Below are 112,931 nucleotides of genomic sequence, written 5' to 3'. Positions count from 1 at the left end.
TGAACCAAGGTGGAATGCCCTGAAGCCCAGCCAGCATCTCAAGGAGCCGCTCTGCACAAAATCTATTACGTATGGAACGTGAAAGACATGTAAGAGCAGCTTAGCTTTTACCGATTCACCTGACCCTTGAGGAGCCAGAAACCGGAGCCGCCGCCCACATGTCCCTTCATCAAATCACTATGTCAAAGAGCCAGGAACCCTCCGCTAAGAGCATTCCCTCACACTAAAAGGCGCGCGGCGAATTGCAGAGCAATCCGCCTTGAACCGAAGAGTGTGATTTCCGCGTCGGTCGTGAACCACCGCGAAGGCCGGAGAAGCGAGCGCTTCGTGCCGGGAGCGCTCATCTATGAGGGGCGGCTCGAACCGTCAACCCACTGAATCGAAAAAAGTGAGAAAAATCGACGGGACCGCGGAACAAACGCATCGGGAACTCTGTCAGCCGCCTGCGCACGATGTGCCGACACCGTCTGAATGGCCCGGCGGAACGCCCTGCCGGGGTGCTCGTTTGGCGTGCTCCCCAACAAAGGCGCTTTATGTCGGCTTCCGGCGATTCCATCTCAAGAGCCCTTGCCCCCGCCAAGGCGCCTCCGGCGATGGCCGTCGGGGAAGTCGCGGCATTGCTTGCCGATCACCTCGAGACGGGCGACGTGCTGTTCGCCGCCGCCGACGAAGCGCGCGCCATCGCCACATGGCGCGCGTTGGCGGGGATGGCGCCGGCAGCGGAAGTCGTCTTCTGCCCCGGCAGCGACGCACTGCCCGGCGACGCCGCCCCCGCATCTCCCGCCAATGTCGGAGAGCGCGTGGCCGCGCTGCGGCACATCCGCCTCGCCCAGGCGCGGCGCGACCGCCCGAACATCGCCTGCGTCACCACGGGGGAAGCATTGGCCCGCGCCTATCCCGAGCCTGCGACCTTCGAAGCCTCGCCGCCCCGCGTCGCGCCCGGCGCGCGAATCGCGCTCGCCGCCCTGTACGACCAACTGGTCGAGATGGGCTATGTCCCCGACGAGCGCGTCGACGAGCCCGGCGAAGTGGCGCTGCGCGGACAGGTGCTCGACGTCTACCCGGCAGACGCCGAGCGGCCGATTCGCATCGAGACGGACGGCGACACGCTGACCTCGGTGCGAAGCTATGATCCGGCGAGCCAGCGCACCACCGGCGAACTCGAGGTACAGGAGCTCGGCCGCGTCGCCGAGCCCGGCTTCACCGGTACCGGCGTGACGCTGGCCGATCACTTGCCCGGCGCCGCGCTCGCCATCGAACCGGCGGCGGAGGAGCGGCGCAAGCGTTTCCTGGCGCTCGCCGCCGACGCCGAGCGCCGCCGTCCGACTCGGGCGGTGCGCATGATTGCGAGCGACAGGATGTGGTCCGCGGCGGTGAAAGGCCGCGCGACGCTGCAGCTTGCGAGCGTGGGCGAGGCGCCGCCGCGCTTCATCGAAGGGAAGGCGCCGCTTCGCACCTTCGCCAGGCGCGCCCGTGCGGCCATGGACGACGGCGCACGGGTCGTGCTGCTCGGCAGCCCGCGTGACGTACGGTTCCTGCGCAGCCGAATCGCACACGCAGTGAAGCACGACGTCGAGCAAATCGCGTGCTGGGCCGATCTTCGCCGCGCGGCATCGGGCAGCCTGCTCGCGCTCGAAGCGCCGGTGGATCGGGGCTTCGCTTATCCGGGCGTCCTTGCGGTCGCGGCGGCGGATCTGCTCGGCAGCCGCGCCGCGCGCGCCGACGCGCAGACCGATACGGCCGATGTCGGCCTGTTCGGCTTCGGCGAGGTTCGAGTCGGCGACGTCGTCGTGCACGAGGATCACGGGATAGGCGTCGTCGCCGGGTTGGAGCGCATGCCTGCGGAAGACGAGGTCGCGCCCGGCGACGCGATCGCGATCAGTTATGCCAATGGCGGCGTGCGCCTCATCCCCGTCACGGAAGCCGACCGGCTCTGGCGCTACGGCAGCGATGCCGATGCGGTGACGCTCGATTCGCTCGACGGGTCGACCTGGCAGAAACGACGCGGCGCGATCGACGCCGCGATCGCCGAAACCGCCCGCGGCATGATCGCGCTGGCCGAGGAGCGCGCGGGCAGACAGGCGCCCGTGCTCGCGCCGGACACGGCCGCCTATGAGCGCTTTGTTGCCGGCTTCCCGTTCGACGAGACCCGCGACCAGGCGCGCGCGATCGAGGCCGTGCGCGCCGACTTGGCATCGGGGCTGCCGATGGACCGGCTGGTGATCGGCGATGTCGGTTTCGGCAAGACCGAAGTGGCGCTCCGTGCGGCGGCGCTTGCCGCGCTCGCGGGCCATCAGGTCGCCGTCGCCGCGCCGACCACAGTGCTTGCCCGCCAGCATCTCGAGAATTTCACCGAACGGTTCGAAGGCACCGGAGTCACCGTTGCCGGCCTTTCGAGGCTGTCGAGCGCGGCGGAGAAGAAACGCGTCAAGGCAGGCCTGGCGGATGGTTCGATCCAGATCGTCGTCGGCACCGGCGCGGTCGCCGGAAAAGGCGTGGAATATGCCAGGCCGGGCCTGGTCGTCATCGACGAGGAGCAGCGCTTCGGGACAGCGGACAAGGCCCGGCTGCGCGCGATCGGCGCCGGCCATGTCCTGACGCTGAGCGCGACGCCGATCCCGCGGACGTTGCAGGGCGCGCTGGTCGGGATCCAGCAATTGTCGGTGATCGCCACTCCGCCGGCGCGGCGGCAGCCGATCCGGACTTCGGTGGGGCCCTTCGACAAGGAGATCGTGCGTAGCGCGCTGCTGCGCGAACGCAGCCGCGGCGGCCAGAGCTTCGTCGTCGTGCCGCGGATCGAGGACATGGCCGCGCTGGCCGACACGCTGGGGCGGCTGGTGCCCGAACTCGAGCTACTTCAAGCGCACGGCAAGATGCCCGCAGCCGAGATCGACGCCGCAATGGTGCGGTTCGGCCGCGGGGAAGGCGACGTCCTGCTCGCGACCAATATCATCGAGGCCGGGCTCGACGTGCCGCGCGCCAATACGATGGTGATCTGGCGGGCGGACCGATTCGGGCTCAGCCAGCTCCACCAGCTGCGCGGGCGGGTGGGGCGCGGAAGCCGGCGCGGCCAGGTGCTCCTGCTGACCGAGCCGGACAAGGATATCGCGCCGCGCACGCTCAAGCGGCTCCGCACGCTGGAAGCGTTCGACCGGTTGGGCGCGGGTTTCGCGATCAGCGCGCAGGACCTGGACATGCGCGGTGCCGGCGACCTGCTCGGCGAGGCACAGGCCGGGCACATGAAGCTGATCGGCGTCGACTTGTACCAGCATCTGCTCGAAGCGGCGCTGCTCACCGCGCGTGGCGAGACCGTGGAGCGCTGGACGCCCGAATTGCATCTCGGGATCGAAGGCCACCTGCCCGAGAGCTGGATCCCGGAGGTGGAATTGCGGGTCGCCTCCTATGTCAGGCTGGCGCGTGCCGACAGTATCGGCGCTCTCGACGCGCTCCACGCGGAGTTTGAGGACAGGTTCGGGGCCGTCCCGGAAGAGGCGTCGACCTTGTTCGCGATCGCCATGGTCAGGACCGGCGCGCGCGATGCGAAGGTCGCCCGCGTCGATGCCGGCCCCGCCGCCATCGCGCTCACGCCGCGCGCGGATTTCACTGGCGACGCAGAGCAATGCGGTCTCGTTCAAAAGGGCGGAAGATTGCTGCTGGCGGAGCGGATCGAGGATCCCGTCGAGCGTCTGCGACGCGTCGAAGCGTTGATGGCCGAGCTTACCGAAGGCTGACCGTTATACTCGCGCCGAAGCTGCCAGCGGCAACCAGTCGCAAGCGCATTCCCGAAGGGCGTGGCCTCAACGCACGGCAATTCGCGGTCGCCGCTCGATCGCAGGACACATGAGACGGGTTTCTACAGGGCGCCGCATCGACAAGCCCCGGGGCCAATCCGGCATTCTTGCAACACGGCTGACAGGCTGCGGCCACCAACGCGCGAACTTAGCCTTCATTGTCTGAGCGATCCCACATCGGAAGCGACGGCGGTGCCAGTTTGGTCGCCCAGTCCACAACCTGATACGCTCCGAATGGCTTGCGCAGCACCGAGATGTCCGAGCCCGCTTCTCTGTCGTCGTGCCGACAATCAATCAATAGCAGGTGGGCGATGCCCCGCGTGCGCAACATCTCGGTCAGGTCCCAGCACGAGGCGTCGGCGAGTTTGCCGATGATCACCGCCTTTGGCGTGCCCGTCTCAAGAAGGGCATGAATCTCGTCACGCGTTTGCAGCGGGCCTATCACCGTGGCGCCTGCCGAGGTCAGCGCCGCCGCTACATAGCCGCTTTCGAAGCTATCGGCGTCCGCGATCAGAATCGCACGATTCAGCTCTACGTCCGGCATATATACCTGCTGTAGATAGCATCATGCCGCCTGGAACTTGGCGCGCATGGCGTCCTGGGAAGCCGGTAGCATCTCTTCCGCCCAGCGTGCCGCCAGCCGGCGATAGGTCGCGAGGGCCTGTCCGACGACCTGATCCATATTGTAGTAGCGATAAGTCGCCAGGCGGCCGACGAAGCTTACGTCGGGTTGCGCAAGTGCAAGCGCTTCATAGCGCTTGAACAGGGCCTGGTTCTCAGGACGCGGGATCGGATAATAGGGGTCGCCCTCTGCACTCGGATATTCATAGGTGATACTGGTGCGGTCGCACTGCTGGCCTGTCAGGTGCTTATATTCGGTGATCCGGGTATGCGGCACGTCCTCGGACGGATAGTTCACCACTGCAACGGCCTGATACTGCGTAGTGTCGACGGTTTCGTGGCGGAACCGCAGGGACCGATACGGCAGTTTGCCGTAGCGATAGCCGAAATATTCGTCGATCGGCCCGGTGAAGACCAGATGCTGGTGCGGATACGCCTCCCGCGCCTCGCGATAATCGACGCCGAGCAGCAGGTCGATATTGGGATGATCGAGCATGCGTTCGAACATTTTGGTGAAGCCCTGGGCGGGCATCGCCTGGAACTTGTCGGTGAAGTAGCGATCGTCGGTGTTGGTGCGCGTCGGAACGCGCGAGGTGACCGATTTGTCCAGCTCCGATGGGTCCATTCCCCATTGCTTGCGCGTATAGCCCTGGAAGAACGTCTCGTAGAGCTCGCGGCCGATCGCCGAGATCACGACGTCTTCCGACGTGCGGACGACCTCGACCGGCTCGGCGCGTGACGCAAGGAACGCCGCCGCGTCGTCCTCGGTCTGCAGGTCGAGACCGTAAAGCAGATTGAGCGTAGTGCGATTGATCGGCATCGGCACCAGCTTGTCGCCGACCGCGGCGAGCACGCGATGCTCATATTGTCGCCAGTCGGTGAAACGCGAGAGATAGTCGAACACGTCCGCGGAATTGGTGTGGAAGATGTGCGGACCATATTGGTGGATCAGCACGCCGGCATCGTCGTAGCGGTCATAGGCATTGCCCGCGACGTGCGGCCGCCGGTCGACGACCAGCACGCGCTTGCCGGCATCGGTTGCAAGCCGCTCTGCCATCACTGCGCCCGCGAAGCCTGCCCCTACCACCATCACGTCATATGCCTGCGGCCGATCGGCGGGCCAGACCACGGGGGAGACGACCGGCTGGACATGGCCATTGCGCGCCACCGCCTCCGCGATCCGTTCACTCATGTCCGCATAGCTGCGATCCCAGCTGATCGTGCCGAGCAAGGCGTCCACGGGCGCGAGCCAGTCTTGCTGCCGCGAAAGCGCCATCGCGGCCTCGCATCCCGCGATGAAATTGGCCGGCGTGCCGGCGATCTTCACGGCCTCGACATCCCCGTAATGACGGATCACATCGGTGATCGGCGTCGATACGACCGGACAGCCCGCCGCGAGATATTCGGGCGTCTTGGTCGGGCTGATGAAGCGCGTCGCCTCGTTGATCGCAAACGGCATCAGCGCGACATCCCACCCGCGCAAATAATCGGGCAGTTCGGAATATTGCTTGCCGCCGAGATAGTGGAGATTGGGCCGGCGCGGCAGGTCTCCCTCGCCGATCTTGACCACCGGCCCGACGATTACCAGCGACCAATCGGGACGCGCATCGGCGATCTCGGCGAGCAGCGCGAGATCCATGCGTTCGTCGACCACGCCATAGAAGCCGAGCCGCGGACCGGCGATCGCTGCCTGATCCTGCGGCGTGGGCCCCGGCGTCCGCGCGGCTGCAAAGTGGGCGGCATCGACGCTCGAGGGGAACGGATGCACCTCCGGATGCCGATCGCGCTTGGCTTCGTACAGGCTGTACCCGCCGGTGAAGACGAGGTCGGCCTGCTCGATCAGCCGCTGTTCGAGCGGCAGCAGCGCAGGAGGCGCGCCCTTGAAGTTGGCGAGTTCGTCCATGCAGTCGTAGACGACGCAATCCGCAGCGACATGCTCCGAAAAGGGCAGCATCATGGGCGTATAGTACCAGCGCAGCACGGGCTTTGCCGGGCGCGCGCCGATGGCCTCGTCGAGCAGACCTCGCAGCATGGCCAATTCCTGCGTCGGATCGAGCCCGGCCGGAAGTTGCGGCGTCAAGACGATCACGCCGGTCTCTTCGCACATCGTCGCGTCGAGGTGCGGCGCAGCGGCGCCGTGCACCGGCTCTTCCCAGAACAGAACCCGCCACTCGCGCGCGAAGCGGGTCATCAGATGTTGGGGACGCTGAAAAACGAAATTCCAGCGAAGATGGCTGAAGCAAAGAAGCGTACCCTTGGCGCTCTCGGCGACGTCGTTGAAAAAGATCGAAGTGTCGCTGCGCTGCGTGGCCATTCTTGGACCTTTGCCCATGGAGGATAACCGAGAAACACGACCGCGACGGCAAAGTTCCAGAAGTATAATTATTTCAATATCTTAACTTGGGTTATTTGACGTCGGTTCTCGATATGCCGCTGGAAACATGTTAGCGACGGATAGTTTTGCATCGCGGTCCACGAGAGGAAGCAGCATGGTGCGCCACGACCTCGAACTCTGGGCCGGTCCCGAATGCACGATCAACCGCGTGGGTCCGCGGTTCATCGATCAGTTCGAGCGATGTGGTCACAACGACCGGATCGAGGATATCGATCTGTTCGCGGAGCTGGGCATCAGGGCGATCCGCTACCCCATTCTGTGGGAACGCATCGCGCCGGAGCGTCCGGACAGATGCGATTGGAGCTGGATCGATCCGCGGCTGCAGCGCCTGCGCGCACATGAAATCGACATAATCGCCGGCCTCGTGCACCATGGCAGCGGCCCGGCCTATACCGACCTGCTCGACGATGGGAATTTCGCACGCGGCCTCGCAGGGCATGCGCGCCGGGTTGCCGAACGCTATCCCTGGATCGAGCGCTACACCCCCGTCAACGAACCGCTGACCACCGCCCGCTTCTCCGCACTCTATGGCCATTGGTATCCGCACGAACGGGACGAGCACGCCTTCTGGCGCGCGCTCCTCAACCAGATCGACGCCGTGCGGCTGTCGATGGCGGCGATCCGCAAGGTCAATCCCCGCGCGCAACTCATCCAGACCGACGATCTCGGGCGCACTTACGCAACGGCCGAAGTGCGTGGCCAGGCCGCGTTCGACAATATGCGGCGCTGGGCAAGCTGGGACCTGCTATGTGGCCATCTGACGCGACAGCACCCCCTATGGGAGCATATCGCGTCGTTCGGACTCGCCGGCCGGCTCGACACTATCGCCGACGATCCCTGCCCTCCCGATGTGATCGGGGTGAACCACTATCTGACCAGCGATCGCCTGCTCGACCATCGGCTGCATCGCTACCCAAGGCACGCTTATGGCGGCAACGGTCGCCAGCTCTACGCGGATGTCGAGGCGATCCGCGTGCTGGAGCCGCCGCCTGCCGGCCTGAGGGGCGCGCTGGAGGAAGCGTGGACTCGCTATCGCATTCCGCTTGCCGTCACCGAAGTGCATAATGGCTGCACGCGCGAGGAACAGATGCGCTGGCTCGCCGAGGCCTGGGACACTGCCGGGCATCTGCGCGGGGACGGTGTCGATGTGCGCGCGATCACTGTCTGGTCGCTGCTCGGTAGTTGCGGCTGGAACACGTTGCTGACCAGGCCCGGCACCTACGAGCCCGGCGTGTTCGACGTGAGTTCCGGCATGCCGCGCGCCACCGCACTGGCAGAACTTGCGCGCGGGCTTCCGCGGGATGCCGCGCGGCATCCCGCGGCCGAATCGGAGGGGTGGTGGCAGCGGCCATCCCGCCTGCTCTATCCCACCGCGTACCGCCCCGCGCTCTTGCAGGACCATCGTCGTGTCGAACAGGCTCCCGGCCGATCCTCACCCATCCTGATTATCGGCGCCACCGGCACGTTGGGCCGCGCCTTCGCCCGTGCGTGCCTCCACCGCAACCTCGCCCATATTCTTGTTGGACGCGCCGAGCTGGACTTGCGCGACGACCTAAGCATCGGGCGCGCCCTCGACGAGCATGCTCCATGGGCGATCGTCAATGCAGCGGGCTGGGTCCGCGTCGATGATGCCGAGGCCGAACAGCTGGCCTGTCATCAGGCAAATGCCGAGGGAGCAATCCGGCTGGCAGAGGCGGCCGCGGCGCGCGATATCGCGACGCTCGGCTTCTCGAGCGACCTGGTATTCGACGGCCTTGCAGGACGCTCCTATATCGAGACGGACAGACCAGCGCCGATCGCGGTCTATGGCCAGAGTAAGGCGGTCATGGAGCAAGGGATCGCCCCTTTGCCGGGACGGCACCTCGTCATTCGGACTGCCGCATTCTTCTCGCCATTCGACTCGCATAATTTTGCCGTCGCCGCCGCGTCGGCACTCGAACGGGGTGAACCCTTTCGCGCCGCCGATGATCTCGTGATCAGCCCGACCTACGTGCCGCATCTGGTCGACCGCGCGCTCGACCTGCTGATCGACGGCGAATCGGGGATATGGCATCTGACCAACGGAACGCCGGTTTCCTGGGCGGAGTTCGCCCGCCGGGTCGCGAACCAGCTGGGGCTCCCGGCGGACTTGATCGAGTCGGTTCCGGCTGCGCAATTGGCCTTCCGAGCCCCCCGGCCGAGGGCAGTGCCCCTTGCTACCATCCGAGGCGCCGCGCTGCCGCCGCTCGAAGTCGCACTCGCCGAATTCGGCGCGCATTACGCGCCTCCGGTTCGCGACACGCTCGCCGCATAAACCCGCATACGGATACATCCGGAATTCAGTGTTAGCCCTTTATCCTGCGATTCCAGTGCAAAGAGCAGTTTGGTAGCGGGACGCGAAAAGTCATGACGGAACGGTGGTCGGCCGGGAAGGCCAATCGGTGGTGGGACGGGCAGCCCTGGTCGATGGGCTGCAACTTCACGCCGTCGAGCGCGATCAATCAGCTCGAGATGTGGCAGTCGGCGACGTTCGACCTGCCGCTCATCGAAGAGGAACTGGCGCTCGCGGCATCGGTCGGAATGAACGCGGTGCGTGTCTATCTGCACGACCTGCTGTGGATCGACGACGCCGAGGGCTTTCTAGGGCGCGTCGAAACCTTCCTCGCCGCCGCCGATCGCCACGGCATCCGCACGATGCTCGTGCTTTTCGACTCGTGCTGGCATCCTGAGCCGGCGCTCGGGCCGCAGCCGCAGCCGAAGCCGGGAGTCCATAATTCGGGATGGGTTCAGTCGCCTGGTATCCCCGCCCTCCGCGATCCGCTGCAGCGCGACCGTCTCGAGGCGTATGTCCGGGGGGTCGTAGGCCATTTCCGCGATGACCCGCGCGTGCTTGCCTGGGATATCTGGAATGAGCCTGACAATGGTCCGGAGGTATCGCTCTGCGATGCCGACGAGCTGGCCGGCAAGGCGGCGCTGGTCCTGCCCTTGCTTCGCGACGCTTTCGACTGGGCACGCGCGATGGAGCCGGTACAGCCGCTGACCAGCGGGATTTGGCTGGGCGACTGGTCGTCGCCCGAGCAATTGACGACGCTCCAGCGGACGCAGACCGAATTGTCCGACGTCATTTCGTTTCACAATTATGGCGATGCGGCAGATTTCGAGCGGCGGGTCGGCTGGCTGCGCGTCTTCGACCGCCCGCTTCTCTGCACCGAATTCATGGCGCGGCCTGCCGGAAGCACGTTCGAGGCCGTCCTGCCGATCGCTCGATCCAGCGGTGTCGGTGCCTTTTGCTGGGGTCTGGTGCGGGGCAAGACGCAGACGCATTTGCCGTGGGAATCGTGGGAGAACCCCAATTTGGCGGGTCTCAAGGACAAATGGTTTCACGACATCTTCGACGTAGGCGGTGTCGCCCACGATCCGCAGGAGGTCGAGTTTCTGCGACTGCTGCGCGCGATCGATGTGCGCGCGCCACATTGGCCGCTGGTGGAGATCCCCGCCGCCGTCGGGCCTCGGGCAGTCTCCGGCCGAAACCGCGACGACGCGCAAGCGGCCTAGCCGGCCGCTCCGCGGTGCGGGCGTGGCGCGCGTCACCTCGGATTGTTAAAGCGATCGCCGGCTCGCCGGCCCGATATCGACTGTCTCGCCAACTAGATATTGTAGCGAATTGCTGCTGGGCGCTCTGCTTTCGCAGTCGCGACGACCGCGATGCATCCTGAGCCGCTTTGAATACCAATCATCCGGCACTTTCTCGTCCGGCAGCGGCGGTCATCCTCGGCATGCGGCAGTATTTCGCGGGCGAAATAGGCGCCGACATCCCCTGGCAGCGGCACATTTTCGGTACCCCGCAGGCTGCTGTCGGCCTGGGGCTTGCCGTTGTTCTTGCGCGTTGACGCGTCGAGCTCGCTACCGGGCGCCTTTAGGAGCGCGGCGTCGATGGGTGCCAGTTCGTCAGCTCCCTGAAGCTGCTGAGCGACGCCCCTATGCAGGTCGGTGAATGCTCGACGGAGCATCGCCTTCAACGTCTCGCGGCTCGGGCTTTCCTCGGGGATCGGCAGGCATTCTCATGCGATGAAAGCGCCGTGCGGTAGAAGAGCGCAGTGAGGCGGACGATCTCGGGCTCGGCTAGGTCGCGGAGGCGGCTGTGTGCCATAGCGTCGCGCGCCTGTTGAACTCGAGCTTCGTACTCGGACGCGATCAGCGGAAGCATGGCCTGGGCCTTCTTCCGATCCGCTTCACCGTCGATTTTGTGAACTCGCCCCGCAGAATCGCGGCCACATCACGGCCAGCGCTTGCGCACCTGCCACAAGGTAGACCCTTGCGGCGACTCAATCGGAACATCTTCTCCAGCCGCTGCGTAGCACTGACCGCCTGGAAGAGATTGAAAATACGTGATTTCATCCACTTAGAAGTAGATGGTGCTAGAAGAGAACTCAATAACAAAAGACATCAATTTGAGAATATTTCTCTAACTAAAATTGATCTCGATTTTATCACCACAAATACACCTGAAGCTACCGTGGATCGTGTGGTTCGAGTCCTTCCTGCCTAGCCCTCTACTTATCTTGATCGACGGAATACCTATACTGACTCCAGGAGCTATTGTCCATACGGGTGCGCCCGGACGCGGCGGAGCACACTGTCTCGACACAATCGAGGCGAGTTGCATGCGACGTTGGCGTGCCATTCCGCGCGGGTACAAGCGCGACGTTAGGAATGCGCGACTTGCAAGTCGATCAAACTTTTCGACCCCGGAGTTCGGCAATCGGATGCGTCTTTTGCGTCGCCCCTAGGGCGCATGCCGCTTCCAACGACTGTTCCGAAAGCCGTTCACGATTATGCCAGACCCTTCTCCAGATCACTTCCTCCGAATGAAGGAGGTGCGTCAACGCACCGGCCTTTCGACATCGACGATCTACCGCAAGATTCAGGAAGGCACCTTCCCGCCAGGTCATAGTCTCGGCGCAAAGGCCAGGCGATGGTTGAGTAGCGAGGTTCAGGCGTGGATCGACGCGCAACTCGCTGCAGAGCCGGAAGTCGAGCCCTGGAAGCCGCCATTGCCGCCAGCGCGGCGCATAGTAGAGAAGAAACCGCCGCCGTTGGTGCCGAACGAAAAGGGCGCCGAGGCGGCGGCCAAGGTTGCCGGGGTCGTCGGCCTTGCCATCCCGGAAGGCGAGGTGCCGTGCGATCGTGACATTGCACTTCGTTTCCCCGACTGGCCGGAGATGATGCGGCAGCGAACAGCTGCTGCCTATCTCGATCTGTCCGAGTCAGCGTTCATCCGCGAAGTGTACCGCGGCATTCTGCCGAACCCGGTACTACTCGGCGGGCGACAAAGCTGGAGCCGACAAGAGGTCGACGCAGCTCTCGCGCGCCTTCTCAAGCGAGACGCGCGGGTCCGGTAATGCGGTAGATAAACGCCAAGCGGGACTGAGAAATACTTTGCCGCCGACCTCCAAAGCGCTTTCGAGGCCACTAAATCGCTCTATCTGCGGATCTTCGGGGAGGATTATTGCGCAGGTTGGCTCTCCGCGACAGCGTCGAGCTGCCACAAGCAGGGCGAGTCCAAGTGCCACAAATGCTCGAGCCCCGCGCCATCTTGCCACAAATGCCAATCGCAGCCGGGACCGGACACGGTCAAATGCACGCGCTGCAAGAGCGGCAAGAACTAGCGAACGCCTGAGATCGCCCTCGGCAACCGGCCGCTGCTGCCGTTTCCATGCTCAATACTGGGCGAGCGGAGGTTCGCGGTCCTCTTCGGAGGGGCCGAATATTCCCTGCGCCCTGTCGACCGACGCGCGATGGTCTTCGACAAGTCCGCGCCATTCGTTCCGAAAATCGACGACACCGCTGGGCGGTAGGCCTGAGGCGCCCACACGGGCAACCACAACGTCGTTCACCTTAATTCCGGAGACGTTTGGGTTGAACAACATGCGTAGCGCCTCCTCCCGACCGTCCGCCGCGCCCATCCCGGGAAGCGCAAAGGGGACCCGGTTGGAGAACAGGTTGTCAGCGGCGACCGCGAGCCTAGCGGCGAAATCGTCCGCGGGCGAGATCACGTCGACACTAGCAGGATTACCCCGCGCCGAGTCCGCGTCGCGCACAGTCGGCCCCAGCCCGGCGGGGTCGTCATGGGCGTGATAGAAGAGGAAGGAACCAATGCCGGAACTGACCAGCCGGTCGAGCTGGGTCGACTCGCCGGCTGCACGGCGAACATCGGTCCGCCGCGCGACCGCACGCTTAGCCTGTAGCAATGTCACCAAATGCCGAATTTCGGAGCGATGCTCGACTTCCAAGATCAATCCAAAATCCGCACCCGTCCTCGCTTCGTTGCCCAGCGTGGCGTGGTCGCCGATCACCACGGCAGCGTTCGCGCCGAATCTGGTGGGGAATGACTCAATCGATTTGGCGATCAGCGTCATGAAAATGCCGTTGAGTTCAGGCTCGTGCGTCGCCGTTCGCCCTTGGTCCGCCATGTCGAGCGACGCGTCGGTTAGGCTCCAGAATAGTGCCCAAGTGGCCTTGCGCCGGAACGAATTTCGCCGCGCGAGGACCGCGCAGGCTTCTGCGACACGGTCTTGGCCGAGATGGTGCATGAGTTCGGCTCGCGCTCCGGGAAACAGCGCCTCGCTGCCCCAGAGCAGTTTGAATAGGTCAGTGAACAACCCGGGTTGCTGCAACGCAACCTGGATGCCCCGCTGGCTCAGAGCAGAAGTCTCGAGCGTGCGCAGCGGAGCGTCGGACCTCATGCCATCTTCCGGTAGCGCTGGTGGTTCTCTGGATCGCGCCCGAGGCACGCGATTCCTTGGTCGCTCCGCATGTTTCTGAGGAAGACGGTCCCTGCCGAGCGCCGGACTCCGACCGAGGTCGCGGCCCAAATCGTCGGGTCGACGAGGTCGATCAGCTTGAATTCCGTTCCGGCCGGCAGCGCGGCGAGCGCCTGCTCTGCGATGGCTGCCAGTTCGCGTCCATTAGAAGCCATCATCAACTCCGTAGCTCGACGCTGGCAGCGCCGCAGGTCCAGCCCGCCTGATCACCACCCCGAAAATAGTGCAGCGCGTGGACATCGAAGACAGTGCGATGGCGCAGGCCGAAGCGGTCGGCCACCGCCGCGGCGAGATCCTTCAGTCGTTCGCCTCGGCGCCGGGCGATCTTCTCGTTCGGTCCCGACACATAAACGCCCAGCACGCCATAGCGGAGGTGATTGCCGTGCTTGCGCCCAAAGGTGGTGGTCAGGCGCGCAAGCTTTTCCAGGTCGCCAGTCCAGCCCCTTACGTCCTCAGCGCGCTTGATCTCGACCAGGCCGTAGATGTTCAGCGCCTTGCTCCAGATTGCAATATCCGCGCGCTGCTGGTCGCTCATCCCCTCATAGCGTCTGCCGCGACGGGTCGTGCCGGCCCAGCTGACGTTGGAAAGCGGTTCCTCCAACGTCACCCAACCCAGGCTAAGCGAGTTGAGTGCCGCATGAAGCTCTTCGGCGGCGCGCACCTGGATCAGATTCTCGCAGCCGCGGTCGCTTGGCCAGTCGCCGCCCCATCGCTCGCAGTCGCAGGCAGCGCGCACAATGCCGCGGCGCACCGCCGAAGAGGCTTCGCCGGCGCTGAGGATGCGCCTGATTGAGGATGCCCTCGCAGGTGGTGTCGCCGGTAAGATCGGATCGGGCTGCAACATCTGACAGACGTTCATCAATAGGAAACCAAGATCAAGCGCGATCCTGGCCTGCAAATATCGAACGCTCAGCGCTCCGCCATCGACTGCGGGTTGGGAACCTCGACACCGGGCAGAAGAAGCTTCGCTGCGGTCGCCCACTCACTGCGACCTCGCCGACGATTTCCATGAGCCCGGCGCTGAAGCGCGAAGATTTTTTCGCATGCCACCCCGTAGTCGCGTGATCGCTGCGTCAACCGCTCAACGCCGAAGCAATCGGCGATGGGAGGGAAGAATGACGATCTCGAAAAAGGCGCTGTGCGTCGCGCTGCTTGCCGCCACCGCGACGCCTGCCGGAATGGTGATCCTGCCGGCCAGTGCCCAAGAGGCAGCCGTCACGTTCGAGCTGCCTGCACAGGATCTTGCGACGACGTTGCGTGCGCTTGCGCGTCAGGGCGGCCGCGAAATCCTGTTCGCGGACGAAGATCTGCGCGCCCGGCGGTCTCCTGCGATCCGGGGCAGCTTCTCGGTCGAGCAGGCGGTGCGGCTCGCCATCGGCGACAGTGGCCTCGTCGTCGAAGAGCAGGCTGGAGCGCTCGTCGTACGGGTGCATCCCCAAGCAGCCGAGAACGGCGCGGCGGACGCCGCGATCACGGTGACGGGCACCCGCATTCGTGGTTCCAGCGGCCCGTCGCCGGTCATCGTGATGACGCGGCGCAACCTAGAAGAGCAAGGACTCCCCGACCTTGCGAGCGTTTCGCGGGTCATCCCGCAGAATTTTACCGGAGGGCAAAACCCCGGGGTCGTGGGGGGCGGTGAGCAGAGCGGATACAATAACGTCAATAACTCGACGACGCTCAACCTTCGCGGGTTGGGCTCGGACGCGACACTAACGCTCATCAATGGTCATCGCCTCCCTTACGACGCCGTCAACCAGGGCGTCGACATCTCGATCATCCCGCTGGCGGCGCTCGATCGGATCGAGGTGATCACGGACGGCGCATCGGCGCTCTACGGCTCGGACGCCGTGGGCGGCGTCGCCAACCTCATCCTGCGCCGCGACTATGATGGCCTTCAAACCAGCGCCCGCGTCGGCGCCTCGACCGAGGGCGGCAATTTCCAGCAGCAATATTCCGGCGTCGGCGGCAAGCGCTGGGCGGGCGGCGGTTTGATGGTCGCGATGGACTATAGCAAGGCGACGCCGATCTACGCCGACGACCGGCCCTATACGCGCCAGTTCAACGCCGCGCAGATGCTGACCACGGGCAGCCGGCAGGTCAGCGGCGTCGTCACGGTTCACCAGGACCTTGCCAGCTGGGTATCGTTCGAGCTGGACGCCCAGCTTGCCGACCGCCGTGCGCGCAAGACCAATGCCTTCTCGCTGACGGCGCCGGTCACATTCTATGGCCAGGATAGCCTGCCGGTCGTGCGCTCCTATGCCGTGGCGCCGTCGCTCCATCTACGGCCCGGTGCCGGTTGGGAAGCGACGCTCGAGATGACCGACGGGGAAAGCTCCACGGTCAGCAACGCGCGCCGCTACACCAATGGAAATCTCGTCGTCGGCCGGTCTGGCTATGACAACCACCTGATTAACTTCGAGGCGAGCGCCGAAGGCCCGCTCGTACGTCTGCCTGGCGGCGACGTGCGCCTCGCGCTCGGCGGGGGCTATCGCCGCTTCCAGCTCGATTTCGATGTCCGCACGACCAACCGGGGCGTCACGACCGTAACGCGCGATGCCGTCGAGCGTCGCCAAAGCCTGTTCGGCTATGGCGAGCTGTCAGTTCCTCTAGTGGGGGCCGCCAACCGGATGCCCCTTATCGATGCGCTGCGCCTCAGCGCCGCGGTCCGCTACGAGAGCTACAAGGGCATCGACGCGGTCGCCACGCCGAAGCTCGGGATCGTCTACGCACCGCATCCCGATATCACGCTCAAGTACAGCTGGGGGCGCTCGTTCAAGATCCCGACGTTGCAGCAGGTCAACCAGGTGCGCGAGATCGTGCTCTTCCCGGCATATCTGTTCTCACCGCAGCCGATCCCGCCGCTCCCTGCCGGAGCGACCGTGATGCTTATCGGCGGCGGCAACCCCGACCTTCGCGCCGAGCGGGCGACCAGCTCGACCCTGTCGGTCGAGTTCAAGCCTCGCTTTCTCGACGGGCTCCGGATCGAAGCGAGCTGGTACGACATCGACTATCGCGACCGCATCGCGTCGCCGATCAGCGACCTGCTGTCCGCCCTGACCAATCCCGCGGCAGCAAACTTCGTCCAATTCTCGCCAAGTGCCAGCCAATTGCAGGCGCTCATCGCGGAGGCGCCGCTGGGGCTCTCCAACCAGAGCGGCCAACCCTATGAACCTGCCCAGGTCGCGGCGGTGGTCGATTCGAGCCTGCACAATACGGCGCGCGAGCGCATCCGCGGCGTCGACCTTGCCATCGAGTACGGCGTTCGGACCGGCACGGACAGCCGGATCACCGTCACGGGGGCGGCGACCTATCTCGACGCCAAGCGCCAATCGGCCACCAACCTGCCTTACGAAAGCCGATCGGGCCTGATCTTCACGCCACCCAAATTCCGTGCGCGTGGCTCCGCCAGCTGGGAGACCTCGGCGGTGCAGGTGTCGGCCTCGCTCAACTATCTCGACGGAACGCTCGACAACCGACTTCCCGCGACCACGCGGATCGGCGCCTTCACCACGTTCGACCTGAGTGGCTCCTACCGAACCGGTGAAGGGCATGGCCTGCTCGGCAACCTCGAGCTGCGGCTCAATCTCCAGAACCTGCTGAACGAGACGCCCGACCTGATCCGCATGTCGGACCCGACCTATGTTCCCTTCGACTCGACAAACCAGTCGGCGATCGGTCGCTTCGTCAGCTTCTCGGTGACGAAGCAATGGTGAGGGCAAATATCGCAGCGGTGCTCACCGGGACGATACTGCTCGCAACACCGGGAACAGTCGCGGCTGCGCCCGCCTGCGCAGACGTAGTGCCGGCTACGGCACCGGCTCCCCAGACCAGACGCACGCTGGTCCCGGAGGATCTCGTCCGGCTGCGCGACATCGGGCCGGTCGATCCGATGCAGCAATATGCGGGGTTGTTCTCGGTGTCGCCCGACGGGTCGCATGCTGCCTTCCAGGTCCGACGGGGCGACCCTGTCGCCAATGCCTATTGCCTAGCGATGGTGGTGGTGGACCTTCGGCCGAACGGAAAGGCAATGGTGGTCGATCGCGGCGGCGACTTCATCCGCTACCGCTTCGACTTTCGCGGCAAGGCGAGCTTCCCGAGTGGTGTCGCCGATGCGATCACGCCGCGCTGGTCTCCCGACGGGCGACGGATCTTCTATCGACGGCGGGACAAGGGCGCCGTGCAACTCTGGCGGGCCAATGCGGATGGCACCGGCAGCGAAGCGATCACCGAAAGCGTCGACGACATCGACGATTTCCGTGTCACCGCCGATGGGAGCGGCATCGTCTATGCGACCAGGCCAGGCCTGCGGGAGGCGCTAGACGCCATCGACAGGGAGGGCCGCTCGGGATTCCATTACGACGATCGGTTCTCTCCCACCTCCAGCAATCGCCCGTTCGCGCCGGCACCGGTACAGCGCAAAGCGTGGATTATCGACTTGCACGGTGGGCATATCCGCGCCGCGACGCAGACGGAATCCGCGCTGCTCGACAAGGTGCCGGTGCAGGAAGGCAATTGGACCGAGGCCGCCGGCCCCGCCGCGGCCATGGCCCGGGTGAAGGCGCCGCCCAACAGCTTCTATCCGTCGCGCGGCCGGCTCGTGGTCGAGACCGGCAATCACATCGTCCCGTGCGATGCGCCCGAATGCGGCGATGCGAGCTTCCCCTGGTGGGTTGGCGACAAGGTTCGCTTCCTCCGTCACGAAGGCTGGGAAAATACCGATACCGCCATATACGAATGGAAGCCGGGCAGTGCTCGCCCCCGCCGGCTCTATCTAACCCAGGACGTGCTGCTGGGCTGTGTCCCGGCCGGGAACGCGCTCACCTGTCTGCGAGAGGGCGCGTTGCAGCCACGCCGTCTCGAGCAACTCTACCCGGCCACCGGCCGGCGCGAGATACTGTTCGACCCGAACCCCGAGTTCGCGAGCCTGACATTGGGCAGCGTCGAGCGCCTGCGCTCGCGCAATAGCTTCGGCCTGCAGTCCTTTGCCGATCTCGTCCTGCCGGTCGGATACGTTCCGGGACAGCGCTATCCGTTGGTCGTCGTGCAGTATATCTCGCGCGGGTTCCTGCGCGGCGGCACGGGCGACGACTATCCGATCCAGGCATTCGCCAACCGCGGCTTCGCGGTGCTGAGCGTCGACAAACCGGAAGCGGTCGGGACAAGGGCAGCGCCCGACTATGTCGAGGGCGACAGGATCAACCTGAAGGACTTCGCCGATCGCCGCAGCGTGCTCGAGGCGGTCGAGGATCCCGTTCGCGCGGCGATTTCGCGTGGTATCGCCGACCCCGCTCGTATCGGCATTACGGGCTTGAGCGACGGCTCATCCACGGTCCAGTTCGCACTGCTGCACAGCAAGCTTTTTTCTGCCTTCGCCTCGAGCAGCTGTTGCTGGGATACCAGCATGCCGATCCGCGTCGGGCCGGGCGCGGCGAAGCTCTTCTATTATATGGGCTATCCCAGGATGACCGATGACAGCGAGACTGCCCGGGCCTTCTGGCGCGAGATCGCCATCTCTCCCAATGCCCGGAGCATTCGGGCTCCGATCCTGGTGCAGGTTGCGGACGATGAATATTGGGGCGCTCTCCAGAGCTTCACGGCGCTTCGCGAACTCAACCGGCCGATCGACATGTTCGTCTTCCCGGACGAGCATCACGTCAAATGGCAGCCGGCGCACCGGCTGGCCACCTACACACGCGCGATCGACTGGTTCGACTATTGGCTGAACGGGGTGAAGGCGCCCGGTCGCGACGAGGAGATCGCGCGTTGGGAAGCGATGCGGCAGGCACGGGCGGTGCTACCGAATCCCGCCACCGCAGACCCCGGTGCGCCCTAAGCCCGCACCGGGGGAGCACCTCAATCTTCGTGCAGCCCAGGATACAGGCCGAGGCCGAGCTCGGACTCGGCAAAACCGATCGTCGATCCGCAGGTCGCAGTGCTGGCGGCTCCGAGCAGAACTATATTCCAATCTTGGCCGTGCATGGCTCTTCTCCTTGCATGTTCAGCCCGTTGCATCCGGACGCGGGAAACCTGCCCGAGGACGAGCGGGTGCCTAGGCACCCGCCCGCTTCACCTCAGTCGTCGTGGAGGCCGGGGTGCCACATCAGGCCCGTCTCGCCGTCGGAGAATCCCATCGTCGATCCACGAGTGTCGGTGCTGGCGATCCCGAGTTCGATCGCCTTCATGTCTTCGGTACGCATTGCTCTTCTCCATTTCGAAAGTTGGCTGGTGCCCGGCGGACGGCCGGGAATTGCGCCCCCGGCCTCAGTCGTCCTGCAGGCCGATGGGCAGAAACAGGCCCAGCTCGATGTCGGCGAAGCCGAACAGGCAACCGCGCGTCTCCGTGCTTGCCGTTCCGAGCTCGATGACCTTCACGTCCTCGATACGCATTGCTCTTCTCCTGTCTTGTCGGTGGTACCAGTCGTGCTCGAGCCGATGGCGGGATCACCGCAGGACGGATGCGATGACCTGGCGTTCAGCCAGGCCTCGACATTCACCAGCTCGAGCAGGCGCACATTCTCCTCTCCCGTCGTCGGTCGTTCCGGACGGAGAGTCTCCTCGATCGCGCCCGGATCGAGAATTCGGTGGGCGACGAGCCGGCCGTCCAGCAGGCGCGCGCGCAGTTCCTGGCGCTTGCGCTGGACGATCTCGCCACAGAACGGGTCGGGCGTGCCCTTCACCCGGCGATCGACGATCGTGTCCGGAAGGCGCCCGGCAAAGGCGGTCCGGGCCATGGCGCGATCGCGGCCGCCCTCGCGCCACTGCCAGCTCGGGATCGCCAGGCACGCCTCCAGGATGGGTTGCGACAGCAGCGGATTGATCAGCGGCGCGACGCGGCTGCGGTCCGCCTCGAGCGTGAGCTGGGCGCGGACCAGCGAGGCGATATGCGCCGCCTTGCCGGGAAGCGCCCAGCGCGGAGCTTCCAGCCAGGGATGGGGGAAGGCCATGTCCCGCAGCGAAGCGACAAGTTCCGGATGCAGGAAGAGCGGATTCGGCTTCCAGCGATAGCCAGGGGGATGGCGGGCAATGCGCACCGCCGCACGCGTCACCCGCAGCGGCCCCGCCCCGGTCTGGCGACAGATGTCGCGCAGCGTCGTGAAGGCACCGGCGCCCGGCCCTTCGTGCAGCGCCCGGTCGGCGAGCGCCGCAGCGGACTGCGAATAGCCGAAGACATTGTCGCCGCCATTGCCGGTGAAGAAGGCATCCGCGCCGATCTGCTCGGCAACCGCCCGGTGCGCGGTCTCGTACGGCTGGGCTTCCACGCGCCCGGCGGGTCGGGGAAGGTGCGCTCCCAGCGCATGGCCGAGGTCGACGGCATCGAGGGCATAGCGCCGTTCGGTGAGCGGAAGGCCGACCGCATCGCAGACGATCTGCGCGAAACCGCGCTCGTCGCCCGCCGGATCGTCAGTGAACAGGGTCAGGCAGGTAGCCTGGCTCCGGGCCTGCGCGAGGCAGGCCGCGACGATCGAGGAGTCGAGGCCACCCGAGAGGCTGACCAGCGGCCGCCGGCAGCGCGACGCCCATGCTGCGACGCAATGCTCGATGGTGTGCCGCAGCCGCTCGGCAACACCGTCGGCGGCCCCGCTGTCGCCAGGATCGACAAAGTCCCAGGGCGACCAGCCCGATATCGTTCGTTCGGAGCAGTCACGCAGCGCCACCGCCTCGCCGGCGCGCAGCTCGGTGATGCCCGCAAGCGCGGTCTCGGTCGTCGGAAGGCCCGCGGAATAGAGGATCCGGCCCAATTCATCCCATGCCACCTGTCCGATCCCAGCGCTCGCCGTCTCCAGCGATGCGATGTCCGACGCGAACAATCGCATGCCATCGATTTCGGCGCGGAAGCAGGGCAGCGCCGCCGACGGGTCGCGCAGGATCTCGATACCCTCGCCTCGGGAGCCCACGCTGACATAGCTGCCCCAATAGGATCGAAGCAGCGCCTTGTTGCCATCGCGTGCCAGCGTGGTGCGCTCTGCGTCGCTGAAGGCAGTGATCGCGCGCGGCGGCCCGTGCCGATAGAAGAGCGTACCGATCACCATCATTCCGGCATCGATGTCGAGGCAGCTGCACGCCGCATTCGTAAGCACCGCGATGGAAGGCGTGCACCGAACGAGCCGCAATCCCGCGCCGTCGGCGATGCGCTGTGCCTGCTCTGCGAGGTCGGGGCGCTGCTCGACCATGAGAAGATAGCGCGGCCTCACCAGACCACCAGGATCGGGGTGTAGAGCCGCACCTGCTCGAGATCGCCGACGACGACCGCGTCTCCCGACTGGATCCAGCTATGCGCCGCGAACGGATGGAGGCGCACGCCGAAGATCAACGCCGCCTCCTGCCCATGACGGCGGCACAGATGGCCTGCGGCGATGGCGCGCGGGAGACATTGGTCGGCAGCGCGCAAGAGCGTCCCGCTTGCCTCGAACGCGCCGGCGACCCTTCGCAGCACGGTCTCGTCGTGGGCGCCCCCCGGGCGGGCGGCACGCGACGCGATGTCGTCTGCCACGATGCTTGCAAGCGAGCGCCGCTTTAGCCGGCGTCGCGCAGCCAACTGGCCGGCGACAGCCACCAGCACATCCCGGATCGATCGCCCGCGCATGCCGACCGCAAGGTCGCGCATCGCGGCCGGATGGCGGGCAGCCAGGGGCAGGCTTCCGGAGCCGGGCTCGGCGACGCCGGTCGCGATCAGCGCGTCGCGCGCAACCGCATCGATCGCCTCTCCCGCGACCCAGCGCTGGAAGATCGCGTCCAGGGCTTCGGGCAGGCAGAAGTACCGATCGCGCGTCAGGTCGAGGAAGACCGCCTGGCGCGCGCAGAGGCACCACGAAAGGCCAGCACGCAGGATGAGCGACATGATGGGATCCGCCAACGAAATGGCGCGCGCCGGTTAGGGCGCGCCCCAGGTCCGGTCAGTCGTCGCTAAGGCCGACTTTGGGCTGGAGCCCGATTTCGACATCGGCGAAGCCGAGCGTGCTGCCCTTGGTGTCGGCGCTCACGACGCCGAGTTCGATGGTGTCTTCGTGCTTGCGGTTCATGGCATTTCTCCAGTTGAGAAACGTCATGGCCATGACCATTCCAATGTACGGGCTTTCGACAATATGAGTAGTTTATAATCGAGTTATAATCCGATTGTTTTCCGACAGGCTTGTCCATTTGGAGAAGCCGGGCGGGAAAAGCATGTCTCGGAACATGCGCCACCACCTTTAGCCGTTGGGCTTGGACATAGTGGTGGCCACCCGGCCGCGTTGGTCTATGTGGCAGATTTGTTGCCGGCTGATATATTGCATGGCCGAGCTCGGAAAAGCCAATTCCTCCGGAATCGACTTAATCTTCATTGCAATTTGCCGAGACGTCATACCGAGCTCTGCCGGTCTTTCAGCCGGCCGAACTCCGCCTATCTCTATGGAGCTGGTGCGTCGTCTCTCGCACGAGCCAGCACGATCTCCCGGGGGCGGCTGGTGTCCACCTCGCGGCCGAACAGCGCGCCGAGCCGCTTTGCCAGCAACTCGGTGTCGTCGACGCGGAATCGCCCGGACACGCGCCGAGCAGCGAGCGAGGCATCGGCCAGCCGGATCGGACGCGCCGAGTCGTGGTTCGCGAGCCCGACGAGCTCTGCCACGGGCGTTCCCTCGAATTCGCGCGCGGCCGTCGGCGACGGCGGCGTCGCTCCGATGGGGCTGGCGGGCGTCGCGCGCACGTCGGGCTGTACGACGAACGAGACACCTTCGCCGGCAACCAGCTTGCGGATCGGCGGCTGCGGGGACGCCGGCGCGCGAGGCAGCACGACATCGATCGCGCCCTGCAGGAGGCGAACATCGACCTTGCCCGCGCGAGTCAACGCGACCTCGAAGATCGTGCCGCGGGCGGTGACGCTGCCCCCGCCGGCGAAGACAACGAAGGGGCGCTGCTCGTGCGCAACCTCGAAGCGCGCCTCGCCTCGCACCAGGCGCAGGCTGCGCTGCGCGCTCCCGATATCGACATCGACGACAGTCCCATCGCCCAGGCGCAGGGTCGAGCCGTCGGCGAGCCGCACCACGCGATCTTCGCCAGCGACCGTGGACAGCTTTCGGTGATCGCTTGCGCGAGCCACCGCTGGAACTTCGCTCGGCGCCGATCCGGGTCGATGCAGGGCCGCCCATCCGCCGATACCGATCGCACCGGCAGCCACCGTCGCCAACGCCATCGCCAGCACGCCGCGCCGGCGGGGCGGCACCGCTGCCGGGACGGGCGCGTCCGGCTCCGCCAGCAGCTTGCCCATCGCGAAGATCTCGGCGGTGCGGTTGTACGCGACCCGACGCTCGGGTCCCTGCGCCAGCCATGCATCGAACTCGGCGCGGCTGTCCTCGGCATCGGGGCTGCGCATGCGGGCGAACCAGTGCGCGGCCTCGCGCGCGAGCGCATCGCCGCCATCCTCCGCCTTGCCGTCGGCCATGGTCATTGCCCCAGGTCCTTGCCGATCCGCACGAGCGCCTCGCCGACATGCCATTCCACAGTTCGGATGCTGATGCCGAGCTGAGTCGCGATGTCCTTGTAGCCCAGGCCGTCCGTCCGGTGCAGCAGGAACACCTGCCGCGTGCGCGGCGGCAGCGCGTCGACCGCGGTCCGATAGCGTTCGCGCATCTGTGCGAGCTCTATGGCGTCCTCCTGGGTTGCGCGGGTCGCAGGCTCGTTCGCCTCGTCGATCGGCACGTGCGACGTGCGGTTGGAGACGCGGCGCGACCGGTCGATGAGCAGGTTGCGCACGATCCGGTTGAGGAACGCCTCGGGTTGGCGCAGCCCGTCGCGGGCGCCCGATCCGAGCAGGCGCGCGAACGCATCCTGCACCAGGTCGTTCGCTTCCTCGCTCGAGCGCAGGCGCGCGTCGAGCCATCGCCGCAGGCGCGGTGCCTGCTCGCGGTAGAGCACATCGAAGCGTGCTTGCCCGTTGCCGCCGCCACCGGGCGACTGGTCGGGATCGTCGTCGGGCCGCCGCATCGCGTTACCGCAAGCGATTGCCGCCGCGCGGGGCGCGGGCATGGAAAGTCGATCGCACGAGAGCCTGTCTCGTGCCGGGCGGTGCCTCGGAGATTACCGCCGACCGTGATGGCCGGAAGCGCTTGATGCCTGGCGGTCAGTCCGCAGCGGGCTGCCGGCTCGAAACCGCGCTGCACGGACGATTCTGCGTCACTTCGCAGGCATTCGCAACAGCTGGCGGACGGCGCTGGATCGCGGCTCCTTCCGCGGGTGGGGCCGGCTTCCGCTTGTCGGGCGCGCCGCGGCGCCCCGCAACCCGGCGATGCCGGGTGCTCCGCTTTCGCTTCGCCCTGCGGTGCGGGCCACCGCCCGTGGCGCGCCCGGTTTGCGTCGCTGTCGGCCCCTCCTGGCCGGCGGAAAGGATCGCTTCCCATGTCCGATATCGATCCCAGGCTGGTTGCGCGCATAGGCGCCGCGGTCGCCGCGCTGCCCGAACCCGAGCAGACGGTGTTCCTGCTCCATGCCGTCGACGAACACGACTTCGCCGCCGTCGCCGCCCGGCTCGGCATCGGCGTGGACGAGGTCGAACGGCTGCTCGCGAGCGCGCTCGTGCGGCTCGGCCACGATCTCGGCGCCGGTGGACGCTGATGGACGACCGCTCGGAAATGGCGCTTGATCGCTCTTCCGGCGGTTGCATCGCCGCCCCGGCGCTCTAGGATTCCTCCGATGCGCACCGATCTCGATCATCTGCCAGCCGGCAAGCAGCGCGAACTCGAGCGCGTGGTGCAGATCCTGTTCGAGGAATTCCGCGACGCGACTGCGACCGCCACGGTCGACTGGAAGCGCCAGGCGCGCATCCTCAAGGTCATTCTCTACGGGAGCTATGCGCGCGGTGGCTGGGTCGACGAGCCGCATACCGCCAAGGGCTATCAGTCCGACTTCGACCTGTTGATCGTCGTCAATCACGAGAAGCTTACCGACCGCGCCGCCTTCTGGTCCACGGCCGAAGACCGGTTGAATCGCGAACTGGCGGTCACCAAGACGCTGCGCACGCCGGTCAACTTCATCGTCCATACCCTGCATGAGGTGAACGACGGGCTGGCCCACGGCCGCTACTTCTTCATGGACGTCGCCCGCGATGGGATCGCGCTGTACGAGAGTGACGGCACCGAGTTGCACGAGCCCAAGCCGAAGACGCCACAACAGGCGCTGTTGATGGCGCAGGAGTATTTTACCGAGTGGTTCCCGGCATCGATGCAGCGCTTCGAACTTGCCAAGCTGAGTATGGAACGAGGGTTTCTAAAGCCAGCGGCGTTCGACCTCCATCAGACTTCTGAATTTCTATACCACTGCGTCCTGCTGGTGTGCACCTTCTACACGCCACACGTTCACAACCTCGGCTTTCTGCGGACGCGGGCGGAACGGATTGATCCTCGCTTGATCGATGCTTGGCCGCGCGACACGCGCGCCGATCGCGGGCGCTTCGAAAAGCTGAAAGAAGCGTACGTGAAGGCGCGCTATTCGAAACATTATCGAATCAGCGCCGAGGAGTTGGCTTGGCTCGCCGACCGGATCGAAGAATTAGGTCGCGTTGTTCAGGTGATTTGCGAAGAGCATCTCGCTGACCTTGAGCGAACCGTGGCCGCGTAGGCAGCATCAATCGAGGCAGCTTTGCGCCCGACCTTTCGCCGTTCGACTGCGATCCTCTCGGCCGAAAGCCGAGTTCAACTTATGCCGGCTCCGGGAAGTTGCGGTCGGTCTGCCCGCGCGCCGCACGATATCGATTTTGGCCTGCTATATATAATGCCTGAAAGGAAGCGGCGGCAGTGCCCCCACCGGGCCTGCCGTAAGAATTTCCCCTACAGAATCCGCGAAGCGTAGTGTCACGGGAAGGCCGTCGCCATAAATGCAGGCGTTGAAATTCACCTTGGTGAGACCAAGCACATCCTTGCAGACTTGGATAATATCGCCTTCCCCGCGTGTGATCTCGATCGACAGCGGGTTGGGCACTTCACGCCCTGCATAAGTATTCAACGCAGCGACAAATCCGGATGACCATAAATAAGCGGTTCGCTCATCCACCTGCAACGTCGTGCCCCGCAGAACTGGGGTTCGTCCAGACCGAAAGAGCTTCACGTCGCTTGACCGCGCAATGCGGACGCCAACCAGCTTCACATCATCGGGCAGCGCGGATGTGAAGCCATCCCACTCATCGACATTGAACCGCGTTCGGGCATGCAGAAAAACCTCTTTTGGCGGCTTTCCATTCTCTGAAACATATTCCTCGATAACCGACGTCATCAGTTCCGCCGCGCCATCGCGACTGAGATGAAACTCCTTGCGTTCAGGGTGCCACTTTCCAATCGCGCCTTTGAATACAAGGCCGTCGCCGGAATTCAGGAACATTTGCGCGCCGCAGCAGGCGCTCGTACCCGTTGGGTCCTGGGCGTCCTTCTTATAGACTATGCCGATATAACAAACGCCCTCTCGCACCGCGTGCAGCTTCCAGGGTCGTCCGCCGGCCTTAAAATAGGATGTCGTGGTCAAATTCCACGCGAGGGTCGCTGGATCCTGCAAGCGGCGGCTGTTCCGCGCAAACAGGGCGGGCGCCTCGAGGGAGCTTTCGCGAACGATCTGAACGACCGCCTTTGTGTCGAGGAGGCGCGCCTTTAGTTGGTTATGGAAATCGAGATCATAGGCATAGACCTTGGCCTCATCCATATCTTCGGAAAACAGGGAAGGCTGAGAGCGAAGCCTCCGCGCGATCCGCGCGTCGATCCGCCTCTCTATGCGCTCTCTTTCCGCGAACGGGATGCGGGATTGGGGCCGCCCTAAAACATAGACTTCTTCTGGGATGACAACAAACCACAGGTCGACATCGACATCGTCTTGCCGCGTCTTTTTCCGGATAGCGCCCTCGAAGAGAGAAACAGCTTCATAAATACCCACGTGGCGATCCGAAATCCGAAGCGCCTTTGAGATATCGCTGGTCGAGATTGGAAGTTCGGCCATCGGCTGCAGCGGCCAGGGGGTTCGGAAAACCGCTTCGAAGCCCGGATAGCCAATCTGGTGCAGAGCATCCTCGCGGGCGGCCGGAATGAAGCCGTTTATGGATTTCACCCACTGCTTGTAGAGTTCGATGCCAGTCGGCGTACCAACTACGCCGACGCGCATCGACGCCGGGCGTCGCTCGTCGAGCGGACCGAAGAGAAACAGGCCCTGCTTCGGGTCATCCAATGTCTGACTATAGCCAAATTCGAGGAGGGGCTCCGCATGGTGACCGACGATGATGCCCGTCATTGCTCGCGGCCCTGCAAATCAAAGGCAAGCGTAAGGCCGACCTCCTCTTCATCGATGTCCGGATCTTCCTCGTCACCCGTCGAGGATTCCTCAATCAAGATCGAGGTCTCCGGATCCAGAGGCGAGACCGGGCATTCAAAATCGATCATGGTGGGTGACAGCCCTATTCCACCGCCGCCGGCGTCCAGGCCGATTTCGTCAGCACCTTCTGACAGGAAGAAAAGGAAGGCGGCGATCAGGTCGCGCCATCGATCGTTCCACCAACTCTTGCAGAAACCGCGTCGTAAGGCGTGCATGCGAGCCGCGCTGTCGAGCGGTGTGATCCCATCTTCCGAGAAGATGACATGCGGCTTGATTACCAGCGTTTCGGGATGGTTTGGGAGGGGCCTTAGCTCTGCTGCAAAATGCCAGAAAACGCTTCGCTTCTGACTAAAGCCTACAAGGGCCTTCGTTCGCTTTTTACCCTCGCGATCTATGAACGGCGCTTTGTTACCCTCCAGTTGGCCGTTTTTCAGAAACCAGCAGTTCGCACCCGACGCCAAAGCAAAGGCAGACAGATTCCTTTGCCGGGCGGTCCGGGCCCAGGCCTGGCGCACAAGATTAGAGACCATTCGTTGCGCAATATGGGATTTGAGGGTCGGAATTTGATTCCATCGACCTTTGAGAAACTCGCTCGTTGCAACGGCTCCGGACGAGTTGGCATTGATCCCCATCAATGCTGCCGACAGCGCTGCGGTGGGCGCGAAGGAGAGGAGCAGGTCTCCGAACTGCACATAGGGGAGTTGAAGCGTTTTCGTATAATCGCCGATCCGATTGGCCGGGACGGGAAGCGTCGAGGCGTAGACCGCCGACGGCCAGCGCCGCACTTGGAGCCAATTGACCGATACCGGATCCGCTCGATCGGTCACGCCTAATTTGCTTTGAAGTCGATCGTGGATAATCTTGCCCACATTCGAGGCAATATCTTTCACGTCCGACGGCACGCGGTCGCCTTCGAGCACTTTGAGCAACTGCGAGAGCCCCGCCGCCCAATTTCCATGAAAATCGAGGATATTGCGGCGCTGCAGGTTGGCGCGAAAGTCGAGAAAATTGGTCTCATCAATCCGAAGCGGAATGACAAAATTGGTGAGACCAAAATTGCGCTCGATCGAGAGGGCAAGGGCGATCTCGTCGAGCACGCCCGGCCGCGTCTGGGCGAGACCGCTGGCGGCGACGATTACCTTAGCCGCGCGGTTTCGTATAATGTCTTCTATCGTGTCCCAAAAGAGCTCGCCACCGCCTAGGCGCTCGAAATCGGTCCAGACCTCATATCCGCTGAGCGTGAGTTGCGTGGAAAGCCAGCTCGCAAAGGGATTGTCATTCGGCGTAGCGTGGCTGATGAAGACAATCGATCTGCTACCCGAGATCGGCGCGCTTCGCACGGCGGGAACGCGTATAGTCTGCCAGCCGGCTGGGTTAGCTTGATCCAGGATGGCGGCGAATGCATCCGTGAAAGCCGCGGCCGAGCCTTTGGTGTCAAGAAGGACCGCGACTGGTCCCTTTACAGCGGTGTCCGATTTGAAGACGCGTTCCAGCACCGCCCGCGCCAATGGCTCGGGTGCCCCCGCATTTTGCCGCATGTGCGCCGGTCCGATCAGGGCCCCCACATCGTGATATTTGGCGCCTGCCTTCTCAAAGATCGAAAAGACAAGTTTTCGGTTGAGCGTTCCGATGTCAAAGCGCGGGACGACGCGCAAATCTATGATGCGCGTCGGCTTTGATGAAATAATCAGCGATAAAAGCTCGGCCTCTTCGACGGCAGCGAAGTCGACGAACATCAGAATATTTGGATCACTCGTCGCAAATAGCGATCGGTCACCCGCCAGCGACTCAAAGGCTTCGGGCGCATGCTCAACCGGACGGGGAGCCGTCTCAACAATTCTGAGGTGTTTCGGGGGCGTTTTGGACAATTCAGCTCTCGGCCAGTTTGGCTTCAAGGTCAGAATAGCTCACCGCGCGCAAATGCCACGGCGTGCCCCAATCCGGTTCGCCCTGCTGTAACTGCCCGAACAGCGGATTCTTAAGGTCGCGATCCTTCATAAATGCCCGTCGATACATGCGGGGTGCCACGCCGACGAAGGGGCGGAACAGCACGCGCTTGCCAGCGCGGCTCGGCGGCGACCAGTTCTTGACGCTGACCTGGATGGAATCGGCGTGCAGATCGATCGCTCGGCTCTTGGGATAGGGTTCGATAAACTGGACTTCATCCACGCCGGCGCTGACGATGTGTCGCGCGCAATAATGACAAGGATAGGTTGTTACAAAGAGGCGGCAGCCTACCGTTGTTATGCCTTCACGGCCTGCGGAAAGCAGGGCGTCCATTTCCGCATGCACGGCCCGGCTGAATTCCAGAAGATCCCCTACACCGCTGGAGCGCAATTCTAGGAGCAGCTTCTGCTTTCGTATTCCATCCGTTGCCTTGAGTTCCGGTATTTCCTCGATGAATCGCTCAATCAGAGAGTTTTGCTCCCTAGTGCTACTGCAAAAAGGGCCAGATCCATTCAAATTCCGATAGGCGCATCGGTGATCGTCGACGTGGTCCGTATGGTCGGTGTCGAAAGTTTCGCCATAGACGCCGCCGCCGGCGCGGGGGACCTCATTCGTACCGGTTGAGACGACATTGCCCGTGCTGTCCACCAACGCCGCGCCGACCTGTCGGGACAGGCACGCGCTTCTGAGACCCGCCCCATAGGCATGATGCATCGCGGTTTCTTCGGTCGATGGTCGGACGATTTCCGAATGGCTGACGATTTTGACCAGTCTGGAGAGATGGTCGTTCACGTTCCAATCGGGATTTGCGGCGCCGCCATCCGTGGTTCGATCAGGTGTGTTGTCGATAAAGAAGTCCGAGAGATGAAATGCGTCCGTGACACGCTGGCCAAATCTTGAAGCGGCCTTAGCGTCGCGTTTCATCAAATCCTCGCCGTCCGTCCTTCCGGCATTCTTATATTTCTCCATGATGCGCTGGAGGCGGACCTTTTCATCGCACACAACGCCGATCAGGACGAACGCATCCTGATAAACATGCCGCAGCAAATCCACCTCGGCCGGGTTCCGTATCGCATCCAAGATGTAGGCTCTACGTTTGCCGTCGGGGGCAATCGCCACGCCCGCTTGCAATTCACTCCCAATCTTGTGTGCGCGCGTGGACCGTATTCTTTTGACAAGAGCCCGTGCCACGGCGGACGCATCATTTGATGCTACGCGCATCTTGTCGCCAAGGTCTTGGAGGCTCTTGGTCGTCTCAAGATCGTTTCTGTCAGACGTCGGCAGAGCCTCACCTGCGTCCGTCGCCCACTGCTCGATCTCATATCGGGCTTTCAAGACCTCGGCCTCGTAGGGACCACCGGGTAGATCAGCTTCTTCAAGCAGGTTGTGAAGGGCTTCCGCAATTTCGCTTGTGCCCGACCCGACATGCCCGACGACCGCCACGATCAACTCATTCGCCGCCGCTTCCAACACGATGTCGCGCGACGGCTTGGCGGATATAGTTGCGTGTTGGGCTGCCCCGACAGCGGATGGGGATGTTTTGGCCATCCAGATGTCATCGCGCACGCCTGCTAACCTATCAAGAGCGGAACTCTAGTTCCGTGGATTTCTGCGCACCGAGAGGGAACCCTGAATGATCGCAATGTCAGCGCTTACAAACTTCGCTGAATTTCATTGCAATGTCTACTTCGCAGGGAGTTGTGCTTTAACTGCGCAGGCAGCAGACGGCTCTAAAACAGATATCAGCCTGTGCCTTAGTCGCTATTCGGCGGCCATTAGCGCTGACTTCTCACGCGTGCGTGCGCGATAGCCTTGTCCCGTGCCTGGATGGGCATCGTGCTCTCCGCGGAGGTTGAGTAAGTGCCTTGGCACCGGCTCAACCTGCTCCGGCGGTGGCGGCGGCGGCGCGACTGGAAGGGCGAGTTGCAATGCCTCACTCGCTCCGGCGTCGAGCAGTTGCCGGGCTATCTCGCGGGCGAGCACCTCACCAAGCAAGGATGGCACGGCGTTGCCGAGCTGCCGCTGTGCATCAGCGACTGAACCTTTGACAACGAAGTCATCGGGGAAGGTCTGAAGCCGCGCCATCTCACGCATGCTCAGCCGGCGGCTCGTCCAATGGAATGGACCGGTTGCGGGGCCGGGTTGCGCCTGAAGCGTCCACGAAGGCTGGTTCTTCGCGAGCTTCAGGAGAAAGGACCAGTAGCGCCGACGCCAGCCGAACAGCGGTTCGCCACCGCCGCGGTCGGTGTGCCAAAGATAGTTCTGCCCCTCTGGTATCGTGGGGAGCAGCGAAGCCCATTTGCCTTTGGCGCAAAGCGATGGATCGGTGGGAGCGATATCGTGGATCGCATCCCATGCAGTGCGATAGGCGGGGCGGTTGTCACCGGACACCGCGAACGTGGGATCGACATGGCTCGCCCTTGGAAACTCGAAGCTGCCGCCGTCCCGCGCACCAATCACGAACAGCCGCTTCCTCAGCTGCGGCACCCCGTGATCCGCTGCGTTGAGCACCGCGATCGACGCCTTGTAGCGCGTGCCATGCTCGGCGTTGATCCGTTCAAGTTCGGATTCGATGAGCTTGAGACCCTCGTCCTTCCCACGGAAGCCAAGCCCCTCGACATTCTCGAGCAAGAACGCCCTCGGCCGCGCCTCCGCCAGCACCCGCATGTACGCGCCGAGCGTGCCGGCGCGGGGGTCGGATAGCCGCTTGGCCTCGCCACTTGCCCAAAAGCCGGACTTGGAGAAGGGCTGGCATGGCGGCCCGCCGATCAGGACGTCGGCTTCCTCGGGCTTCAGGCCGGCTGTCGCGAGGATCTCATCGCTCGAGACCTGGGTGATGTCGCGGTCGATCACCGGCCAGTCCCGGTTCGCGCGCAGGGTCTCGACGCAGCGCGAGTCCAGCTCGAGCGCGACCGAAGTCTCGAATCCGGCGGCCTCGAAGCCGAGGTCCAGCCCTCCGGCGCCGGTGAACAGGCTGATGGCGCGAAGCTTTTTCATGCTCGCTACCCTAGCCGCGCCATTGCCGCTTCGAAAGCCGGTCGCGGATCGTTCGACCACCGTTCGTCGATTATAACATTGCTCGCCAGCTTGCCGTCGCAGGAGCGGTGCGGGTCGAGCGACCACGGCACGACATAGCGAAACTCCCAATTGGTCGTGATCGCGTGAAGACAGCCTGCGACGATGTCGAAGTCGAACGGCGCATAGTAGCGCGAGCAGGGATCGCCCTTAGCGGCCCGCGTCCTCTGAAAGTCGATTCGCGGCAGGTTGAGCCGCTTGGCGGGCACTCGCAGGACATTCTTGCACTCGATCGTGAGCGGCGGACCGCCGCGATAGCGAAGCCGGATGTCCGCGCCGCCTTCGATATCGAGCCGCTCGCAGTCGGAGACGTCGTCGACCTTGGCGAGCGTCGCGCGCAGATGCTCCTCGGCGACCCAGCCGCGCACCGCCATCTTCAGCCGCCGGGCGTTGGCGATCAGTTCGAGGACCGCGTCGGCGTCCATGTCGAGTTCGCGCAGCAGCGGGTGCAGCTCAGTAAGATCGAGCACGCCGGCATCGGCCGGCGCGCGCATCACGCCGGGCAGCATGTCCATGCGGTCGGCGAGCAGCTGGCGCTCGCCAGGCGCCATGCCATAGGCCGCGCGCTCGAAGCGGACGAGATCGAGGAAATGCTCCTGGCGTCCACCGACCAGCACCTCGACCGGTGGCGCCATGGGTCCGCGCGCGAGCTTGGACCGCTCCCATGCGTGCCAGCCCTTGCTGCGCACGGCCTCGACATGCTCGTCCTTGAACTCCAGGCGAATGAACATCCGCGTAGGGTTGTGCGCCTCGGGATCGGCCGAGACGAAGAAGCTCTCCTCGGGATCGATGCCGACGAGGATGGTGGTGAAGAGGCCGAGCGGGTCTTGATAGATTTGGTGGATGTTGTCCGGGCCGAACAGGCGCTTGTCGCCGTATTTGATCTGGAAGCTGCGCTCGTCGGCGGGGCGGTTGCGCGTGGGCGTTCGGGTCGCGCGAAAGGCGTAGGCGATGATGCCCATCCGCGCGCCATCCGGCCCTTCGAAGCTGATCACGCTGGGCGCCTGATTGGCGGGCGAGACATGGAGCACGCGGCAGCCCGACTGCTCTAGGCCGCGCACCATGAAGTCGATGAGCGGCGCCTTGCTCGCAGCGCTCGCGCGGTAGAGGGGAAGGCCGGGAACCATCGTTGCCGTCGTGCCGCGCCGCGACGCGGGCGGCAAGTGCCTAGCGCTCGGCCAGTTCGGTCAGCAGCAGTTCGTTGAGCGAGCTGCGGATCCGGCCCGAGTAGCGCACGCCGTCCTCCTGCGCGATCACCTCCGCGATGGCGAGCCCCGTGGCGAGCCGCGCGACGCCCTCGTTGATCGTGCCGGCATCCTCGACGAACGCTTCGGAGAACGGGTGCCGCATGGAGAGTCGAACCTGCAGCTGACGCGCTCCGTCTCGCCGCGGCGCTGTGCTGACCGCGAGCCAATCCTCATCGCCGCCGTCATAGTCGAGCGCGAGATCGACATCCCAGCGCTCGCCGCCAAGCTCGATCTGCGTGCGCCGCCAGCCGCTTCCATGCTCGACGGCCACCGCTGCCGGCGTGACGCGCGACGGCTTGCGGATCGTGCGCGGCCGAGGCGCCTCCACCGGCGGGGCCGTGGCGAGGCTCGGCTCAGGTGCCGAGGCAGGCTCCGGCGGCGCCCTGCGCTCCTGATCGCCGGCGCGCCAGTTCTGCGCCTGATCCAGGAGCGGCATGCTAGCCCGCGCGAGATGCGCCTTGAGCTTGCTGATCAGTTCCTCCTCAGCCTCATCCCAGCGCACGCCATCCTTGGTGTGGCTGACGGTGAAGCCGATCAGGCTCAGTTCGCCGAACAGCCGCTGATAGGTGAACGAGTTAGAGGAGCCGAACAGCTCGCGTGGACGATAGGGCTCATCGCCGCTGCCCTCTATGACCCGGTCACGGCGAAGCAGCGCGAAGCCGGCGCGCGTGGTCGAGCCTTTGGCGCGAAGCGCCGCCCAGCCCTCCACCCGGCGGCCCCGATCCAGCTCCAGGCGGATCGGCACCCGCCATTCGCGAGGCGCCTCATTTGGGGTGCGCCAATAGGGCGCGACGAGCACCTCGGGCTGGTCGAAGGCGAGCGGCTCGCCGTCGAGCGTGATGACGACATCGCCCCGCGCCAGGAAACTGCGGTATAGGCTGCCAAGATGCTCCTTGATTTTGCCGAGCGTACGGCTGCGCGGCGCGCGCCGCAGGTCGCGCAGCACGATCTCGGTATAGTGTGCGTCGCGCGGCGCAGGGCTGCTCGTGACCTCGAGTTCCTCAGCGGTGCTCGCGACGATTGCCTCGATGTCGAACGAGACGGTGCGCTCGACCGGCTCGCCAAGCGCCGAGGTGCGCACGCTCCAGCGCGGCGAGAGCCAAGCCGCCGCGCTCTTCATGCCCATGCCGAACTCGGAAAGCCCCGTCGCGTCGAGCGGCGCCTCGGCGGGCCGGAACGCGCGCGCATACGCCGCGGCGGCGATGCCTGCCGCGTTATCGCGCACGACAATCTCACCCTGCTCGACGTCGATGTCGATGTCGATCGCGAGCGTGAAGGCCTTGCCCTCGACCTTGCGCAGGGCTGAGCGGCTCGCCTGATAGGACTGGATCGCGTTGTCGACGAACTCGGCCAGCGCGTACCATGGCTTGTAGTTGAGGTGCGGCAGCACGCTTAGCAGGCTCACGCCTGGCCGGATGCTGACGGTCTCGATATCCTGGATCATGCTAGCCATTGGCCACCAGCGACAAGCGTGGCGCCGTGCCCACCAGTTCGCGGGCTACGCGCTCGACGACGTGCGCATTCACGGCGTTGCCGAGCGCGCGGGTGGTTCCCGTGAAGGAGCGCGGCAACGTCTCCAGCTCGCCCATATCCTGCAGCCGCGCGCATTCGCGCGCGGTCATGTAGCGGCGCTCCCATCCGATGATCGGCACCTGCGAGGTGCTCGAGGCGATCAGCGCTGGCGCTGTCGTTGGCGACTTGGCGCGAATCCCCGAGCCGCGCATTTGGATTACGCTGTCCCACACGTCCGTGATTCCAGCATCGAAGTTCCATTCGAACTTCTGATAGCTCGGCTCGAGACCCTCCAGTTGCGGCAGCCAGCGGTCGATCCAGCTCCGATGCTCAGCATAGAGCTGACGGTTGAGATCGATGAAGCCCTTCTTCCAGCCGGGAAATGGCTTCACCCCTCGCGCATAGGGCGGGAGCGCAGCCTCGAGCGCGTCGTCCTCGAGGCCTTCGAGCGGCACGCCGAAGCTTCCGCGCCTATAGCGCGCCGCGCCGCGCGCGGCGAGCGGCGGCGTCGTGATGTAGGGATAGGTCGCGCCGAACTCGGCGGCCCAGACCGGAAAATGGGGCTTCCTGGCGTTCTTCGGATAGCGTCGAACAAAGTCGGCCCAGATCTCGATCGCCTGCTCGATCTTGGGCGAGATGCGCGCGCCGGGCTCGGGCGGCTCGAGCACCGAGCGGATGCTGGTCGGCGCGTCGTCCGGCTCCGGCCAGTTGAAGTTCGTCGCGGGATCGCGCGAGGCGACGATGAACAGCCGCTCGCGGATCTGCGGCACGCCAAAGCGGTGCGGCGAAAGCACCATCTTGCGCACGAAGGGGTAGCCCGCGTGGCGAAGCTCGCGGTCGAGCCAGCGCCAGGTGCGTCCACCATCGTGACGTTCGAAGTTCGCCACATTTTCCAAGATCACGTAGCGCGGCCGCCGCGCCTTGATCCAGGCGATGACCACGCTGGCGAGGTCGCCATTGCGCTCGCAGGCCAGGCCCGCCTGCGCGCCAGCCTTGGAGAATGGCTGGCACGGAAATCCACCGCAGAGCAGGTCGAAGTCCGGCACAGCCCGAGGATCGATCTCGCGGATGTCGCCGGCCGGCTCGATGCCGAAGTTCGATTTGTAGATCGCGCGCAGTTCGGGATCGATCTCCGAGGCGAGCACGCAATCATGGCCGAGCCGGGACAGCGCGAGATGGAAGCCGCCGAGACCGGCGAACAGGTCAACGAACCTGAGCTTCCCCACCTTCAGCGCACCCCCTTAACCGCAAACACGCGCGACGCACGTCGCGCTAGCATCTTCTCGACCAGTTGCTAGCCAATACGCAAGCGGGCATGAGCAAAATGGTGGAAATCAATGGTTGCGCTCGCAATTTCGAAGCGGCACCTCTGCGAGGCCTGCAGCGTGATCCACGCTTAAGGGAGGGGCATTTGGACGAGATCGAGTATGGCGATATCGCCACGCTGCTGAGCAGCCTATCACGGCGCCCGCAGTTGCCTGCAAACGTGTCGGCGCAGCCGCCGAGCGAGTTTAAATCCGAGGATGTCGGTTTTGAGGACAATAGCTGGCTCGCCCGCGTGGTCGATGTGCAAGGATGGCTGCGTCTCGAAGACGCGCTGAGGCCAGACGATCCCGAGCCAAAGATTGCCGAAACTCTCTTCGCGCAGCTGGCACAGGATTCCGATCAGTTGCGCTTTACCGTTACTGACGGCGTGGTTCGCATGACGGAGGCCGGCGTGCAGGCGCTAGAGACGCGCCTGACGCGCGCCGACGCGCGCAGCCGGCAATATTCGGATTCGATCGAGGAGGGCGCGACCCGAGCGACAGCGTCAGCAGAATGGGCGCACGAGTGGGATGAGCCTGAGGCGAGCGAGCCGCGCAACATCAACGCTAGCGTCGACACCTGGCCGATCGTCGAATTTGTCGGCCACGCGATGGACAATGAGCTTGATCTCGATCCGCCCTATCAGCGCGAGTATATTTGGTCGACGCCGGACTCGCAGAAGCTGATCGAGTCGGTGCTTTGCGGCATCCCGCTGCCATCGATCATCCTCGCGAGCGTCGCGGATGACGACAAGCTGCAGATCGTCGACGGCAAGCAGCGCCTGACCTCGCTGCTGCGCTTCGTCGGAGCCCACCCGAGCGCGATCGCCTACGCCAAGGAAAAGTCCGACCTCGAGCTGTTTCGGACCAACTTCCGAAGGTTCGCGAAGAAGCACCAACTCACGACCGACGACATGCGGACCTACTATATGCCGTTCAAGGCGCGCACCTACGACAGCGGGGACCCGCTTCGTCCCGTGTCGGGCAAGTTCTTCGACGAGATCAAGGACGTGCAGATCTCGATCGGCGGGAAGCCGACCACCGTCCGCAAGCTCTTCGAGTCGAACGCGTCCGTCTACCGCATTCCCATCCTCAAATATGAGGACACCGATGTGCGTGACATCCACAAGGTGTTCACGATCTACAACAAGCAGGGCGTCAAGCTGAACGCGGAGGAGATCCGCAACGCCGTCTACAACCACCTCAAGATCATGCAGTTGGTTCTGTACATCGGTGGCGATCGCCCTGACCCGGACATGGCGCGGTACGCGGTCGATGCGGGCATCGACCCTACGTTCGCATACTCGGTCATCAACGAGATGGGCTTCAGCACCACGCGATTCCGCCGGAGCAAGGTCCTGCTGTGGATGATCGCGACCCTGCTTCATCCGACCGGCACGCCTGGCCAGCTTCGCGCGCCATCGACCGCGACACATATCGACGGCTTCCTCGACGCAATCGAGCCGAAGGACGGCAAGCTGCAGCGGCTCAAGACCAACGCCACGCTCACTGTGCTGGCGCGCGCGCTGGTCGACGCGATCGAGCTTCATGCCGAGGCGGAGCAAGCCTGGCATCCACGCTTCCGCGGCAAGAAGGAGAATGGCAAGTGGGAGGAGCTGGGCGCGGTCGCGAGCCTCGGCTCGTGCCTGCTGCTCGTGCTGCTTGGAAAGCGTGACCTGCTGCTCGACAGAAGCGAGGATGTGCGCGCGCTGACCAGCACGAAGAAAGGTCCGGACAGCACGCAGAACAAGACCCAGTGGCAGCATATCTCAGACTCGCTGATCAGCATCATGGAGACGCTCGGCGTGACTCCCGAGGAGAGCAAGGCGGTCCTGGAGGAGCGCTTCGGCACTTCTGCCATCGATATCCTTGCCGAGCTGCGCACGCTGCAGGTTGATGGCTGAGAGCCCGGCTCTCGGCTCGGTCACGGTCGTGCCTGCGCGCGAGGGCGACGCCGACCTCGCGCAGCTGGCTGAAGGATGGTGGCCGCACTACCGCGCGGCTGCGGCGCGCCAGCTCTCGGCGTCCGCGATGGCGGTGCTCGAGGCTGACGCGCGCTTCATCGTCGACAAGGCGCTTCCAATGAGCGCCGAAAGCATCGACCCGAGCGCCTGGCCGGAGGATGGCGTCCGGACGGGGATGGTTATCGGATCAGTGCAGTCCGGCAAGACCGCGAGCATGCTCGGCGTCGCCAGCCTCGCGCTCGACCGGGGCGTCGATATCGTCGTGCTGCTGGCGGGCACGCGCGTCGGGCTGTGGCTGCAAACCTATCAGCGCATGCTCGAGCAGCTTGATGGATCAAGCTTCGAGACGGCGTATCAGCGCAACGCCGCGCGGCTGCTGCTGCCCCAGCCCGAGGACGTGCTGGGTGCCGAGCGCCTTGGACCGACCAGCTACCTCAAGCGCGCGCAGGCGACGCTCGCCGTGCGCGCGGGGCGGCCGATGCTCATCGTGGTGCCGAAGCTCGATGAGCATCTCAACCATCTCGCGCGGATGCTGAGCGCCGTGCTCGGCGACGCCGTGCTCGACGCGCGCGCGCGGCCCACTACGCTGCTCGTGCTCGACGACGAGGCCGATGACGCCTCGGTCCTCGATAGCGCCGCTTCGGAGAAGATCACGCCACGCTTCATCGCGGGACTGTGGAGCGGCAGCCACCGCAGTTCGACCAGCCGGCATCCCAAGCTGCGCGCGAGCTACGTCGCATATACCGCGACGCCGCAAGCCAACTATCTGCAGGAATCGCATAACCCGCTCGCGCCGCGGCAGTTCAGCGCCGCGCTTCGCGTGCCGGCACAAACTGGAGAGGTCGATCCGCGCCAGCTCACCTTCCGTGAGCCTAAAGGTCTGCTGGGCTATTATTGCGGCGGCGACCTCTATTATGAGCAGCTGGCGAGCCTCCCCGGTTCGCTCGCCAACGCCTATCCGTCCCCGGTGCAGGAGCCAGGCGAGACCGGCCAGGCATTCGCCGAGCGGCTCGCCCAGGTGCGGTGGGACATGATCGGCAGCGCGATGCGCCACTATCTTGTCGCTGGCGCCGCGCGCCTTCTGCTCGACCGCAAGCGGCTGAGCGCGGTCGAGGGCGCGGTGTTCAGCGCGCTCGAAGACCTCAGGGCGGCGCTGCCAAGCCCGCACACGATGATGTTTCATCCCTCCGCTCGCAAGGATGCGCACTTCCAGGCAGCCGAGGATCTGGCTCGCTGGTCGATGAGCGCCCCCGGCGGCGAGGCGGCGATCGAGCTGCCTGAGGACGCGGCTGGCGATCCAATCGTGCGGCTGGATCCAGAGGGCCTCAAGCGCCGCATCGGCCTCGAGGAGGACAAATGGCGAGACTGCCTAGCCAGCTTCGAGGAAAGCCGGCTGGCGCTCGCCGGCCTCCCCGGTGGCAGCTATCCGCCGACCGGCGCCGATCGATGGAACGAGGTTCGCTCGCTGCTCGAGGAGGAGGTGCTGCCCCGCGTGGCGATGCGTATCCTCAACAGCGATCCCAATGCGGACGACCGGCCCGCGTTCGAGCCGATGCTGGCGGCGGACGGATGGCGCGCGCCAGCAGACATCTTCACGATCTTCATCGCCGGAAACATCCTGTCGCGGGGCCTGACGGTCGAAGGGCTGGCGACGAGCCTCTTCCTGCGCAGCAGCAACGAGCCCGCCGCGGACACGCAGATGCAGATGCAGCGCTGGTTTGGCTATCGCGGCCCCTATCTGCCGTTCTGCCGGGTGCTGCTCCACGCCGATCAGCTCGCCCTGTTCCGCCAGTATAATCAGCGGGACAAGGCGCTGAAGTCCTTGGTCATCCAGCGCATGGCCATGCCCGACGAGACGCTGGAGGCGAGCACGCTGGTGCTCGAGGGCGAGAGCTTCGTCGCGACCAGCAAGGTAGACACGCGCAAGGCTCCATTGAGCCCGGGCGCGAGCCCGCAGATCAAGCTTGTCGAGCGTGCCGATGAGCGCCTTGCTGATGTCAATGTCGGAATCGCTCGCGATGCCTTGGCGAAGGGCCGCTGGAGCGAGATCGATTCGAACCGCGACCTCGGATTGATCCGGGACCAGCCGCTCAGCCTGCTCGAACTGGCCGACCTGCTCGACACCTTCCGCTACACCCGCCACGATCCCTGCCGCGACGAGGAGCTGAGCCGACGCTGGGTCAGCCTTCAGCACCTGCTAAGCGTCGACGAGCCGTTCTTTCGGCCGCCCGGAGACGCGCCCAAGCCCTATGCAGCCCAGCCGCGATCCTGCCCCTACTCGATCGCCGCCTATCTCCGGCTGTGGCACGCCATGACCCATGGTCATCACTCGCCCGGGTTTCACGCGACCGACAAGGCCGATCTCCCCTGGTCGCAGCTCGACGCTCGCAAGAGCCCGCGCTTCTACCTGGCGATCCGATCTGGCGAGCATCGCGCAACCGACGCGGTGCTACGCGATGCCGGGATCGGCTCCATGGAGCGGGCGCTTGGGCCGCTCGATCAGCTCAACACGCTCTGGGGCAGCCGGGGCTATGGCAGCGGCGGCTATCTTGGCGACCAGTTGATCGACTATCATCACCACAAGACACCTCCGATCCCACGGCTGCAAGGCGGACAGACATGGCGACCGCGCGGTCACCCGGGCCTTGCGCTTCTTCATCTGATCAAAGACCCAGATGGCGGTCCGGACATGGTCACGATCGGGCTTGGCTTGCCCGATGGGGGGCCTGATCATATTGCGGCACTGCGTCGCTGATGCCCGCCGCCCCTTCCTACGAGGTGCTGCGTGATCGGCTGGAGGCGCTCGGTGTACCCGAAGGCGAGGCGCGCGAACTGATCTGGATCGTGCCGGGCCGGCTGGGCGCCGCGGTGACGGCGGTCGGCGCGTTCGAGATCTTCCTGCTTGGACCGCAGCTTGAGGCGCGTTCCGCGACGGTAGCGGCAAGCCTCCAGCATGATCGCTGGAACCCAAGCGGCGGCGGGGCGGTCTTTGAGGCGAGCCGCGTCCTGCTCGGCTCCGACGCTCATTTTGCGGCTGTCGCAGCGCTGATAGCGACCGAGCTTGGCCGGCTCGATCTTTCGAGCGACGCGGCGCTCCAGCGCGCGTTCAACGAGGTCGAGCCCATCATCGAGCTGGCGATCCGTCGCGCCGCCTTGTCGAGCGAGACGATCCTTGGGCTGCTCGCTGAACTGCAGGTGCTGCGTACCCTGCTGCTGGCAAGCCCGCGAGACGAACGGTCGAGCAGGCTGCCAGCATGGCGTGGCTGGGCGCCCGGACGCGACTTCGCGATCGGTCCTCATGGCCTTGAGGTGAAAGCGACGCTGGGCGCCGCCTCGCGCCACAAGTTCAGCGGCGTTCATCAGCTTGAGCCCCAGCCCCTGCCGGATGGCGGGGTCGAGAAGCTTCACCTGCTGAGCGTCGGACTCGAGCTGGTCGAGCATGGCGGGCAGAGCTTGCCTGAGCTTGTCGATGACCTTTTGTCGATGCTCTCCGATGGAGGCGACGAGCGCACGCCCGTCCAGGCGCAGCTGCTCTCTATGATCGCGAGCTATGGTGGTCCTGGCGCGCCAAGCTACGAGCATGACGCGATGCGCGGCTGGAGCGTGTATCAGCAGCGCTACGCGCTGACCTTCACGCGCCTCTATGAGGTGGAGGATCCCGCGATGCGCCTGCTCGACCGCGGGCTGGTCGAACAGACCTTCGCGGCACCGGACAGCCTCACCTTCGAGCTCGCGCTTCCATCGATCGTGTCGGCGTTCAACCCGGCCCAGGATTGGCAAACTGAAATTGCGACGATGATCGCCGATTAGCGGGTGTTCACTCGAGACGCCGGTGATGGGAGCGTCCCATTAGACCGCATAGGCACCCGGTCCAAGACGCTCTCTCGAGACTGCTTCTATAGCTAAATAGCTCGCCTATTCGCGCCGCATTGGAGCGGATCCCTCTCGACAAAGGTGACGAGATCGCGAAACGCGATCAGCCGAGCAATGAGGGGCGTCTCATATGACAACGGCGGAACGACGTTTGATCGCTCAGCGCGATAGATACACCGCCGCGGTGACGGGAAACTGGCGCGGCTATGAGCAAGACCTACTGATCTCACTAGTTCGAGCTCTCGACTTCGCCGCTTATTTGCAGTGCGTCTCAAGGGCCGACCACGGTAGCCAGCCCGCGATGATACTTCGCGGCGCGGCAACGGCGCTCCGCCCGCTTCTCCAAGCGGTCCAAGGTATCTCCGGACCGCTTCCATGGGGACCCAGCCCGCTTGAGTACCAACCTGCGTTCGACAATCACTTGGCGACCTGCGGCCGCTTTGCGACGGCGATTCGCTTGGCGGCGATGGAGCGTTACGGCTTAACCAAAACCAAGGTCGTCGGCGACAGAATCCTCATCGAGGCCGTGCCCGACGTCGAGGAAAGGATAGAGGTCGAGGCAGGACACGCGGCAAATGCGCGGGCACGCGCCGCATTGCTCGAACGGCACCCCAATCTGGCGGTGAGGAACCCAGAGGTGCGTAGGCGCTTGGACCGCTACGGCCAGGTCGTCGAGGGCTGGTTCATTGGTTACGACAACGACCAGTTCTTAGTTGACCACTATCGGGGGCACGCCGGCATCGAGGCCGCCGGTACGATCGAAGCTCACGCGCTGCCGGCAACGGCCTCGATAGGCGGTCGTCCTTTCAGCGACTGGAGCGATGCTTCTACCGCCGCCTACGGGACGGTACTGCAGCACGTCGATGCCGCCGGCTGCCTGTGCGAGCGCTTCCCAGAATTGAATCCACGCAACGTGCTGACGGTATTCGCTCGGCGGGACGATATCGTCGACGTCCTGATGGAACGTGGAAACGATCGAACTCGCGCGGAGCAGTTGATGGCCGGGCTTTCCCTAGATGCCGAGAACGTGGCATGGGACGAAAATCGGCACGAGATACCGCTTCCCTACTATATCGACGCTGGCGCAGATTTCGTTCTACTGCCGCTCTTCGGCGGCCTAATGAATTCGCATTCGGGCCTTCTCGACCATCTTCGCCGAACCTATCGCACCGATTGGGATACGATCGTCGAAGGTCGCGAAAGCGTCTTCCGCGAAGACCTGCGGCGGCTCCTCCCGGAGCCGCGATACAAGGTCCTCGAAAAAGGTCTCACGCTTCGTCGAGCGGACAAATCCAAGCTAACCGACTCCGACGCAATCGTCCTGGACCGAGACACCGGCGTCGTCGTATTCGTGCAGCTGAAATGGTACGACGTCCACGGTTTCTGTTTGAAGGAGCGCGACAGCCGACGCGCGAACTTACTCGAAAAAGGCAACCAATGGGTCGATAAGGTTCACGGGTGGATCGGCGGCCGAACTTGCGCCGAGATCGCTAAATTTTACGGATGGGGCGATGCGGCCGATGTCCCGCCCGAGCTCCTTGTCATGGCACGTCACTCCACCCGCTTTACGGGAGAGACGAGATTTGATCCCCGCGCTTCGTGGACCAGTTGGCACGCCCTAACGGAAGCGATGCACGACCCGGCATGCGAAGGTTTTGTCTCGGCGATCACCGAGAGTCGCAATCGCGAGCGGAAGCGGAAGGATTCCGGTGGCACGTCCATCATCGAGCTGCCGGGCATGACGGTGGAAGTTCACACGCCAGCGAGCGGAGCCTAAAAGTCCGTTTGCCGGTGCCGCGGAGGCCCGAAAAATGGTCCTTGGCGAAGCAAACGATCTCCCTGGCAGCGCCCACTATGCCACTTAACATCTGTGAGACGCGGGTGCGGAGATCGTTGGTCAACTCAATCGAGTCGCGTTCCAAGGTAGCGCACCGTCACGCCGGATTGCCGCAAAATTCGAAGGGCGGCGCGCTGAGCCTCGATCCAGCGTTGCTCGCCCGCAAATCCTCTAGGCAAAACGATGCGCGCGATCCCCGACCAAGAAATGGCACGCGCGCAATCGCTGCAAGGGAACCGCGTGCAGTACATGGTCGCACCGACCGTACTCAGCCCGGCCTGCCATGCTTTGAACAACGCTGCTCGTTCGGCATGTTCTATCACGAAATAGCGATCCCCTCCCGCTATGCTTTCGTTCGCCTTCGCCATCGCGGCTGCAAGGCGCGGCGGTAGCACGTTAGCCGATCTCGACAATTCCAGACCATCTTTGACAATGATTGCAGCCACGCCAGATTGGGCTACGATTTGTGCCTTGGGATCGTCGGACTGGCTGCGCTCTTCGAGAGCGATCGCCATGAAATGATGATCAATCTCCGTCTGGCTAGAGAAATCGGCCGGCGGGTAATTCGAGATATCGGGGGGGATCATCGCGTGGTGCTTACTGAGGCTGAGATCGTCAGCAAGGGGATTGTAAGGAACGCGGCACCGAAAGGGCAGCGAGCCACGACATACGATGCCACCGTGGGAGCGATATATCGCGGAGGCGAGTTGGTCGGAGCATCGAGCTTTAAACTTCCGCCGCGAGGCATCGTATGGGTCGTTTCCGCCGAAACCTTCGTCCTGCCCGACACGGTCACCGGGTTGGCGACGCTGAGGACGACCTAGACGCACGATGGCGTGCTGGCGCTCAACGTCGGGATAATCGATCCGGGTTGGGATGGTCCGTTGGCTGCCGCGCTGGTGAATTTCGGCAGCAAAACCTTTGTAATCAAGAAGGGCGAACCCTTCTTCCGCATCCTTTTCCACGAGCATCACGCCACGGGGCACGCGGCAGTCGTGAAGGACGTCGCGACCTACGAAGCCGCCATAATGGACAAATCGAAGATGTTCTCGCGAACATTCTTGGACATGGATTCTCTCGTTACCGAAGTCTCGAATCGCGTCCTCAAACTTCCGCAATGGGCCATAGCGCTCACGATTCTCGGTCTTTTTCTCGCCCTCCTCGGCATCGCCGCGCCCATCGGATACAGTGTCTGGAGCGATGCGAGACTCAGTAGCGCCAAGATGGATTCATTGCAGAAGCAGATCGACGATATGAAGGCCGGGGCGACCTCGGAGATGCGATTGCGCGACGTGGAACGGGAGCTGGCCGATCTCAAGAAGCGCCAACAACGTCCTGCTCCGACGGCTCATAGGTGACCGCAACTGCGTACACGATCCGTGTGACCGACGTACGGTTTGAAGACGGGCAGGGTGGCTTAGAGCCGAGCGATTGCGCTGATCGTCGTATCAACTGCGCGCAGTCTGCGACGGTGGTACTCGCCTATCGTGCGAGCAAGGCCAACCGCGTTGGCAGCCTGGTAATGGCTAAGCAGCGCGCCGTATTCGGCGGCGACGTTGCTCAGTACTTGGATCTCCACCCTACGAATGAGCGCTAGGCGGTCATTCAGGTTCTCGACGGCGTGGGCGCATTCTGCGCTGCCAGTGAGACGAGCAATCCCAAGAAATAAAGCCGGTATCGCCGCTACGAGGTCCGGCGTTGGTGAAGACGGTAGCTCCGAGACGTTCGCCACTCGATGTCGAAGACCTCTGGCCGCCATCCTGATAGTTTGATCCGTCCAGACATACAGATCGCGGAGCGTCGCCTCCGTTATGAGCGGCACGCGGAAACCATTATGGTCTGGTGCTTCGACTAGGCGCTCGCCGGTGAGACGATGCAGCGCGTCGCGAATTGGCGTGATGCTCGAGGCGATCTGCTTGCCGATCAGGGCAGGCTCGATCGGGCTGCCGGGGGGTAGCTCGCCCTCGGCCAACATGCGCTTGAGCTCGTTGTAGACGCGCTCGAAGGTTGCGCCGGGACTCATGGCCTTATCCTCTGGTGCGCTGGCCGGCGACGTGCGCCTCGATCAGCGCCTGCTGGTCCGGGCGCAGCGCATCGACCGCTCCGATTGCGTGGTTGGGTGCGTCGTGGAGCAGGATCGACGGGCATTGGCCCTCGTAGTTGCCGAGATTGGGCCGGTGCTGGCGGTAGCCAATGAGGGCTGCGAGCTCGGGCGGGAAGTGACGAGCAGTCTCCGGCGGATAGGCTAGCCACTGGTTCTCATAGGGCTTTAGCCAGCCCAGGCAGTAGCTGACGATCGCGCCGCGGCGCGTGGCGAAGCTGCGGTTGCCGCCGGCGCCGTGCAGCGTCGAGCCGAGGAACACGAGCGCGTCGCCGGGATCGAGGTCGATGGCGACCGGATCGGTATCGGGGGTCGGATCGAGCGCCTTCGGGCCATGGCTGTCGGGCCAGAGCAGCGTGGTGCCGTTCAGCTCGCGATAGGGCGTGAACGGCCACATCACGTTGACGAGATATTCGGTCGTGCCGATGGCGCCGCGCCACATGTCCTGGTCCCGGTGCGGTAGCTGCGGCAACGCGCCCGGGTGCAATGCAATCGCCTGGGTAAGGTTTAGTTGAATGCAGTCGCACCAAGGCCCGAGGATATGCTCGGCGATGCCGAGGATCTCGGGGTGCGTGACCAGCTCGGCGGCAAGGGGGCTGCGAGCGAGCAGCCGCCCGAAGCGCTTGGTGCGCTCGCCATAGAAACCGCCCCGGCAGAACGGCGTGTCGGCGAAGGTCTGCGCAAGATCATCGTCGAGCGCCCTGATCGTCGCGCTCGGGAGCGCGTTGGGCAGGATGCAATAGCCCTGGTCCAGCAGCTGTCGCATCGGGGCGGGGGCCGGATGGGCGATGGGCTCGAGCCTGGTGGCCATCACGCTGCCTCCTGCTCGAGCTCTCCCGGGGCATGGATGCCGTTGGCGTCGAGCAGCGCGAGCGTGTCCGGGGTGATCTCGATCCGGAGCGCGCCCAGCGTCATCCGGTCGATCGTGCGTGGCTGGCCCAGCAATTCGGCGTGCCAGCCGAACTGGAGGATCTGGTCGAGCCATCCTTGCTCGGCGACGCCGGTATAGGTCGTGATGCCGTGGCCGAGCGCATAGTGGGCGAGCGCGGTGACCAGCGCGTCGCGCCATCGCCGGCGCTCAAGCGCGCGGAGGTTCCGGTCCAGGCAGAACCGGGTGATCTCCCAGGTGCCGGGGCCCGTTGGTGCGGGTGCGGCGCACAGCTCTGCGAACAGGTCGCTCAGGATGTGGGGTCGGGTCGTTGGCAGCAGCCGCGCCGATGCCAGGTGATTCTGGTCGCCATCGGCGAGAATCAGATAGCGGGCGTGCGCATCGTCATACTGGTCGATCTCGAACCGGTCGGCGAGGACCGGCAGGTCCCAGCCGAGCAGGTCGACGAACACCCGCTTCCTGGCTTCGAACATTGCGCGCATCACAGCGTCGCTGGCGGCACTGTCGTCGTCCTGGGTGAACAGCATCGTCGGGCTCCCCATTTCCTGGAGACCCGATGCTGTGCCTGGCGGCCGAAGCTGACCACTCCCCAGAAATGGGGAGTTTTAACGGATCATCGCATCGGTGAAGGTGAGCGCCCCGTCATAGAGGGCATGGATCGCCAGCTGGGTCTTGTTGAAGACTCCGTAACGGCGCCGCGCCTCCTTCATGTGCTGGATCGCCGTGCCATGCCCGATGCCGAGGATCTGCGCCGTCTCCCACTCCGACTTGCCGCGCCCAATAGATGCAATCGCGCTGCCGGTCGCTGAGCCTTGGCCGGTCGAGGTCGAGACGGCGCAGGCCCGAGAGGCGGCGCGCGGCTTCGAACGCCGCCGTGCCGACGAACTGCGCGAGCGGGATCCACTCGACGCGGTAGCTCCGGCCCTGGACGGTAGCGAACGAGCACGAGCCCTCCGACTCGCCGGGAATGTGCGCGGGCACAGTATAGCCGTCCCCGAGACCGGCACGCTTCGAGTGGGCGATGATCTCCTCGTCGCGCCGGCTCAGCTCGATGAGCTCGCGCAGCATCGTCCAGGGAAAGCCGAGATTCCGCAAATGGCTCGCCCGGTGCACCGGGTCCGAGCGGCCAAGCCCCTCGGCATCGAAGAACGCTTCCCATTCGGCGGGATAGTTATGGATACGAATCAACGGCTGTGGCGCCCGCCAGATGTCGACATGATGGGTCAGCGCGTAATAGCGGAACCCCATTTCGCGCGTGATCGCATCAACCAGGCGGTCGAGCTCGACGATGCTGGCAGCGGCCTCCGCCGCGCTTGCGAATTGTTGTGCTGTAGCGACTACCATGAGCATTGCCGTACCGATACGGCGCGCACCCCAAGCCGCGGCGCCCTTGCCCGAGCCATGCCCTTGCCGCGCGCACCGCTTTCCCGTCAGCGCGGCGGTCGGATCGATAAGGGGCCGTGTTTAGTCCGTTCCGGGCGAGAGGGCAAATTCGCGTGGCAGCAACCCGGGCTAAGTCGCTCGGCTGCAAGCCCAATGCCCCGCCGGATTGGCGATGGGGCTCGCGCCTGACCGCCGGCCGGACTGGCGCGACAGCGCGCCCTACCGCGCGCTGGCCGGAATCGATCGCGCCGGCCTAGCCTGGGAATGGCTACGCCGCGATCCAGCCTATGCGATGTTGAGCGCTCGGCTGCGGAGCGCCCGCGGCATGGCACCTCATCTCGAGATGGAGGCGGACGCCCGGGCTTTCGGGCTGTGCTTTCGCCGAGGATGCCGCCCGCCCCGCACCCGAGGCGCGCCTGCTCTGGCACGCGGATCTCGACCCGTTCGTGCTGCAGGTCCGCGCCTTTCCGGTCGAAGGGTCGGACCCCGAGGCGATCGACCTCGCGCGCCTGATGCGCTGGGCGACGATCGTACGTGGCGGCGGTCGAGAGCATGTTGCCCTGTCGGATGGCTGGCATCGCATCCGGATCGACGTCGTCGAGGGCACGCTGGTCGAGGAAGGCCCGGCGCGCCTCGACTATCTTTTGTCCGGGCTGAGCACGGTGGATGCCCATGTCCTGACCCTTCGGCGAATGCTGGGGCTCTGGCGCACTGGACGCTTCGCCGGAACGCTCTATCCGACTGAGCCAGGTCTGCCGCGGCGACTTGAGACACTGCGCATCGGGGATGCAATCGCGGCAGGCGCGTCGTACCGCGAGATGGCCGTCGCCCTCTATGGCGAGGAGAGCGTCCGTGCGGAGTGGAAGGGGCGATCCGACTTCCTGATGTCGCGAATTCGACGGCGCGCATCCGAGGCGCGGGCTATGGCGGCGGGGGGCTGGCGTAGGCTGGTTGGCGGTTGAGCCTTCCGTTCGCTGACCAACGCGGCCGGAAGGCCGTTGCTTGCTCGTTGCCGTGCAAGCCGCTTCGTGCAAACCTTGAGCGGGGCATGCTGAAGGCAATGCAACAGGTGGGGCTAGGTGGGATCTTCAGAAGTGATCGGCGGCATGGCGACTGCGGCTGAACTTGTGATGCACTCGTGGAACAACATCTTTGCCGCGCTCGCGCCGCTGATCGACACTTGTGGCGTCGATCTTGGTGTGCAGAGCAGCACCAAGCTGAACCCCGCCGACGATACAAAGAAGCGGAGTTTCGAATGCCAGGTCTGAAGTCTAGTGCGCGGCAGACGATCAATGCCATCCGCAATCAACTTCGCGACCAATATGGCCCGGCCTCCGTCATCAAGGAAATCATCCAGAACGGCGATGATGCCGGTGCAACGCGGATCGCCGTCATCGGCTTCGCCGGCCTTCCGGGAGCCAATAACCCCTTGCTGCGAGGGGCTGGCCTGCTCGTCGTAAACGACGGGACGCTAACCCGACAACAGTTCGACGCGATGGCTGAGGCGAGCGGAAGCGACAAGGCGCGCGATGTGGCGAAGATTGGGCGCTTCGGTCTCGGCCAGAAGTCCTTGTTCAATCTTTGTGATGCCTTCGTCGTTCAGGGATGGATCGAGGACGAGCACAACATGCTCTCTCATCAGATCATCAACCCCTTCGTCGAGCTCAATCCCAACGCCGACACGCCTGCGCGATCCTGGGAGAGCTTCGGCGATGCCGACAGCGCGGCGATAGCCAATGCTTGCGTGGAAGCTGGATTCGGCACGAAGGGCGTCGCGATTTATATTCCCTTTCGCAGCGCCACGCTGCGCCCTTCCCCTGGCGGCGGATTCACCACCCACGAGCCCAGCCTCGCCGCCATCCTCGCGACCTATGGCGAACGGACCGCGCTTGCCCGGATTGCGTCAGCACTTCGTCACGTCAGCACCATTTCCATCGGCATGAAGGGCGGCACCATGGTGCGGCTCTCGATCGACGAACGCAGCACCCGACTCTCCGGGCCTATAATGGAGGGGGCTTTCACGCGGGTCTTTGCCGGGACGATGGACCTAGGCGAGCCCGGCGCGTCGTCGCGGTTCAGCGGGCGCGAAACGCAACTCGGGCAAGAAATCGCAGGTGCCTTTACTGAGGACAGCCGCTGGCCAACGACCGTCGATCATGACTTCGACAACATCCCTGAGAAAGCGGCACCCCATGGAGCGGTAGTCGTCACCCGGGCGATCGGAGTGCCTGAGGCCGCCCTCCATATCCATATCGGCGCATTCCTGCCCGTCGGCACCCCGCTCGAGACCCGCATACCGCTCGGTGAGCCGACCATCGGCCGGATCGATCTTTTTCTGCATGGCTATTTCTTCGTCGATAGCGGCCGCCAAACGGTCGCCTTCGACCCCGTGCCGGGCGATTCTGACCAGACTTTGCGCAATGCGTGGAACGCGATGGTGCGAAAGGACGCGACCCTTCCCCTGACCCTGCCGCTTTTGCTCGCCGCCTTCGACGACCTATCGCTCACTGCCTCCCAACGACGTGTCGTCGCCAGGGCGATCCGATCGAGCCAATGGTGGGACAATTTCGCGACCTATGCCGCTGGTGAAAGCGCGCTCGTCGAGGGCTTCAACGATGCGGGCGCGCTGCATTGGACCTTGGCGCCTGCCGCCTCGATCAGGCCCCTTGCGCCGACCGATCGGCTTGCGCCGGACATGGTCGCGCGCCTGTTCCCCGGCTTCTTGCAATGGGCATCTAGCCACGAGCGCGTGCTGACCCCCGATCGTAGGGCGGTCCTAGCGAACCGCAGCCCGCGATGGCCGGACGAGGAGCTTGCAGGGCTGCTCGACACTCTCGATCCCCGCGCCCTGCACCGCAGTCCTGTCGACGCTGCCCAGCCATTCGGCGACCTGCTTGAGGCGGTGCTAGGCGAAGGCTATCCACAGAGCCGCCGCAAGCTGGTGGAACTCATCCGCCGGGCCTTCGTCGCCGAGGCGCCGCTGGCAAGCCCAACCGCACTTGCTCGGATTGTGGCCCACGCGCCTTCGAGCCAATTGTTCGCGTTGCCAAACAGCGTCGAGAACCGGCAGATTCTGCGAGCGCTCGCATCGGCGAGTCCCGAGATGCTGGCCATTCGTGCCGTGATTGCCCCTCCGGCCGGGGTGCCGCCAACTGCTGCTGCGCTTCCGGTGGGGGTGACAATCGCGTGGCTCGAGGCCCTCGAGCCCATGCTCACCGACAGTGGTGACCTTGGCGAGCAGGCCAACGCGGCGGCTGCGGCCATTCTTGGCGCCGGCCCGGCACTGACCGAGCTTCTCCTCAACGAGCGTGCTCGTCATTTGCGCGTGGTCAGGGTTCGTCGTGTTGGCAGCAACGATTTCGAGCCCTTTTCCCTTGCTGCACTAGCCGAGCTGGCTGACCGCGGCCGTCTTTTCACCAATCAACCGGGAGGCCTGCTCCCGGCGCTGGCCGCGGCGGTAGAGGATGTAGAACTCTATGCCGTGCGACTACCGGACGGTAGCGGTGCCGCTGCTAAGCTGGGCCTCCAGACGCCGGGTAGCGCGTCGGCAGCCGCGCGGATCCTATCGGACGCCCGCCGCTTCGGCGGAGTCGAAGCGCGCGGCGCGCTGCTTGCGCAGCTCCTGCGGACTGAAGGATTCGAATCCTCGCTGCTGCGCATCTTGTGCATTGGCGAGCCGGAGGCAGCCCAACTTGGCGCGGAGCTCGTGGCACTGCCCGACACCGTGCCCGCGCTCGCACGCCTGGCCACGGACGCGGCGCGCGCCCTTGGTACCAGCAAGCTTGTCCCGCCAGCAATCGCCGACAATCTGTCGGGCGCCGATCGCCGCAGGCTCGCTATCGCAAGCCTCGAGCCGAATGCGATGGCCGACCTGATCGCCCAGGCCCATCGCGAAGGCCTCATGGATAGACTCAGTGACGATGACGCGCAGGCGATACTGCGCAGCGACCTGTCGCCGGAGATACTCCAGCGCCTTCCCCTTTTTCGGACGCGCGATGGCCGCCTTGCGAGTGTCGACGCGCCCCTGTTTCGTATGGCGGATTTTCCCGTATCGCCTTTGCTCGCCAGCACCGTCGCGCTGCTCGACCCGTGGCCCGACAGGGTCTTGGCTAAGGTCCAGGAGTGCATTCCGCCTTGGAGTGCAGCCGCGCAGATCGAAGCAGCCCTCGCCCAGGCCGAGGTGGCGGATTTTGCAGAAGCCATCCTGGATGCCATTGTGGTGGCATCAGAACCAGACCTTCAGGGCGTGCGGGCGCGCTTGCTGTCAGCGCGCTGGATTCCGGACGGCGAAGGTGGCGCCAGGTCGGGTAGCGAGATCCTGTGCCTTGCCCCCGAGGTGGACGCTGAGCTTCGGGCGCTCATTCCCGATGCCTCTTTCGTCCCGTTCGACCGGCTGCCTGGCTTGGTGCGCGACCATCGCGCGGTAGCGCATCTGCGCGAGCTGATCCTGCCGGGGGACGCGGACTCCTTGACGGCGCTCGAACTACTGGTCGAGGATGCAGCCTTGATCGGAGTGGTAGTCGACCCGCGCGCCGAACTCCGAAATCTGTCAGAATTGGCGCTGACACGATCCGATCTTGATCTCCCGGCCTGGCCGTTCCTGTCGGCGCTTCTCCGGGCGGCGACCGACCCCAGCAGCACCCTTGCCGTGGCCGAGGCCTTGCGTGGCGTCCCACCCCAAGGGCAATTGGTCGACCATCTCAATGCCGTGGCAGCAGCCGCGACAGCTTCCACGGCCGGGTCGAAAGCTGCAGCGCAAATTCACGCGGCGACGTTTGCGGCCACCGTCGATGTCCTGGTCGGGCCGGCGAGCGCCACTCCGCCCGAGCTGCTGTTACCTGCGAGTTCCGGGCATTTCCGTCGCGCCGACCAGATAGCGCTGCGTGCCCACGGTGCTGATCCCGCCTTTGTGCTGGACGAACGCTACGCTGCACTCTTGCCGTCGGCTCCGGAGCACCCATTAGGAACCGACGACGGCAACGCCAATGCCGAAGCACCTTCGGCTGACCTCGACGCAGAGCGTGCGAGGTTTGCCGCAGCCATGCGCGCCTATTTCGAACCGTGGCGCGGGCTTGTACCGGCCGACGCGATTGTTTTCCTGTTGGGCCTGCTGGGGCGCGATCCAGAGATCGTGGCGTTGGTAGGGACATGGGAAGCCGAGACGCGACGCGGGTCCCATGCCTTGATATGGCAGTCGCTCGATGAAGCGCTCGCGCCCCACATGGAGTCGGATGACCTCCGCTCGGTCCTCGACGCTACCCTGCTGAGGGCATCGATCGTGACCCAGGAAGTCAGTGTCCGATCGGCCGCCGGCACTTTATGCTCGATCCCGCTGGGCGGTGAAGGCCAGAACCTCCTGGTTGGAGATCCGCTAGGCACGCGGCATCGCCTCAATGATGCTCAGGGTCGATCTGTCCATGTCGTCGACCTCGCGCTGGTACGATACTGCACCTCGGATCGTCGCACGGCGAGAAGGCTGTTCGAGCAATTTATCAATGGCCTGTGCCCCGCGCTCCTCCTGGCGATGCCGTCGCAGCGCGAAGCATTATTCAACGCGTTCGAGCTAAGTTTCGAGATCGAACAGGTCACGATAGACGAGGCGATCGCAAAGCTGCGCGATCAGGCGCCGAGCCACATCCGCACACTCGTGCTCCCCGACGCAGGCGCGGTGCGGTCCGCGCTTCACCGCTTCGACATGGTGCCTGCCAGGGAGACGACCTTGCTGGCGTTGGCCAAAGACGGGCTGTGGAACAGCTTGCAAGAACCGGCGGCCGCGGACGAGCTGTTGGCCGCTGTCCGGGCGAAAATCGCCCAGATGGGTTATTCGGAAGCGAGGGTACTCTTCGAACTGCTCCAGAACGCGGACGACGCTTACGTCCAGATGGATGCCCCTTCGGGCGAGCTATGCATTGAAGTGACCCGGGAGAACGGAGCACCCTCGAACCTTTCGCTGATTCATTGGGGCCGACCGATCAACCATCCCGGCCGAGGAATGAGCGAGACACGGCAGCGGGGATTTCGAAACGATCTCTATAATATGCTCGCGATCAATCATTCCGAAAAGCCGGCCGAATTGGGCACCACTGGGAAATTCGGGCTCGGCTTCAAGACCGTGCATATGATCAGTAGCTCGGCCCGCATCGCCAGCGGATTCATCGCCGCCGAGATCGTAGGCGGGTTCATCCCATGCGAATGGCCATCGGGCGTCGAGGCTGCACGCGACCATGCGCGGAGCAGCTTAGCAGCGACTCTCACCGCACTGCCGATCGACGAGGATAAATCCGAGGAGGCCGAGACCGCGCTAGCCGCATTCCTCGCCTGCATCGAATGGCTACCGGCGTGCGCGAGGCGCATCCGCGATATCACGATAGCCGATGTTTCCGGAGGGACCTTCGGAACCGATATCGATCCCCTGCCGGGAGACCGGTCGCCAGAAGGCCTGGCTGTGGTTCGAAATCGTGGCAGCGGGCGACGGCGGGCGTTGCGGTTCGATCTCGGCGACGGCTTCATGATGTTGATCGGCATCGGTCTGTCGGGGCCAGAACGCATTCATTCCAGCAGCGCTATCTGGAACCTCGTTCCGCTCGAGGAACAAAACCAATCTGGATGGATCCTCAACGGGCCTTTCGAAGTCGACCCTGGGCGCAGCCACATCAAGGGTTCCGTCGAACAGCAACAAGAATTCTTCCGTCGCCTTGGGTCCCGCCTTGGCGAGCAGCTGACCGCGCTGTTCGACGTCGTAGAGCAAGACCCTGCCGGTTTCGCTGCCACCTTCGGCATTGATCCGACATGCATGCCGCGGTTTTGGAGCGGGCTTGCGACGCTTTTCGAGCGCGATGCCCGGGGGATTCGCGAAGCGCAGCTCCATCTGGATGATCGCGGCCTTGGCGGGTTGTGGCGAGCCCGAGCCGCGCTGGCTACCGGACTGCCACCCCCTTATGACCTGCCTGTGCGCGCGACGGAGGTCCGGCTCCGAACGTCCGCTGTCCTCTCCAATCCCTCGGTCTATGGTAGTGTCGCAACCTGGCCCGCGCTCCTGGCGCTCAGCGGAACGATCGTGTCCTGGGAGGTTGGCGAGCGCCTCCTCGCCCTGCGCGCTGCGTCGCCTTCGCCCTTATCGCTGGCAAACTTGCTGGCGCGTGAGCTGGGTGAAGATCGACAGGTCGATCGCGCCAAGGCCGAGCGCATCGGTACGGTATTGACGCTCACGACCGTCGAACAGCAGGAGTTTGCAATCGAGCGCAATGACCTGCTGAATGTGGCCGCCAATTCCCTGTTCCTGTCGAGCGCCGGCACATGGTCGACTCCGCGGCTCCTCGTTATGCCGGAGAGTCCAGAGGAGACTGAACGCGCCCGTGCTGCCTTTGCGCCCGATGAGAACCGGCTGTCCCCTGTTTATGACGGCGACGCACTGGCATTCTTCCGGCTAGCGCGTGTTCGCTCCGGCTTTGTTCCGAGCGTGGCGCTCCTACGTGGCTGGGCGGATCGCGCCACCGACCTGCCAAGGCAGCAGGCGTTTTTGCGCTACCTGCTTCTCGACCAAAATCTCGCTCGCTCAGTGGGAGACGACCCGCTCGATTGGCTACCCTCGCCACTCGGGCTGTTGCGTGGTCATGTGCTTTGCGACGGCTGGGCCGAGGGCGACGTCACCCTTTTGCTGGCCCTGATGGCGCAGATGCCTCCCATTCAACCGCCCTCGTTCATTCCCCCGCCGCCGCCCCCCGCAGATCCGACTGAGTTTCTGGAGGCAATCCATGACTGGTGGCTGGGCGCGCGGGCGCAAGAAGTTCCGGCCTATGACGAGGCACTTTACCCCGAGGACTTCGATTGTACACTTTTGCGGGCGGGCGATCCGACCACGTGGTTCACGATGTTCGCCATCGCTGTGTTCCACACCCTCGGGCGAACCCAGGAGGAGCAGTTTAGGGGCTTCATTCAACGCGCGATGCAGGATGGCTGGTGGGCCGACCTAGCGGACTTGGCCGCGACCAATGATCAGCAGGCCTGGATTGACCGGCTGGTCGAATGGAGCGAACCGGACGCGGGCGACCAGATATTCGTCCCTTGGCACCGGTGTTTGGTCGACCTCTACGCTGTCGCGCGCTTCCTACCAGAATTTACGCGTATCATCCGTAGCCTTCCGGCGATCATTCGCGCTGAGGGCGACATCGCCTTGCGAGACCTAACGCGCCCGTTCCAGTCGCAGATCATCGGCGCGATGGGCATCAACGCGGCGACCATCGACCGATCGATTGGCATGGGCATCAACTGGTTGATCCGCGAGCTGGTACGCAACTCCGTCTATGATCCCGCCGACGCGCCACTGCTCCATCGCTATTGCTGGACCGCGTCAAGGCGAGTTCGGCGGCTCCTACGTTGCGCCAATATCCGGCTTGGCCCGCCGGGGGATATGGATTTGACCGGCCTCGAATATGATGAGATCGTCGCGGCAATCGGTCTGCCGCGCGCTTTGTTCAGCGGCGATTTCGATCTTCCCCTGCAGCTTATAGCCCGTAGGGACTATCGCGAGGAGCTGCTCGAAGCTCTGGACGCTGCCGGCATTGACAGTGCAGTGCTCGGCCCGCTCGACGAAGAAGAATAGGGTAGGTTGATGTTCGAGCCGGGAGCGAAGGTACAGCATTCCGTTCATGGCGTGGGCAGGGTCGTGGCCGATGTCGGGGATATCGTCCTGGTGCGGTTCGATGGCCGCGTCGAATCCCTTTTGCGCGAAGATCTGCGCCTTGAAGTCTCCCTTGGTAACACCGCCGGCCTTGAGGCGGTAGATAGTCGAGCGGCGCTGCTGAGGGCGCAGGCGCTAGCGATCCGCTCGATAAATGATCAATGGGGCGTATTCTCCCGCTCGCGGGTCCAGTTGCTCCCCCATCAGCTCTGGGTATGCCACCGGGTCAACAGCCAGTGGCCGTTTCGCTGGCTCATCGCCGACGACGTCGGCCTGGGTAAGACGATCGAATGTGGCCTGGTGCTCATGCCCCTCATTGCCAGCGGCAAGGTCAAGCGACTGCTGATCCTGGCCCCCGCGAAGCTCGTGCCACAGTGGCAGGCGCGCATGCGGCAGATGTTTGACATCCGGCTCCAGGCCTATTCCAAGGACAGCGACACCGACCGTCTCGACTTCTGGGGCACGGCAAATATGGTGGTCGCATCGATCCACACCCTGCGCGATGATCGTCGTGGTGCGCGGACACGGCTTCTCGAAGCGGAGCCGTGGGATGTGGTTGTGGTTGACGAGGCCCACCACTTGAACGCGGATGAGCGGCTCGGTGAAACGCTGAGCTATAGCCTCTTGGCAGATCTCGAGGCTCGACGCCGGGTCAACTCGCTGCTGTTCTTTACCGGCACTCCGCATCGCGGAAAGGATTTCGGCTTTCTCTCGCTCATGCGCCTTGTGCGGTCGGACCTATTCAGTCCGGATCATGACCCATGGCCTCAGATGGCTGACCTGTCGAAGGCGATGATCCGAAACAACAAGGCGATGACGACGGACCTGCAGGGGAAGAAGCTGTTCACCGAAATGACGGTGATGAGCCGTGAGTATCATTTCAGCGAGGCGGAGCAGACTTTCTACAACACGCTCAGCGCGTTCATCGTGGACGGCCGCGCGTACGCCGCCACTTTCGATGGTCGAGCGCAGTCGGCGCGGATGCTGCTGCTTATCACGCTTCAAAAGCTTGCGGCGAGCTCCATAGCCGCGATTCGGCACGCACTCACCAATCGGCGCAACAAGCTGTCGGAGTTGTCTGGCCAAGGGAAGACGCGCGCCGAATATCCGGTCGAGCCGGACGGCTGTGAAGACTTGGACAGCCACGCAGAGTTCGACGAGGCGCTCCCGACCGCGATGGTTTCGGGCCTGACCGATGATGAAATAGAGCGTCTGGACGAGTTGATTGGCCTGGCCGACCGTGTGGAACAGGAAACCAAAATAGCATCACTCGTGGAGTTGATCGGGTCCGAGCTGCCGTTCAACGAGCCCGTGCTATTGTTCACCGAGTATAAGGCGACCCAGGCGCTGGTCGTAAATGCGCTCCATCAACGTTTCGGACATGGCACTGCCGCCTTCATCAACGGCGATGAACGCCTTGAGGGATTGATCGATCGCCACGGCGTTCCGAAGGCGCGCAAATATGCGCGGGAAGCGGCGGCGGATGCGCTGAACGACGGTTCTGTGCGCTTCCTAGTGTCTACCGAGGCCGCCGGCGAAGGCATCGATCTCCAGCAGCGTTGTGCAACGTTGATCCACGTGGACATGCCATGGAACCCCATGCGCCTGCATCAGCGCGTCGGGCGACTTTCACGCTACGGCCAGACGCGCCCGGTCAGCGTTTTCATCCTGCGCAATCCCGACACGGTCGAGGCGCGGATCTGGGGACTCTTGAACTCGAAGCTCGAGCGCATCCAGCAGGCCCTCGGCACCGTCATGGAAGATCGCGAGGATATCAGCCAGCTTGTGGTTGGCATGGCTGGATCGGGCTATTTCGATACTCTGTTCGCCAGCGCCCCCCGAGAGGGCGGGGAACGTCTCGAAAATTGGTTTAATCGCGAGACGGCGACCTTGGGCGGCGAAGATATCGTCGAGCGCGTCAAGACGATGCTGGGGCACGTCGCCCGGTTCGATTTCCAACAGGTGGGCAAGGACCTCCCTAAGGTCGACCTGCCCGACCTGGAGCGCTTCTTCTCAGGCATCATCGCCCTCAATGGCCGCCGCGTTTTCAAGCGAGACGATGGGCTGGAGATCAAGACGCCCGAGGTCTGGATGCGGCAGGACTATGCGCTTGCAGACCGCTATGAGGGGTTGGCGTTCGACAGGGCGCTGTCGGGCCCAGCCGCATCGACAAGGGTGATTGGCGTTGGCCATCGTCTTTTCGATCGGTCGCTCCGTGAAGCGGAGAACCTGTCGGTCGCAGTCGGTCTCTGCGCGCGCCTCGAATGGCCTCTCCTGCTCGTCGCGATCGAAGACGAAGTCACCGGGACGCAAGCGCAGGTTAGCCGCATCGTAGTCGGTCTGTATCGGGATGCGGAAGGTGTGCACGTCGTCCGCGACTGGGAGTTGCTGCTGATTCTCAATGGCCTCGGAGCCGTCGACGTCGACGCATCGCCTGGCGTTGCCGCGGCGGTGGCCGAGGCGACCAAGCTCGTCGAGGATGCAAAAGCCGATCTCATCGCAGAGGCTCCGTTGATGACGCGCGCTCGGCCCTGGCTCGAAATTCTGCTGCTTCCTGATGCTCCCGCGAGCTGAAGATCAGTTTAGGGCGCCGACTGCTGTCTGACTGACACAGCCGCAACCGTTCAGCCGTCGATGGACGCGCAAGCGATGCTCCGATCAGAGACACCGGATGCGACCGCGGCGAGCCTCGGGTGATGCATTCGATCGGGGTGGTCGGGGCGGTGTCCGTGGTGCTTGCTGGGGTTTCCGGGTCAACAGAGCGCGTGGGCAGAAGCTCCACTGATGGCGCCTCGCGCCGCGATGCCATCGGGTTGCGCGCGGCTTCTGCGGTGCGCGCACTGCCGCTGCAGGCAGCGGACAGAGTTCGCGTCTCTTCGTTGGCCGCGCAGGCACACTTGCCTTGGACCGGGGGACGCGACGGCGGCTGGCGCACATGGCTGCGCGCGCACGCCGCCGCGCCTGCGGTGTCAGCAAGAGTGCGTTCTTGTCGTTTGCATCGCGTTGCTGCGACCGCGCTCTACGGCGCTTCGCGCCGCCGGGCCGCGGTGCGTCCCGGCCTGGCGGTGACGATCGCTGGCGCTTGTTGATGCGGTCGGCGCGCTCGCGCGCCGGCGCTGCCGGGCCGGTCCCGGTCAGCGGGATGGTCGTCGCGCCCTTCTAGGCCCGCTCGGGCGGGGCGCAACCCGGGCGCTGCCCGGGTCCTCCACTTGCGTTCCTGCCTGCGGTGCACCCCGCCCCTGGTCGCGGGCCTTTTCGGGCTTCCTCGCCGCCCACCCCGCTTTCCGGGGCCGGGTGCGGTTTTTTTTGAGGAGGACGGGCCGTGGGCAAGGATCGTCGGCGTCTGGCGCCGGGAGAGGTGGACGGGGGCGCGGCTCGCGCCTCGCTCTATGACGAGGTGACCGCGCGGGTCATCGCCGAGTTGGAGGCCGGGCGCTTCCCATGGGTGCAGCCTTGGGACAGCGCCGCCGCCGCGCCGGGCCTGCCGCGCAACGCCGCCTCGAACCGCGCCTATTCGGGGATCAACGTCCTAATCCTGTGGGGCGAGGTCATCGCGCGGGGCTATGCCTCGCAGGGCTGGCTGACCTTCAAGCAGGCGGTCGACGCGGGCGGGTGCGTCCGCAAGGGCGAGCATGGCGTCGGCGTCGTCTATGCCGACAAGTTCACGCCCGAGGCCGAGAAGGAGCGCGTGGCGGCCGAGGGCGGCGCGGCGCGCGCCGTGCCTTTCCTCAAGGGCTTCACCGTGTTCAACGTCGCGCAGTGCGCCGGCCTGCCCGAGCGGATGCTGGCGCGCGCCGCGCCGCTTCCCGAGCGCGAAGTCGTGCCCGTCGCCGAGGCGCTGATCGAAGCGACCTGCGCCGACTTCCGGATCGGCGGAGCCGAGGCCTATTATGCGCCGGGCGGAGACTATGTCCGGGTGCCGCCGCAGCCCGCCTTCCGGCACCAGATCGATTATTACCGCACCGCGCTCCACGAACTTGGCCACTGGACCGGGCATGCCTCGCGTCTGGCGCGCGACCTGTCCAACCCGTTCGGCAGCGCGGGCTATGCGCGCGAGGAACTGGTAGCCGAGCTTGCCTCGGCCTTCCTGTGCGCCGCGCTCGGGATCGTGCCGAGCGTTCGTCATGCAGACTATCTCGGCTCTTGGCTCGCCGTGCTTCGCGCCGACAATCGCGCGATCTTCCGCGCCGCCAGCCTCGCGACAAAGGCCGCCGACTATCTGCTCGCCTTTCAGACCGAGGCTCCTGCGATGGAGGCGGCGGCATGATGCTCCTGACCCCCGAACTGCGCGCGGCGCTCCGCGCGCAATATCGCAGCGACGCCGCCGACAAGCGCCCGCTGGTCAAGCTGTTCAACCCGCTCTCCGATGCGACATGGCTGGCAAGCGAGCTGGCCGAGGACGGCGACGCGCTGTTCGGGCTCGCGGACCTCGGTTTCGGCTGCCCGGAACTGGGCTGGTTCTCGATTTCCGAGATCGAGTCGGTGCGCCTTCCCTTTGGGCTCCGCATCGAGCGCGACCTCGCTTTCGCGACCAATGTGTCGCTGTCCGACTGGGCGGCATGGGCGCGCAAGGCTGGGTCGATACTCTGGGCCGAGACGCTGCTGCGCCGCGCGAGCGACACCGCATCCGGCTTGGCCGACCGGTTTCCGCCGCCCGGGTGACGGCGGGAAAGGCGCGCGGCGCGCCTTTCGCCGCAATCCCGAAAACCGGTCCCGCGCACTTCTCACGATACACGGGGCCGGCGCTCACAAGGAGCAGGCACATGAAACTCCAATTCATCGAAATCGACAAGCTCTATGTCGACAAGGCGAACATGCGCTTCGCCAAGCGCCCGCTAGATGTCGCCGACATCCTGCCGAGCGTGCGCAAGCGCGGCATCCTCCAGACCCTGATCGTCCGTCCCGGTGAGGAGGATCGGTTCGGCATCCTCGCCGGAGCCCGACGCTTCCGCGCCGGGCAGATCATCGCCGGGGAGCGCGCCGGCGAAGGCGAGGAGGCGCCCGAGCCGTTCGTCTTTCCGTGCGCGATCCTCGAAGACGGAGACGATGCCGCCGCCGTCGAGGCCTCGCTGATCGAGAACATGGCGCGGCTCGACCCCGACGAGGTGACGCGCTGGGAAACCTTCGTCCGGCTGGTCAAGGAAGGCCAGTCCCCGGAGGAAATCGCCGACACGTTCGCGCTGCCGGTGCTGGCGGTGCGGCGCACGCTGGCGCTCGGCAACCTCCTGCCGCGCATCCGCGACCTGTACCGCCACGACAAGATCGACGCCTCGACAGTGCGCCACCTCACGCTTGCCAGCAAGGCGCGGCAGAAGGACTGGCTGGTGCTGTGGGATGCGCCCGATACGCATTGCCCGACCGGCTGGCAGCTGCGCGGGTGGCTGTTCGGCGGGCAGGCGATCTGCGCGTCCTATGCGCTGTTCGACGTCGATACTTGCCGGCTGGCGCTGGTCGCCGACCTGTTCAACGAGCGGCGCTATATCGGCGATGCCGACGCCTTCTGGACGGCACAGAACGAAGCGATCGAGGCGCGTCGCGCCGCCTATCTGGAAGCGGGCTGGACCGGCGTCGAGATCATCGGCCCGGCAGAGCAGTTCCAGCAGTGGGAACATCAGAAGGCGCCCAAGCGCAAGGGCGGGCGCGTCTATATCGACGTGCGCGCGAGCGGCGAGGTCGTGTTCCACGAGGGCTACCTGACCGCCAAGGAAGCCAAGCGAATCGAGCGCGGCGAGGCGCCCGAGGCGACCCAGCCCAACCCGGTTCGGCCCGAGATCACCGGGCCGATGCAGACCTATATCGACCTGCATCGCCATGCCGCCGTGCGCGCCGCGCTGCTCACCCGGCCCAAGGTGGCGCTCCGGCTGATGGTCGCGCATGTCATCGCTGGCTCGCACCTCTGGCGGGTCGATCCCGAGCCGCAACAGGCTCGCAACGACGCCACCGCCGAGTCGGTCGAGACCTGTCGCGGCGAGACTCTGTTCGACGCCAAGCGGCGCAAGCTACTGGCCGCGCTCGGTTTCGATCCCGACACGGGGGCCATCTGCAAGGGGCGTGTCGAGGGCGCCGAGGGGGACCGCCTCACCGCGATCTTCCTAGCGCTGCTCGACCTGCCCGACCGGGTGGTGATGGACGTCATCGCGGTGCTGATCGGCGAGACGATGGCCGCCGGGAGTCCGGCGGTCGAGGCGGTCGGGCTCGAGCTGGGCGTCGATATGGCGCGCTGGTGGCAGGCGGATGCCGCCCTTTTCGAGCTGGTCCGCGACAAGGAGGTGCTGACCTGCATCGTCGCCGAAGTGGCGGGCAACATCGTCGCCAGCGCCAATACCGGCGAGAAGAGCGCGACGCTCAAGAAGATCGTCACCGATCATCTCGGCGGCGTCGGTGGCCGCGCCAAGGTCGAGCAGTGGGTGCCGCGCTGGATGGCCTTCCCGCCCTCGGCCTACACCACGCGCGGCGGCGTCGGCACGGTGGTCAGCGCAGCCAAGGTGGAGGCGGCGCGACCCGCGCCGGTCCCCGAGCCCCAGCCCGAACCGGTGCCCGAGCCGCAGCCGCTCGCGGCCTGAACCCTTGCGGGGCGGCACTGCCGCCCCGCACCCTTTTCGCCGCGCGCCCTGGCTCCGCCTGGGCGCGCGGAGCGTTTTGATCCCTCCCGCTGGTGCTGGTATGAACTCGCGTGACGACTCACCAAAGCATCGGAGGCGCATCGTGAACGGCTGGGATCGCGACTATTACGAGCGGCGGCGCGTCGCAGCCCTTGCCAAGGCGGACAGAGCCAGGACGCCGATGATCGCGAAACTCCATCTTCAATTCGCCGCCCACTATGCCAGCCTGCTGGCCGGCGAGTCTGCACTGCCGCGATAATCCACCCGCCTGCGACGATCCGCGCTCCGCGCGGGCGCGTCGAAGGGTCTGCCGTCATCCGTGCGCGGTGCGCCGGATCACCTTCTTGGTCGCACCGCATAGCGACCAGGCGTCGATCCTGCGCTCGAACCCGCCCTGGCCGGCGAGCTCGCGGGTCTTGATGTTCGCGTGCTGGCGGACGCTCAGGCCGAGCCGCTCGGCGATGCAATCGTCGCACACCGGCTCCGGCGACAGCCGCTCGATCAGTGCCCGGACCTGGTCCAATACCGTCATGTCATTCCCCCTGGACCCGACTTCATAGCCTGCACGGGGGCAGTGCGCAGCCGGGCTGCGGCGAGCCGAACGGTCGCGGAACGGCGCGCCAGGGTGGGCAGGCTGCATTCCCGTATCCACCCGGCAACCGCATGCGGCCTCTTTCACGATGGCGGTCTGGCACCGCGCGGCCTTGGCCAGCAACGGCGTCGCCGACTTTCTTCCCCGGCTTGGAGCTTCGCCCCGGCGCCTTCCTCGCGAGGCAAGAAAGCCGGCTTTGGCCGCCCTTCGCTTTCGCTGCGGCCCGGCCCTGCGGGGCCGGGTGCATGGCGGCCGCTGGCGGTGCCGCCTCGACGCCATCGAGGCCGCACTGGCGCGGCTTCGTGGGAACGAGGAGACTATTCATGGCCACCATCGGCAGCTTCACCCGCGACGACTCCGGCGTGTTCACCGGCACCATCCGGACCCTGACGCTCAACGTGAAGGCGAGCATCCGCCCCGCGAGCAAGGACAATGAGAAGGCGCCCGACTACCGGGTCATGAACTCGGGCAATGTCGAGTTCGGCGCCGGCTGGACCAAGACCTCGCGCGAGGACCGGCCCTATGTCTCGGTCAAGCTCGACGATCCGTCGCTGCCCGCTCCGATCTACGCGACCCTGGTCGAGGGCGAGCAGGGCACGCACAATCTGATCTGGTCGCGCTGAGCCCCTTGCGTCCCGCGCCGCCCCCGCGCGGGACGCCGTCCTTGGGGGTGTCGAAATCGCGGGGGTCGGTTTTCGACACTCCTCGCGGGATGCCCCGCTTGTCATCTCCGGTGCCATTCGAGGCCCGCGAGGACGCACGGCATGGACAGCGACGATATCCAGCGGGCAGCCGGCGCGCGGCGCGGCTCGCCCTTCCTCAATACCGAGCAGGCGGCGGCCTATCTCGCGCTCTCCAGCCGCCAGTTGAAGCGGATGCGCGTGCGCGGCGACGGCCCGGTGTTCCGCCGGCACAGCCGCTACGTCCAATATCATGTCGACGATCTCGACGCCTGGAGCCGCGGGCATAGCGCGCGCGGAATCCGGCCATGAACCGGCACCGCCAGCGCGGCGACGCGCCGCTGCTCGCTTGGGGCGAAGCGCGTCATGCCCGTCGCCAGCGCGAACTCCGCCAACTGCGCCTGGGCATTCTCGGCGGTGCCGCGCTGGTCCTGCTGGCGGTGCCGCCGATCTATGGACCTGCGCCGCGACTGGTTTGGAATGCCAGCGCCAGCGCGCCGATCGGGCTCTACTGGGTATGGCCGGGCGACGCGCCGGCGCGCGGCGAGATGGCGATCGCCTGGGCGCCGTCACGCTGGCGCGCGCTTGCCGCCGAGCGCCATTATCTCCCCGCCAATGTCCCGCTGGTGAAGCGCGTGGCCGCCGCACGCGACGACCTGGTCTGCGCGTCCCGGTCCGAGGTCTCGGTCAATGGCGTGCGCGTCGCGACCCGCCTGCCACGCGATCCGAGCGGCCGCGCTTTGCCCTGGTGGCAGGGCTGCCGCCGGCTGCTCGCCCGCGAATATCTGCTGCTGACGGATGCGCCGGGATCGTTCGACGGGCGCTATTTCGGGATCAGCGCGGGCCATGACCTGGTCGGCCGGGCGAGACTGATATGGCGGCGCTGAGCCTTGTGCTCGCCGGCGCACTGGCTCTGGCCGATCCGGCCAATGGGGTGTCGCGCTGGTCGGCCGATATCGACGCGGCCGTGGCACGATGCGGCGTCCCCCGCGACTGGATCGCGCGCGTGATGCACGCCGAGAGCGCAGGACGAACGACGCTCGACGGACAGCCGATCCGCAGTCCCAAGGGCGCGACCGGACTGATGCAGCTGATGCCCGCTACTTGGGACGAGTTGCGGCCCGACCTCGGCCTTGGCGACGATCCCGATCTGCCCGCCGACAATATCGTCGCGGGCGCCTGCTATCTGCGGCGCATGTACGACCGCTTCGGCTATCCCGGGCTGTTCGCGGCGTACAATGCCGGGCCGGCGCGCTACGCCGCGTGGCTTGCCGGTGAGGCGAATTTGCCGGCCGAGACCATGGCCTATCTGCGGCGCGTCACTGGTGCTGCGCCAGCGCCACTCGAGGTAGCGACCAGACTGCCGGAGACATTGTTCCTGGTTCGTCGGGAGGCGCCCGCACCGGGCACCACGGTCCCAACGGCAAGCGAGGCGCCGGCGATATTCGTGCTTCGCCGCGAGGTGCCGTGACGTGGCGAGGTGGGAGGGCTCGTCGTGAAGTCCCAGCATGACGGGCGGCAAAGCGGCCCTCAAGGCCCATGGGTGCCCCCCAATTTGCTGCGCAAATCGGTTCCCCCATGTCCGCTTCGCGGCGCCTGCGCGTTCGCTCCGGCGGCCCTGACCGCCGCTTCGCCGTCCGTCTTCGAGACGCTGTCCTCGATGGTGAGGACCGCAAGCGGAGACTGATCATGGCACAGCTTCTATCCATCTCGGACGCGGCCGATCGCGTGATGGCGGCACTGGTCTCGGGGCTCGAGATCGAGTTCGGACGGCAGGCGGGCGCGGCGCTCGCGCAGCGTTTCCTCGATGCCGAGGAGGCCGATTTCTTCTGGGATGCTCGGGCCGAGGAACGCTGGCTGGGCGGCTATCTAGGCGGCGAGGATGGCGAAATCGAGCTCGACCGGGTGCGGATTCTCGGGCGGATCGACGGGCGCTGGTTCGTCGCGGTGATGCTCGTCGACGGCGATGGCGAAGCGCACGGGATGCTCGGCAAGCGCAGCTTCGGACGCGCGGAGCAGGCGCGAACGGCGTTCGCGGATGCGTGAAATCCGCCTCGGATCGGGCCGGGATGCGCTGCGGCACGGGCAGCGTGTCCCGGCTCTCTTTTTGCGCCGGGTGGGAGGCAGGCAGGAGAGACAGGGAAAACAAGATAAAGGCAGTGTCTCGCGATCCTGCTCAAGTGACTGTCTGCACATCCTTTTTTCGGGAGACTTGCTCGCGGCGGCGCGAGACAGGCTTCGTGGGAATGACGGAAATCCGCGGTTTCCTGTGTATTTCTGCGAGACTCCGCGAGGCCGGCGGTGAGCGACGACGAGTTCACGCCGAAGCTGGGCAAGCCCGGCGCCAGGGACGGCAAGCGCCTCGTCAAATATGGCGGCCGCGTGCTCGCCGCCGCGCGCCTCGCGGGCAGCAAGACGGGCGTGCGGGCGCGGCGCTTCGATGGCAGCCGGATCGGCCGCGGCGCGAGCATCGGCCGGCTGCTGTCGAGCCGCGACCGGTTCGCCGGGGCCCGGGCGCGGCGCGCGATGGTCAAGGTGCGGCTGGTACGGATGGCCGGCACCGGCCTCGCGGCGGCGCGCGCGCATCTGCGCTACATCCAGCGCGACGGCGTGACGCGCGAGGGCGCTCCCGGCGAGCTCTACGGGCGCGACGTCGACACCGCCGACCGCAAGGCGTTCCTCGATCGCTGTGCCGGCGACCGCCACCAGTTCCGCTTCATCGTGTCGGCCGAGGATGGCGCCGAATATCCCGACCTCAAGCCCTATGTCCGCCGGCTGATGGCGCAGGCCGAGCACGACCTCGGCACCCGGCTAGACTGGGTCGCGGTCGACCATTTCAACACCGACAATCCGCACACCCACATCATGCTGCGCGGCGTCGACGACCAGGGCCAGAACCTCGTCATCGCCCGCGAATATATCGCGCACGGGCTGCGCGAGCGCGCTGCCGAGCTCGCCACGCTCGATCTGGGCCCGCGCACCGACCGCGAAATCCAGGACCGACTGCGCCGGGATGTCGAGCAGGAGCGCCTGACCGCGATCGACCGCCGGCTCATTCGCCGGATGGATGCCGGCCGCATCACCGGCCCCGCGCACAACGATCCGTTCCAACAGGCCGTCGCCACCGGCCGCCTGCGCAAGCTGGGGGCGATGGGACTGGCCGAAGATCTGGGCAACGGGCGCTGGCGGCTCGCCGACGGCCTGGAGGAGACGCTGCGCCGCATGGGTGAGCGCGGTGACATCATCCGGCTGATGCAGCGCGAACTGACCGCGCGCCGGCTTGAGCGGGCGCAGGCCGACCGGATCATCGAGGGCGAGCTGCGGGAGCCGGTCGTGGGACGCGTCCTCCGGCGCGGCTTCTCGGACGAGCATCGCGACCGCCACTATCTGCTCGTCGACGGGATCGACGGTCGGGCGCACTATCTCGATATCGGCCGCGCCGCAGCCTCGGAACCGACCCCGGAAGGCGCCATCGTCCGGGTGGCGCCACGGACGGCGGAGGTCCGTGAGGTCGACCGGGCCGTCGCCGCGATCGCCAAGGCGCATGGCGGACGCTATTCGGTCGCGCTCCATCTCGAGCACGACCCGCAGGCCAGCCGGGCCTTTGCCGAAGCGCATATCCGCCGCCTCGAGGCGATGCGCCGGGCGGGCGTGGCCGAGCGGCGGCCGGACGGGAACTGGGCCATCGCCGACGACCATGTCGAGCGGGCCGCCGCCTTTGAGGCGCGGCAGCTTCGCGACCGGCCCGTCGCAATCGAGACGCTGTCTGCGGTTCCGCTGGACGGGCTGCCGGCCGCCGAGGCCGCGACTTGGCTCGACCGCAGCCTGGCCGGCGAGGAGCCGGTCGTGGCGCGCGATGCCGGGTTCGGGCGCGAGGTGCGCACGGCGCTCGCGGCGCGGCGACAATGGCTCGTCGAGCAGGGGCTCGCCGACCCCGAGGGCGAAGGTGTCGCCAAGCTGCGGCGCGGGGTGCTTGCGGCGCTGCAACGGCGCGAGCTGCTCCAGGTCGCGGGCGCGTTGCGCGAGGATCTCGGCAAGGCGTTCGTCGAGCTCGGTCAGGGCCAGCGGATTGAGGGTCGGCTGACGCGACAGGTCGAGCTTGCCAGTGGGCGCTATGCGCTGGTGGAGCGCAGCCGCGAGTTCACGCTCGTGCCGTGGAGGCCTGCGCTTGCGCGCCAGCTGGGCAAGCCGGTCGCCGGCGTAATGCGGTCCGATGGAATCAGCTGGCAGTTCGGCCGGAGTCGTGCCGGACCCCAAATCCCTTGACTGTCGCGACCGCTTCGCGCCCCACTAGCGGCCGTTCAGCCGACCTTGGCAGTTTGCCGAAAGCTGTCGTTTGTTCATCTAACCCTACGTGACAGCTGGACGGCGGACTTATCTTCGTTGGCGGGGTTGCTGGAATCTAACCCGGGGGCATCGATTGCAAATCGCTTTTCCTGTGTGAGCATGTGGCAGGTCTCAACTGCTGAACATAGGATGGTCTGGCTTGTTCGAAATATACCTGCAGAGTCGGACTGTGGGGGTGAGGCCCCTTATGCCCTAAGGGAGGGCTGTCCGAAACTTGCTGCATCGTTCGGACGATCGTGTCCGATGCATGGTACGTGCTTTGGACAGGTCCGTCCGAAGTAAGTTACAAGTTTCGGACAAAAAAGATTGACTCTGTCCGAAGCTTGCTGCATTTTTCGGACATGGCACGGAGGTCTAGGGCGACCGATGACGATGTGGCAGGTAAGATCATGCGCCGGGTGAAGCGAAAGCCCGCCAATGCGTGGACGCCCGCAGACTTCGTCGACATCGGCAATCGCCAAGTCATCGACAAGACTCTCCAACGCCTCACCGCGGCCGGTGAGCTGCGCCGGATCGATCGCGGCCTTTACGACCTACCCGATTTCAATTCGCTGACCGGCAAGCCCAAAGTCCCTGATTATCGGGCGGTGATCGATGCGGTCATGCGCCGCGACCAAGCGCGCATGGTGGTCGATGGTATGACCGCCGCCAATGATCTGGGTCTGACCACTGCCGTGCCGGCCAAGGTGGAAGTGCTGATCGACGCCCGGCTCAGCCCGATCCGTCTCGGTAATCAGGAGATCACTTTCAAGCATGCCGCGCCGAGCAGGCTCTACTGGGCAGGCCGTCCCGCCATGCGGATTGTCCAGGCCTTGCACTGGCTGAAGGACGTGATCGAGCGCAATGACGACGAGGGCGCGCGCGTCCACGCCGCGCTAGCCCGTATTCTGAGCGATCCACGCCACGGCGCCAAGATGCGCAAGGACCTGAAAAACGGCCTCTCCGCGCTTCCGATCTGGATGCAGGATTTCGTCCGTGACCTGCTGGTAGCACCGGCGAAGGCGGCAGCATGAGCGCTGCCGGTTATCAGCAGGTGATCGCGGCAAAGGAAAGCGACCGCCGAGACCTTTTTCTCACGACTGCCAGCCGGCTCGGCACGCCGGTCGGCAATGTCGAGAAGGATTTCTGGGTCTGCTGGACGCTGGACCAGCTCTATCATACACGCACCGCCGACCAGCCGCGCCTGTTGTTCAAGGGCGGCACATCGCTTTCCAAGGCGTATGGCCTGATCCGCCGCTTTTCCGAGGATATCGACGTCACGGTCTATCGCGACGACCTTGGTGAGGCGGCCAGCGTCGAAGAGCTTGACCAGCTCTCGAACAAAAAGCGCCAGGCCCGGCTCGATGCGATCCGCGATGCTTGCAGCAGCTACATCACCGGCCCGCTCAAGGACGAACTTTCCGCCCGGCTTGCCGATGCGAGTGGCGGCACCGGCAGGATCGAGATCGATCCGGAGGATCGCGACCGCCAGACCCTGCTGGTCTGGTACCCCTCGGTCGAGCATGCGCCCGATGGCTATATCAAGCCCGCGGTGCGCATCGAATCCGGGGCGAAATCGGCGCTCGATCCAAACGCCCCGGCGACGATCGTACCCTATGTCGCCGAAGACGTGGCGGACCTCGATCTCGCGGTGGCCGGCGTCACCACGATCATTGCGGAGCGGACCTTCTGGGACAAGGTCGTGATCGCCCATGGCCTGCGCCGCTGGTTCGAACGGCGCAGCCAGCTCCGTAACGAAGGCCAGCGTATCTCGCGCCATTATTACGACCTGCATTGCCTAGCGGCGAGCGCACCGGGCACCGCCGCGATGGCCGATGCCGCGCTCGGTGCGGATTGTGTCCGGCACGCGCGCATGTTCTTCAACCGGCCCGACTTTGACCTCGCTTCGGCGTCGCAGGGAAGCTTCGCGCTTGTGCCGGTCGATGGCATGCGCGAGGCGCTGCGCCGCGATTATGACGCAACGCAGGCGATGATCTTCGGCGCCGCACCGCGGTTCGACGACATCATCGCCTCGGTTGAAGGCATCGAAAAAACGGTGAACGGCAAATGATCCATGCCGGCCACAAACCGGAAGCAAATGTACGCGACTATTGGCGCACAACCTTTGCTGGCGGGCCGGCCAAATGGCCCGCGCCAGGATTCAGTCAAAACAAATCTTCATTGCCTGAAGAAGTAACGTTTCGTAGCGATAGCGAATCGAAGCGCCCCGCCGTCCTGGCGGGGCGCTGTCGTTTCGCGAGGAGGGCCGATGAGCAATGGTATCAAGCAACTCGCGCAGAACAAATCGGGCCGGGTAGTGATCTCCGAACCCAAGGAGATCGCGCTCTATTCGATCCGGCCGTCGCAAAAGGCGATCGACCGGATCGAGAAGCTGGAACGGCTGACCGTCGAAGCGGAACAGCGCCTGGGCAATTTCGTCGTCGGCACGACGGAGCGCTGACGCGGCACCAGCACCACGATGCAGGCGGAAATTCACCTTGGCGGCCTCCAGACCGACGATGACTGGGTCGATCTTGTCGATCTGATCCGCGGTAAAGACCAGAAGCTTCTCGAAAATCTCCTGGCAGAATTTGAAAAGGCAGGCGCCGGCGGTTTCCTGCTCGAAGGCGCCTATATCGATCGCGACTTCTCTGCCGCCTATGCTTCTTTCTACTCGACGCTGTTCGAGCCCTATCTGAAATATTGCCGCCGGCTGCATTTCTTCCGCGCCGATCTCTCGCATATCGCGGCGATCACCGACGCCGAGGCGATCGCCTATGAGATCGAACGGCAGAAAGAGGATTATCTCGGCTTCATCGTCCTACGCCCGGTGCAACATGCCCCGGTCGGTTCAGCGGTGATCGCCGCCAAGGCGCTCGACGAAGACGACAATGTCCAGATCGATGTCCGCGCCGATCACCCTGTCCATGTCCTTGGTGCCGATCTGAAGGTCAACGGCTTTGCGCTGACCCAGCAGGACAGCCGGGTCGGTGCCTGCGCCCAGGCCGCGATCTGGATGGCGGGCCGCCATTTCTACCGCGATCATGGCGGGCCGTGGTTCTCGATGAGCGACATCAACGAAGCGGCGCTCAAATTTACCGATCAGTTCGTGTCCCGCTCGATCCCGGCGGGATCGGACTTCCTGCGCCCTGACAATATGCTGCGCGCTCTGCGCGCCATGGATCGGCATCCGGTTTTCACTCCCGCGGATCGGCGGGATCTGGGCAGCTTTGCCGATGTGATCGGGCGGTATCTCGATTCCGGCATCCCGGTGCTTATCGGGCTGGGAACGCCGGGCGATCTTACCGCGGTCGGCCATGCCGTCGTCGCAATCGGGCGGGTGATGCGCGAACGCGGCGACGCGGAGCTGCCCGATTATCCGACCGCCGCTGAACTGATCTCCCACCTTATCGTCGCCGATGACCAGCGCGGGCCCGCTTGTCTGTTGCCGGTCCATGAAGCGGATCGCAGCGATGCCTATCCCTGGACGCTGGAGAAGAATGGCGTCCATTCGATCACGCCGCTGCCCAACAAGGTGTTCATGACCGGCGAAGCTGCCGAGACGATCAGCCGCAGCCTGGTTGAGCAATGTTTCGAGCGGATCGAGGAGTATAGCGCGCTTGCCCGTGCGCGCGCGGACGATGGCGGCGAAGATCTCCAGGATGCCAAATCGGTCGATCCGTCCTTCTACGCCGTTGCGCCGCAACGGCTGGTGGCGCGGACCTATCTCACCCATGGCTGGCGCTACAAGGGGCGCGCGCTGCGCAACCGCTTGCCGGACGTGTTCAAATATGAGCTGCTGAGCAAGCAGCTTCCCCGCTATGTCTGGGTTACCGAATATTCGCTGCCCGACGATCTGCGCGGGTTCGACCACTGCCAGCGCAAGGTGCGCGCGCATGTCGTCGTCGATGCGACCGGCTACAAGCATGGCGACAGCAATCTTGTCGTGCAGGTGCCTGGCGTCGCGATGTTCACGACCTTCGATGCGAACAATCCGATCGCCACCCGCGGCCTGATCTTTCGCGCGACCAACGAAGCGGAGCCGTTCCTGCCCAAGGTCAGGGGCTGGGACGATTTCGATCAATGCGCGGTACCCGCACCACCGGACGAACCCGGCCCAGCCCAGCCCGGCGGGTCAGAGCAAGCCTAGCCAGTGCAGCACGCGGCGCCACCAGCTGGCCGGCGCAGCATCCCCTTCATTCGATTGCGGCTCTACCGCCGCCGCCTGGCAATTGCGGATGTCGAACAGCGGATCGCCCGTTTCGTTGCCGCGATAGTGGCGGCACGGCGTGTCGCCGATGGCGTGCAGCCGGTTGCTGGTCGCGACTTGCTGGCGGTTACCGTCATATTCGAGATAGGCGCTGCCAAGCGGGTGCTTCAGCCAGGGCGTCAGCAATTGCATCGTCAGGCCCACCGCCAGCGATGCCAGCACACCATTTGGCCAGACGACCTGCGGCTTGCCGCCGGCTGCGCCATAGGTCTGCGCCTCCGCTTCGAGACGGGCTTCGGTGAGGATGCCGAGGCACCACAGGCACGCGCAACCCGGCATCGACAGCACGACCTGGCCGCCAATCGAGAAATGCTCGCCGACCGCATGCACGTCCATGCCCATGTCGATATAGGGGATCAGCAACCGGCGGCAGAACGCTTCGAGCTCCGCGCGCTCCGCGAAGGAATCGACGCCGCCGATGATGATATCGCACTCGGCAAGCGCAGCCGTTGCATCCTGCCATTTGCAGCGCAGTGCACGAAGCCGCGGCCGATCGACCAGATTGCGCACCATGCGCGCGGCAATGTCCGCCTTGGCGCGGCAGGCCGTCACATCGTCGAGCGTACCACCGATCAGCCGGTTGAGATTGGTGTCCTCGATGATGTCGGGATCGACAGCGACAATGCCGGCGATGCCGATATGGGCGAGCTGCTGGATGACATGCGAACCGCCGCCGCCCAGGCCGACGATCCCGATAGTGACCCGGGCGAGGCGCGCATCGCTGTCCGCGCCGAGAAAGCTTTGCCGGTCATAGCGGCTCATCGTGCATCTCCTTCGAGCCAAAGCGGGGCGCCGACCGCGGTGAAGCGCGTGATCTGGTGCGGGCCGTCGGTGCGCGACAGCCAGAGGTCGCCGCGCATCTGATCATGGCTGAGCAGCAGCGCGCCGTGTGGCGCATGCGCGGCGACGTTGAAAAAGTCGGGTATGAACTTCGCGTTCTCGCGATTGTCGATACCGCTGAACGCCGGCGTTCCGACATGCTCATGGACATGCACGTGCAGCGCGACGGTGCGGGTCTTGTAGCTGCGTTCGAGCGCCGCGCGGATCGCCGCTGAATTCATCATCGCGCCGACGCTGCGGTCCTGCGCATAATGATCATCGGCGACGGGATGGTAGTCCTGGGCGAGCAGCATCAGGCTGCCCGTGCCGAGGCGCGACACCCCGGCGCTGACCCAGCCCACCCGCTCATAGGCGAAAGGATGGGGCCGGGCGAGGTCGCTGCGGATCATGTCGAGCAGCGTGCTGCGGATCTTGAAATGGATGCTCATCGGAATGCCGCCAGATGGTTGGCAAGGATGCTGGTCCAGGCTTGCTCGGCGAGGATATGGTTCCACGACCAGGTGAACCATTTGCGGGTGAACAGATTGTGCTCGGTCCAGTTTGCGAGCGGCCCGGCTATCGCTGCGCTCAGGAACAGCCGGGTCTTGTAGCCGCCATGCTCGTGGGGACAGAGCAGCGCGTCGCGCGTGACGGGGCCGCTGCGCGTCGCGATGACCAGCCCCGGCATATGCACGAAAGTCAGCCCGCCCTGAACCAGCGGCGCCGCATCCGGGTAGATGGCCCGGATGCGCTCGACTTCCTCCGCCGCGTTCACGACGAACCGCCCTGGCGGACATGGCTGACGAACTTCGCCTTGGCGACGACGTGAATCGTCTCGCCCGGGGCCAGGGTGTGGAAGCTGCCGGCCTTGTCTACCCAGTCGAGGTCGAGATCGGCGGCGACGCCGAGGGCTTCCTTGAGCGTCTCGGTGGTATAGTCGCCGGCGCGGATCTTGACCTTGACGCCGTTGAGCTCGACGGTGACCAGCCGCGGTTCCTGGGAGCGTTCCGTGGTGTAGAAGCGCTCGGTCTCGGCCCCCGTCAGGCTGATCGTCTCATCGGCCTCAACCAGATCGTCCTTGCCGCCCTTGGGGTCGTAGAAGACGTCACGGTCGTCGGCGATACGGGCGAGCGCCCGCAGATCCGCACCGGTGATGGTGTCGTTGCCATAGGGGTAGCGCCGCCCGTCGACGATGACGAAGAAGAGGCGATCGGCACGGGCGGTGGTGAACTCCTCGGCGCCATCGGCGCGCAGGCTGATATCTTCGGACAGGTTGATGTCCTCCAGCATGCCGTCGGGCTGGCGGAGGAACAGCAGATGCTCGTCGACCGGGTAGCGCCCGGCCGCTTCGAGCAGATCGCGGCCCTTGAGCAGCGGGTCGGCAAAGCTGTGATCGATGCCGTCGATGGTGACGGCGAAGCGCTTCACGCGCGAGACTCCGGTGGTCATTTCCCAGGTACTCCAGGTGAGGCGCTTGCCTCGTTGACGAAAACGCCATATCTAGGATGGCGATAACGCACAGATAGGAGTAATAGCGTTTATGTCAACTATTTCATCGCGAATTCGCCATGTCTGAGGACGCAAATGTTGCGGACGCCTTCCGCGCCCGACTGGCAAGTGCCCGGGACGCAAGGGAAATCAGCCAAGGCGAGCTGGCAAAAAAAGCGGGTTTACCGGCCAGCTCGATCTCGCATTTCGAAGGCGGCGGGCGAAAGCCGTCGTTCGACAATCTCAATCGGCTTGCTGACGCCCTCAATGTCACGACCGACTATCTGCTCGGCCGCAGCAGCGATGTCGGAACCTCGGCGGCGGTGCAGAAGCTGAGCCGTCACCTCGACAAGCTCAACGCCTATGACCTCGATATCGCTGAACGTTTCATCGAAGTGCTTGCGAGCAAAGGCGAGGATCCGTCCAAAGACTAATGATAGCGCGTTCCACTGGCTCGCCAAGCGGGGTGTGCCGAAGGTCCAGCCGCGCACCTTAGGGAAAGACCACGCCTGACCGGAGGTCGAGACCCCCCGCTCGAGAGCTATGGACGCGGGACCGCTTGGGCTGAGTTGTGGCTCGGCCCGTACCTGCCATAAACCGAGATGAACGAACGTTTGAATTCTAGACGCGGCACAGGTGTCGCTAATGGCGGACTATAAGTCTTAGCGGGCTCGTCGGGCCAGCTGAACGAGTGTCCGGTCCCGCGTCGGCCGGCTAAAAGCGGCCAGTCTGCAAGCGGCCCAATTGAAGACAGGGGTCCGAATGGCACCAGCGAGGCACCTTGAGTCACCAGCGAAGACCTGATGCCGGTTTGAAAATAGAGCGAGTCTTGAGGCCGAGCCCCGGACATTGAGTCGCGCGGGCGGAGGCCCGCATGACACCGACAAAGCTCCTCCTTGGCCAGATGCTGGTTGTCGCCGCGATCGTCGTGGCGGGCATCTGGTTCGCGACCCAGTGGGCGGCGGCGGCGCTGGCCTACCAGCCCGAACTCGGCACGCCATGGTTCAGGCTCGGCGCAACGCCGGTCTACGCGCCTTGGTCGATCTTCCCCTGGTGGTTTCATTTCGATGCCTATGCCCCGGTCGTCTTCGACGAGGCCGGCGCGATCGCGGCTGCGGGCGGTCTGCTCGGCTGCGGCGCGGCGGTGGCCGGATCGGTCTGGCGGGCGCGGCAGCAGCGCAACGTCACGACCTACGGGTCGGCACGCTGGGCGGGCCCGCGCGACATCCGCGCTGCCGGCTTGAGCGCGGACGCCGGCGTGTTCCTCGGCCGCGCCGCCGCGCACTATCTCCGCCATGACGGGCCAGAGCACGTCATGGCCTTTGCCCCGACGCGCTCGGGAAAGGGCGTCGGCCTCGTCGTGCCGACGCTGCTCGGCTGGACGGGCTCTACCGTCGTCCACGACATCAAGGGCGAGAACTGGCAACTGACTGCCGGCTGGCGGTCGCGCTTCTCGCATTGCCTGCTCTTCAATCCGACCGACGCGCGCTCGGCGCGGTACAACCCGCTGCTCGAGGTTCGCCGCGGCGCCGACGAGGTCCGCGACGTCCAGAACGTCGCCGACATCCTAGTCGATCCGGAAGGCGCGCTGGAACGTCGCAGCCATTGGGAGAAGACCAGCCATTCGCTGCTGGTCGGCGCGATCCTCCACATCCTCTACGCCGAGGAGGAGAAGACGCTAGCCCGCGTCGCGACCTTCCTCTCCGATCCGGAGCGCCCGTTCGTCGCGACGCTGCGCGCGATGATGACGACCAATCATCTCGGCACCGAGGAGATGCCGCTGGTGCATCCCGTCGTCGCCTCGGCGGCACGCGAGGTGCTCAACAAGTCCGACAACGAGCGCTCGGGCGTGCTGTCGACCGCGATGTCGTTCCTGGGCCTCTACCGCGATCCGACCGTCGCCGCGGTCACGGCGGCGTCCGACTGGCGGGTCGAGGACCTGGTCGCCGCACGGCATCCGGTGTCGCTCTACCTGGTCGTGCCGCCCTCGGACATCAGCCGCACCAAGCCGCTGATCCGCCTCGTGCTCAACCAGATCGGCCGGCGCCTGACCGAGCAGCTGCACGCGGCAGGCGCTCCGGGGCGCCACAGGCTGCTGATGATGCTGGACGAGTTCCCGGCACTCGGCCGCCTTGAATTCTTCGAGACCAGCCTGGCCTTCCTCGCCGGCTATGGCGTCCGCGCCTTCCTGATCGCGCAGAGCCTCAACCAGATCGAGAAGGCGTATGGCGAGCACAACGCCATCCTCGACAATTGCCATGTCCGCGTCGCCTTCGCGACGAACGACGAGCGGACGGCCAAGCGGATCTCCGACGCGCTGGGCACCGCGACCGAGCAGCGCGCCATGCGCAACTATGCCGGTCATCGCCTCGCGCCCTGGCTCGCGCACGTCATGGTCAGCCGCCAGGAGACTGCCCGCGCGCTGCTGACGCCCGGCGAGGTCATGCAGCTGCCGCCAACCGACGAAGTGGTGCTGGTCGCCGGCTATCCGCCGGTCCGCGCCCGGAAGCTGCGCTACTTCGAGGATGCGCAGTTCAAGACGCGCGTGCTGCCGCCCCCGACGCTCGGGCGCGGCAGGGCAGCCGACCTGCCGCCCCACCGCGCCCATGACTGGCAGGACCGGGTCCGCCCGGTCGATGCGCGGCTCGCCGAGGCTGCACCCGAAGACGAGGAGGAAGCCGGCGGTCTCGAGCAGGCGCGCCATCCCGCCCAGGAAATCGGCGCCGCCGCACCCGTCGACCTGGCGCCCGCTGACCCGCTCGGGCTGGGCGAGGACGAGAGTGACCCTGCCGCCGACAAGCGCGCGATGGATCAGGCCGCGACCGGTACCGCGCGGCGCGCCTATGCGCTGGACATGGCCGACAAGCGGCCCGGCAATCTCGAGCTGGACTTCTGAGATGGCCGAGCGCGTCCGCCATCAGCTCTTCCTTCCGAAGCCGGTTAGCGACCGTCTCGAGGCGCTCGCCGCAGCACCCGGCGCGACCAAGTCCGCGATCCTCGCCGACGCGGTGACCGCCTGGCTCAACCGCCGGGGCACGTCGGAGCTGGAGGATCGCTTCGCACTGCGCCTCGACCGAATGTCCAATGCGCTGGGCCGCATCGAGCGCGATGGCCATGTCGCGCTCGAGACGCTCGCGCTGTTCATCCGCTTCGAACTCTCGATCCAGGCACCGCTCGCCGAGAACGACGTGGCGGGCCGCGCACTCGCGCGCGAGCGCTTCGAGGCGTTCGTGACACAGGTCGGACGCGCCGTCGCGACCGGCAAGCGCACGCTCCTCCCCGGAGAGGAAGAGCGATGAGCGAGATCCTCTCCTCCGACCGCCGACGCGCGATGCTGCGCACCGCGATGGGGCCCGACATCGCCTCGGCGCTAGCCGATCCACTGGTGGTCGAGGTCATGGTCAATCCCGACGGGTCGCTGCGCCTCGACCGGCTCGGCGAAGGCCGGATCGACACGGGCGTCGTCCTGGAGGCATCGCAGGTCGAGCGGATCGTCCGGCTGGTCGCGAGCCATGCCCGTGCCGAAGTCCATGCGGCGCAGCCGATCATTTCTGCCGAGCTGCCGCCGTATCTCGATGGCCGAGCCGGCGAACGCTTCGAAGGCGTGCTGCCGCCGGTCTCGACCGGCCCCTGCTTCTCGATCCGCAAGCCTGCCCAGCGTCTCTACACGCTGGACGACTATGCGGCGGACGGGAACATGTCCGCCGCGGTGGCGGATACGCTCAGGGCGGCGGTCACCCAGCGGTTCAACATCCTCATCGCCGGCGGGACGAGCTCGGGCAAGACGACGCTCGCCAACGCGCTCCTTGCCGAGATGCGCTGGGTGGATGCCCGCGTCATCCTGATCGAGGATACGCGCGAGTTGCAGAGCCCGGCGCCGGACACGGTGGCGCTGCGCACCCGCCCGGGAATCGTGTCGATGACCGACCTGGTGCGCTCGACGCTGCGCCTCCGACCGGACCGGATCATCGTCGGCGAGGTTCGCGGGCCCGAGGCGCTCGACATGCTCAAGGCCTGGAACACCGGGCACCCCGGCGGGATCGCGACCGTCCACGCCAACTCGGCCGAGGCCGCGCTCTACCGCGTCGAGCAGCTCGTCCAGGAAGCGGTCGTCACCGTGCCCCGCCGCCTCGTTGCCGAGGCGATCGACCTCGTCGTCTTCATCGCCGGACGCGGTGCCCACCGCTCGGTCGACGCGATCGCGCGCGTCGCCGGCGTCGATCCCGATTCGGGCGCCTACGCGCTCGCCCCCTTCCATCTCGCCACCAGCCAAGGAGCCTGACCATGAAGACCATGAACCTGCCCGCCAAGCCGCGCCTGCTGCCCGGCGCTGCCCTTGCTATCCTCGCCGCCGGCCAGGCCTATGCGTCCGGAACCGGCATGCCGTGGGAGGAGCCGCTCCAGCAGGTGCTGGAGTCGGTCCAGGGCCCGGTCGCCAAGATCGTCGCGGTGATCATCATCATCGTGACCGGCCTGACGCTGGCGTTCGGCGAGACGGCCGGCGGCTTCCGCCGGCTCATCCAGATCATCTTCGGGCTGTCGATCGCTTTCGCGGCCTCGAGCTTCTTCCTGTCCTTCTTCTCGTTTGGCGGCGGGACGCTGCTGGCATGATCGGGGACGGCCAGCATCTCGACGGGTTCGAGGCGCCGCTGCACCGGTCGCTCGCCGAGCCGATCCTGCTCGGTGGCGCGCCGCGCGCCATCGCGATCGTCAACGGCACCGTCGCCGCCGCGCTGGGCCTGGGACTCCAGCAATGGATCGCGGGCGTGCTGGTCTGGGCGGTCGGGCACACCATCGCGGTCTTCGCCGCGAAGCGCGACCCGGACTTCGCTCCGGTGCTCGCGCGCCACCTGCGGCAGCGGGGATATCTCGCATGCTGAACCTGCGCGAATATCGGAGTCGCGCCGACCGCCTGGCCGATCATCTCCCCTGGGCCGCGCTGGTCGCGCCCGGCGTGATTCTCAACAAGGACGGCAGCTTCCAGCGCACGCTGCGCTTCCGCGGCCCCGACCTCGAATCGGCGACCGAGGCCGAGCTGGTCTCCGCCTGCGCGCGCGCCAACAATGTGCTCAAGCGCTTCGGCTCGGGCTGGGCGCTGCACATCGAGGCCGAGCGCCGCGAGGCGCCGGGCTATCCGGCGAGCGACTTCCCGGACGCGGCATCCTGGCTGGTCGACGAGGAACGGCGCGCGTCGTTCGAGGCGGCGGGTGCTCATTTCGAGAGCCGCTACCATCTCACCCTGACTTTCCTGCCGCCGCCCGATCAGGCGGACAGCGCGGGCCGAGCGCTGGTCGAGCGTGCCGATGCGCCGCAGGGCCGCGACTGGCGCCAGGCGCTGGCCGGGTTCGTCGCGGAGACCGATAGCGCGCTCGACCTGTTCTCGGGCTTCATGCCGGAGATCGCAGCGCTCGACGACGCGGAGACGCTGGCATTTCTACATGGCACCATCTCGACGCGACGCCACTGCGTGCGCGTGCCCGAGACGCCGATGTATCTCGACGGGCTGCTCGCCGACACGCCGTTGACCGGGGGGCTCGAGCCGATGCTCGGGTCGCTGCACCTGCGCACGCTGACCATTCTCGGCTTTCCCGGCCTCAGCCGGCCCGGGATCCTCGATGCCCTCAACCACCAGGACTTCGGCTTTCGCTGGGTCACGCGGTTCATTGCGCTCGACAAGACCGACGCGACCAGGGCGCTGACCCGGCTGCGCCGCCAATGGTTCAACAAGCGCAAGTCGGTCACCGCGATGCTGCGTGAGGTGATCTACAACCAGCCGGTCCAGCTGCTCGACAGCGACGCCGACAACAAGACCGCCGACGCCGATCTCGCGCTCCAGGCGCTGGGCGGCGACCAGGTCGCCTTCGGCTACCTCACTACGACGATCACCGTCGCCGACGAGGATCGGGCCCGCGTCGAGGACAAGGTCCGCGCGGTCGAGCGGATCGTCAACGGGCTCGGCTTCACCTGCATCCGCGAGGGGCTGAACGCGGTCGAGGCCTGGCTCTCGAGCCTGCCCGGGCAGGCCTATGCCAATGTCCGCCAGCCGCTCGTCCATACGCTCAATCTCGCGCACCTGATGCCGCTGTCGAGCGTCTGGGCGGGACCTGCGCGCAACCGGCACCTCGACGGGCCGCCGCTCCTCCATGCCGAGACCAGCGGGTCGACTCCGTTCCGGCTCTCGACCCATGTCGGCGATGTCGGGCACATGATGATCGTCGGGCCGACCGGTGCCGGCAAGTCGGTCCTGCTCGCGCTGATCGCGCTCCAGTTTCGCCGCTATCCGGGGAGCCAGCTCTACCTCTTCGACATGGGCCGCTCGGCGCGCGCGGCCACGCTGGCGATGGGCGGTGCGCATCACGGGCTCGGGCTCGGCGGCGACGCCGGCGATATGATCGCGTTCCAGCCGCTCGCCGGGATCGCCGACGCCGGCGAGCGTGCCTGGGCGGCAGAATGGATCGCCGCGCTGCTCGCGCACGAGAGGGTCGTGGTCACGCCGGAGGTGAAGGAAGCCGTCTGGTCGGCGCTGACCAGCCTGTCGAGTGCCCCCATTGAGGAGCGGACGCTCACTGGCCTCTCGCTGCTGCTCCAGTCGATGGCGCTCCGCTCGGCGCTCGCGCCCTATACGCTCGAAGGCCCGTTCGGCCGGCTGCTCGACGCGGCCGAGGACGATCTGCACATGGCGGACGTCCAGTGCTTCGAGACCGAGGCACTCATGGGCGCCGGCAGCGTGGTCGCGCCCGTCCTGACCTATCTCTTCCACCGGCTCGAGGCGCGGTTCACCGGACGCCCGACATTGCTGATCCTCGACGAAGCCTGGAAGTTCCTCGATCACCCGCTGTTCGCCGCGCGCATCCGCGAGTGGCTGAAGACGCTGCGCAAGAAGAATGTCGCGGTGATCTTCGCGAGCCAGAGCCTCGCCGACATCGCCGACAGCGGCATCGCGCCGGCCATCATCGAGAGCTGCCCGCAGCGCATCCTGCTGCCCAATGCCGCGGCGATCGAGCCGCAGGGACGCGCGACCTATCAGCGGTTCGGGCTCAACGACCGGCAGATCGAGCTCGTCAGCCGCGCGACGCCCAAGCGGCATTATTACCTCCAGTCCGCCGCCGGCAACCGCCTCTTCGAGCTGGGCCTCGGGCCGGTCGCGCTCGCGCTGTGCGGCGCCTCCGATCCAGCCACGCAGGCGTGCATCGACGCGCTGCTCGCTGAGCATGGTCCGGCCGGATTCGCCTCGCGCTTCCTCGATGAGACCGGTCTCGACTGGGCCGCGGCGCTGCTCGCCCAATTCCCCGATTCCCAAGCGAAGGAGTAGAAGTGATGCGTATCCTCACCCGCAAGAACCTGATCGCAACGGCGCTGGGCTTGGGCGCCTTGGGCTCGCTGACGATGGGCTTCGCGACCAGCGCGCACGCGCAGATCACGGTGTTCGACCCCAGCAACTACAGCCAGACCGTCCTGACCGCGGCGCGCACGCTTCAGCAGGTCAACAACCAGATCCAGTCGCTCCAGAACGAGGCGCAGATGCTGCTCCGGCTGGACAGGAACCTGAAGGGCATCGCCTTTCCGCAGCTCCAGGCGCTGCTCGACAAGCTCGACGGCATCGACCGGCTCATGAAGCAGGCCCAGAGCGTCGACTTCGAGGTGGACCAGCTCGAGGCCAGGCTGAAGTCGCTCTATCCGCGCAGCTTCGATCCCGGCTCTACACGCGACCAGCGGCTGCAGGCGGCCCGGGAGCGCTACGACGCGAGCACCGATGCGCTGCGCCGGACGATGACCGTCCAGAGCGGCATCGTGCAGCAGGCGCGTGAGGATGCCGAGGCGCTGGCCGAGATCGCGGCGCGCAGCCAGGGCGCGGAAGGCGCGCTCGCCGTCGGCCAGGCGACCAACCAGCTGCTCGCGCTCACCGCCAAGCAGGGCATGGCCCTCCAGCAGATGATGGCCGCGCAGTTCCGCGCCGACGCGCTCGAGAAGCAGCGTCAGCTGACCGAGTCCGAGGCATCGCGCGCCGCGACGCGCAAGTTCCTCGGCACCGGCACCGCCTACACGCCCCAGCGATAGCGAGACCGGCCGCGGCGGACCAAGCCCCCTGCCGCCGCGGTCGCAGCCCGCGGGGCCCTGGCCAACCGCTCCCCCTGGCCGGGCCCCGCGGCACCCAGATCCAAGGAAGAACCCGTGAACGACCTCAACGTGATCGACCGGTTCATGGCCGACTTCATCCGCTACATCGATAGCGGGTTCGGCCTGCTCGGGCCCGATGTCGGCTTCCTGACATCCGTGCTGATCGGCATCGACATCACGCTCGCCGGCCTGTTCTGGGCGATGGGCGGCGAGGACGACATGATCGGCCGCTTCCTCAAGAAGATCCTCTACATCGGCGTGTTCGCGCTGATCCTCAATCGCTTCTCCACGCTCGCCGACATCATCTTCCGCTCCTTCGCGCAGGCAGGGCTGACCGCCGGCGGGGGCACGCTCTCGGCCGACGACCTGCTCCGCCCGGGCCGTCTCGCGGGCACCGGATTCCAGGCCGCCTGGCCATTGCTCGACCAGGCCAGCGACCTGCTCGGCTTCACGACCTTCTTCGAGAACTTCATGACGATCATGGTGCTCCTGATCGCCTGGGTGATCGTGATCGTCGCCTTCTTCATCCTTGCCGTGCAGATGTTCGTCTGCATCCTCGAGTTCAAGCTGACGACGCTCGCCGGGTTCATCCTCGTGCCGTTCGCGCTGTGGAACCGCACCAGCTTTCTCGCCGAGCGCGTGCTTGGCAACGTCATCTCGTCGGGCATCAAGGTGATGGTGCTGGCGGTGATCGTCGGCATCGGCTCGGGCTTCTTCACCGAGTTCGCCTCGGCGCTTCAGGGCAAGGAGCCCGATATCGGCCAGGCGATGAGCTTGGTGCTCGCCAGCCTCGCATTGTTCGGTCTCGGCATCTTCGGGCCGGGCATCGCTTCCGGGCTCGTCTCCGGCGCGCCGCAACTCGGCGCCGGCTCGGCGGTCGCAACCACGGCGCTCGCGGCGGGCGGCTTCGCGGTCGCCGGCGGCGCAGGCATGGCTGCGGCGAAGGGGCTTGCCGGTGCCGGGCTCGGCGCGATCCGCGCCGGCACCTCGATGGGGTCGGCAGCCTCGACCGCGTACAAGCTCGGCCAGGAAACCTCCGGCTCGAAGTCGGTTGCAGCCGGCATGGGCGGTGTCGCGACCGCCGCCCGCGGCGCACTCGCGCAGCGCATGGGCGGAGGGCTCCGCGCGGCGGCTGCCGACGGCCAGCGTGCCGCCTGGAATGCCGGCACGACGGGCGCGCGGGCGAACCCCGGGGGAGCGCCGGCTCCTGCGGCTAACGCGATGCCGGGTTGGGCGCGCGACCTCCAGAACACGCAATCCCGCCGTCACCATCGCCAAGCGGCGATCCACGCCCTCCAGGGTTCGGATCGCGGCGGCGGCGGCGCGACCCCCGACATCAAGGAGAAGGACTGATGCGCTTCAAACGTGCCGTCCAGCGCTACGGGCGCACGGACGAACCCGAGACACCGTACCGTCGCGCGGGCCAGCTCTGGGACGAGCGGATCGGCTCTGCCCGGGCCCAGGCGAGCAACTGGCGGCTGATGGCATTCGGCGGGCTGGCGCTCACCACTGGCCTGTCGGGCGCGCTGGTCTGGCAGTCGATGCAGAGCCGCGTCGTCCCCTATGTCGTCGCGGTCGACAGCCTCGGCCAGGCACAGGCAGTGTCCCCCGCCGCCGCCGAATACCGGCCGACCGACCCCCAACTCGCCTGGTTCCTGGCGCGCTTCGTCACCGACATCCGGGGCCGGTCGCTGGATGCGGTGCTGATGCGGGAGAACTGGCTCCAAGCATATGACTTCGCCTCGAAGCGCGGCGCCATCTTCCTCGGCGAATATGCCCGCTCGGCGAACCCGTTCGCGGATGTCGGCGACAAGACCGTATCGGTCCAGGTGACCAGCGTGGTCCGCGCATCCGCGACGAGCTTCCAGGTGAAATGGGCCGAGCGCGCCTATGACCGCGGGAGCCTTGCGGGCACGTCGCGCTGGACCGCGATCGTCACGGTCCTGCTCAAGCCGCCGCGCGATGCTGAGACGCTGCGCAGGAACCCGCTCGGCCTTTATGTCGATGCGATCGACTGGAGCCGCGAGCTCGAGACGCCTGCCGACCATGCGTCGGGCACGGCGCCGACGCCCGTGCCGGATCCCGGCGTGCCCAGCGGATCGCCGCTCGATCCCCGCCTCGGCCAGCCCTCCCAAGCCCAACCGGAGAACCGCCCATGAACCGCATCCTACTTGCGGCGAGCGCGCTCGTCGCTGTGCCCGCTTTCGCGCAAATCTCGCCGCCCCAGCCGCCTCAGGCCGCCACGGCGAGTCCCAGCTCACCACCGGTCGCGACTACCATCGCTCCCCCGTCGGTAGTGCCTCCCGTGGTGCCCCGTCGCCACAAGCCGTCGCCGGCCGAGCTTCGGGTTCGCACGGCGAATGCGAAAGCGACCCAAGAGCCTGCGGCCCCGGCCTTCGTCAACGCCGTGCAGGTCTACCCCTATGGCGAGGGCGTCCTGTATCGACTGTTCGCCGCGCCCGAGCGGGTCAGCGACATCGCCCTGCAGCCCGGAGAGGCGATCGTCTCGGTGGCGGCGGGCGACACGGCGCGCTGGACCGTCGGCGACACGACCAGCGGTTCCGGCGAGAGCAGGCGCGTCCATATCCTCGTGAAGCCGTTCGCCGCCGGGCTCTCGACCAACCTCGTCATCACGACCGATCGGCGCGCCTATCATCTGCAGCTCGACAGCACGCCGGCCACCGCCATGGCCGCCTTGTCCTGGACCTATCCGCGGGACGAGATGATCGCGATCCGCAGCCAGCAGGCGTCGGCGGAAGCGGCAAGGCCGGTCGCTTCGGGCCTCGCTGTCGAGCAGCTGAACTTCGGCTATGCGGTGACCGGCGACAGGCCTGCCTGGCGGCCGCTGCGCGCGTTCGACGACGGGCGGCAGACGTTCGTCGAATTCCCGGCGAGCGTCGGCGTCGGCGAGGCGCCGCCGCTGTTCGTCATCGGCGACCAGGGTGACGCCCAGCTCGTCAACTACCGCATGGCTGGCCACTTCTATGTGGTCGACCGACTGTTCGATGCCGCCGAGCTTCGCCTTGGGACGAAGAAGCAGGCGGTGGTGCGCATCAGCCGGACCGGCGCCGACCGGGGCCGGCGGCAGCGGAGGACGTCATGAGCGAGACCGTCCCCGCTGCGGCGGCCTCGCCCAAGCTCGATCCCGCGACCCTCGTGCTGCGCGGTCGGCCGAGCCGGATCATCCGCTTCCGACGCGGCGCGATCATCGCGATCGCGGCGCTCGGGTCGACCGCGATCGTCGGGGTCACCTGGGTCGCGCTCAAGCCCGCGACCTTCCGGATCGTCGCCGGTGCCGAGGACCAGAAGGACATCACCAACCATGCGCCCGACGACGCACTGGCCGGCGCGCCGAAAAGCTATGGTGACGTGCCCAGGCTCGGGCCGCCGCTCCCCGGCGACCTCGGGCGCCCGATCCTGCGCCGGCGGGAGGCGCTTGGCGGATTGCCGCCTGCGGACTCCTCAGACCAGGCCGCGCAGGCCGCCGAAGCCGAGAGACAACGGCTTCTCGCCGAGCGCAAGGCGGCCCGCGAATCCGGAATCATGATGCAGCTCGGCGCCACCGAGCATGCGGTGAATGCGGCTGCGCCCGCCTCTGCGCCGGCCGCCGCTCCGGTGCGGGAGGTGCCGTCGGGGACGATCGCGGCCGATCCGGCGCGGGATCCAGGCAACCAGCAGCGCAAGGCGGATTTCCTCGCCGGGAAGGACGAGACCGGCGATATCAACCCGCACGCGCTGGTGGCGCCCGTATCGCCCTACACGCTGAGCGCCGGCAGCATCATCGCCGCCAGCCTGATCACCGGTCTGAATTCTGACCTGCCCGGACTCGTCACCGCGCAGGTCACCGAGAATGCCTATGACAGCGCCACCGGCCATATCCTGCTGGTTCCGCAGGGTGCAAGGCTGATCGGCAGCTACGACAGCGTCGTGGCCTATGGGCAGAGCCGGGCGCTGGTCGTCTGGCAGCGCATCGTCTTCCCAAACGGCAGCTCGATCCGGATCGAAAACGTGCCCGCGACCGATATGTCGGGCTATGCCGGCCTTGCTGACAAGGTCGATGCCCACACCTGGCAGTTGCTCAAGGGCGTGGCGCTCTCCACGCTGCTCGGTGTCGGCACCGAGCTGAGCCTCGGCGACAGCGAAAGCGATCTCGTCCGCGCGATCCGCGAATCCGCACAGCAGGGCACCTCGCGCGCCGGCGACCAGATCGTCACCAAGAACCTCAACGTCCCGCCGACCATCAAGGTGCGACCCGGCTGGCCCCTTCGCGTCGTGGTGCACAAGGACATCGTCCTCGCGCCATGGCCGGACCAGGAGCAATAAGATGCCTGACCTCAAGCTCGCGCAACTTCCCGACCGTACACCGGTCAAGCTCGGCATTTCGGTAATGCCGGACCTGCACCAGGCGCTCAGCGACTATGCCGCGCTCTACGCCCAGGCCTATGGCCGGGAGGAGCCGGTCGCGGACCTCATCCCGGCGATGCTCTCCGCGTTTCTCGAGAGCGATCGCGCCTTCAGCAAGGGGAGGTCGAAATGAGCCGGCATGCTCTGGAGCCCAATGAAGCAACGCTGGAGCCGATCAGCGTGCGGATTTCCACCGCCGTCAGGATCACCGGCATCTGTCGCTCCACGATCTACGAGCTCATCGGCGACGGGACGATAGAGACCGTGAAGATCGGGCGATCGACCTTCATCCTCTATCCCAGCCTGAAGCGGCTGTTCGAGCGGAGCTGACATTATTCGCGGTACCCAGGTTGAGCATGCCAGCACACTTGCGCGGACGTCTGAAACGGGCCCGAAGCGGATTGTCTGGCTTTGGCGCGAAAAGTGACAGAGCTGACGTTCGCCACGCGCTCATAGCTACTCTTCGTGGCGTTCGGGGGCTGCGGCGCGAAAGCGGACACAGCCCTCGAAAGCGTCTAACAAGTGGCGATGGATGACGATGCCACCATATTAACCTGGCGGGAGGATACGGGCTGGGATGCTCGGCGCGGCAATGCCATAAACATCGTTAAGGTCGATTCCGCGACTTGGACAGCGCTCCCGGACACCCTTACGCCGAGCGCCGAGAAGGCCTATCGCGCATTCGGGCAGCGGCCGGACTACCTGCAATGGTGGGCGAGCGCCTGCGGCGGGACGGCGCCGGGCATTCGGCGCTTCGCGATGTCGACCCCTGCGGATCATTGGGAACGCCCTTGGGAAGCCACGATCGCGGCACTCGAGCAACCGCGATGGAGCTCCGTCTCAATCGTCCGTATCGAGAAGGGTCCGCCGGTGCAGTCTCCCCAGGACATGGACGTCCCGCTGCGCGTCATGGTGCTCCAGGGAAGCGAAACGGGCGAAGGCCTCGACCGCCTCGACCTCGCCGCCGAACTCCAGGGGCTGCTCGACGCGCGCGATAGCCTGGACGAAGCGACGCGATCCCGCGTCCCGCCAATAGCTTCGCGCCAGGTCGGCAAGGCGGACCTCGTCGCTGAGCTGATTGCCACGAAGCCCTCCCTGCTCTGGCTGAGCGGACACGCCACCAACGCCCCGCCGGGTTTCCTCATGGCCGACGGCTCGTGGCTGACCCCCGCCGATCTCGCCGCGGCGATCAGGGAGTCGTCGGAGACGAACCATTCGGTGCCGCTTTACGTCGTCCTCTGGGCGTGTAGGACGGCCGCCGGCGAACGCTATGCAGCACCCGGCGCCGCACCTCCATTCATCGCGGCGCTCGCCGACGTTGGCGTCGCCGGCATGCTGGCGACGCTTGCCCCGCTCGCCGACGACGTGGCTATCGATCTCGCCGCAGCGATCCTGGCCGGCGTCGTCGCGGGGCGCCCGCTCGACCACGCGGTCGCGCGCGGCAGAGCCAAGCTCATGGACGAGCAGGTCGACACAGGCACGAGGAATGACTGGGCATGTCCGGTGGTCTGGTGCACCGCGCTCCCGGTAGGCCAGACCAATTGGTCAGCTGCCGCCGATGACGCGCAGCGGCAGCAGCTGGCCCGGCGTCTCCTCGCGCCAAGCGAGGCGCCCGGAGAACTCGACGACGCAGGGCGCGCCCAAGCCGGACTATGGTCGGAGCAACTTAGAACCTGGGTGATCGAACGGCAGCCGGGCTCGTTCCAAGTTCGCGCCGCATGGTTGGGCAGAGTCATGGAGCTGCAGCAGACCGGTGTGCGGACAGTCCTCGTGCTGGACTTCGCCAACGGGTCGGCGCGCAACGTGCTTCGCGACTGGGCTGAGCGGGCGATGCGGGTGACGGACGGCTTCGACGACCCGAGCCGCGCGTTCAGGGGGATGCTGGAGACGCTGCGGACCGATCCCGAGGCGGGCTGGCCGCTGCTGTGCGGACAGGACAATTTCACGCTGGCGCTGATCGAGCCGCCGGAGCAGGACGACTGGCTGTTGCCGCTGCTAAAGAATGCACCCGCGCGCGCAGTGGTGCTGGCCGGGTCGTTCCCGGCCGCTGCTGCCGAAGACGGCTGGAGGCCCGATACGTTGCAGGTCGCGAATGCAGTGGACGGCGTGGCGCCACACGACCTGCCGATGGCCGCGGCGCTGGCCGTGCTCGCCCTCCCGGCCGTCGCGCAGGACCTCATGGCGCTCGACGCCGGCCAGTTCGCCAAGCTGCGGGAGCTCGGTTACGTCATCGAGACGCGCGCGGGCTGCGTGATGCCGCTGTCGCGCGCCGCGGAGACGCTCGCGAAGGTCGGCAAGGACGAGCTCGCCGCCGCGCACCGGCTGGCCTTCAGCGCATTGGACGGTCCCGCCGCCAGGGCCAGGATCGCCAACTCGGCCAGCGAGCCGCTCCGCCGGGCGCGCTTCCGCCATGCGTTGGAGTCGGGAGACCTCGCCGTCCGCTCCGTCGCCGCGCAGGAACTCATGGGCCTGTATCGTGCCGAACGCCGACCCGGCGCGCTGCTCGACGTGTTCGACCGGACGGACTTCAGGACGATCGACGAGACCTGGAAGATCGCGGCGGGTTGGGCCCGCATATCCACCGGGGCGCCGGACGAGGCGCGCGACATCCTCGAGGACGCGCACGACGACGAACTCGATCCAGTCGACCGCGCAACCAAGATGAGCCTGATGGCGGAAGTCGAGAAGTCCTCTGGGCAAGCGGGGTCGATCGGCCGCGCGACAGCGCACCTCAAGGAAGCGGTCGCCTCCCTCGCCGACGGGGATGACGAGCGGGCGGAGCGGGAGCGCCTCCGGATCGAGCACGACCAAGCCCGACTCGTCCAGTTCTTCGGGGAAGGAGCCGCCGCGGCCGCCCCGCTCTACGAGGAAATCGCGCGGAGCTGGGAGACCATCGCCGACAGCGGCCTCGACCAGGCGATCACGCTCCGGAACCTCGCCGAGGCGGAGATGGCCATCGGCGAGCAATCTGACGCCGACAAGCACTTCGCCGCTGCGGCGGACGTCATCGCGAAGGCGCGCGACCGGCTGCCTCCGCACACCGGTCATCCCGTCGCGCCGGAGATCGAGTATCTAGCCGGGCGCCTAGCCATCCGCACCGGCGACGAGGCGGGGGCAACCCGCGCGTTCGAGCGCGCGAGGTCGGTCGGACTCGCGACGGGCAACCTCATGCAGGTCGCGATCGTCGAGGCGCGGCTCTTCTGGCGGACCGTCGCCGCCCAGCCGCCCAAAAGCTACAACGACGGTGACTGGGCCGCACGCGCGCAGGCGCTGGCTCCCTTCCGTCGGCACGCCTGGGCAGCTCGGGTTATGATCGACGGCTACCTACGGTCCGCGCGAAGACTGCTCGAGAACGGCGTGAAACGCGCCGCGCAGTTCGCGCTGGTGGAGGCGCGCGAGCTCCTCGACGAGAACCCCGGATTTCAGCACAAGTCGGATCGGGACCGCACTGCGGCGACCGCCGCGGGGCTGGAGATCACCGGGGCCGACGAGGAAGCATGGGCGAAGCTGGCGGCCGCACACGACTGGGTCGAGGAGTGGAAGGCGGAGAAACGCGTCGAGAGCGCGAACGAGGCATGGGAGGTCACGGCCAATGGGTAACTCGGGGTCCGGCGCCGGCGGTGGCGGTGGTGGAGGCGGCGGAGGAGGAGGGGGTGGCTTCGGCGGTGGCGGCGGCGGATCGGGGTCGGTCACTCTACGGGGCGGTGCTCTCACGTCGACCGATCCGGGTCGGGCGAACGCGTTCGCCGCGATCACGAAGATCTACTCGCGGCTGTCACCCGACTATCTCTCGTTCCTCTTCAGAGATCCCGGCGTCGCGAGCGCCTACGAGGCGCTGTTCAACCTCCACGTCGCGCTCGTCGCGGACAAGAGCTGGGATACCGTCCAAGCCAAGTATGGCGTCGATCCGGGACCGGGCTGCCTGCCCAGGCTCGCGACTGCCCTTACGGACGATGCGGCCGTGACTCCGTCGCTTCAGGCTCCCCTCAAGGCCGCAGTGCTCGACTTCCTGTTGCGCGCCGTGGGCGACGACTTCGCGGTCCGCAACCGCGGCGACGCGTCCCAGGTGATCGCCGCGGCGGACGAACAGGTCTTTGCCCGCACCGCCAATCACTTCCTGGGGTCGTTCCTCGCGGAGAACATCCGCCTCGAGGGGAAGAACCTCGGGAAGGAGGCCCGGGCGCTCCTCGACGACTATGCGAGTTCGCAGGCCGACACGATCGTCGACGCCTTCGCCGCGAAGTTCCGGCACACCGCCTGGCGCGACGTCAACCAGGTTAGCTATCCGCACCTCATCCGGGTCATGGGCGGCGAGGTAGACTGGACCGTCAAGCGGCTGCGCAAGAAGGTGAACCCATGAGCGCGCTCACCTGCACCGTTCGTGGCGTTCGGCAGCACCTCCCGCTCCGCTCCGCGAAGTTCGAGATGGAGGCGGAACGGCCCGTGTGGACGGTCAAGGGCGCAATGGGGCCGCATGCCCTGTCGCCCCGCGCCCGCGACCTCCTGGACATCGCCGGCGCGATCTACCGCGTGGAGTCGCAGATCCGGCGCCGAACGACCGACCCAGCCGTGGCGTGGGAGATCGAGGCGCCCGTCCGCGACGCGGAGTTCTGGAGGACGACGGGCGGGGCGCCCCTCGCCGCCACACTCGGCTTCCTCAACCGGGCGCGCTGGACATTCACGTTCGTCGACCGGCCCGATGCGGTGGACTTCAAGGCCCCGGCAATCGACGAGCGGGAGGTCGACCAGGTCACGCTGTTCTCAGGCGGCATGGACAGCCTCTGCGGGGCGGGGTCGGACGCCCATGCGCGGGATCGCATCGCGCTCGTGTCCTTCTACCACGGCCAGTCGGCACTGCAGGCCCGCCTCGCCGACGAACTCGGCCACGGCCCGCCAACGCAGTGGCGCCTGACGGGGCAGCGCGGACGTGAGGGAATGAACTTCATCCGCTCCTTTATGTTCCTCACGCTCGGCGCTATTACCGCGCACACCTACGGCGCACTGCGCATCCTCCAATACGAGAATGGCGTGCTCGCGACCGCGGTCCCGCAGTCCGGCAACTTCATTCCCACCCGCCACGCCCACCCCGAGACGCATCGGCGGATGACGGACCTGCTACGGGCGGTGTTCGGAATCGATTTCTCGATCGAGAACCCGTTCCTCGACATGACGAAGCGCCAGGTCGGAGAAAAGCTGACCGGAGCCGTCGGCCAGGCCAAGTCGGACGAGCTGCACCGTCAGACCGAGACCTGCTGGTATCTCTTCCAGCCCGCGGTGCGCGGGCACAAGAAGGAGAACGGGCAGCCCTGCGGCGTCTGCACGCCGTGCATCGTGCGACTGACCGCGCGCCCCGCCGAACTGGCACCTGATGCGGGGGCCGGCTGGAAAGGATATGCATTCGACCTCCGTAAGCCCCAATACGCCGATGATCCGCTCGTCGGCACGAGCTTCCGCGCCTATCTGGAACTGGTGGACATCGCCCTTTCCGAACCAGACGACGCGACGATGATCGAGCAGCTCGCCCCGGAGGCGCGCGCCCTGATCGACGAGGACAGGGGCCCGTCGACAGCCCTCGTCGCGAGCCTGCTGAGACGGTTCGCGGAGGAGTTCTGCGAAACGTTCGGGATCAAGACGACGGGCAACGGAGGCCGAGGCGGAAGATGAGCGGAACGGATCTCGCCCTCAGCATACGCCAGCCGTGGGCCGAGCTGATCCTCGCGGGGCGCAAGACGCTCGAACTGCGCACCTGGATCACCGACTATCGCGGGCCGCTGTGGCTACATACCGGCAAGGCCGAGGATCCGGAACTCGACCGACTGTTCGGCCTATCGGACCTGCCGAGGGGCGCGTTCGTGGGACGCTTCGACCTGACGGACGTGGCACCGCTCGATGCGGGTCGCTGGGAACGGTGGCGCAACCAGCACTGCGATCCCGGGCCCTACATCCCCGGGTCGTTCGCCTGGGTGATCGAGCGAGCCGAACGCCTGCCCGAGCCGGTCCCGGCCCGGGGCAAGCTCAAGATTTACGAGATCGACGACGACGTGGCACGCACGCTCCGAGTCGCACTATCGGCCTGAACCAGCTAGACGACGACGAGGACGTGCTCCTCGTCGACATCGTGGACGTCAACGTCCTGCGCACCGGGCGCGATGGCATTGCGATAGGCGATCTTCGAGCCGCCGAGGATCCGGCGCTGAAGAAACGCCAGCTTGAAGAGCGGCGTGATCGGCCCCTGCCCGACGATGTTGATGCCGACGCCCTGCGAACTCAGTTGCGACGCGCCGACGTTGAGGTCGGCCACGAGCTGGGCGTTGACCGGCGCGTCGGCATCGACCTCGAAGTCCATGCTCGCCCCCGACTGGCTCGACAGGATAACCGTCGCCCTGTCGGCAACACTGATCTGCACCACGACCGCGTAGGCCGGGTCCCAGTTTCCCTCGTCCATCCGCTCCCTGAGCGCGCGGCCGAGCACCTCGAGGCTGGCGATCTCCGTGATCCGGACCGACGGGGCCGCGAACACGACGCCCTCGGCGGAGTCGAACTTGAGCTGGAGGACGGCCTTGCCCTTCGCCACCTTCGCCACCTTCGCCCCGGCGGAAACGCCAGCGCCCATCGTGCGGCTCGACTTGATCATGATGTCGTAGTTCGAGCGCGAGGCGCTCTCCCGGCTACCGAGCGCCTCGATCTCCTCCGGATCGAGCGAACCCATGAACTGGAACATCGCGCCCTGCACCCGGCCGAAGTCACCAATCTTCCGCGGCGCGTCGGGTGGCCAGTTCGCGAACAGCGAGGTCTCACGGCGGATGCTCTCGCAATACTGCTGATCAGAAGTCATCGATACTCGCTCCCTGTTCGGTAGATTCGCCGAGCGCACCCTTACCATCCCAGCCGGCGTAAAGATCATCGAAGGTTCGGCGGGGCCATTTGCTGCGCTCCTTGCGGCCTCCGATTTTTGGACGAAGCTGCCTAACACGCTGCAGACGCTTTTCCTGTGTGACAATCAAAGGGCAGCTTTTGGGGATTCTGGGCGGATGGTCCAACGATAAGAATTGAGGCGCAAAGCCACCGCCGGCTCGCACCGACGGCGACGTCTCTTTGCTCATCGCGATGATCGCCTTGATCGACCGCCAAAATCGACCGTGACCACTTTGCTGTCATCGGCAAATGTACCGTTGTCGTCGCCACCCCGAAGCTGGTCGAGATAGTCTGACCAATGCTGCATCATGCGCACGCGCTCCTCCCAATACTGGCCGCGCGCATAGGCGCGTCGCACGCCGTTATTCTCCATGTGGGCGAGCTGCCGTTCGATCGCGTCGGGGTTCCACAGTCCCATCTCGTTGAGCAGCGTCGCCGCCATCGCCCGGAAGCCATGCGCAGTCATCTCGCTGCCGCTGTAACCCATCCGCCGGAGTGCGAAGGTGACGGTGTTCTCCGACATGGGGCGCTTCCAGGTATGAGAGGCCGGGAAGACATAGGGGCTGTGGCCGGTCAGCGGACGTATCTCGTCGAGCAGGTCGAGCACCTGCCGCGACAGCGGCACCTGATGCGGCCAGCGCATCTTCATCTTCTCCGCAGGGATCGACCACACCGCGCGCTCCAGGTCGAACTCGCTCCATTCGGCCCGGCGCAACTCCCCGGGGCGCACGAAGACGTGCGGCGTCATCCGCAGCGCGAGCTTGGTGATCGCGTACCCAGGGCAATCGTCGATGTCGCGAAGGAGCTTACCCACTTCCTTCGGCCGCGTGATCGCGGCGAAGTGCTTGGTCTTGGGAACGATGATCGCACCGCGTAGGTCGCGGGCGACATCAACCTTCGCTCGCCCCGTGGCGATGCCGTAGCGAAACACACGGCTGATGACGCTGCGCATCCGTCGCGCGCTCTCATAGCGGCCGGTAGCCTCGATCTTGCGCAGCACAGCCAGCACTTCCTGCACCTCGATCTCGTGGAGCGGGAGATGGCCGAGAAACGGATAGACCTTCTCCAGCAGCCAGCGCACCTTGCTGAGCGTCACCTCGGCCCGCTCCTCGCGGGTGATCTTGACGAACCACTCCTCGGCGACGCCCTTGAAGGTGATGTTCTCGTCGATCTGAGCGCGGAGCTTCCTACGCTGCTTTTCGACAAAGGGATCGACGCCGTCGGCCACCATCTTTCGCGCGGAATCGCGCTTGTCGCGCGCCTCGGCGAGACTGACTTCCGGCCAGACGCCGAGGGCGAGCGCCCGTTGCTTGCCAAGGAATCGGTAGCTCAGGCGCCAGTATTTGGCGCCGTTGGGCATCACCAAGAGGTAGAGGGATCGACCGTCGCCGAGCTTGTAGGCCTTGGCCCGGGGCTGGGCGTTCCTGATCGCGAGTGCGGTAAGAGCCATGTTGGTATCTCCGTCCGAAAACGGGTGGATCCCGGGCCGAAATAGACCAACAAAAGCGTTGGTATGTCGGCGGACCCGCCCAAATCTCGTCGGAAAGATATTTGGAAAAAGGCTTTTAACCCAGCCACTTACGCGACGCTGATGGACGTCAATGGACCGGGAAAATGGTGCCCAGAAGAGGACTCGAACCTCCACGCCCTTGCGAGCGCCAGCACCTGAAGCTGGTGCGTCTACCAATTCCGCCATCTGGGCACGGGGTAGGCGGCGCGCTCTATTGAAGGGTCGCTCGGCTGTCAACAGCGCGTCGACATCCGATCCATATCGCGTGCAAAGCCCACTCCATCGCCCGCGCCGCTTGCCGTTTGCGTGGTCACGCGGCATGGGGTGCGGCTCGCACTAGGCGCAAGAGGCAGGCATGAAAGACAGGCTGGTAACGCTGATTGGCGGCGGGGGATTTGTCGGGCGCTATGTAGCGCAGGAGCTGTATCGCGCCGGCGCCCGCGTGCGAATCGCGCAGAAACGGCCGCGCGACGCGTGGTTCCTCAAGACCCAGGGCGGCCTGGGCCAGACCCAGTTCGTCGCGGCCGACGTGACCCGTAGCGATTCGGTCGCCCGCGCGATCGAGGGATCGGACCTGGTGGTCAACCTAGCCGGCACCTTCGGCAGCGCGATGCAGAAGATCCATGTCGACGGGGCGCGCAACGTTGCCAAGGCGGCACGGCAAAGCGGCGCGGCGGCGCTCGTCCACCTCTCCGCCCTCGGCGCCGATGCCGATTCGCCGGCCGCTTATGGCCGCTCCAAGGCGCAGGGAGAGGCCGCGGTGCGCGACGCCTTCCCCGATGCGACGATCCTGCGCCCCGCCGTGCTGTTCGGCCGCGAGGACGCTTTCGTGAACCGCTTCGCCGCGATGATCGCCGCCGCGCCTTTGGTGCCGGTGCTGCGCGCCGAGGCCCGCTTCCAGCCTGCCTATGTCACCGACGTCGCCGCCGCCGCAGTCAAAGCGCTGGCGGATCCCGCGCGCCATGGCAGCCGCACCTATGAGCTCGGCGGCCCCGACGTGCTGACGATGCGCGCGCTCTATCGCTGGATCGCCGGCGCCGTCGGCCGCGACGCGCACTTCGCCGAACTGCCCGACGCGATCGGCAGCCTCGTCGCGATGTTCGGCATGCTCCCCGGCGCGCCGATCACCGGTGACCAATGGCGGATGCTCCAGCAGGACAATGTCGTCTCGGCCGGTGCCGAGGGCTTCGCGCAGTTCGGGATCGCCCCCACACCGCTCGCCACCGTGGCGCCCACCTGGTTGGTGCGCTTCCGGCGCCATGGCCGGTTCGGCGGCGCCACGGCCTGACGCGACCAGCATGACCCGGCGCGCCGGCCCCGCGCCGGCGACTGCCTGACCGAGAGGCCTTCCCGCTAATGACCGAATATCTCGTCGCGATCCTGCTCGGCATCGTCGAGGGCGTGACCGAATTCCTTCCCGTCTCGTCGACCGGGCATCTGATTCTGGCGAGCGAGCTTATGGGCTATGACGCCGCGCAATGGGCGGTGTTCAACATCGCGATCCAGCCCGGCGCGATCCTGGCGATCGTCGTGCTCTATTGGCGGACCTTTCTCGCGGTGTTCCAAGGGCTGCTCAAATGGGAACCCGGCGCCGTCGCGTTCGTGCGCAACCTGCTGATCGCCTTCTTCCCCGCGGTGATCCTGGGCCTCGCCTTTGGCGACCAGATCGACACGCTGCTCGAGAATGCGGTCGTCGTCGCCTGGGCACTGATCGCCGGCGGGGTCGCAATCCTGATCATCGAGCGGCTCGCCAAGACCGAGAATGTGCTCGGCATTTCGGGAGTGTCGACGGCGCAATCGGTCAAGATCGGCCTGGTCCAGTGCATCGCGATGATCCCGGGCGTCAGCCGCTCGGGCGCGACGATCATGGGGGCGATGGCGCTGGGGGTCGATCGCCGCACCGCCGCCGATTTCAGCTTCTTCCTCGCACTGCCGACCCTGACCGGCGCCACCGCGCTCCAGCTCTACAAGCATCGGGACGCGATCACCGCGGATGGACTGGGGCTGATTGCAGTGGGTTTTGTCGTGTCGTTCGTCGTCGCGCTGGCCGTGGTGAAGGCGTTCCTCGCCATCGTGACAAAGCACGGGTTTGCGCCTTTCGCCTGGTATCGAATCTTTGCCGGGGCTGCTGCCTTAGTCTGGCTAAATCTCCGATAAGTCCGTTTCGGCCTTATTTGGTTATAATTTTATTGCGCCAGGCCTATTTTCGGAGCCCGAATTGACAAGTAGGTAAGCAAAGCTGCCTTTTATTGCGCAAGCCCTTGGATTACGGGGCTGGCATGGCTGAAGAACCAATGCTCAAATTCGTCGCGCGCGGGCAGAAGTACCCGGCCAAGCGCGAGGCCGAACTCCGCGCGGAGGATTTTCGCGAGATTGCGGACCGTTATGCCGTGCCCGATGCCGAGGCGCAGGCCGGGCGCTGCTCGCAATGCGGCGTGCCCTATTGCTCGGTGCATTGCCCGCTGCACAACCATATCCCCGACTGGCTGCGGCTCACCGCCGAGGGCCGACTGCGCGAGGCGTACGAGCTCTCCAACGCAACCTCGACCATGCCCGAGATTTGCGGCCGGATCTGCCCGCAGGACCGGCTGTGCGAAGGCAATTGCGTGATCGAATTCTCGGGCCATGGCGCAGTGACGATCGGTTCGGTCGAGAAGTTCATCACTGACAAGGCGTGGGACGAAGGCTGGGTCGAGCCGGTGCGCGTCGGCCCGGACCGCGGCCAGTCGGTCGGCGTGATCGGCGCGGGGCCGGCGGGGCTCAGCGCGGCCGAATATCTGCGCGAGATGGGCTATGACGTCCATGTCTATGACCGGCACGACCGCGCCGGCGGGCTGCTGACCTATGGCATCCCCGGCTTCAAGCTCGAGAAGCAAGTGGTGATGCGGCGCGTCGCCCGGCTGGAGGAGGCCGGCATCGTCTTCCACACTAGCTTCGAGATCGGCCGCGACGCGCGCCTCGACGAACTGCGCGCGAAGCACGACACGATCCTGATCGCCACCGGCGTGTACAAGGCGCGCGGGATCAAGGCACCGGGCGTCGGCGCCGCGGGCGTGGTCGAGGCGCTCGATTATCTGACCGCGTCGAACCGCAAGAGCTTCGGCGACACCGTGCCCGCGTTCGACGACGGCAGCCTCAATGCCGACGGCAAGAACGTCGTGGTGATCGGCGGCGGCGACACTGCGATGGACTGCGTGCGCACCGCGATCCGCCAGGGCGCGGCGTCGGTGAAGTGCCTCTATCGCCGCGACCGCGCCAACATGCCGGGATCGCAGCGCGAAGTCGCCAATGCCGAGGAAGAGGGGGTCGACTTCGTCTGGCTCTCCGGCCCCGAGGCGTTCGACAGCGAAGGCGAAGGCGGCGGCACGGTGACCGGAGTGCGCGCATCGAAGATGCGGCTCGGCGCGCCCGACGCTACGGGCCGGCGCGCGCCCGAAGTCGATCCCGGCGGCGCGTTCCAGCTGCCGGCCGATCTGGTGATCAAGGCATTGGGCTTTGAGGCCGAGGACCTGCCCAAATTGTTCGGCGCCGAGGGCCTGGGGGTCACGCGCTGGGGCACGCTGCGCACCGACGGCAAGTCGATGATGACCAGCCTCGACGGCGTGTTCGCGGCGGGCGACATCGTCCGTGGCGCGAGCCTGGTGGTCTGGGCGATCCGCGACGGCCGCGACGTGGCGGCGCACATGCATGCGTGGATGAAGACGCGGGCCAAAGCCGGCGAGAAGGTCGCGGCGTGAAGCGCCTGATGCCTGCGCTTGCATTTGCGGCAGCGATGGTCGCCTGCGCAGCAGGCCGGGCGCAGGACGTGTCGGGCGCACAGGCGACGGAAGCACCGCCATCGGCCGTCGCCTTGACGCTCGCGCGCCAGATCGGGCCCGCGGGCCTCGCTTGGCTGCGCGGGCCCGCGGACGATGCCGATGCAGTGGCCACCGACATTGCGCAGCGACTGCTATCGACGCAGCTCGCCTGGCGCGGCGTCGGCTGCGAGCCTCGCAATCCCGAGTGCCGCGCGACGGCGGACCGAATGGCGCGCGAAGCGGCGCCTGCGGTCCTTACCGCCCGGCGCGAGGCCCGTGCGCGGCTAATGGCTTATATCATCGACGACCAGATGACGCCGGACGCGATCGCCGCAGCTTCGGCAGCGGCAAAGACTCCCGGAGGCCAGCGGATCGTCAAGCTCTTCGCCACGCTTGCCGACCCGAGCAAGATTTCTCCGGCGGTCGGACTGCGCTTCCAGCAGAGCATGGCGCCGAGCACGGTCGAGCGGACGCTAGGCGATCGCTTTTTCGACGCCACGAAGCATCTTCCGCGCGCGACTTCGCTGGCACCGCCGCCTCCGATCGCACCGACCCGTCCGAGGAACCCGCAATGAGCCCGTTCGCCCCCGCCCTGGCGCTGATGCTCGCCGCGCCGGCGCAAGCGGCGCCTGCGGCAGCATCATCGGTCGCGCAGGCGGCACCGGACCCTGCGCGGCTGGCCCTCGCCGACAAAGTCGTCGCCAAGCTGGTCCCGCAGGGCACTTATTTGCGGATGATGCGCGATTCGTTCCCGCAGATGATGGACGCGATGGTCGCGCGGATGAGCGGGATGACCGCCGCCGACATCGGCGAGAAGGACAAAAGCGGCAAGACGATCGCGCAGATCGCCGCCGAGAAGGATCCCGCCTTTCGCGAGCGCATGAAGATCATGACCCGCGTGATGAGCGAGGAGATGGGCAAGCTGATGGATCGACTCGAGCCGCGCGTCCGCGTCGCGCTCGGCAAGTCGTTCGCGCGCCGCTTCACGCTCCAGCAGCTCGGCGATCTGGACGCCTTCTTCGCGACGCCCTCGGGCGCGGCATTCGCGAAGGACTATCTGCTGACCTTCATGGATCCCGAGATGATGCAGGAAATGACTGCATCCGCACCCGAGATGATGCGCGCGATGCCGGCGATCATGGAGCGCGTCGAGAAGGAGACGGCACATTTGCCGCCGCCGCCCAAGCCGAACGAACCCGAGCCTGAGGCCGAGGAAAAGTGATGAACGAGACCGAACGCACCCGCCTCGCCCGCGAGGGCATGTACCGTCCCGAATTCGAAGGCGATGCCTGCGGCGTCGGCATGGTCGCGGCGACCGACGGGCAGCCGTCGCGCCGCGTCGTCCAGTCGGCGATCGATGCGCTCAAGGCGGTGTGGCATCGCGGCGCGGTCGATGCCGACGGCAAGACCGGCGACGGCGCCGGTATCCATGTCGACCTGCCGGTGCGCTTCTTCGACGACGCGATCGCCGCGGGCGGGCACCGCGTGCTGCCCAATCGCCTTGCCGTCGGCATGATCTTCCTGCCACGCACCGATCTGGGCGCGCAGGAAGCGTGCCGGACGATCGTCGAATCGGAGATCATCGAGGCGGGCTACACCATCTATGGCTGGCGCCAGGTGCCGGTCGACGTCTCGGTGATCGGGATGAAGGCGCAGGCGACGCGCCCCGAGATCGAGCAGATCATGATCGCGGGCCCCGAGCCCGACGCAGTCGACGCCGCCGAGTTCGAGAAGAACCTGTATCTGATTCGCCGGCGGATCGAGAAGCGAGTCATCGCCGCGCAGATCAACGGCTTCTACGTCTGTTCGCTGTCGACGCGCTCCATCATCTACAAGGGGCTGTTCCTCGCCGAATCGCTCAGCGAATTCTATCCCGACCTCAAGGACGAGCGCTTCACCAGCCGCGTGGCGATCTTCCACCAACGTTATTCGACCAACACCTTCCCGCAATGGTGGCTGGCGCAGCCGTTCCGCTGCCTGGCGCATAATGGCGAGATCAACACGATCCGCGGCAACAAGAACTGGATGCTCAGCCACGAGATCAAGATGGCGAGCCTCGCCTTCGGCGAGCAGAGCGAGGACATCAAGCCGGTGATCCCGGCGGGCGCGTCGGACACCGCCGCGCTCGACGCGGTGTTCGAGGCGATCTGCCGCTCGGGCCGCGACGCGCCGACCGCCAAGCTGATGCTCGTGCCCGAGGCGTGGGACGAGAACACGCCGGCCAGTCATCTGTCGATGTACAAATATCTCGCCTCGGTGATGGAGCCGTGGGACGGACCCGCTGCGCTGGCGATGACCGACGGCCGCTGGGCGGTGGCCGGCGTCGACCGCAACGCGCTCAGGCCGTTGCGCTATACCCAGACCAGCGACGGGCTGCTGATCGTCGGCTCCGAGACCGGCATGGTCCAGATCGCCGAGAGCTCGGTGGTCGCCAAGGGGCGGATGGGCCCGGGGCAGATGATCGCGGTCGATCTCGAGAACGGCGTGCTGTTCGACGATTTGGCGATCAAGGATCGCATCGCCGGCGAGGCAAATTATGCCGCGATGATCGGCGAGTTCGTCACGCTCGACGACCTGCCCGCGGCCGAGACCGGCGCCTATTACGACCGTGCCGAACTGACCCGGCGCCAGGTCGCGGCGGGGCAGACACTCGAGGACATGGAGCTGATCCTCAGCCCGATGGTCGAGACCGCGAAGGAAGCGATCGGGTCGATGGGCGACGATACGCCATTGGCCGTCATCTCGGACAAGCCGCGGCTGATCAGCCAGTTCTTCCGCCAGAATTTCAGCCAGGTGACCAACCCGCCGATCGACTCCCTGCGCGAGCGCCAGGTGATGACGCTCAAGACGCGGTTCGGCAACCTCGCCAACATCCTCGACGTCGAGGGGAGCAAGAGCCCGGTGCTCGTGCTCGAGAGCCCGGTGCTGACCAATGCCGACTGGCAGCGGCTGCGCGCGCATTTCGGCGGCCAGTGCGCCGAGATCGACTGCACGTTCGAAGCCAAGGGTGGACCCGAGGGGCTGCGCGCCGCGATCGCGCGGATCCGCTACGAGGCGGAGCAGGCGGTGCGCGCCGGCTGCACCGAATTGTTCCTCACCGACGAGCATATCGGACCCGACAAGGTCGCGATCGCCGGGGTGCTCGCCGCCGCGGCGGTGCACACGCACCTCGTCCGGCGCGGGCTGCGCTCTTATGCGAGCGTCAACGTCCGCACCGCCGAATGCCTCGACACGCATTATTATGCAGTGCTGATCGGCGTCGGCGCGACGACGGTGAACGCCTATCTCGCCGAAGCCTCGATCGCCGACCGTCAGGCGCGCGGGCTGTTCGGCGAGCTTAGCCTTAAGGATTGCCTCAAGCGGCACCGCAAGGCGATCGACGAGGGCCTGCTCAAGATCCTGTCGAAGATGGGGATCGCGGTGATCTCGTCGTATCGCGGCGGGTATAATTTCGAGGCGGTCGGGCTGAGCCGGGCGCTAGTCAACGACCTGTTCCCGGGGATGCCGGCCAAGATCTCGGGCGAAGGTTATGCCTCGCTCCACTTGAACGCGATGATGCGCCACGAAGCGGCGTTCGACCGCGCGGTGGCGGCGCTGCCGATCGGCGGCTTCTATCGCCAGCGGCACGGCGGCGAGACGCATGCCTATTCGGCGCAGTTGATGCACCTGCTGCAGACCGCGGTCTCGACCGACAGCTATTCCTCGTATCTGCAATTCTCGCGCGGCGTGCGCGACATGCCGCCGGTCTATCTGCGCGACCTGCTCGAGTTCAATTTCCCCAACGAGGGCATCGCGATCGATCAGGTCGAGGCGATCACCGAGATCCGCAAGCGCTTCGTCACCCCGGGCATGTCCTTGGGCGCGCTCAGCCCCGAGGCGCACGAGACGCTGGCGATCGCGATGAACCGGATCGGCGCCAAGGCGGTGTCGGGCGAGGGCGGCGAGGACAAGCAGCGCTACACGCCGTACGAGAATGGCGACAACGCCAATTCGGTGATCAAGCAGATCGCCTCGGGGCGCTTCGGCGTGACGGCGGAATATCTGAACGCCTGCGACGAGATCGAGATCAAGGTCGCGCAGGGCGCCAAGCCCGGCGAGGGCGGCCAGCTGCCCGGCTTCAAGGTCACCGAGTTCATCGCGAAGTTGCGCCATGCGACTCCGGGCGTGACCTTGATCAGCCCGCCGCCGCATCACGACATCTATTCGATCGAGGACCTGGCCCAGCTCATCTACGACCTCAAGATGATCAACCCGCGCGCCCGGGTCTGCGTCAAGCTCGTGAGCTCGGCGGGGATCGGCACAGTCGCGGCGGGCGTCGCCAAGGCGCATGCCGACGTGATCCTCGTCGCCGGCCATGTCGGCGGTACCGGCGCGAGCCCGCAGACTTCAGTGAAGTACGCCGGCACGCCGTGGGAGATGGGGCTGACCGAAGTCAACCAGACGCTGACGCTCAACGGGCTGCGCGGCCGGGTGACCCTGCGCACCGATGGGGGGCTCAAGACCGGGCGTGACATCGTCATCGCCGCGATCCTCGGCGCCGAGGAATTCGGCATCGGCACGCTCAGCCTCGTCGCGATGGGCTGCATCATGGTGCGCCAGTGCCATTCGAACACTTGCCCGGTCGGCGTTTGCACCCAGGACGAGCGGCTGCGCGCCAAGTTCGTCGGCACGCCCGAGAAGGTGATCAATCTGATGACCTTCATCGCCGAGGAGGTCCGCGAAATCCTCGCCAAGCTCGGTTTCTCGAGCCTCGACGAGATCATCGGCCGCACCGAATTGCTCCGCCAGGTCAGCCGCGGCGCCGAGCATCTCGACGATCTCGACTTGAATCCGATCCTCGCCAAGGTCGATGCCGACGACGCCAACCGGCGCTTCAGCCTCAACACCTTCCGCAACGAGGTTCCCGACAGCCTCGACGCGCAGATGATCCGCGACGCGGCGGCAGTGTTCTCGCGCGGCGAGAAGATGCAGCTGACCTACAGCGTGCGCAACACGCACCGCGCGGTGGGGACGCGGCTGTCGTCTGAAGTGACGCGCAAGTTCGGCATGTCGACGCTCGCCGACAACCACGTCCAGGTCCGTCTGCGCGGCTCGGCGGGGCAGTCGCTCGGGGCGTTCCTGTGCAAGGGCATCACGCTCGAAGTGTTCGGCGATGCCAACGACTATGTCGGCAAGGGGCTTTCAGGCGGCGTCATCGTCGTCCGCCCGATGGTCAGCTCGCCGCTCGCGAGCCAGGACAACACGATCATCGGCAACACCGTGCTCTACGGCGCGACCTCGGGCCGGTTGTTCGCGGCGGGCCAGGCGGGCGAGCGCTTCGCAGTGCGCAATTCGGGCGCCGAAGTGGTGGTCGAGGGCTGCGGCGCGAACGGCTGCGAGTATATGACCGGCGGCACCGCGGTGGTGCTCGGTACGGTGGGCATGAACTTCGGCGCCGGCATGACCGGCGGCATGGCGTTCATTTACGACGCCGACGCCAGCTTCGAGGCGCGCGCCAATCCCGAGAGCATCGTCTGGCAGCGGCTGTCCTCAGCGCATTGGGAAGCCAAGCTGCGCGGACTGGTCGAGGCGCATGCCGAGGCGACGGACAGCAAATGGTCGCAGGGTATCCTCGAGGACTGGGACCGCGCGGTCGGGCATTTCTGGCAGGTTGTGCCGAAGGAAATGCTCACTCGCCTGCCCCACCCGCTCGACGACACCGTGGAGGCTGTCGCGGCGGAGTGAGCCTGCTCGTTCATCCCCACCCCGGCGAAGGCCGGGGCCCAGTATCGAGCAATTGGGTAAAGCTGGACTGCTCTCTCGACTGACATCGCAACTGGGCCCCGGCCTTCGCCGGGGTGGGAGCATTCGTGCCGTTCAGCCTAGGCTAAGCTGTTGAGAATGATATATATGGCGTTCCTGACGACTCGGGAGAATGTCATGCGTCTGCTCCTCGCCACTACCGCGCTCTGCGCGATCGTCCTGCCCGCTGCCGCGCAAACGCGCGCGCAGGTCGAGAGCGTGCGCCGTCTGAACGACCCGATGGTGCAGGAAGGCGTGGCGCTCGCGATGAGCGCGCTCGCCGGAATCGTGCTCGACACCAAGGTCGGGCCGCTGGCACGGTACAGCGACGGCGATATTCGCCCCGATGACACGCTCCGCGACGTCGAGCGCCGCCGCGACCCGCAGTTCGAAGCCAAGCTCCACGACCAGACCCGCCGCGCGGTCGGCACCGTCGGCGCGGTCGCCAACGATACGCTGGCGATGTCGGGCGAATTGGCACGCACAGCCGACCGGCTCCGCGACGCGCTCGCGCCGCTGGCGAGCATGGCCAAGGCCTATAGCGACGATAATTGACGCATCGGCTGGACGCGCCGCGCGTCTCCAGTAGATACGGGCTGCATGTGGCAGCTCCTTCAATTCCCGCTTTGTCCCTTCTCGCGCAAGGTGCGCCTGCTGCTCGGCGAGAAGGCGATCGGCTATGAGCCGGTGCGCGAATCGCCGTGGCTGCGCCGCGACGAGTTCCTCGATCTGAATCCCACCGGCCAGGTGCCGGTGATGGTCGATACCGATCGCGGGGTGACCCTGATCGATTCGGCGGTGATCTGCGAGTTCTTCGAGGAGACCGTCAGCAAGAACGCGATGATCAACGGCACCGCCACCGACCGCGCCGAGATCCGCCGGCTGGTGATCTGGTTCGACCATCATTTCTACGGCGACATCACCGCGCCTTTGCTCCACGAGCGGATGATCAAGCGTGTCGTGCACAAGCTCGCGCCCGACGCCAAGGCGCTGCGCGAGGCGATGAAGGCCGCGGTCGCGCATCTCGATTACATCGATTACCTGCTCGACCATCGCACCTGGCTGGCCGGCCCGACGATGAGCCTCGCCGACCTGGCGGCGGCGGCGCAGATTTCGGTCGCCGACTATCTCGGCGGGATCGACTGGAAGAGCCACGACCAGGCCAAGCGCTGGTATATCGGCATGAAGAGCCGGCCCAGCTTCCGGCCCTTGCTGTCCGAGCGAATGGAGGGAATCGCGCCGCCGGCGGACTATGAGAAGTTGGACCTTTAAGGCGGTCGAAACGGCAGGATGGGAGACGTTCGAGGCATGAGACTGTTGCTGATCCCCGCGCTGACGCTGCTGCTCGGCGCCGCGCCTGCTCCTGAATGGCAGCGCCTCTTCGATGGCAAGACGCTTGACGGTTGGACGCCGAAGATCACTGGCCGTGCGCTCGGCGAGGACCCCCTGGGCACCTTCAGCGTGCGGAACGGTGCAATCCGCGTGTCCTATGCGAAATATGGCAACAAGTTCGCCGGCGCGTTCGGCCATCTCTTCTGGAAGGCGCCGTTCGGGGCCTATCGCATCCGCTTCGAATATCGGATGACCGGCGCGCCGCTGCCCGACGTGCAGAGCTGGCAGGTGGCCAATTCCGGCCTGATGTTCCATGCGCAGGCGCCTGCGACGATGGCGCGCGACCAGCAATTCCCAGTCAGCCTCGAGTTCCAGCTGCTCGCGGTGCCGCGCCCGACGCGCGAGCCGACCGCCAATCTCTGCACGCCGGGAACGACCGTGGTGTTCGAGGGCAAGCGCGATCTTCGGCATTGCATCCCTGGCTCGGGCCCCTTGATCCCGATGGATCGCTGGACCAAGGTCGAACTCGAAGTGCTGCCGAGCGGCGCGATCACTCATTTCGTCGACGGCAAGCCGGTGCACCATTATGCCGCGCCCGAACTCGATCCCGAAGACAAGGACGCGCAACCGCTGATCGCCGCCGCGGGCGGCAAGCTGGCTTTGCGCCGTGGCTATATCGCGCTGCAGAGCGAGGGGCACGCGGTCGAGTTTCGCGACATCGCGGTGAAGCCGCTCGACTGACCCCGCGCTACGCCGTGCGCACGTTAGCCCAGGCGCCGGCAATCTCTTCAAGGCTCGCCGCGGCGGCGCGGAACGGCGCCGGGTCGGTGTCGAGGCTCGCCTGCAGTACCTCTTGCCGCAAGCCGTGATAGAAGGTCGCCAGCGTGCGCGAAACCTCCCCGCCCTGCTCGAAATCGAGCCCGGCCTCGAGCGCGAACAGGATCGCAGTGGCGCGCGCGACACGGTCGCTCTTGATCGCGAACTGACGCGTTTCGGCGGCGCAGCCGGCAGCGCGCAGCGCGGCGACGCCCTCTTCGTATAGCAGGCCGACCAGGCGGTGCGGATCGGCGCCGGTGGTGCGCCCGGCGAGATCGACCTGGCGATAGGTCGCGGCGGGGTTGGCAAGCTGGGTGGCGTAGCGCGTCATGACGTCAATTTCCGCTGTTCCACGCCTTGATCTGCTGTTCGAGGAAGCTCTGCGTCGATTTGTACGCGGCCACCTTCGCATCCATCGCGGCGAATTGCTGCGTCATGCGATTGCGCATCTTCTCCGTCGCGGCGAGCACGTCTTCCTTCTCATCGGCAACCCGGTTCTGCGCCTTTTCGTAATTGGCCTGGCTCACGCCGAGGCCGGTATCCTTGTTGGTCGCCTTGGTGGCGATGTCCGACAGGGCCTTGGACAGGCCGGCGCCCTGCGCAAAGATCGCTTCGACATCGCCGGGGAAGTTGGTGAGCACACTCGCCAGTCGGGTGGCGTCGACACTCAGCGTACCGTCGCGCTGGGTCGCCACGCCGATATCGGCAAGCGAAGCGGGCGTATTGGCCGCCGCATCGGGCACGAGCTTGGCCAGCGTCATGCCCTTGAGCTGGCGGAGCAGGTCCTTGGCAGCGGGATCGCCGCGCAGCGGACCGTCGACCGCGTTGGTCGCCGCCTTCACCATCTTGTAGACCTCGTTATAGGTCTCGACGAAATTGGCGACCGATTGCTTTAGCTCGGTGGTGGGGGCCTTGGCGCCGATGTTGACCTTGGTGCCGATCGCGGTGCCGACCAGATCGAGGCGGACGCCGTCGATCAGCCCATAGACGCTGTTGGTGGCGAAGCTGGTCTGGACCCCGTCGAGCGCGACCACGGCGTTCTGCGCGGCGGTGTTGATCTGCGATCCGGTCTCGTTTCGGCCGATGTCGAGCTCGGTGAGCTGGCTGCTGCCCTTCAGCTGGAACGCCTGCGACGCGCCGGTCGCACCCTTGACCACCAGCCGCGCGCCGCTGGCGTCGGTCATGATCGAGGCCGTGACGCCGGCGTTCGCGGCGTTGATCGCGTCGACAACGCCAGCGAGCGTGTTGTGCGCCGAATCGATCGTAATCGCGATCGGCGCGGCGGCGCCGGCGGTGAAACTGGTCATTGCCGTGCCCGAGACGGTCGCGGTGCCGAAGGTGAGCGTGAGCGTGCCGGTGCCGACCACGGTCGCGCCGCCGCCGGTGAAGGGATTGGTGCTGGCGACCTGTGCCTGGGCGAGCTGGCGGACTTCGACCGAGGCATTGAGCCCGGTGAGATCGGCACCGGCGAGACGGGTCGCGGTGACCACGTCGCTCTTCGAGCTGGTCGGCTGGGTGCTGAGCGTGCCGCCGGCGGTGAGCGCGGCGAGTGCCGAGGCGAGATCGCTGATCGTGCTCTTGAGCTCGCCGACCTTGGAGATCTGCGCAGCGAGCGTGTCGCTCTTCGCGGCGAGCGCGGCGTTCTTGTTGGCAAAGCTCGCCTCGACCAGCCCGGTGACCAAGGCAGTGACGTCGACGCCCGAGCCGGTTCCCAAGGTCTTTGCGATCGATTCAATGGCCATTGCTTCCCCCTCTCCCCATCAACGGCAGCATGCCGGCGGGCTTTAGGCCGGCGTTGCGATTTGCTGGCCGTTCTCGTCGAACAGGGCGCCGGGCGGGACGGTGACCGGCGGTTGCGCGGCGCCGGCGCGCGCGTTGATCCCGAACACGAAGGCGAGGACGGTGGCGATGGCGAGATAGAGGTCGTCGCGGACCTCCTGCCCTTCGCGGCTCGTGTAATAGACCGCGCGGGCGAGCTGCGGATATTCGAGGACCGGCACTTCGAATTCGCCGGCGAGCTCGCGGATCGCCAGCGCGGTCTGTCCCCGGCCTTTCGCAACCACCACCGGCACCTGGTCCTTGCCCTGGTCGTAGCGCAGGGCAACGGCGAAATGCGTCGGGTTGGTGAGCACGACATGCGCGGTGGCGACGGTCTTGCGATAGCCGCCCTTGAGGATCTCGCGCTGGCGTTGACGCTGCTGCGCCTTGAGTTCGGGCGAGCCTTCGCTCTCCTTATGCTCCTCCTTGACCTCCTGCTTGGTCATGCGGAGCTGGCGGAAATGGCGGAGCATCTGGATCGGCAGGTCGACCCCGGCGATGACCAGCAGCCCCGCCGCCATCACGAACATCAGGGTAAGGAACTGGCCGCCGAGCGCACCGACCGCGCCGGGCAGGTCGGTGGCGACCTGGCCGAGCGACCGCGTGGTGATCGCGCGCAGCATCCAGGCGCCCATCACGCCGAGCAGCAGCACCTTGAGCAGCGCCTTGCCCAGCTCGATCAGCCCGGCCGGGCCGAGGATGCGCTTGAGCCCGGCGCCGGGGTTTATCCGCGACGCCTTGGGCGCAAACAACTTGCTGTTCCAGCCGAGCCCGCCGAGCCCCGCCTGGCTGAGGATCGCGGCGATGACGCTGAGCGCGAACAGCCCGCCCAGCGACGGCGCGAGCTTCCATCCGGCGGAGGCGAGCGGGCGCAGCGGCTCGAACTGCTCGACATCGCCGCGGCCGAACGAGAGGCAGGCGATCATCACCTGCTTGCACGCCTGGATCAGCGACGGGCCGAGGAACGCCATCCACACGCAGCCGGTGAGGATCACCAGCGCAGTGCCGAAATCGCGCGACTTGAGGAGTTGGCCCTGTTCTACCGCCTTGCGCTTGCGCTTGGCCGTTGGGGCTTCCGTCTTCTCGCCGAAGCTCTCCGACATCAGCCGAGCACCAGGCGCGGCGCGGCGTCGAGCGCCTCGCGGATGATGACGAGCAGGTAATCGCCCATCGCGGGCAGCGCGAGCAGGATCGCGACGACGCCCACCGCCAGGCTGGCGGGGAGGCCGACCGCGAACAGGTTGAGCGCGGGCGCGGCGCGGCTGAGCATGCCGACGACGACGTTGAGGCACAACAAAAGGAAGCCGACCGGGAGCGCCAGCAGCAGTCCGGCGAGGAAGACATAGCCGCCTAACAAGGCGATGCCGAGCAGCCGGTCTGGCGCGATCCAGGTGCCGGGCGGCAGCGCGGTATAGCTGCGCACGACGAGGTCGACGAGGACGAGATGGCCGTCGACCGCGAGGAACAGCAAGGCCATCAGCAGCGACAGGAACTGGCCGAGCGCAGGAGTCGAGTGGCCACTATTGGGGTCGACTGCATTGGCGAAGCCGAGCCCCATCGACATGCCGATCACTTCGCTCGCCACCATCGGCGCGGCAAAGGCGATCTGGAGCACGAAGCCGAGCGCGAGCCCGACCAAAGCCTCGGCGGCGATCGCGAGCATCGTGGTGAGCGCGAAGATTTCGGCCGGCGGGGTGATGTGGGTGGTGTTGATCACCAGCACCCCGATCGCCCCGGTGAGCGCGATCCGCGCGGGCAGCGGCACGGCGACCGCGCTGAACACCGGCGCCGCGATGAACGCCGCCCCGATGCGGACCATCGCGAACAAAAGCGCCCAGAGCTGCGGCTCGATCGAGAGCCCGAAGCCCATCATGCAGTTCCCCTCCCGCTTGCGGGAGGGGTTAGGGGAGGGGATGGGGTCT

The 112,931-nt window shown here is 65.9% G+C and carries 96 protein-coding genes, 1 tRNA gene and 1 pseudogene; 59 read left to right on the top strand and 39 right to left on the bottom strand.

The window, feature by feature from the left end; translation table 11 throughout:
• Positions 1-593 precede the first annotated feature (593 nt).
• A complete protein-coding gene (locus AC3WJI_RS04695; RefSeq protein ID WP_492756089.1) occupies positions 594-3,731 on the top strand; it encodes a helicase-related protein in 3,138 nt (1,045 codons plus the stop codon).
• A 208-nt stretch (positions 3,732-3,939) separates the two neighbouring features.
• Here AC3WJI_RS04695 and AC3WJI_RS04690 read toward each other — a convergent pair whose 3' ends face one another.
• Together AC3WJI_RS04690 and glf are read right to left on the bottom strand one after the other, a co-directional pair.
• A complete protein-coding gene (locus tag AC3WJI_RS04690) occupies positions 3,940-4,335 on the bottom strand; it encodes a hypothetical protein (RefSeq protein WP_492756088.1) in 396 nt (131 codons plus the stop codon).
• Positions 4,336-4,356: 21 nt separating this feature from the next.
• On the bottom strand, positions 4,357-6,726 hold the full coding sequence (glf, locus tag AC3WJI_RS04685) for a UDP-galactopyranose mutase (RefSeq protein WP_492756087.1): 2,370 nt from the start codon (positions 6,724-6,726) through the stop codon (positions 4,357-4,359).
• Between the two features lie 175 nt (positions 6,727-6,901).
• Here glf and AC3WJI_RS04680 point away from each other — a divergent pair, with 175 nt between their 5' ends.
• Together AC3WJI_RS04680 and AC3WJI_RS04675 are read left to right on the top strand one after the other, a co-directional pair.
• On the top strand, positions 6,902-9,100 hold the full coding sequence (locus AC3WJI_RS04680; RefSeq protein ID WP_492756086.1) for a family 1 glycosylhydrolase: 2,199 nt from the start codon (positions 6,902-6,904) through the stop codon (positions 9,098-9,100).
• A 92-nt stretch (positions 9,101-9,192) separates the two neighbouring features.
• Positions 9,193-10,341: a cellulase family glycosylhydrolase gene (locus AC3WJI_RS04675; RefSeq protein ID WP_492756085.1), complete on the top strand. Its 1,149-nt coding sequence runs from the start codon at positions 9,193-9,195 to the stop codon at positions 10,339-10,341.
• A 92-nt stretch (positions 10,342-10,433) separates the two neighbouring features.
• Here the strand turns inward: AC3WJI_RS04675 and AC3WJI_RS04670 are convergent, their stop codons facing one another.
• The gene (locus AC3WJI_RS04670) at positions 10,434-10,805 is read right to left on the bottom strand and encodes a hypothetical protein (RefSeq protein WP_492756084.1); all 372 of its coding nucleotides are present in this window, start codon (positions 10,803-10,805) and stop codon (positions 10,434-10,436) included.
• 849 nt (positions 10,806-11,654) lie between these two features.
• On the opposite strand from AC3WJI_RS04670, the gene AC3WJI_RS04665 reads away from it, so the two are divergent.
• Positions 11,655-12,188 (top strand): helix-turn-helix transcriptional regulator, encoded by a 534-nt coding sequence (locus tag AC3WJI_RS04665; RefSeq protein WP_492756083.1) that lies wholly within the window; start codon positions 11,655-11,657, stop codon positions 12,186-12,188.
• A 318-nt stretch (positions 12,189-12,506) separates the two neighbouring features.
• On the opposite strand, the gene AC3WJI_RS04660 is transcribed toward AC3WJI_RS04665, so the two are convergent.
• From AC3WJI_RS04660 to AC3WJI_RS04650, 3 genes are read right to left on the bottom strand one after another with little or no spacing between them, the layout of a single operon-like run.
• Positions 12,507-13,532, bottom strand: coding sequence for a hypothetical protein (locus AC3WJI_RS04660; protein WP_492756082.1), 1,026 nt, complete (start codon positions 13,530-13,532; stop codon positions 12,507-12,509).
• Positions 13,529-13,765 (bottom strand): DUF1413 domain-containing protein, encoded by a 237-nt coding sequence (locus AC3WJI_RS04655; RefSeq protein WP_492756081.1) that lies wholly within the window; start codon positions 13,763-13,765, stop codon positions 13,529-13,531. The genes AC3WJI_RS04660 and AC3WJI_RS04655 overlap by 4 nt, the downstream gene beginning before the upstream one ends.
• Before the next feature lie 2 nt (positions 13,766-13,767).
• Positions 13,768-14,454, bottom strand: a complete 687-nt coding sequence (locus AC3WJI_RS04650; RefSeq protein WP_492756080.1) for a hypothetical protein — start codon at positions 14,452-14,454, stop codon at positions 13,768-13,770.
• A gap of 271 nt (positions 14,455-14,725) precedes the next feature.
• Between AC3WJI_RS04650 and AC3WJI_RS04645 the strand changes: the two genes are divergently transcribed.
• Together AC3WJI_RS04645 and AC3WJI_RS04640 are read left to right on the top strand one after the other, a co-directional pair.
• Entirely contained in the window at positions 14,726-17,323 is a 2,598-nt protein-coding gene (locus AC3WJI_RS04645; protein WP_492756079.1) for a TonB-dependent receptor domain-containing protein, read from the top strand.
• Complete coding sequence (locus tag AC3WJI_RS04640; protein ID WP_492756078.1) at positions 17,317-19,443, top strand: Atxe2 family lasso peptide isopeptidase; 2,127 nt, start codon at positions 17,317-17,319, stop codon at positions 19,441-19,443. The genes AC3WJI_RS04645 and AC3WJI_RS04640 overlap by 7 nt, the downstream gene beginning before the upstream one ends.
• 20 nt (positions 19,444-19,463) lie before the next feature.
• Here AC3WJI_RS04640 and AC3WJI_RS04635 read toward each other — a convergent pair whose 3' ends face one another.
• From AC3WJI_RS04635 to AC3WJI_RS04600, 8 genes are all read right to left on the bottom strand, one after another.
• Complete coding sequence (locus tag AC3WJI_RS04635) at positions 19,464-19,589, bottom strand: hypothetical protein (protein ID WP_492756077.1); 126 nt, start codon at positions 19,587-19,589, stop codon at positions 19,464-19,466.
• Positions 19,590-19,681: 92 nt separating this feature from the next.
• Positions 19,682-19,807 carry a hypothetical protein gene (locus AC3WJI_RS04630; protein WP_492756076.1) on the bottom strand — a complete coding sequence of 42 codons (126 nt, stop codon included), beginning with the start codon at positions 19,805-19,807 and terminating at the stop codon, positions 19,682-19,684.
• 64 nt (positions 19,808-19,871) lie between these two features.
• Complete coding sequence (locus AC3WJI_RS04625) at positions 19,872-19,997, bottom strand: hypothetical protein (protein WP_492756075.1); 126 nt, start codon at positions 19,995-19,997, stop codon at positions 19,872-19,874.
• Positions 19,979-21,802 carry an asparagine synthase-related protein gene (locus AC3WJI_RS04620; protein ID WP_492756074.1) on the bottom strand — a complete coding sequence of 608 codons (1,824 nt, stop codon included), beginning with the start codon at positions 21,800-21,802 and terminating at the stop codon, positions 19,979-19,981. The genes AC3WJI_RS04625 and AC3WJI_RS04620 overlap by 19 nt, the downstream gene beginning before the upstream one ends.
• Positions 21,799-22,449, bottom strand: coding sequence for a lasso peptide biosynthesis B2 protein (locus AC3WJI_RS04615; RefSeq protein ID WP_492756073.1), 651 nt, complete (start codon positions 22,447-22,449; stop codon positions 21,799-21,801). Before AC3WJI_RS04615 ends, AC3WJI_RS04620 begins: the two co-directional genes overlap by 4 nt.
• A gap of 55 nt (positions 22,450-22,504) precedes the next feature.
• Entirely contained in the window at positions 22,505-22,630 is a 126-nt protein-coding gene (locus AC3WJI_RS04610) for a benenodin family lasso peptide (RefSeq protein ID WP_492756072.1), read from the bottom strand.
• A 365-nt stretch (positions 22,631-22,995) separates the two neighbouring features.
• Complete coding sequence (locus AC3WJI_RS04605) at positions 22,996-24,033, bottom strand: FecR family protein (RefSeq protein WP_492756071.1); 1,038 nt, start codon at positions 24,031-24,033, stop codon at positions 22,996-22,998.
• Complete coding sequence (locus AC3WJI_RS04600) at positions 24,030-24,569, bottom strand: RNA polymerase sigma factor (RefSeq protein WP_492756070.1); 540 nt, start codon at positions 24,567-24,569, stop codon at positions 24,030-24,032. Before AC3WJI_RS04600 ends, AC3WJI_RS04605 begins: the two co-directional genes overlap by 4 nt.
• Positions 24,570-24,980: 411 nt before the next feature.
• Between AC3WJI_RS04600 and AC3WJI_RS04595 the strand changes: the two genes are divergently transcribed.
• The gene (locus tag AC3WJI_RS04595) at positions 24,981-25,196 is read left to right on the top strand and encodes an RNA polymerase sigma factor (protein ID WP_492756069.1); all 216 of its coding nucleotides are present in this window, start codon (positions 24,981-24,983) and stop codon (positions 25,194-25,196) included.
• A 78-nt stretch (positions 25,197-25,274) separates the two neighbouring features.
• Positions 25,275-26,198 (top strand): HEPN domain-containing protein, encoded by a 924-nt coding sequence (locus AC3WJI_RS04590; RefSeq protein ID WP_492756068.1) that lies wholly within the window; start codon positions 25,275-25,277, stop codon positions 26,196-26,198.
• A 144-nt stretch (positions 26,199-26,342) separates the two neighbouring features.
• Here AC3WJI_RS04590 and AC3WJI_RS04585 read toward each other — a convergent pair whose 3' ends face one another.
• The 7 genes from AC3WJI_RS04585 to AC3WJI_RS04555 form a co-directional block, all read right to left on the bottom strand.
• Positions 26,343-27,848, bottom strand: coding sequence for an argonaute/piwi family protein (locus AC3WJI_RS04585; RefSeq protein WP_492756067.1), 1,506 nt, complete (start codon positions 27,846-27,848; stop codon positions 26,343-26,345).
• Positions 27,845-29,665 (bottom strand): toll/interleukin-1 receptor domain-containing protein, encoded by a 1,821-nt coding sequence (locus tag AC3WJI_RS04580; RefSeq protein WP_492756066.1) that lies wholly within the window; start codon positions 29,663-29,665, stop codon positions 27,845-27,847. The genes AC3WJI_RS04585 and AC3WJI_RS04580 overlap by 4 nt, the downstream gene beginning before the upstream one ends.
• Before the next feature lie 133 nt (positions 29,666-29,798).
• Entirely contained in the window at positions 29,799-31,442 is a 1,644-nt protein-coding gene (locus tag AC3WJI_RS04575; protein WP_492756065.1) for an anti-phage dCTP deaminase, read from the bottom strand.
• Positions 31,443-31,637: 195 nt separating this feature from the next.
• Complete coding sequence (locus AC3WJI_RS04570; protein ID WP_492756064.1) at positions 31,638-32,873, bottom strand: DNA cytosine methyltransferase; 1,236 nt, start codon at positions 32,871-32,873, stop codon at positions 31,638-31,640.
• 5 nt (positions 32,874-32,878) lie between these two features.
• Positions 32,879-34,078: a hypothetical protein gene (locus AC3WJI_RS04565; RefSeq protein ID WP_492756063.1), complete on the bottom strand. Its 1,200-nt coding sequence runs from the start codon at positions 34,076-34,078 to the stop codon at positions 32,879-32,881.
• 40 nt (positions 34,079-34,118) lie between these two features.
• Positions 34,119-35,651, bottom strand: coding sequence for an ATP-binding protein (locus AC3WJI_RS04560; protein WP_492756062.1), 1,533 nt, complete (start codon positions 35,649-35,651; stop codon positions 34,119-34,121).
• Positions 35,644-36,936, bottom strand: a complete 1,293-nt coding sequence (locus AC3WJI_RS04555; protein WP_492756061.1) for a DNA cytosine methyltransferase — start codon at positions 36,934-36,936, stop codon at positions 35,644-35,646. The genes AC3WJI_RS04560 and AC3WJI_RS04555 overlap by 8 nt, the downstream gene beginning before the upstream one ends.
• 185 nt (positions 36,937-37,121) lie before the next feature.
• Between AC3WJI_RS04555 and AC3WJI_RS04550 the strand changes: the two genes are divergently transcribed.
• The 4 genes from AC3WJI_RS04550 to AC3WJI_RS04535 all read left to right on the top strand — a co-directional run bounded on the left by AC3WJI_RS04550 (position 37,122) and on the right by AC3WJI_RS04535 (position 44,628).
• The gene (locus AC3WJI_RS04550; protein WP_492756060.1) at positions 37,122-38,918 is read left to right on the top strand and encodes a DUF262 domain-containing protein; all 1,797 of its coding nucleotides are present in this window, start codon (positions 37,122-37,124) and stop codon (positions 38,916-38,918) included.
• Positions 38,911-41,733 (top strand): Z1 domain-containing protein, encoded by a 2,823-nt coding sequence (locus tag AC3WJI_RS04545; RefSeq protein WP_492756059.1) that lies wholly within the window; start codon positions 38,911-38,913, stop codon positions 41,731-41,733. The genes AC3WJI_RS04550 and AC3WJI_RS04545 overlap by 8 nt, the downstream gene beginning before the upstream one ends.
• Complete coding sequence (locus AC3WJI_RS04540; protein WP_492756058.1) at positions 41,733-42,788, top strand: PD-(D/E)XK motif protein; 1,056 nt, start codon at positions 41,733-41,735, stop codon at positions 42,786-42,788. The genes AC3WJI_RS04545 and AC3WJI_RS04540 overlap by 1 nt, the downstream gene beginning before the upstream one ends.
• Positions 42,789-42,981: 193 nt before the next feature.
• Positions 42,982-44,628: a hypothetical protein gene (locus AC3WJI_RS04535; RefSeq protein ID WP_492756057.1), complete on the top strand. Its 1,647-nt coding sequence runs from the start codon at positions 42,982-42,984 to the stop codon at positions 44,626-44,628.
• 125 nt (positions 44,629-44,753) lie between these two features.
• On the opposite strand, the gene AC3WJI_RS04530 is transcribed toward AC3WJI_RS04535, so the two are convergent.
• Positions 44,754-45,275 (bottom strand): deaminase, encoded by a 522-nt coding sequence (locus AC3WJI_RS04530; RefSeq protein WP_492756056.1) that lies wholly within the window; start codon positions 45,273-45,275, stop codon positions 44,754-44,756.
• Positions 45,276-45,524: 249 nt separating this feature from the next.
• Here AC3WJI_RS04530 and AC3WJI_RS04525 point away from each other — a divergent pair, with 249 nt between their 5' ends.
• Entirely contained in the window at positions 45,525-46,046 is a 522-nt protein-coding gene (locus tag AC3WJI_RS04525; RefSeq protein WP_492756055.1) for a dCTP deaminase/dUTPase family protein, read from the top strand.
• A gap of 59 nt (positions 46,047-46,105) precedes the next feature.
• Here the strand turns inward: AC3WJI_RS04525 and AC3WJI_RS04520 are convergent, their stop codons facing one another.
• From AC3WJI_RS04520 to AC3WJI_RS04505, 4 genes are all read right to left on the bottom strand, one after another.
• A complete protein-coding gene (locus tag AC3WJI_RS04520) occupies positions 46,106-46,711 on the bottom strand; it encodes a GntR family transcriptional regulator (RefSeq protein ID WP_492756054.1) in 606 nt (201 codons plus the stop codon).
• A 4-nt stretch (positions 46,712-46,715) separates the two neighbouring features.
• Positions 46,716-47,600 carry a phytanoyl-CoA dioxygenase family protein gene (locus AC3WJI_RS04515; RefSeq protein ID WP_492756053.1) on the bottom strand — a complete coding sequence of 295 codons (885 nt, stop codon included), beginning with the start codon at positions 47,598-47,600 and terminating at the stop codon, positions 46,716-46,718.
• Positions 47,600-48,205 carry an acyl-homoserine-lactone synthase gene (locus AC3WJI_RS04510; protein ID WP_492756052.1) on the bottom strand — a complete coding sequence of 202 codons (606 nt, stop codon included), beginning with the start codon at positions 48,203-48,205 and terminating at the stop codon, positions 47,600-47,602. Before AC3WJI_RS04510 ends, AC3WJI_RS04515 begins: the two co-directional genes overlap by 1 nt.
• 115 nt (positions 48,206-48,320) lie before the next feature.
• Positions 48,321-49,022: an autoinducer binding domain-containing protein gene (locus AC3WJI_RS04505; protein ID WP_492756051.1), complete on the bottom strand. Its 702-nt coding sequence runs from the start codon at positions 49,020-49,022 to the stop codon at positions 48,321-48,323.
• A 211-nt stretch (positions 49,023-49,233) separates the two neighbouring features.
• Here AC3WJI_RS04505 and AC3WJI_RS04500 point away from each other — a divergent pair.
• From AC3WJI_RS04500 to AC3WJI_RS04460, 9 genes and pseudogenes are all read left to right on the top strand, one after another.
• A pseudogene (locus tag AC3WJI_RS04500) lies at positions 49,234-49,431 on the top strand (transcriptional regulator domain-containing protein); the annotation flags it as partial.
• Positions 49,432-49,507: 76 nt separating this feature from the next.
• Entirely contained in the window at positions 49,508-50,023 is a 516-nt protein-coding gene (locus AC3WJI_RS04495; protein WP_492756050.1) for a DNA -binding domain-containing protein, read from the top strand.
• 132 nt (positions 50,024-50,155) lie between these two features.
• The gene (locus AC3WJI_RS04490; RefSeq protein ID WP_492756049.1) at positions 50,156-50,329 is read left to right on the top strand and encodes a hypothetical protein; all 174 of its coding nucleotides are present in this window, start codon (positions 50,156-50,158) and stop codon (positions 50,327-50,329) included.
• Positions 50,317-57,663 carry a sacsin N-terminal ATP-binding-like domain-containing protein gene (locus tag AC3WJI_RS04485; protein ID WP_492756048.1) on the top strand — a complete coding sequence of 2,449 codons (7,347 nt, stop codon included), beginning with the start codon at positions 50,317-50,319 and terminating at the stop codon, positions 57,661-57,663. The genes AC3WJI_RS04490 and AC3WJI_RS04485 overlap by 13 nt, the downstream gene beginning before the upstream one ends.
• A 9-nt stretch (positions 57,664-57,672) precedes the next feature.
• Positions 57,673-60,315: a DEAD/DEAH box helicase gene (locus AC3WJI_RS04480; RefSeq protein WP_492756047.1), complete on the top strand. Its 2,643-nt coding sequence runs from the start codon at positions 57,673-57,675 to the stop codon at positions 60,313-60,315.
• A gap of 748 nt (positions 60,316-61,063) precedes the next feature.
• Entirely contained in the window at positions 61,064-62,008 is a 945-nt protein-coding gene (locus AC3WJI_RS04475; RefSeq protein ID WP_492756046.1) for an ArdC family protein, read from the top strand.
• The gene (locus AC3WJI_RS04470; RefSeq protein ID WP_492756045.1) at positions 62,005-62,403 is read left to right on the top strand and encodes a DUF2958 domain-containing protein; all 399 of its coding nucleotides are present in this window, start codon (positions 62,005-62,007) and stop codon (positions 62,401-62,403) included. The genes AC3WJI_RS04475 and AC3WJI_RS04470 overlap by 4 nt, the downstream gene beginning before the upstream one ends.
• Positions 62,404-62,504: 101 nt before the next feature.
• Positions 62,505-64,304: a ParB/RepB/Spo0J family partition protein gene (locus AC3WJI_RS04465; protein WP_492756044.1), complete on the top strand. Its 1,800-nt coding sequence runs from the start codon at positions 62,505-62,507 to the stop codon at positions 64,302-64,304.
• 142 nt (positions 64,305-64,446) lie between these two features.
• Positions 64,447-64,602, top strand: a complete 156-nt coding sequence (locus AC3WJI_RS04460) for a hypothetical protein (protein ID WP_492756043.1) — start codon at positions 64,447-64,449, stop codon at positions 64,600-64,602.
• Positions 64,603-64,656: 54 nt separating this feature from the next.
• On the opposite strand, the gene AC3WJI_RS04455 is transcribed toward AC3WJI_RS04460, so the two are convergent.
• The gene (locus AC3WJI_RS04455; RefSeq protein WP_492756042.1) at positions 64,657-64,875 is read right to left on the bottom strand and encodes a hypothetical protein; all 219 of its coding nucleotides are present in this window, start codon (positions 64,873-64,875) and stop codon (positions 64,657-64,659) included.
• 383 nt (positions 64,876-65,258) lie between these two features.
• On the opposite strand from AC3WJI_RS04455, the gene AC3WJI_RS04450 reads away from it, so the two are divergent.
• The 10 genes from AC3WJI_RS04450 to AC3WJI_RS04405 all read left to right on the top strand — a co-directional run bounded on the left by AC3WJI_RS04450 (position 65,259) and on the right by AC3WJI_RS04405 (position 74,091).
• Complete coding sequence (locus AC3WJI_RS04450; protein ID WP_492756041.1) at positions 65,259-65,558, top strand: DUF736 domain-containing protein; 300 nt, start codon at positions 65,259-65,261, stop codon at positions 65,556-65,558.
• 141 nt (positions 65,559-65,699) lie between these two features.
• A complete protein-coding gene (locus AC3WJI_RS04445; RefSeq protein ID WP_492756040.1) occupies positions 65,700-65,927 on the top strand; it encodes a helix-turn-helix domain-containing protein in 228 nt (75 codons plus the stop codon).
• Positions 65,924-66,502 carry a S26 family signal peptidase gene (locus AC3WJI_RS04440; protein ID WP_492756039.1) on the top strand — a complete coding sequence of 193 codons (579 nt, stop codon included), beginning with the start codon at positions 65,924-65,926 and terminating at the stop codon, positions 66,500-66,502. The genes AC3WJI_RS04445 and AC3WJI_RS04440 overlap by 4 nt, the downstream gene beginning before the upstream one ends.
• Positions 66,490-67,086 (top strand): lytic transglycosylase domain-containing protein, encoded by a 597-nt coding sequence (locus tag AC3WJI_RS04435; protein ID WP_492756038.1) that lies wholly within the window; start codon positions 66,490-66,492, stop codon positions 67,084-67,086. Before AC3WJI_RS04440 ends, AC3WJI_RS04435 begins: the two co-directional genes overlap by 13 nt.
• A gap of 218 nt (positions 67,087-67,304) precedes the next feature.
• A complete protein-coding gene (locus tag AC3WJI_RS04430) occupies positions 67,305-67,661 on the top strand; it encodes a hypothetical protein (protein ID WP_492756037.1) in 357 nt (118 codons plus the stop codon).
• Positions 67,662-67,916: 255 nt separating this feature from the next.
• Entirely contained in the window at positions 67,917-69,881 is a 1,965-nt protein-coding gene (gene rlxS / locus AC3WJI_RS04425; protein WP_492756036.1) for a relaxase/mobilization nuclease RlxS, read from the top strand.
• Positions 69,882-70,303: 422 nt separating this feature from the next.
• Entirely contained in the window at positions 70,304-70,975 is a 672-nt protein-coding gene (locus tag AC3WJI_RS04420; protein ID WP_492756035.1) for a DUF6088 family protein, read from the top strand.
• A complete protein-coding gene (locus AC3WJI_RS04415) occupies positions 70,972-72,012 on the top strand; it encodes a nucleotidyl transferase AbiEii/AbiGii toxin family protein (RefSeq protein ID WP_492756034.1) in 1,041 nt (346 codons plus the stop codon). The genes AC3WJI_RS04420 and AC3WJI_RS04415 overlap by 4 nt, the downstream gene beginning before the upstream one ends.
• Before the next feature lie 198 nt (positions 72,013-72,210).
• On the top strand, positions 72,211-72,402 hold the full coding sequence (locus AC3WJI_RS04410; RefSeq protein ID WP_492756033.1) for a hypothetical protein: 192 nt from the start codon (positions 72,211-72,213) through the stop codon (positions 72,400-72,402).
• Between the two features lie 18 nt (positions 72,403-72,420).
• Complete coding sequence (locus AC3WJI_RS04405) at positions 72,421-74,091, top strand: hypothetical protein (RefSeq protein WP_492756032.1); 1,671 nt, start codon at positions 72,421-72,423, stop codon at positions 74,089-74,091.
• Here AC3WJI_RS04405 and AC3WJI_RS04400 read toward each other — a convergent pair.
• From AC3WJI_RS04400 to AC3WJI_RS04385, 4 genes are read right to left on the bottom strand one after another with little or no spacing between them, the layout of a single operon-like run.
• Positions 74,077-74,973, bottom strand: a complete 897-nt coding sequence (locus AC3WJI_RS04400; protein WP_492756031.1) for a HesA/MoeB/ThiF family protein — start codon at positions 74,971-74,973, stop codon at positions 74,077-74,079. The two genes, AC3WJI_RS04405 and AC3WJI_RS04400, sit on opposite strands and share 15 nt — an antisense overlap.
• A complete protein-coding gene (locus AC3WJI_RS04395) occupies positions 74,970-75,479 on the bottom strand; it encodes a hypothetical protein (RefSeq protein WP_492756030.1) in 510 nt (169 codons plus the stop codon). Before AC3WJI_RS04395 ends, AC3WJI_RS04400 begins: the two co-directional genes overlap by 4 nt.
• Positions 75,476-75,805, bottom strand: coding sequence for a hypothetical protein (locus AC3WJI_RS04390; protein WP_492756029.1), 330 nt, complete (start codon positions 75,803-75,805; stop codon positions 75,476-75,478). Before AC3WJI_RS04390 ends, AC3WJI_RS04395 begins: the two co-directional genes overlap by 4 nt.
• On the bottom strand, positions 75,802-76,479 hold the full coding sequence (locus AC3WJI_RS04385; protein ID WP_492756028.1) for a multiubiquitin domain-containing protein: 678 nt from the start codon (positions 76,477-76,479) through the stop codon (positions 75,802-75,804). Before AC3WJI_RS04385 ends, AC3WJI_RS04390 begins: the two co-directional genes overlap by 4 nt.
• A 119-nt stretch (positions 76,480-76,598) precedes the next feature.
• On the opposite strand from AC3WJI_RS04385, the gene AC3WJI_RS04380 reads away from it, so the two are divergent.
• From AC3WJI_RS04380 to AC3WJI_RS04295, 18 genes are all read left to right on the top strand, one after another.
• On the top strand, positions 76,599-76,952 hold the full coding sequence (locus AC3WJI_RS04380; RefSeq protein WP_492756027.1) for a helix-turn-helix domain-containing protein: 354 nt from the start codon (positions 76,599-76,601) through the stop codon (positions 76,950-76,952).
• A gap of 440 nt (positions 76,953-77,392) precedes the next feature.
• A complete protein-coding gene (locus AC3WJI_RS04375; RefSeq protein ID WP_492756026.1) occupies positions 77,393-79,414 on the top strand; it encodes a conjugal transfer protein TraG in 2,022 nt (673 codons plus the stop codon).
• Between the two features lies 1 nt (position 79,415).
• The gene (locus AC3WJI_RS04370) at positions 79,416-79,817 is read left to right on the top strand and encodes a CopG family transcriptional regulator (protein WP_492756025.1); all 402 of its coding nucleotides are present in this window, start codon (positions 79,416-79,418) and stop codon (positions 79,815-79,817) included.
• Complete coding sequence (trbB, locus tag AC3WJI_RS04365; RefSeq protein WP_492756024.1) at positions 79,814-80,800, top strand: P-type conjugative transfer ATPase TrbB; 987 nt, start codon at positions 79,814-79,816, stop codon at positions 80,798-80,800. Before AC3WJI_RS04370 ends, trbB begins: the two co-directional genes overlap by 4 nt.
• Positions 80,801-80,802: 2 nt before the next feature.
• Positions 80,803-81,129, top strand: a complete 327-nt coding sequence (locus tag AC3WJI_RS04360; RefSeq protein ID WP_492756023.1) for a TrbC/VirB2 family type IV secretion system protein — start codon at positions 80,803-80,805, stop codon at positions 81,127-81,129.
• Complete coding sequence (locus AC3WJI_RS04355) at positions 81,126-81,398, top strand: VirB3 family type IV secretion system protein (protein WP_280279463.1); 273 nt, start codon at positions 81,126-81,128, stop codon at positions 81,396-81,398. The genes AC3WJI_RS04360 and AC3WJI_RS04355 overlap by 4 nt, the downstream gene beginning before the upstream one ends.
• Positions 81,392-83,830 carry a conjugal transfer protein TrbE gene (trbE, locus tag AC3WJI_RS04350; RefSeq protein ID WP_492756022.1) on the top strand — a complete coding sequence of 813 codons (2,439 nt, stop codon included), beginning with the start codon at positions 81,392-81,394 and terminating at the stop codon, positions 83,828-83,830. The genes AC3WJI_RS04355 and trbE overlap by 7 nt, the downstream gene beginning before the upstream one ends.
• 5 nt (positions 83,831-83,835) lie before the next feature.
• Entirely contained in the window at positions 83,836-84,576 is a 741-nt protein-coding gene (trbJ, locus tag AC3WJI_RS04345; protein WP_492756021.1) for a P-type conjugative transfer protein TrbJ, read from the top strand.
• 114 nt (positions 84,577-84,690) lie between these two features.
• Positions 84,691-85,989: a P-type conjugative transfer protein TrbL gene (gene trbL, locus AC3WJI_RS04340; RefSeq protein ID WP_492756020.1), complete on the top strand. Its 1,299-nt coding sequence runs from the start codon at positions 84,691-84,693 to the stop codon at positions 85,987-85,989.
• Positions 85,989-86,795 (top strand): conjugal transfer protein TrbF, encoded by an 807-nt coding sequence (trbF, locus tag AC3WJI_RS04335; RefSeq protein WP_492756019.1) that lies wholly within the window; start codon positions 85,989-85,991, stop codon positions 86,793-86,795. Before trbL ends, trbF begins: the two co-directional genes overlap by 1 nt.
• Positions 86,792-87,739: a P-type conjugative transfer protein TrbG gene (gene trbG / locus AC3WJI_RS04330; RefSeq protein ID WP_492756018.1), complete on the top strand. Its 948-nt coding sequence runs from the start codon at positions 86,792-86,794 to the stop codon at positions 87,737-87,739. Before trbF ends, trbG begins: the two co-directional genes overlap by 4 nt.
• Positions 87,736-88,959: a TraB/TrbI/VirB10 family type IV secretion system protein gene (locus AC3WJI_RS04325; protein ID WP_492756017.1), complete on the top strand. Its 1,224-nt coding sequence runs from the start codon at positions 87,736-87,738 to the stop codon at positions 88,957-88,959. Before trbG ends, AC3WJI_RS04325 begins: the two co-directional genes overlap by 4 nt.
• 1 nt (position 88,960) lies before the next feature.
• The gene (locus tag AC3WJI_RS04320) at positions 88,961-89,173 is read left to right on the top strand and encodes a DUF2274 domain-containing protein (protein WP_492756016.1); all 213 of its coding nucleotides are present in this window, start codon (positions 88,961-88,963) and stop codon (positions 89,171-89,173) included.
• On the top strand, positions 89,170-89,370 hold the full coding sequence (locus AC3WJI_RS04315) for a helix-turn-helix domain-containing protein (RefSeq protein ID WP_280279471.1): 201 nt from the start codon (positions 89,170-89,172) through the stop codon (positions 89,368-89,370). Before AC3WJI_RS04320 ends, AC3WJI_RS04315 begins: the two co-directional genes overlap by 4 nt.
• Before the next feature lie 198 nt (positions 89,371-89,568).
• The gene (locus AC3WJI_RS04310; protein WP_492756015.1) at positions 89,569-92,640 is read left to right on the top strand and encodes a CHAT domain-containing protein; all 3,072 of its coding nucleotides are present in this window, start codon (positions 89,569-89,571) and stop codon (positions 92,638-92,640) included.
• Positions 92,633-93,400 (top strand): hypothetical protein, encoded by a 768-nt coding sequence (locus tag AC3WJI_RS04305; RefSeq protein ID WP_492756014.1) that lies wholly within the window; start codon positions 92,633-92,635, stop codon positions 93,398-93,400. Before AC3WJI_RS04310 ends, AC3WJI_RS04305 begins: the two co-directional genes overlap by 8 nt.
• Positions 93,397-94,704, top strand: a complete 1,308-nt coding sequence (locus AC3WJI_RS04300) for a hypothetical protein (RefSeq protein ID WP_492756013.1) — start codon at positions 93,397-93,399, stop codon at positions 94,702-94,704. Before AC3WJI_RS04305 ends, AC3WJI_RS04300 begins: the two co-directional genes overlap by 4 nt.
• The gene (locus tag AC3WJI_RS04295) at positions 94,701-95,117 is read left to right on the top strand and encodes an ASCH domain-containing protein (RefSeq protein WP_492756012.1); all 417 of its coding nucleotides are present in this window, start codon (positions 94,701-94,703) and stop codon (positions 95,115-95,117) included. The genes AC3WJI_RS04300 and AC3WJI_RS04295 overlap by 4 nt, the downstream gene beginning before the upstream one ends.
• A gap of 5 nt (positions 95,118-95,122) precedes the next feature.
• Here AC3WJI_RS04295 and AC3WJI_RS04290 read toward each other — a convergent pair whose 3' ends face one another.
• The 4 genes from AC3WJI_RS04290 to AC3WJI_RS04275 form a co-directional block, all read right to left on the bottom strand.
• Positions 95,123-95,875, bottom strand: a complete 753-nt coding sequence (locus AC3WJI_RS04290; RefSeq protein ID WP_492756011.1) for a hypothetical protein — start codon at positions 95,873-95,875, stop codon at positions 95,123-95,125.
• On the bottom strand, positions 95,865-96,143 hold the full coding sequence (locus tag AC3WJI_RS04285) for a hypothetical protein (protein WP_492756010.1): 279 nt from the start codon (positions 96,141-96,143) through the stop codon (positions 95,865-95,867). The genes AC3WJI_RS04290 and AC3WJI_RS04285 overlap by 11 nt, the downstream gene beginning before the upstream one ends.
• Positions 96,140-97,600 (bottom strand): tyrosine-type recombinase/integrase, encoded by a 1,461-nt coding sequence (locus AC3WJI_RS04280; protein WP_492756009.1) that lies wholly within the window; start codon positions 97,598-97,600, stop codon positions 96,140-96,142. The genes AC3WJI_RS04285 and AC3WJI_RS04280 overlap by 4 nt, the downstream gene beginning before the upstream one ends.
• Positions 97,571-97,657, bottom strand: a tRNA-Leu gene (locus tag AC3WJI_RS04275). Before AC3WJI_RS04275 ends, AC3WJI_RS04280 begins: the two co-directional genes overlap by 30 nt.
• 163 nt (positions 97,658-97,820) lie before the next feature.
• On the opposite strand from AC3WJI_RS04275, the gene AC3WJI_RS04270 reads away from it, so the two are divergent.
• From AC3WJI_RS04270 to AC3WJI_RS04230, 9 genes are all read left to right on the top strand, one after another.
• Complete coding sequence (locus tag AC3WJI_RS04270) at positions 97,821-98,753, top strand: complex I NDUFA9 subunit family protein (protein WP_492756008.1); 933 nt, start codon at positions 97,821-97,823, stop codon at positions 98,751-98,753.
• Positions 98,754-98,821: 68 nt separating this feature from the next.
• Complete coding sequence (locus tag AC3WJI_RS04265; RefSeq protein WP_492756007.1) at positions 98,822-99,622, top strand: undecaprenyl-diphosphate phosphatase; 801 nt, start codon at positions 98,822-98,824, stop codon at positions 99,620-99,622.
• 122 nt (positions 99,623-99,744) lie between these two features.
• Positions 99,745-101,202, top strand: a complete 1,458-nt coding sequence (locus AC3WJI_RS04260; protein WP_492756006.1) for an NAD(P)-dependent oxidoreductase — start codon at positions 99,745-99,747, stop codon at positions 101,200-101,202.
• Positions 101,203-101,210: 8 nt separating this feature from the next.
• Positions 101,211-101,837, top strand: a complete 627-nt coding sequence (locus tag AC3WJI_RS04255) for a hypothetical protein (RefSeq protein WP_492756005.1) — start codon at positions 101,211-101,213, stop codon at positions 101,835-101,837.
• Positions 101,834-102,484, top strand: a complete 651-nt coding sequence (locus tag AC3WJI_RS04250) for a DUF2059 domain-containing protein (RefSeq protein ID WP_492756004.1) — start codon at positions 101,834-101,836, stop codon at positions 102,482-102,484. Before AC3WJI_RS04255 ends, AC3WJI_RS04250 begins: the two co-directional genes overlap by 4 nt.
• Positions 102,484-106,986 carry a glutamate synthase large subunit gene (gene gltB / locus AC3WJI_RS04245; RefSeq protein WP_492756003.1) on the top strand — a complete coding sequence of 1,501 codons (4,503 nt, stop codon included), beginning with the start codon at positions 102,484-102,486 and terminating at the stop codon, positions 106,984-106,986. The genes AC3WJI_RS04250 and gltB overlap by 1 nt, the downstream gene beginning before the upstream one ends.
• Positions 106,987-107,181: 195 nt before the next feature.
• Positions 107,182-107,598 carry a hypothetical protein gene (locus AC3WJI_RS04240; RefSeq protein WP_492756002.1) on the top strand — a complete coding sequence of 139 codons (417 nt, stop codon included), beginning with the start codon at positions 107,182-107,184 and terminating at the stop codon, positions 107,596-107,598.
• Between the two features lie 45 nt (positions 107,599-107,643).
• Positions 107,644-108,315, top strand: coding sequence for a glutathione S-transferase family protein (locus AC3WJI_RS04235; RefSeq protein ID WP_492756001.1), 672 nt, complete (start codon positions 107,644-107,646; stop codon positions 108,313-108,315).
• A gap of 36 nt (positions 108,316-108,351) precedes the next feature.
• The gene (locus AC3WJI_RS04230) at positions 108,352-109,116 is read left to right on the top strand and encodes a 3-keto-disaccharide hydrolase (RefSeq protein WP_492756000.1); all 765 of its coding nucleotides are present in this window, start codon (positions 108,352-108,354) and stop codon (positions 109,114-109,116) included.
• Between the two features lie 7 nt (positions 109,117-109,123).
• Here AC3WJI_RS04230 and AC3WJI_RS04225 read toward each other — a convergent pair whose 3' ends face one another.
• The 4 genes from AC3WJI_RS04225 to fliR are packed head-to-tail and all read right to left on the bottom strand — an operon-like array spanning position 109,124 to position 112,882.
• Positions 109,124-109,522, bottom strand: coding sequence for a flagellar export chaperone FliS (locus AC3WJI_RS04225; RefSeq protein ID WP_492755999.1), 399 nt, complete (start codon positions 109,520-109,522; stop codon positions 109,124-109,126).
• Between the two features lie 4 nt (positions 109,523-109,526).
• Positions 109,527-110,933: a flagellar filament capping protein FliD gene (fliD, locus tag AC3WJI_RS04220; protein ID WP_492755998.1), complete on the bottom strand. Its 1,407-nt coding sequence runs from the start codon at positions 110,931-110,933 to the stop codon at positions 109,527-109,529.
• 42 nt (positions 110,934-110,975) lie between these two features.
• Positions 110,976-112,112, bottom strand: a complete 1,137-nt coding sequence (gene flhB, locus AC3WJI_RS04215) for a flagellar type III secretion system protein FlhB (protein ID WP_492755997.1) — start codon at positions 112,110-112,112, stop codon at positions 110,976-110,978.
• Positions 112,112-112,882 (bottom strand): flagellar biosynthetic protein FliR, encoded by a 771-nt coding sequence (gene fliR, locus AC3WJI_RS04210; protein ID WP_492755996.1) that lies wholly within the window; start codon positions 112,880-112,882, stop codon positions 112,112-112,114. Before fliR ends, flhB begins: the two co-directional genes overlap by 1 nt.
• Between the last annotated feature and the right edge of the window lie 49 nt (positions 112,883-112,931).

It is taken from the genome of Sphingomonas sp. FW306-1B-B10E (assembly GCF_058782005.1).
This window is presented reverse-complemented; position numbering and strand designations above follow the sequence as displayed.

Coding starts and splice junctions, on each gene's coding strand:
- AC3WJI_RS04695 (WP_492756089.1), top strand. CDS start 594: ATGGCCGTCGGGGAAGTCGCGGCATTGCTTGCCGATCACCTCGAGACG.
- AC3WJI_RS04690 (WP_492756088.1), bottom strand. CDS start 4,335: ATGCCGGACGTAGAGCTGAATCGTGCGATTCTGATCGCGGACGCCGAT.
- glf (WP_492756087.1), bottom strand. CDS start 6,726: ATGGCCACGCAGCGCAGCGACACTTCGATCTTTTTCAACGACGTCGCC.
- AC3WJI_RS04680 (WP_492756086.1), top strand. CDS start 6,902: ATGGTGCGCCACGACCTCGAACTCTGGGCCGGTCCCGAATGCACGATC.
- AC3WJI_RS04675 (WP_492756085.1), top strand. CDS start 9,193: ATGACGGAACGGTGGTCGGCCGGGAAGGCCAATCGGTGGTGGGACGGG.
- AC3WJI_RS04665 (WP_492756083.1), top strand. CDS start 11,655: ATGAAGGAGGTGCGTCAACGCACCGGCCTTTCGACATCGACGATCTAC.
- AC3WJI_RS04660 (WP_492756082.1), bottom strand. CDS start 13,532: ATGAGGTCCGACGCTCCGCTGCGCACGCTCGAGACTTCTGCTCTGAGC.
- AC3WJI_RS04655 (WP_492756081.1), bottom strand. CDS start 13,765: ATGGCTTCTAATGGACGCGAACTGGCAGCCATCGCAGAGCAGGCGCTC.
- AC3WJI_RS04650 (WP_492756080.1), bottom strand. CDS start 14,454: ATGTTGCAGCCCGATCCGATCTTACCGGCGACACCACCTGCGAGGGCA.
- AC3WJI_RS04645 (WP_492756079.1), top strand. CDS start 14,726: ATGACGATCTCGAAAAAGGCGCTGTGCGTCGCGCTGCTTGCCGCCACC.
- AC3WJI_RS04640 (WP_492756078.1), top strand. CDS start 17,317: ATGGTGAGGGCAAATATCGCAGCGGTGCTCACCGGGACGATACTGCTC.
- AC3WJI_RS04635 (WP_492756077.1), bottom strand. CDS start 19,589: ATGCACGGCCAAGATTGGAATATAGTTCTGCTCGGAGCCGCCAGCACT.
- AC3WJI_RS04630 (WP_492756076.1), bottom strand. CDS start 19,807: ATGCGTACCGAAGACATGAAGGCGATCGAACTCGGGATCGCCAGCACC.
- AC3WJI_RS04625 (WP_492756075.1), bottom strand. CDS start 19,997: ATGCGTATCGAGGACGTGAAGGTCATCGAGCTCGGAACGGCAAGCACG.
- AC3WJI_RS04615 (WP_492756073.1), bottom strand. CDS start 22,449: ATGTCGCTCATCCTGCGTGCTGGCCTTTCGTGGTGCCTCTGCGCGCGC.
- AC3WJI_RS04610 (WP_492756072.1), bottom strand. CDS start 22,630: ATGAACCGCAAGCACGAAGACACCATCGAACTCGGCGTCGTGAGCGCC.
- AC3WJI_RS04605 (WP_492756071.1), bottom strand. CDS start 24,033: ATGACCATGGCCGACGGCAAGGCGGAGGATGGCGGCGATGCGCTCGCG.
- AC3WJI_RS04600 (WP_492756070.1), bottom strand. CDS start 24,569: ATGCGGCGGCCCGACGACGATCCCGACCAGTCGCCCGGTGGCGGCGGC.
- AC3WJI_RS04595 (WP_492756069.1), top strand. CDS start 24,981: ATGTCCGATATCGATCCCAGGCTGGTTGCGCGCATAGGCGCCGCGGTC.
- AC3WJI_RS04590 (WP_492756068.1), top strand. CDS start 25,275: ATGCGCACCGATCTCGATCATCTGCCAGCCGGCAAGCAGCGCGAACTC.
- AC3WJI_RS04585 (WP_492756067.1), bottom strand. CDS start 27,848: ATGACGGGCATCATCGTCGGTCACCATGCGGAGCCCCTCCTCGAATTT.
- AC3WJI_RS04580 (WP_492756066.1), bottom strand. CDS start 29,665: ATGTTCGTCGACTTCGCTGCCGTCGAAGAGGCCGAGCTTTTATCGCTG.
- AC3WJI_RS04570 (WP_492756064.1), bottom strand. CDS start 32,873: ATGAAAAAGCTTCGCGCCATCAGCCTGTTCACCGGCGCCGGAGGGCTG.
- AC3WJI_RS04565 (WP_492756063.1), bottom strand. CDS start 34,078: ATGGTTCCCGGCCTTCCCCTCTACCGCGCGAGCGCTGCGAGCAAGGCG.
- AC3WJI_RS04560 (WP_492756062.1), bottom strand. CDS start 35,651: ATGGCTAGCATGATCCAGGATATCGAGACCGTCAGCATCCGGCCAGGC.
- AC3WJI_RS04545 (WP_492756059.1), top strand. CDS start 38,911: ATGGCTGAGAGCCCGGCTCTCGGCTCGGTCACGGTCGTGCCTGCGCGC.
- AC3WJI_RS04540 (WP_492756058.1), top strand. CDS start 41,733: ATGCCCGCCGCCCCTTCCTACGAGGTGCTGCGTGATCGGCTGGAGGCG.
- AC3WJI_RS04535 (WP_492756057.1), top strand. CDS start 42,982: ATGACAACGGCGGAACGACGTTTGATCGCTCAGCGCGATAGATACACC.
- AC3WJI_RS04530 (WP_492756056.1), bottom strand. CDS start 45,275: ATGATCCCCCCCGATATCTCGAATTACCCGCCGGCCGATTTCTCTAGC.
- AC3WJI_RS04520 (WP_492756054.1), bottom strand. CDS start 46,711: ATGAGTCCCGGCGCAACCTTCGAGCGCGTCTACAACGAGCTCAAGCGC.
- AC3WJI_RS04515 (WP_492756053.1), bottom strand. CDS start 47,600: ATGGCCACCAGGCTCGAGCCCATCGCCCATCCGGCCCCCGCCCCGATG.
- AC3WJI_RS04510 (WP_492756052.1), bottom strand. CDS start 48,205: ATGCTGTTCACCCAGGACGACGACAGTGCCGCCAGCGACGCTGTGATG.
- AC3WJI_RS04505 (WP_492756051.1), bottom strand. CDS start 49,022: ATGGTAGTCGCTACAGCACAACAATTCGCAAGCGCGGCGGAGGCCGCT.
- AC3WJI_RS04485 (WP_492756048.1), top strand. CDS start 50,317: ATGCCAGGTCTGAAGTCTAGTGCGCGGCAGACGATCAATGCCATCCGC.
- AC3WJI_RS04480 (WP_492756047.1), top strand. CDS start 57,673: ATGTTCGAGCCGGGAGCGAAGGTACAGCATTCCGTTCATGGCGTGGGC.
- AC3WJI_RS04470 (WP_492756045.1), top strand. CDS start 62,005: ATGATGCTCCTGACCCCCGAACTGCGCGCGGCGCTCCGCGCGCAATAT.
- AC3WJI_RS04465 (WP_492756044.1), top strand. CDS start 62,505: ATGAAACTCCAATTCATCGAAATCGACAAGCTCTATGTCGACAAGGCG.
- AC3WJI_RS04455 (WP_492756042.1), bottom strand. CDS start 64,875: ATGACGGTATTGGACCAGGTCCGGGCACTGATCGAGCGGCTGTCGCCG.
- AC3WJI_RS04450 (WP_492756041.1), top strand. CDS start 65,259: ATGGCCACCATCGGCAGCTTCACCCGCGACGACTCCGGCGTGTTCACC.
- AC3WJI_RS04445 (WP_492756040.1), top strand. CDS start 65,700: ATGGACAGCGACGATATCCAGCGGGCAGCCGGCGCGCGGCGCGGCTCG.
- AC3WJI_RS04440 (WP_492756039.1), top strand. CDS start 65,924: ATGAACCGGCACCGCCAGCGCGGCGACGCGCCGCTGCTCGCTTGGGGC.
- AC3WJI_RS04435 (WP_492756038.1), top strand. CDS start 66,490: ATGGCGGCGCTGAGCCTTGTGCTCGCCGGCGCACTGGCTCTGGCCGAT.
- AC3WJI_RS04430 (WP_492756037.1), top strand. CDS start 67,305: ATGGCACAGCTTCTATCCATCTCGGACGCGGCCGATCGCGTGATGGCG.
- AC3WJI_RS04420 (WP_492756035.1), top strand. CDS start 70,304: ATGGCACGGAGGTCTAGGGCGACCGATGACGATGTGGCAGGTAAGATC.
- AC3WJI_RS04415 (WP_492756034.1), top strand. CDS start 70,972: ATGAGCGCTGCCGGTTATCAGCAGGTGATCGCGGCAAAGGAAAGCGAC.
- AC3WJI_RS04410 (WP_492756033.1), top strand. CDS start 72,211: ATGAGCAATGGTATCAAGCAACTCGCGCAGAACAAATCGGGCCGGGTA.
- AC3WJI_RS04405 (WP_492756032.1), top strand. CDS start 72,421: ATGCAGGCGGAAATTCACCTTGGCGGCCTCCAGACCGACGATGACTGG.
- AC3WJI_RS04400 (WP_492756031.1), bottom strand. CDS start 74,973: ATGAGCCGCTATGACCGGCAAAGCTTTCTCGGCGCGGACAGCGATGCG.
- AC3WJI_RS04395 (WP_492756030.1), bottom strand. CDS start 75,479: ATGAGCATCCATTTCAAGATCCGCAGCACGCTGCTCGACATGATCCGC.
- AC3WJI_RS04385 (WP_492756028.1), bottom strand. CDS start 76,479: ATGACCACCGGAGTCTCGCGCGTGAAGCGCTTCGCCGTCACCATCGAC.
- AC3WJI_RS04380 (WP_492756027.1), top strand. CDS start 76,599: ATGTCTGAGGACGCAAATGTTGCGGACGCCTTCCGCGCCCGACTGGCA.
- AC3WJI_RS04375 (WP_492756026.1), top strand. CDS start 77,393: ATGACACCGACAAAGCTCCTCCTTGGCCAGATGCTGGTTGTCGCCGCG.
- AC3WJI_RS04370 (WP_492756025.1), top strand. CDS start 79,416: ATGGCCGAGCGCGTCCGCCATCAGCTCTTCCTTCCGAAGCCGGTTAGC.
- trbB (WP_492756024.1), top strand. CDS start 79,814: ATGAGCGAGATCCTCTCCTCCGACCGCCGACGCGCGATGCTGCGCACC.
- AC3WJI_RS04360 (WP_492756023.1), top strand. CDS start 80,803: ATGAAGACCATGAACCTGCCCGCCAAGCCGCGCCTGCTGCCCGGCGCT.
- AC3WJI_RS04355 (WP_280279463.1), top strand. CDS start 81,126: ATGATCGGGGACGGCCAGCATCTCGACGGGTTCGAGGCGCCGCTGCAC.
- trbE (WP_492756022.1), top strand. CDS start 81,392: ATGCTGAACCTGCGCGAATATCGGAGTCGCGCCGACCGCCTGGCCGAT.
- trbJ (WP_492756021.1), top strand. CDS start 83,836: ATGCGTATCCTCACCCGCAAGAACCTGATCGCAACGGCGCTGGGCTTG.
- trbF (WP_492756019.1), top strand. CDS start 85,989: ATGCGCTTCAAACGTGCCGTCCAGCGCTACGGGCGCACGGACGAACCC.
- trbG (WP_492756018.1), top strand. CDS start 86,792: ATGAACCGCATCCTACTTGCGGCGAGCGCGCTCGTCGCTGTGCCCGCT.
- AC3WJI_RS04325 (WP_492756017.1), top strand. CDS start 87,736: ATGAGCGAGACCGTCCCCGCTGCGGCGGCCTCGCCCAAGCTCGATCCC.
- AC3WJI_RS04320 (WP_492756016.1), top strand. CDS start 88,961: ATGCCTGACCTCAAGCTCGCGCAACTTCCCGACCGTACACCGGTCAAG.
- AC3WJI_RS04315 (WP_280279471.1), top strand. CDS start 89,170: ATGAGCCGGCATGCTCTGGAGCCCAATGAAGCAACGCTGGAGCCGATC.
- AC3WJI_RS04310 (WP_492756015.1), top strand. CDS start 89,569: ATGGATGACGATGCCACCATATTAACCTGGCGGGAGGATACGGGCTGG.
- AC3WJI_RS04305 (WP_492756014.1), top strand. CDS start 92,633: ATGGGTAACTCGGGGTCCGGCGCCGGCGGTGGCGGTGGTGGAGGCGGC.
- AC3WJI_RS04300 (WP_492756013.1), top strand. CDS start 93,397: ATGAGCGCGCTCACCTGCACCGTTCGTGGCGTTCGGCAGCACCTCCCG.
- AC3WJI_RS04295 (WP_492756012.1), top strand. CDS start 94,701: ATGAGCGGAACGGATCTCGCCCTCAGCATACGCCAGCCGTGGGCCGAG.
- AC3WJI_RS04290 (WP_492756011.1), bottom strand. CDS start 95,875: ATGACTTCTGATCAGCAGTATTGCGAGAGCATCCGCCGTGAGACCTCG.
- AC3WJI_RS04285 (WP_492756010.1), bottom strand. CDS start 96,143: ATGAGCAAAGAGACGTCGCCGTCGGTGCGAGCCGGCGGTGGCTTTGCG.
- AC3WJI_RS04270 (WP_492756008.1), top strand. CDS start 97,821: ATGAAAGACAGGCTGGTAACGCTGATTGGCGGCGGGGGATTTGTCGGG.
- AC3WJI_RS04265 (WP_492756007.1), top strand. CDS start 98,822: ATGACCGAATATCTCGTCGCGATCCTGCTCGGCATCGTCGAGGGCGTG.
- AC3WJI_RS04260 (WP_492756006.1), top strand. CDS start 99,745: ATGGCTGAAGAACCAATGCTCAAATTCGTCGCGCGCGGGCAGAAGTAC.
- AC3WJI_RS04255 (WP_492756005.1), top strand. CDS start 101,211: ATGCCTGCGCTTGCATTTGCGGCAGCGATGGTCGCCTGCGCAGCAGGC.
- AC3WJI_RS04250 (WP_492756004.1), top strand. CDS start 101,834: ATGAGCCCGTTCGCCCCCGCCCTGGCGCTGATGCTCGCCGCGCCGGCG.
- gltB (WP_492756003.1), top strand. CDS start 102,484: ATGAACGAGACCGAACGCACCCGCCTCGCCCGCGAGGGCATGTACCGT.
- AC3WJI_RS04240 (WP_492756002.1), top strand. CDS start 107,182: ATGCGTCTGCTCCTCGCCACTACCGCGCTCTGCGCGATCGTCCTGCCC.
- AC3WJI_RS04235 (WP_492756001.1), top strand. CDS start 107,644: ATGTGGCAGCTCCTTCAATTCCCGCTTTGTCCCTTCTCGCGCAAGGTG.
- AC3WJI_RS04230 (WP_492756000.1), top strand. CDS start 108,352: ATGAGACTGTTGCTGATCCCCGCGCTGACGCTGCTGCTCGGCGCCGCG.
- AC3WJI_RS04225 (WP_492755999.1), bottom strand. CDS start 109,522: ATGACGCGCTACGCCACCCAGCTTGCCAACCCCGCCGCGACCTATCGC.
- fliD (WP_492755998.1), bottom strand. CDS start 110,933: ATGGCCATTGAATCGATCGCAAAGACCTTGGGAACCGGCTCGGGCGTC.
- flhB (WP_492755997.1), bottom strand. CDS start 112,112: ATGTCGGAGAGCTTCGGCGAGAAGACGGAAGCCCCAACGGCCAAGCGC.
- fliR (WP_492755996.1), bottom strand. CDS start 112,882: ATGATGGGCTTCGGGCTCTCGATCGAGCCGCAGCTCTGGGCGCTTTTG.